The 86,033-nt window shown below is 71.3% G+C and carries 74 protein-coding genes, 1 tRNA gene and 3 pseudogenes; 31 read left to right on the top strand and 47 right to left on the bottom strand.

The features are described from left to right. Nucleotides 1–59: 59 nt before the first annotated feature. Complete coding sequence (gene ppc / locus ACFWBB_RS18505) at nt 60–2,801, bottom strand: phosphoenolpyruvate carboxylase (protein WP_385273001.1); 2,742 nt, start codon at nt 2,799–2,801, stop codon at nt 60–62. Between the two features lie 313 nt (nt 2,802–3,114). On the opposite strand from ppc, the gene ACFWBB_RS18510 reads away from it, so the two are divergent. Continuing rightward, nucleotides 3,115–4,128 carry an acyl-CoA desaturase gene (locus ACFWBB_RS18510; protein ID WP_385273004.1) on the top strand — a complete coding sequence of 338 codons (1,014 nt, stop codon included), beginning with the start codon at nt 3,115–3,117 and terminating at the stop codon, nt 4,126–4,128. Continuing rightward, nucleotides 4,125–4,811 (top strand): TetR family transcriptional regulator, encoded by a 687-nt coding sequence (locus tag ACFWBB_RS18515; protein WP_385273007.1) that lies wholly within the window; start codon nt 4,125–4,127, stop codon nt 4,809–4,811. Before ACFWBB_RS18510 ends, ACFWBB_RS18515 begins: the two co-directional genes overlap by 4 nt. 295 nt (nt 4,812–5,106) lie before the next feature. Here ACFWBB_RS18515 and ACFWBB_RS18520 read toward each other — a convergent pair whose 3' ends face one another. From ACFWBB_RS18520 to ACFWBB_RS18530, 3 genes are all read right to left on the bottom strand, one after another. Beyond that, entirely contained in the window at nt 5,107–5,280 is a 174-nt protein-coding gene (locus tag ACFWBB_RS18520) for a CsbD family protein (RefSeq protein ID WP_385273010.1), read from the bottom strand. A gap of 65 nt (nt 5,281–5,345) precedes the next feature. Further along, entirely contained in the window at nt 5,346–5,714 is a 369-nt protein-coding gene (locus ACFWBB_RS18525; RefSeq protein ID WP_385273013.1) for a VOC family protein, read from the bottom strand. A gap of 1 nt (nt 5,715) precedes the next feature. Further along, nucleotides 5,716–6,516, bottom strand: coding sequence for a trans-aconitate 2-methyltransferase (locus ACFWBB_RS18530; protein ID WP_385273016.1), 801 nt, complete (start codon nt 6,514–6,516; stop codon nt 5,716–5,718). Between the two features lie 89 nt (nt 6,517–6,605). Between ACFWBB_RS18530 and ACFWBB_RS18535 the strand changes: the two genes are divergently transcribed. After that, nucleotides 6,606–7,103: a MarR family winged helix-turn-helix transcriptional regulator gene (locus tag ACFWBB_RS18535; RefSeq protein ID WP_385273019.1), complete on the top strand. Its 498-nt coding sequence runs from the start codon at nt 6,606–6,608 to the stop codon at nt 7,101–7,103. On the opposite strand, the gene ACFWBB_RS18540 is transcribed toward ACFWBB_RS18535, so the two are convergent. After that, on the bottom strand, nt 7,062–7,829 hold the full coding sequence (locus tag ACFWBB_RS18540; RefSeq protein ID WP_385273022.1) for a LuxR C-terminal-related transcriptional regulator: 768 nt from the start codon (nt 7,827–7,829) through the stop codon (nt 7,062–7,064). The genes ACFWBB_RS18535 and ACFWBB_RS18540 overlap by 42 nt on opposite strands. Nucleotides 7,830–8,098: 269 nt before the next feature. On the opposite strand from ACFWBB_RS18540, the gene ACFWBB_RS18545 reads away from it, so the two are divergent. Then, the gene (locus ACFWBB_RS18545) at nt 8,099–8,599 is read left to right on the top strand and encodes a GNAT family N-acetyltransferase (RefSeq protein ID WP_385273026.1); all 501 of its coding nucleotides are present in this window, start codon (nt 8,099–8,101) and stop codon (nt 8,597–8,599) included. A 115-nt stretch (nt 8,600–8,714) separates the two neighbouring features. On the opposite strand, the gene galK is transcribed toward ACFWBB_RS18545, so the two are convergent. Genes galK through galT form a run of 3 tightly spaced genes read right to left on the bottom strand, consistent with a single transcriptional unit; the run spans nt 8,715 to nt 11,925 of the window. Next, nucleotides 8,715–9,872, bottom strand: a complete 1,158-nt coding sequence (galK, locus tag ACFWBB_RS18550; protein ID WP_385273029.1) for a galactokinase — start codon at nt 9,870–9,872, stop codon at nt 8,715–8,717. Then, nucleotides 9,872–10,867 (bottom strand): UDP-glucose 4-epimerase GalE, encoded by a 996-nt coding sequence (gene galE / locus ACFWBB_RS18555; RefSeq protein ID WP_385273032.1) that lies wholly within the window; start codon nt 10,865–10,867, stop codon nt 9,872–9,874. Before galE ends, galK begins: the two co-directional genes overlap by 1 nt. Continuing rightward, complete coding sequence (gene galT / locus ACFWBB_RS18560) at nt 10,864–11,925, bottom strand: galactose-1-phosphate uridylyltransferase (RefSeq protein WP_385273035.1); 1,062 nt, start codon at nt 11,923–11,925, stop codon at nt 10,864–10,866. The genes galE and galT overlap by 4 nt, the downstream gene beginning before the upstream one ends. Nucleotides 11,926–12,072: 147 nt before the next feature. Here galT and ACFWBB_RS18565 point away from each other — a divergent pair, with 147 nt between their 5' ends. Together ACFWBB_RS18565 and ACFWBB_RS18570 are read left to right on the top strand one after the other, a co-directional pair. Beyond that, on the top strand, nt 12,073–13,764 hold the full coding sequence (locus tag ACFWBB_RS18565; protein WP_385273038.1) for a sodium:solute symporter family protein: 1,692 nt from the start codon (nt 12,073–12,075) through the stop codon (nt 13,762–13,764). A 36-nt stretch (nt 13,765–13,800) separates the two neighbouring features. Then, the gene (locus ACFWBB_RS18570; protein ID WP_385273041.1) at nt 13,801–14,181 is read left to right on the top strand and encodes a hypothetical protein; all 381 of its coding nucleotides are present in this window, start codon (nt 13,801–13,803) and stop codon (nt 14,179–14,181) included. Between the two features lie 112 nt (nt 14,182–14,293). On the opposite strand, the gene ACFWBB_RS18575 is transcribed toward ACFWBB_RS18570, so the two are convergent. The 13 genes from ACFWBB_RS18575 to rsmI all read right to left on the bottom strand — a co-directional run bounded on the left by ACFWBB_RS18575 (nt 14,294) and on the right by rsmI (nt 30,975). Next, on the bottom strand, nt 14,294–14,560 hold the full coding sequence (locus ACFWBB_RS18575; protein WP_385273044.1) for a hypothetical protein: 267 nt from the start codon (nt 14,558–14,560) through the stop codon (nt 14,294–14,296). Between the two features lie 189 nt (nt 14,561–14,749). Next, the gene (locus ACFWBB_RS18580; RefSeq protein ID WP_385273047.1) at nt 14,750–15,205 is read right to left on the bottom strand and encodes a hypothetical protein; all 456 of its coding nucleotides are present in this window, start codon (nt 15,203–15,205) and stop codon (nt 14,750–14,752) included. Between the two features lie 8 nt (nt 15,206–15,213). Further along, nucleotides 15,214–15,918, bottom strand: a complete 705-nt coding sequence (locus ACFWBB_RS18585) for a LuxR C-terminal-related transcriptional regulator (protein ID WP_385273050.1) — start codon at nt 15,916–15,918, stop codon at nt 15,214–15,216. A gap of 251 nt (nt 15,919–16,169) precedes the next feature. Then, nucleotides 16,170–18,311, bottom strand: a complete 2,142-nt coding sequence (locus ACFWBB_RS18590; protein WP_385273053.1) for a PQQ-binding-like beta-propeller repeat protein — start codon at nt 18,309–18,311, stop codon at nt 16,170–16,172. 84 nt (nt 18,312–18,395) lie between these two features. Next, nucleotides 18,396–20,249 carry a PQQ-binding-like beta-propeller repeat protein gene (locus tag ACFWBB_RS18595; protein ID WP_385273056.1) on the bottom strand — a complete coding sequence of 618 codons (1,854 nt, stop codon included), beginning with the start codon at nt 20,247–20,249 and terminating at the stop codon, nt 18,396–18,398. Nucleotides 20,250–20,440: 191 nt separating this feature from the next. Then, nucleotides 20,441–22,246: an ABC-F family ATP-binding cassette domain-containing protein gene (locus tag ACFWBB_RS18600; protein ID WP_385273059.1), complete on the bottom strand. Its 1,806-nt coding sequence runs from the start codon at nt 22,244–22,246 to the stop codon at nt 20,441–20,443. A gap of 330 nt (nt 22,247–22,576) precedes the next feature. Next, nucleotides 22,577–23,857: an ankyrin repeat domain-containing protein gene (locus tag ACFWBB_RS18605; protein ID WP_385273062.1), complete on the bottom strand. Its 1,281-nt coding sequence runs from the start codon at nt 23,855–23,857 to the stop codon at nt 22,577–22,579. Nucleotides 23,858–24,707: 850 nt separating this feature from the next. Further along, on the bottom strand, nt 24,708–25,613 hold the full coding sequence (locus ACFWBB_RS18610) for a 4-(cytidine 5'-diphospho)-2-C-methyl-D-erythritol kinase (protein ID WP_385273065.1): 906 nt from the start codon (nt 25,611–25,613) through the stop codon (nt 24,708–24,710). Next, complete coding sequence (gene rsmA / locus ACFWBB_RS18615; protein WP_385273068.1) at nt 25,610–26,572, bottom strand: 16S rRNA (adenine(1518)-N(6)/adenine(1519)-N(6))-dimethyltransferase RsmA; 963 nt, start codon at nt 26,570–26,572, stop codon at nt 25,610–25,612. The genes ACFWBB_RS18610 and rsmA overlap by 4 nt, the downstream gene beginning before the upstream one ends. Before the next feature lie 45 nt (nt 26,573–26,617). Further along, a complete protein-coding gene (locus ACFWBB_RS18620) occupies nt 26,618–28,237 on the bottom strand; it encodes a ubiquitin-like domain-containing protein (RefSeq protein ID WP_385273071.1) in 1,620 nt (539 codons plus the stop codon). Nucleotides 28,238–28,362: 125 nt separating this feature from the next. Further along, nucleotides 28,363–29,256: a TatD family hydrolase gene (locus ACFWBB_RS18625; RefSeq protein ID WP_385273074.1), complete on the bottom strand. Its 894-nt coding sequence runs from the start codon at nt 29,254–29,256 to the stop codon at nt 28,363–28,365. A gap of 48 nt (nt 29,257–29,304) precedes the next feature. After that, on the bottom strand, nt 29,305–29,760 hold the full coding sequence (locus tag ACFWBB_RS18630) for a hypothetical protein (RefSeq protein ID WP_385273077.1): 456 nt from the start codon (nt 29,758–29,760) through the stop codon (nt 29,305–29,307). A 354-nt stretch (nt 29,761–30,114) separates the two neighbouring features. After that, nucleotides 30,115–30,975: a 16S rRNA (cytidine(1402)-2'-O)-methyltransferase gene (gene rsmI, locus ACFWBB_RS18635; protein WP_385273080.1), complete on the bottom strand. Its 861-nt coding sequence runs from the start codon at nt 30,973–30,975 to the stop codon at nt 30,115–30,117. A 96-nt stretch (nt 30,976–31,071) separates the two neighbouring features. On the opposite strand from rsmI, the gene ACFWBB_RS18640 reads away from it, so the two are divergent. From ACFWBB_RS18640 to ACFWBB_RS18650, 3 genes are all read left to right on the top strand, one after another. Then, a complete protein-coding gene (locus ACFWBB_RS18640; protein ID WP_385273083.1) occupies nt 31,072–32,832 on the top strand; it encodes a dolichyl-phosphate-mannose--protein mannosyltransferase in 1,761 nt (586 codons plus the stop codon). 125 nt (nt 32,833–32,957) lie between these two features. Continuing rightward, nucleotides 32,958–34,595 carry a penicillin-binding transpeptidase domain-containing protein gene (locus ACFWBB_RS18645; RefSeq protein ID WP_385273086.1) on the top strand — a complete coding sequence of 546 codons (1,638 nt, stop codon included), beginning with the start codon at nt 32,958–32,960 and terminating at the stop codon, nt 34,593–34,595. A 144-nt stretch (nt 34,596–34,739) separates the two neighbouring features. Beyond that, complete coding sequence (locus ACFWBB_RS18650; RefSeq protein ID WP_385273089.1) at nt 34,740–36,419, top strand: penicillin-binding transpeptidase domain-containing protein; 1,680 nt, start codon at nt 34,740–34,742, stop codon at nt 36,417–36,419. 134 nt (nt 36,420–36,553) lie between these two features. On the opposite strand, the gene ACFWBB_RS18655 is transcribed toward ACFWBB_RS18650, so the two are convergent. Then, nucleotides 36,554–36,904 carry an SsgA family sporulation/cell division regulator gene (locus tag ACFWBB_RS18655; RefSeq protein WP_385273092.1) on the bottom strand — a complete coding sequence of 117 codons (351 nt, stop codon included), beginning with the start codon at nt 36,902–36,904 and terminating at the stop codon, nt 36,554–36,556. 223 nt (nt 36,905–37,127) lie between these two features. Between ACFWBB_RS18655 and ACFWBB_RS18660 the strand changes: the two genes are divergently transcribed. The 6 genes from ACFWBB_RS18660 to ACFWBB_RS18685 all read left to right on the top strand — a co-directional run bounded on the left by ACFWBB_RS18660 (nt 37,128) and on the right by ACFWBB_RS18685 (nt 42,207). Beyond that, on the top strand, nt 37,128–38,189 hold the full coding sequence (locus ACFWBB_RS18660; protein WP_385273095.1) for an energy-coupling factor ABC transporter permease: 1,062 nt from the start codon (nt 37,128–37,130) through the stop codon (nt 38,187–38,189). Between the two features lie 4 nt (nt 38,190–38,193). After that, nucleotides 38,194–38,955, top strand: coding sequence for a cobalt ECF transporter T component CbiQ (gene cbiQ, locus ACFWBB_RS18665; protein ID WP_385273098.1), 762 nt, complete (start codon nt 38,194–38,196; stop codon nt 38,953–38,955). Further along, a complete protein-coding gene (locus ACFWBB_RS18670; protein WP_385273101.1) occupies nt 38,943–39,743 on the top strand; it encodes an energy-coupling factor ABC transporter ATP-binding protein in 801 nt (266 codons plus the stop codon). Before cbiQ ends, ACFWBB_RS18670 begins: the two co-directional genes overlap by 13 nt. Further along, a complete protein-coding gene (locus tag ACFWBB_RS18675) occupies nt 39,740–40,207 on the top strand; it encodes a MarR family winged helix-turn-helix transcriptional regulator (RefSeq protein ID WP_385273104.1) in 468 nt (155 codons plus the stop codon). Before ACFWBB_RS18670 ends, ACFWBB_RS18675 begins: the two co-directional genes overlap by 4 nt. Before the next feature lie 179 nt (nt 40,208–40,386). Continuing rightward, nucleotides 40,387–40,842, top strand: coding sequence for an organic hydroperoxide resistance protein (locus ACFWBB_RS18680; RefSeq protein ID WP_385273106.1), 456 nt, complete (start codon nt 40,387–40,389; stop codon nt 40,840–40,842). 186 nt (nt 40,843–41,028) lie between these two features. Continuing rightward, entirely contained in the window at nt 41,029–42,207 is a 1,179-nt protein-coding gene (locus ACFWBB_RS18685; RefSeq protein ID WP_385273109.1) for a serine hydrolase domain-containing protein, read from the top strand. Nucleotides 42,208–42,210: 3 nt separating this feature from the next. On the opposite strand, the gene ACFWBB_RS18690 is transcribed toward ACFWBB_RS18685, so the two are convergent. From ACFWBB_RS18690 to ACFWBB_RS18715, 6 genes are all read right to left on the bottom strand, one after another. After that, entirely contained in the window at nt 42,211–42,483 is a 273-nt protein-coding gene (locus ACFWBB_RS18690; RefSeq protein ID WP_351767667.1) for a DUF1876 domain-containing protein, read from the bottom strand. A 74-nt stretch (nt 42,484–42,557) separates the two neighbouring features. After that, nucleotides 42,558–43,421 (bottom strand): arylamine N-acetyltransferase, encoded by an 864-nt coding sequence (locus ACFWBB_RS18695; RefSeq protein ID WP_385273112.1) that lies wholly within the window; start codon nt 43,419–43,421, stop codon nt 42,558–42,560. A 45-nt stretch (nt 43,422–43,466) separates the two neighbouring features. Beyond that, complete coding sequence (locus ACFWBB_RS18700) at nt 43,467–44,312, bottom strand: EamA family transporter (RefSeq protein ID WP_385273115.1); 846 nt, start codon at nt 44,310–44,312, stop codon at nt 43,467–43,469. Continuing rightward, the gene (locus ACFWBB_RS18705) at nt 44,309–44,635 is read right to left on the bottom strand and encodes a YbaK/EbsC family protein (RefSeq protein ID WP_385273118.1); all 327 of its coding nucleotides are present in this window, start codon (nt 44,633–44,635) and stop codon (nt 44,309–44,311) included. Before ACFWBB_RS18705 ends, ACFWBB_RS18700 begins: the two co-directional genes overlap by 4 nt. A 266-nt stretch (nt 44,636–44,901) precedes the next feature. Continuing rightward, the gene (locus tag ACFWBB_RS18710) at nt 44,902–47,127 is read right to left on the bottom strand and encodes an MMPL family transporter (protein WP_385273121.1); all 2,226 of its coding nucleotides are present in this window, start codon (nt 47,125–47,127) and stop codon (nt 44,902–44,904) included. Between the two features lie 138 nt (nt 47,128–47,265). After that, nucleotides 47,266–47,871 carry a TetR/AcrR family transcriptional regulator gene (locus ACFWBB_RS18715; protein ID WP_385273124.1) on the bottom strand — a complete coding sequence of 202 codons (606 nt, stop codon included), beginning with the start codon at nt 47,869–47,871 and terminating at the stop codon, nt 47,266–47,268. 193 nt (nt 47,872–48,064) lie between these two features. On the opposite strand from ACFWBB_RS18715, the gene ACFWBB_RS18720 reads away from it, so the two are divergent. Further along, nucleotides 48,065–51,562, top strand: a complete 3,498-nt coding sequence (locus tag ACFWBB_RS18720; RefSeq protein ID WP_385273127.1) for a S41 family peptidase — start codon at nt 48,065–48,067, stop codon at nt 51,560–51,562. Nucleotides 51,563–51,670: 108 nt separating this feature from the next. On the opposite strand, the gene ACFWBB_RS18725 is transcribed toward ACFWBB_RS18720, so the two are convergent. From ACFWBB_RS18725 to ACFWBB_RS18740, 4 genes and pseudogenes are all read right to left on the bottom strand, one after another. After that, the gene (locus tag ACFWBB_RS18725; protein WP_385273130.1) at nt 51,671–51,943 is read right to left on the bottom strand and encodes a hypothetical protein; all 273 of its coding nucleotides are present in this window, start codon (nt 51,941–51,943) and stop codon (nt 51,671–51,673) included. Between the two features lie 92 nt (nt 51,944–52,035). After that, nucleotides 52,036–52,920, bottom strand: coding sequence for an SDR family oxidoreductase (locus ACFWBB_RS18730; protein ID WP_385273133.1), 885 nt, complete (start codon nt 52,918–52,920; stop codon nt 52,036–52,038). Next, nucleotides 52,917–53,792 (bottom strand): annotated as a pseudogene (locus tag ACFWBB_RS18735) (alpha/beta fold hydrolase); the annotation flags it as partial. The pseudogene ACFWBB_RS18735 and the gene ACFWBB_RS18730, both read right to left, overlap by 4 nt. A gap of 314 nt (nt 53,793–54,106) precedes the next feature. Further along, nucleotides 54,107–55,666: a flavin-containing monooxygenase gene (locus tag ACFWBB_RS18740; RefSeq protein ID WP_385273136.1), complete on the bottom strand. Its 1,560-nt coding sequence runs from the start codon at nt 55,664–55,666 to the stop codon at nt 54,107–54,109. A gap of 141 nt (nt 55,667–55,807) precedes the next feature. Here ACFWBB_RS18740 and ACFWBB_RS18745 point away from each other — a divergent pair, with 141 nt between their 5' ends. Continuing rightward, nucleotides 55,808–56,452 carry a MerR family transcriptional regulator gene (locus ACFWBB_RS18745; RefSeq protein WP_385273139.1) on the top strand — a complete coding sequence of 215 codons (645 nt, stop codon included), beginning with the start codon at nt 55,808–55,810 and terminating at the stop codon, nt 56,450–56,452. Nucleotides 56,453–56,647: 195 nt separating this feature from the next. Here the strand turns inward: ACFWBB_RS18745 and ACFWBB_RS18750 are convergent, their stop codons facing one another. Then, on the bottom strand, nt 56,648–57,451 hold the full coding sequence (locus tag ACFWBB_RS18750; protein WP_385273142.1) for an exodeoxyribonuclease III: 804 nt from the start codon (nt 57,449–57,451) through the stop codon (nt 56,648–56,650). A 99-nt stretch (nt 57,452–57,550) separates the two neighbouring features. Between ACFWBB_RS18750 and ACFWBB_RS18755 the strand changes: the two genes are divergently transcribed. Then, on the top strand, nt 57,551–58,033 hold the full coding sequence (locus ACFWBB_RS18755; protein WP_385273145.1) for a GNAT family N-acetyltransferase: 483 nt from the start codon (nt 57,551–57,553) through the stop codon (nt 58,031–58,033). A gap of 62 nt (nt 58,034–58,095) precedes the next feature. Here ACFWBB_RS18755 and ACFWBB_RS18760 read toward each other — a convergent pair. Further along, nucleotides 58,096–58,740 (bottom strand): annotated as a pseudogene (locus ACFWBB_RS18760) (response regulator); the annotation flags it as partial. A 194-nt stretch (nt 58,741–58,934) separates the two neighbouring features. On the opposite strand from ACFWBB_RS18760, the gene ACFWBB_RS18765 reads away from it, so the two are divergent. Then, on the top strand, nt 58,935–59,801 hold the full coding sequence (locus ACFWBB_RS18765) for an ABC transporter ATP-binding protein (RefSeq protein ID WP_385273148.1): 867 nt from the start codon (nt 58,935–58,937) through the stop codon (nt 59,799–59,801). Further along, nucleotides 59,795–62,326 carry an ABC transporter permease gene (locus tag ACFWBB_RS18770; RefSeq protein ID WP_385273216.1) on the top strand — a complete coding sequence of 844 codons (2,532 nt, stop codon included), beginning with the start codon at nt 59,795–59,797 and terminating at the stop codon, nt 62,324–62,326. The genes ACFWBB_RS18765 and ACFWBB_RS18770 overlap by 7 nt, the downstream gene beginning before the upstream one ends. A 222-nt stretch (nt 62,327–62,548) precedes the next feature. Here the strand turns inward: ACFWBB_RS18770 and ACFWBB_RS18775 are convergent, their stop codons facing one another. The 8 genes from ACFWBB_RS18775 to galU form a co-directional block, all read right to left on the bottom strand. Further along, nucleotides 62,549–62,833, bottom strand: a complete 285-nt coding sequence (locus tag ACFWBB_RS18775) for a hypothetical protein (protein ID WP_385273151.1) — start codon at nt 62,831–62,833, stop codon at nt 62,549–62,551. Between the two features lie 542 nt (nt 62,834–63,375). Then, nucleotides 63,376–63,449, bottom strand: a tRNA-Ala gene (locus ACFWBB_RS18780). A gap of 82 nt (nt 63,450–63,531) precedes the next feature. Beyond that, nucleotides 63,532–64,842: a gephyrin-like molybdotransferase receptor GlpR gene (gene glpR / locus ACFWBB_RS18785; protein WP_385273154.1), complete on the bottom strand. Its 1,311-nt coding sequence runs from the start codon at nt 64,840–64,842 to the stop codon at nt 63,532–63,534. A 136-nt stretch (nt 64,843–64,978) separates the two neighbouring features. Beyond that, nucleotides 64,979–65,575: a GNAT family N-acetyltransferase gene (locus tag ACFWBB_RS18790; protein WP_020128382.1), complete on the bottom strand. Its 597-nt coding sequence runs from the start codon at nt 65,573–65,575 to the stop codon at nt 64,979–64,981. 26 nt (nt 65,576–65,601) lie between these two features. After that, nucleotides 65,602–66,138 (bottom strand): molybdenum cofactor biosynthesis protein B, encoded by a 537-nt coding sequence (locus ACFWBB_RS18795; protein ID WP_385273158.1) that lies wholly within the window; start codon nt 66,136–66,138, stop codon nt 65,602–65,604. Beyond that, a complete protein-coding gene (gene moaC / locus ACFWBB_RS18800) occupies nt 66,135–66,614 on the bottom strand; it encodes a cyclic pyranopterin monophosphate synthase MoaC (protein ID WP_385273161.1) in 480 nt (159 codons plus the stop codon). Before moaC ends, ACFWBB_RS18795 begins: the two co-directional genes overlap by 4 nt. 62 nt (nt 66,615–66,676) lie before the next feature. Next, complete coding sequence (gene glp / locus ACFWBB_RS18805; RefSeq protein WP_385273164.1) at nt 66,677–68,002, bottom strand: gephyrin-like molybdotransferase Glp; 1,326 nt, start codon at nt 68,000–68,002, stop codon at nt 66,677–66,679. A gap of 5 nt (nt 68,003–68,007) precedes the next feature. Continuing rightward, nucleotides 68,008–68,910, bottom strand: a complete 903-nt coding sequence (gene galU / locus ACFWBB_RS18810; RefSeq protein WP_385273167.1) for a UTP--glucose-1-phosphate uridylyltransferase GalU — start codon at nt 68,908–68,910, stop codon at nt 68,008–68,010. 105 nt (nt 68,911–69,015) lie between these two features. Between galU and ACFWBB_RS18815 the strand changes: the two genes are divergently transcribed. Next, nucleotides 69,016–69,630: a 5-formyltetrahydrofolate cyclo-ligase gene (locus tag ACFWBB_RS18815; protein ID WP_385273170.1), complete on the top strand. Its 615-nt coding sequence runs from the start codon at nt 69,016–69,018 to the stop codon at nt 69,628–69,630. 82 nt (nt 69,631–69,712) lie between these two features. Here ACFWBB_RS18815 and ACFWBB_RS18820 read toward each other — a convergent pair whose 3' ends face one another. Then, complete coding sequence (locus ACFWBB_RS18820; protein WP_385273173.1) at nt 69,713–72,502, bottom strand: penicillin acylase family protein; 2,790 nt, start codon at nt 72,500–72,502, stop codon at nt 69,713–69,715. Nucleotides 72,503–72,764: 262 nt separating this feature from the next. Between ACFWBB_RS18820 and ACFWBB_RS18825 the strand changes: the two genes are divergently transcribed. The 6 genes from ACFWBB_RS18825 to mscL all read left to right on the top strand — a co-directional run bounded on the left by ACFWBB_RS18825 (nt 72,765) and on the right by mscL (nt 78,545). After that, nucleotides 72,765–74,279 (top strand): potassium/proton antiporter, encoded by a 1,515-nt coding sequence (locus ACFWBB_RS18825; protein ID WP_385273176.1) that lies wholly within the window; start codon nt 72,765–72,767, stop codon nt 74,277–74,279. A gap of 276 nt (nt 74,280–74,555) precedes the next feature. Continuing rightward, nucleotides 74,556–75,848, top strand: coding sequence for an MFS transporter (locus ACFWBB_RS18830; protein WP_385273179.1), 1,293 nt, complete (start codon nt 74,556–74,558; stop codon nt 75,846–75,848). Nucleotides 75,849–75,915: 67 nt separating this feature from the next. Beyond that, nucleotides 75,916–76,230: an FmdB family zinc ribbon protein gene (locus tag ACFWBB_RS18835; protein ID WP_385273182.1), complete on the top strand. Its 315-nt coding sequence runs from the start codon at nt 75,916–75,918 to the stop codon at nt 76,228–76,230. A 75-nt stretch (nt 76,231–76,305) separates the two neighbouring features. Continuing rightward, complete coding sequence (locus ACFWBB_RS18840; RefSeq protein ID WP_385273185.1) at nt 76,306–77,148, top strand: S-methyl-5'-thioadenosine phosphorylase; 843 nt, start codon at nt 76,306–76,308, stop codon at nt 77,146–77,148. Nucleotides 77,149–77,312: 164 nt separating this feature from the next. Continuing rightward, a complete protein-coding gene (locus ACFWBB_RS18845) occupies nt 77,313–77,969 on the top strand; it encodes a hypothetical protein (RefSeq protein WP_385273188.1) in 657 nt (218 codons plus the stop codon). A gap of 108 nt (nt 77,970–78,077) precedes the next feature. Then, nucleotides 78,078–78,545: a large conductance mechanosensitive channel protein MscL gene (mscL, locus tag ACFWBB_RS18850; RefSeq protein ID WP_385273191.1), complete on the top strand. Its 468-nt coding sequence runs from the start codon at nt 78,078–78,080 to the stop codon at nt 78,543–78,545. Nucleotides 78,546–78,621: 76 nt separating this feature from the next. Here the strand turns inward: mscL and ACFWBB_RS18855 are convergent, their stop codons facing one another. Next, entirely contained in the window at nt 78,622–78,804 is a 183-nt protein-coding gene (locus tag ACFWBB_RS18855) for a hypothetical protein (protein ID WP_385273194.1), read from the bottom strand. 119 nt (nt 78,805–78,923) lie between these two features. Between ACFWBB_RS18855 and ACFWBB_RS18860 the strand changes: the two genes are divergently transcribed. After that, nucleotides 78,924–80,192 carry a low temperature requirement protein A gene (locus tag ACFWBB_RS18860; RefSeq protein WP_385273197.1) on the top strand — a complete coding sequence of 423 codons (1,269 nt, stop codon included), beginning with the start codon at nt 78,924–78,926 and terminating at the stop codon, nt 80,190–80,192. A 50-nt stretch (nt 80,193–80,242) separates the two neighbouring features. After that, nucleotides 80,243–81,271 carry a P1 family peptidase gene (locus ACFWBB_RS18865; protein ID WP_385273200.1) on the top strand — a complete coding sequence of 343 codons (1,029 nt, stop codon included), beginning with the start codon at nt 80,243–80,245 and terminating at the stop codon, nt 81,269–81,271. A 9-nt stretch (nt 81,272–81,280) separates the two neighbouring features. Here the strand turns inward: ACFWBB_RS18865 and ACFWBB_RS18870 are convergent. Then, nucleotides 81,281–81,414: pseudogene (locus tag ACFWBB_RS18870) on the bottom strand (transposase); the annotation flags it as partial. 228 nt (nt 81,415–81,642) lie between these two features. On the opposite strand from ACFWBB_RS18870, the gene ACFWBB_RS18875 reads away from it, so the two are divergent. Further along, nucleotides 81,643–82,884, top strand: a complete 1,242-nt coding sequence (locus ACFWBB_RS18875) for an Ig-like domain-containing protein (RefSeq protein ID WP_385273203.1) — start codon at nt 81,643–81,645, stop codon at nt 82,882–82,884. A 177-nt stretch (nt 82,885–83,061) separates the two neighbouring features. Continuing rightward, entirely contained in the window at nt 83,062–83,820 is a 759-nt protein-coding gene (locus tag ACFWBB_RS18880) for a DUF6227 family protein (RefSeq protein WP_385273206.1), read from the top strand. 18 nt (nt 83,821–83,838) lie between these two features. Here ACFWBB_RS18880 and ACFWBB_RS18885 read toward each other — a convergent pair whose 3' ends face one another. Both ACFWBB_RS18885 and ACFWBB_RS18890 read right to left on the bottom strand, forming a co-directional pair. Next, the gene (locus tag ACFWBB_RS18885) at nt 83,839–84,102 is read right to left on the bottom strand and encodes a hypothetical protein (RefSeq protein ID WP_385273209.1); all 264 of its coding nucleotides are present in this window, start codon (nt 84,100–84,102) and stop codon (nt 83,839–83,841) included. A 287-nt stretch (nt 84,103–84,389) separates the two neighbouring features. Next, a partial coding sequence (locus ACFWBB_RS18890) for a PTS fructose transporter subunit IIC (protein WP_385273213.1) occupies nt 84,390–86,033 on the bottom strand: 1,644 nt, incomplete at its 5' end.

The raw sequence follows: 86,033 nt of genomic DNA on the forward strand, positions 1-86,033 counted from the left end.
CCCCGGGTCCGTACGGACCCGGGGGCACCCTTTTCCGGTGGCAGGTGGGGATGCGGCGGTCAGCCGGTGTTGCGCAGGCCCGCGGCGACGCCGTTGACCGTGAGGAGGAGGGCGCGGGCGAGGAGCGGGTCGGGTTCGGCGCCGGCCGCCGCGGCGTCGCGCTGGCGCTTGAGCAGGGTGACCTGGAGGTACGAAATCGGGTCGAGGTAGGCGTCGCGGATGGTGAAGGTCTGCTTGAGGACGGGGGTGGCGTCGAGCAGTTCCGGTTCGCCGGTGATCTTCAGTACTTCGGCGACGGTGAGCGCGTGCTCGGCCTTGATCCGGTCGAAGACGTGCTTGAGGTCGTCGGGGACGAGGGTGTCGACGTAGTGCTGGGCGATGCGCAGGTCGGTCTTGGCGAGGGTCATCTCGACGTTGGAGACGAAGTTCTGGAAGAAGTGCCACTGGTCGCGCATCTCGTCCAGGACGGTGTCGAGGCCGGCGTCGCGCAGTGCCTTGAGCCCGGAGCCGACGCCGAACCAGCCGGGGACGATCTGGCGGGACTGGGTCCAGCCGAACACCCAGGGGATGGCGCGCAGACCGTCGAGACCGGCGCCGGAGTCGGGCCTGCGGGACGGGCGGGACCCGAGGTGCAGGTCGGCGAGCTGGTCGACGGGGGTGGAGGCGAAGAAGTAGGGCGGGAGGTCGGGGTCCTCGACGAGGGCGCGGTAGGCGGCGTGGGCGGCGTCGGAGACGACGTCCATGGCGGCGTCCCAGCGGGCGAGGGCCTCGTCGGACTGGCGGGGGGCGGTGTGCAGGGCGGAGGCCTGCAGGGTCGCGGCGACCGTCAGTTCCAGGTTCTCCCTGGCCAGGGACGGGATGAGGTACTTGTCGGAGATGACCTCGCCCTGTTCGGTGACCTTGATCTCGCCTTCGAGGGTGCCCCAGGGCTGGGCGAGGATGGCGTCGTGGGAGGGGCCGCCGCCGCGGCCGACGGTGCCGCCGCGGCCGTGGAAGAGCCTCAGCCGCACGCCGTAGCGGTGGGCGACGTCGCGCAGCCGGCGCTGGGCGCGGTGGATCTCCCACTGGCTGGTGGTGATGCCGCCGAACTTGGAGGAGTCGGAGTAGCCGAGCATGACCTCCTGGACGTCTCCGCGCAGCGCGACGAGCCGCCGGTAGGAGGGGTCGGAGAGCATGTCCTCGAGGATGGTGTCGGCGGCCTTGAGCTCGTCGGTGGTCTCCAGGAGCGGCACGATGCCGATCTTCGCCCAGCCGGCGTGCAGGTCGACGAGTCCGGCCTCGCGGGCCAGGACAGCGGCGGCGAACACGTCGTCGGCGCCCTGGCACATGGAGATGACGTAGGACTCGATGACCTCGGGTCCGAAGACCTCCAGGGCCCGCTTGACCGTGAGGAAGACGCCGAGGGTCTTCTCGCCGGCGGCGTCGACGGGGGCCGGTGTCGGTGCCAGCGGGCGGCGGGACCGCAGCTCCTTGGCCAGGAGCTTCGTGCGGTACTCGCGGGGCATGTCGGTGTAGCGCCAGGATTCCTCGCCGAGGCGGTCGAAGAGCTGACCGAGGGCGTGGTGGTGGGCGTCGGCGTGTTCGCGGACGTCCATGGTGGCGAGCTGGAGGCCGAAGGCGGAGAGGGTACGGATGGTGCGGTTCATCCGGCCGTCGGCGAACAGACCGCCGCGGTGTTCGCGCAGGGAGGTCTGGATGAGGGTGAGGTCCGCGAGGAGCTCGCTGGTGCCGAGGTAGTCGCGCCCGGGCTCGTGGGGTGTGCCCTTGGCGAGGCGCTGCTTGGTGTTCTCGAGCTTCTGCCGGATGCAGGTGGCCTTGAGGCGGTAGGGCTCTTCGGCGTTGAGGCGCTTGTAGCGGGGGCTGATCTCGGGCAGCCGTTCGAGGTCGCCCTGGAGTGACGTCAGGAGTTCCTCGGTGGCGCCGGAGTAGCGGATGGAGTTGGAGAGGAAGCCGCGGAGCTCGTCGATCGTCTCCAGCGCGTCGTTGATGCCGTGTTCGTGCTGAAGGATGAGAACGTCCCAGGTCACCTGGGGGGTGACGTTGGGGTTGCCGTCGCGGTCGCCGCCGATCCAGGTGCCGAAGGTGAGGGGGCGGGTGTTCTCGGGAAGCTTGACGCCGACCCGCTCGAGTTCCGCCGTCAGGTCCTCGAGGACGTCGCCGACGGCACCGGCGTGGAGCTCGTCGAGGTAGTAGATGGCGTTACGGGCTTCGTCGGTGGGCTCGGGACGGACGACGCGGAGCTCGTCGGTCTGCCAGACGAGGTCGATGTTCTCGGCCAGGCGGGTGTCGTAGCGGCGGCGGTCGGCGTCGATGACGGGGGTCTCGAGGAGCGCGGCGATGCGCCGGAGCTTGTTGAGTACCGACCGGCGCGCGGCTTCGGTGGGGTGTGCCGTGAACACGGGGCGAACGTTGAGGTGGCGGACCGTCTGCTGGACGTGTTCGGGGTCGGCGTCCTTGAGGCGGTCGGCGGTGCGGGCGAGGAGGCCGCCCTCGGCCGCGCGGCGTTCGCGCAGTTCGCGGCCGCGGTGGACCTGTTCGGTGACGTTGGCGAGGTGGAAGTAGGTGGAGAAGGCGCGGACGAGCTTGGCCGCGGTCTCCAGTTCGATGCCCCGCAGCAGTTCGGCGGCGGCTTCGCCGTCCTCGCGGGTGAGGCGGCGGACCTTCTCGACGAGGTCGAGGAGCTCGGGACCCTCCTGCCGGACGAGGGTCTCCCCGAGGAGGTCACCCAGTCGGCGGATGTCGGCGCGCAGCTCGGTGCTGTTCGTTGTGATGGCCTGGCCAAGGTCGTCGGCACTGCTCACAGGTGCGGCTCCTTGCAGTGTTGAAGCTCGTCCGGGTGGGAACCCGGACGTCGGCCCCGAGGCGGGCGTCGCATAGGGGCCGTACATCCGGGAAGAAAAGAGAGCGGACCGCGCTGTCCGACTGTCTCCAAGGATAGGTGTCCGCGCGGACGCGCAGGTTGGCGGGCTCTTGCCGCCGAGCAGCGCACTGCCATACTTACGATGCCGTAGGTTACGGAACCGTAGGGAGTACCGCATCGGTTCGCCGTGTGGCGCTCGGCGGTTGCCGTGTCACGGCATCACCCTCAATCCACGACCCTCCCAGGGGACGCGCATGACCACAGGCAGCTCCAACGTGATCGATGACCCTTCGAAGGCGCCCGACGGTACCCCCACCTCCTCCGCCACCCTGGGTGGCGAGCAGAAGCGTTCGATCGAGCAGATCATGCTGCTGATCTTCATCGTCGTTCCGTTCCTCGCCGTGCTGGCGGCGGTGCCGCTGGCATGGGGCTGGGGGGTGAGCTGGCTGGACCTCGGCCTGCTCGTCTTCATGTACTTCCTCGGCTGCCACGGCATCACGATCGGTTTCCACCGGTACTTCACGCACGGTTCGTTCAAGGCGAAGCGGCCGCTCAGGATCGCGTTGGCGATCATGGGTTCGATGGCGGTGGAGGGTCCGCTGGTGCGCTGGGTGGCGGATCACCGCAAGCACCACAAGTTCTCCGACGCGGAGGGTGACCCGCATTCGCCGTGGCGGTTCGGCGAGACGCTCCCGGCCCTGATGAAGGGCCTGTGGTGGGCTCACATCGCATGGATGTTCGACGAGGAGCAGACGTCGCAGGAGAAGTACGCGCCGGATCTGATCAAGGACCCGGCGATCCGTGCGGTGTCCCGGCAGTTCGTCTACTGGACGATCCTGTCGCTGGCGATCCCGCCGCTGGTCGGCGGGCTGGTGACGATGTCCTGGTGGGGCGCGTTCACGGCGTTCTTCTGGGGCTCGCTGGTGCGGGTGGCCCTGCTGCACCACGTGACGTGGTCGATCAACTCGATCTGTCACGCGGTGGGCAAGCGCCCGTTCAAGTCGCGGGACCGTTCCGGCAACGTCTGGTGGCTGGCGGTCCTGTCCTGTGGCGAGTCCTGGCACAACCTGCACCACGCGGACCCGACGTCGGCGCGGCACGGGGTGATGCGGGGCCAGGTGGACTCCTCGGCACGCTTCATCCGCTGGTTCGAGATGCTCGGGTGGGCCTACGACGTGCGCTGGCCGTCACGCTCGCGTATCGATTCACGTCGCAACTCGGGCGAGGACGGTTCCCGGCGGGGGAAGGCGACCGCCGAGGCGGCATGATTGACGGCGTGGCGACCGATCCCAGCAATACCTCCAGTCCCAGTGGTGAAGCGAAGCCGCGGCGCGCGCGACGCACTCGTATGACGGGGGCGGAGCGCCGGCAGCAGTTGCTGGAGATCGGTCGCACCCTGTTCGCGTCAAAGGGTTTCGAGGGCACGTCGGTGGAGGAGATCGCGGCGAAGGCCGGGGTCTCCAAGCCGGTGGTGTACGAGCACTTCGGAGGCAAGGAGGGGCTGTACGCGGTCGTGGTGGACCGGGAGATGCGGCGCCTGCTGGACATGGTGACGAGTTCCCTGACCGCCGGCCATCCGCGTGAGCTGCTGGAACAGGCGGCGTTCGCGCTCCTCGACTACATCGAGGAGTACACGGACGGCTTCCGCATCCTGGTCCGTGACTCCCCCATCCCGCAGTCGACGGGCTCGTTCGCCTCGCTGATCTCCGACATCGCGACGCAGGTCGAGGACATCCTGGGCCGCGAGTTCAAGAACCGCGGCTTCGACCCGAAGCTGGCTCCCCTCTACGCCCAGGCCCTGGTCGGCATGGTCGCCCTGACCGGCCAGTGGTGGCTGGACGTACGCCGCCCGAAGAAGGCGGAGGTGGCGGCACACCTGGTGAACCTGTCGTGGCACGGCCTTGACGGTCTCGAGGCCAAGCCGCACCTGATCGGCCGCCGGAAGGCCTAGGGTCCGTCCGGCCCGGCGGGAAGCAGCCGCGACGACCGACGACCGGCGCGGTCGACAGCCGACGCGACCGGAAGCCCCGAAAGCAGCGGGGGGGGGCTGCCTAACCGGCCGGGCCTATGAGGGGGCCGGCGGGGGGGCGGGCCCGGCCTTACCCCCACGCGTGGGGGGCCCCGACCTTCGTGGTGGGGGCCCCGCCCATGTGTCCGTCGGCGCCCACAGCGCGTACGTACTCGTCAGTGCTTACCAATGCTGACCAGTGCCTGCCAGGGCGTACCTGCCAGTGCTTGCTCGCCTGTCAGTGCTTGAAGACGTCCTTGGTCTTCTCCTTGGCCTGGCGGGCGTCACCCTTCGCCTGGTCGGCGCGCCCCTCGGCCTCGAGCTTCTCGTTGCCGACGGCGCGGCCCACCGTTTCCTTCGCCTTGCCCTTGGCCTGTTCCATCTTCGCCTTGGACTTCTGCTCGCCTGCCACTGTCCATCACTCCCAGTCAGGTCTGCGTGTGGTCTCAGAACCACGGGTGACCCGTCCCGCGCCTCTCAAACACCGGTCACGGGTTCCAGGAACTCCAGCCGGTTGCCGACCGGGTCATGGGCGTAGAAGCGGCGGTGTCCCGGCAGCTCCGTGTCCCAGGTGACCGGCGTGCCGTGGCCCTCCAGCCGGGCGGCGAACGCCTCGATGCCGGTCACCCGAAGCCCGGGGTGGGCCTTGCCGGAGGGACTGAAGCCCGGCTCGATCCCCAGATGCAGGTGCACGGCCCCCGCCCGGAACCAGCATCCCCCCTTGGCCGCGAGCACCGGCGGCTTGGGGACCTCGGTCATGCCGAGGGTGTCGGTGTAGAAGCGGCGCTGCCGGTCCTCGGAGCCGGGCGGGGTCGCGAGTTGCACGTGGTCGACGGCGGCCAGCACGTCAGGCCGCCTTCGTGGCCACCGCGAACAGGCGGCGGAACGGCAGGACGGTGCCGTACCCGGCACTCGGGTAGGCCTCGCGGAGCAGGTCGCGGTATTCGGTGACGAAGGCGTCGCGGCTCTCGGGGTCGTCGGCGAGGGCGTCGAGGGCGGGCCGCAGGCCGGTCCCCTTGACCCAGTCGAGGACGGGATCGTCGCCCTGGAGCACGTGGAAGTACGTGGTCGTCCAGACGTCGGTCGCGCAGCCGAGCCGGGCCAGCCGGTCGAGGTAGACGCCGGGGGCGTGGACGGAGTCCTCATGACGCAGCACCTGACCGAGGCGGCTCTTCCAGCGGACGCTGTTGCCGAGCTCGCGCATGAGGGCGTGCAGGGGCGCGTCGATGTTGTGGGGGACCTGGAAGGCGAAGGTGCCGCCGGGGGCCAGCCCGTCCAGCCAGCCGGCGAAGGCGTCGAGGTGGCCGGGCACCCAGTGGAGGGCGGCGTTGGAGACGAGCAGGTCGTACGTCTCCGCCGGCGCCCAGGTGGTGAGGTCGGCGTGGGCGAAGTCGAGGCGGGCGCCCGCGTACGCCGCCGCGTCGGCGAGCATCCGGGACGAACTGTCGTACCCGGTGACCCGGGCGGTGGGCCAGCGGTCGGCGAGGACGGCGGTCAGGTTGCCGGGGCCGCAGCCGAGGTCGGCGATGCGGGGCGGGCCACCGGGCAGGTCGGGGACGCGGGCGAGGAGGTCGGCGAAGGGGCGGGCGCGATGGCCGGCGTGACGCAGGTACTGGCCGGGATCCCAGGAAGGGTTGGTCGTCGTCATGTCCCGTACCTTCCCTCTCCATTTATCTTGATGTCAAGAGACTTGACATCAAGAGACTTCATGTCGACACAACCACTACACTGATCGTCATGGAGGACGAGGTCGATCGGCTGGTCGCAGCGTGGCGCCGGGAGCGCCCGGACCTCGACGTGGAGCCGCTGGAAGTACTCAGCCGGGTGAGCAGACTGGCCCGGCACCTGGACCGGGCGCGCCGCCTGGCGTTCTCCGAGCATCAGCTGGAGCCCTGGGAGTTCGACGTCCTGACGGCGCTCAGGCGCGCGGGGGCGCCCTACCAGCTCTCGCCGGGCCAGCTGCTGACGCAGACCCTGGTGACCTCGGGCACGATGACGAACCGCATCGACCGGCTCGCGAAGAAGGGCCTGGTGGAGCGGCTTCCCGACCCGAGCGACCGCCGGGGCGTGCTCGTCCGGCTCACGGACGACGGCAAGGACCGCGCCGACCAGGCACTCGCCGGACTGCTCGACCAGGAACGGGCGATCCTGGCCGAGCTCTCAAGCGGCCAGCGCGGTGAACTGGCGGGCCTGCTACGCCAGTTGACCGCCCCGTTCGACAACATTCCCGGCTAGGTCGGCAGGGCCGACGCCGGCCCTGCGCGCGAGCGCGACCGCGGCGAGGGTGGAGTGGACGCCCAGCTTGCCCAGGACGTTCTGCATATGGGTGCGGACGGTGTGCGGGGAGAGGAACAGCCGGTCGGCGACCGCCTTCCTGCCCAGCCCCGCGACCATGCAGCGCAGCACTTCCCGCTCCCTCGGCGTGAGGGACTCGACCAGCCGCTCGCTCTCGGTGCGGTGCTTGCGGGCGGCCGTCAGCTCCCGCAGGACGCCGGTGAGCAGGGCCGGCGGGAGGTGCGTCTCCTCGCGCAGCACCCCTCGGATGACGGTCAGCAGGCGGGACAGCGAGCAGTCCTTGGCCACCCAGCCGGTCGCCCCGGCCTGGAGGGCGAGGGCCGCGCGACGCGGATCGTCCTTCTCGGCGAGGACGACGATCCGGACCTGGGGCTGCGCGCCGCGGACCCCCACGACCAGCGAGATCCCGTCGACGAGCCCGTCCTCCCCCACCTCCTGCACGGGCACCGCGGGCCGTATGCCCGGCAGGGTGCCGCCGAGGTCGGCGTCGACGAGCAGCACGTCGTACCGGCGCCCCTCGGCGGCCGCGCGCTCCAGACTGCGCAGCGCCGCCGGGCCGCTGCCGGCCGCGGACACGTCGACGTCCGGCTCGGCGGCCAGCGCCGCGGCGAGCGACTCGGCGAAGATACGGTGGTCGTCGACGACCAGTACACGAATGCGAACCACGAAACCCCCTTCCCCAAGCTCCTTGACAGAGCAGGGGATACCCCAAGGTCCGGAGACGGAGAACGACGACCGGCGCGGTTACGACGCCCGGAGAGGATGCCACTACCGCAACGGCCGCCGCCGTGCAGAGACTGCTACCCCCACCGCGGGCGCCGTACCCGACTGTCTCGCCCCCTGATCAGCACCGGCCCCCACCGGCACTGTTCACAGGGTAGGGCTGCGGGCGTACAGCGGAAGGCAAATGGCAGAACTGGTCCGCCGCCGCGTTTATGGTGTGCCGCATGTTTCGTCTTGAGACAGAAATCGACAGGACCCGTCGCGATCTTCTCCGTTCGCGGCTGCTCGCCACCAACACTGAGGCCTCCCCCACCCTGCGCGCCCTGCGCGGCACCCCTGCCGAACGGGAGTCGCCTCTGCACATCTGGGCCTCGGACCCCGGCGGCGAACTGGCCGGCGGCCTGGTGGGCCACACCTGGACGACCTGGCTGCACGTCACGTACCTCTGGGTCGACGCCCGGCACCGCGGCACGGGCCTGGGCTCCCGCCTCCTCGCCGAGGCGGAGCGCGTCGCCTCGGAGCAGCGCGGCTGCGACCGCGTACGCCTGGAGACCTGGGACTTCCAGGCACCGGAGTTCTACAAACGGCGGGGCTACGAGGTGATGTGCGTGATCGAGGACTACCCCCCGGGAATCACTGAGTACACCCTGACGAAGAAACTCCGGCAGGGTGCGACCAGCCCGTCCGGGGGCGCCCCCTCCGGGGGAGCTTGAGGACGAGGCCCCTTCGGGGCCGAAAGGGGGGGTCCGGGGGCACAGCCCCCAGGGACGGGAAGGGGCGGCGGGGGCGAGATCCACACGCGCACCCCACCGCCCCGAAGAGCAACGCTCAGCTCACCCGCCGCGCCCCCGCGGAAGGCACCGCCTCGAACACCCGAGGAGCCTTGTGGCCCGCGGCCGCGAAGGCCTCCTCGACGGCCTTGGTGAGTGCGTCGACATCGGTCGCCTCGGCCAGGACGATCGCCGAACCGCCGAAGCCCCCGCCGGTCATCCGCGCCCCGAGCGCACCGTGCGCGAGCGCGGTGTCGACGACGAGGTCCAGTTCGGGGCAGGAGACCCGGAAGTCGTCCCGGAGCGAGGCGTGACCCGCCGTCAGGACCGGCCCGACGGCACGGGTGTCGCCGCCCGACTCCAGGAGGGCGACGACCTGCTCCACACGCTGGTCCTCCGTCACCACATGGCGGACCAGCCGGCGCACCTCCTCCTCGTCACCGAGGCGGTCGAGCGCCGTGTCCAGGTCGGCGTACGCGATGTCGCGCAGCGCGTCGACGCCGAGGAGCGCGGCGCCCTTCTCGCAGCCGGCCCGCCGCTTGCCGTACTCGCCGCCGCTGTGCGCGTGCGTGACCTGCGTGTCGACGACCAGCAGGCGCAGTCCCTCGGCGGCCAGGTCGAGGGGGATCTGCTTCTGGGAGAGGTCGCGGGTGTCGAGGAACAGCGCGTGCCCGGCCGCGCAGCACGCGGACGCCGTCTGGTCCATGATGCCGGTGGGCGCGCCGACGTAGACGTTCTCGGCGCGCTGGCACAGGCGGGCGAGCTGCCAGCCCTGGAGCCCGAGCTCGTAGAGGTCGTTCAGCGCCAGGGCCACGACGACCTCGATGGCCGCGGACGACGACAGGCCCGCGCCGGACGGAACCGTCGAGGACAGATGGATGTCGGCGCCGGTCACCGCATGGCCGGCCTCGCGCAGGGCCCAGACGACCCCGGCGGGGTACGCCGTCCAGTTCTTGTCGGACTCGGGCGTCAGGCCGTCGAGCCGCAGTTCGGCGACGCCGCTGTCGAGGTCGGCCGAGTGCAGCCGCAGCACGCCGTCCGTCCGCCGCGAGACCCCCGCGACGGCGATGTGCGGCAGCGCGAAGGGCATCACGAAGCCGTCGTTGTAGTCGGTGTGCTCGCCGATGAGGTTGACGCGGCCGGGCGCCGCCCAGACGCCCTCGGGCTCGGCCCCGTACAGCCGGACGAACCCCTCGCGGACTTCCTGTGCCCCCACTACGACTCCCTTGCGCTGCTTGCGATGTGCTGCGCGAACTCCCACGCGTCCGCGACGATACCCGCGAGGTCCGCGCGGGACGGGTTCCAGCCCAGCTGCTCACGGGCGGTGGCCGCCGAGGCGACCAGGACGGCCGGGTCGCCGCCGCGACGAGGGGCCACGACCTCGGGGATCGGGTGGCCGGTGACCTCGCGGACGGTCTCGACGACCTCGCGGACGGAGAAGCCGTTGCCGTTGCCGAGGTTGCAGACGAGGTGCTCGCCGGGCTTCGCGGCGGCGACGGCGAGGAGGTGGGCCTCGGCGAGGTCGGCGACGTGGATGTAGTCGCGGACGCAGGTGCCGTCGGGGGTCGGGTAGTCGTCGCCGAAGACGGAGATGGCCTCGCGGCGGCCCTGCGCGACCTGGAGGACGAGCGGGATGAGGTGCGACTCGGGGTCGTGGCGCTCGCCCTGCGCGCCGTACGCGCCGGCCACGTTGAAGTACCGCAGGGAGACGGCACCGAGTCCGTGGGCCGCGGCCTCGCCGCTGATCATGTGGTCGACGGCGAGCTTGGAGGCGCCGTAGGGGTTGGTCGGCCTGGTGGGCGCGGACTCGGTGATCGGGACCTGCTCCGGCTCGCCGTAGGTCGCCGCCGTGGACGAGAAGACCAGCTTGCGCACGCCGGCCTGGCGCATGGCGCCGAGCAGGGCCATGGTGCCGCCGACGTTGTTGTCCCAGTACTTCTCGGGCTTGACGACGGACTCGCCGACCTGCGAGAACGCGGCGAAGTGGAGCACGGCGTCGAAGGAGTCGTCGAGCCACTTGGCGGCGTCGCGGATGTCGCCCTCGATGAACGAGGCACCCGCCGGGACGCCCTCGCGGAATCCGGTGGAGAGGTTGTCGAGGACGACGACCTCGTGGCCGGCCTCGATGAGGTGCTGGGCGACCACGCCGCCGACGTAGCCCGCGCCGCCCGTGACCAGATACTTGCCGCTCGTGCCGGTGATGCCGCTCATGAACTCGCTACCTCTCGCAGTCGCTGGGCCGCGAACTCGGGCGGCACGTCGTTGATGAAGACGTTCATGCCGGATTCGGAGCCCGCGAGGAACTTCAGCTTGCCGGAAGTCCTGCGGATGGTGAAAAGCTCGAGATGGAGGGCGAAGTCGTCCCGGTTGACGCCCTCGAACTCCTCCAGCGCGCCGAACGGCGCCTGGTGCCAGGCGGAGATGTACGGCGTGGGCGGTTCACCTTCGCCGAAGATCCGGTCGAAGCGCCTCAAGAGTTCCAGATACACCTGGGGGAACTCTGTGCGCGCGTCCTCGTCGAGGGCCAGCAGGTCCGGCACCCGGCGCTTCGGGTAGAGGTGCACCTCGTACGGCCAGTGCGCCGCGTACGGCACGAACGCGACCCAGTGCTCACCCTCCAGGACGACCCGCCCGTCGGCGAGTTCGCGCTCCAGGACGGCGTCGAAGAGGTTCTGCCCGCCGGTCGCCTCCTTGTGCGCCGCGACCGAACGGAGCATCAGGGCGGTGCGCGGAGTGGTGAACGGGTAGGCGTAGATCTGCCCGTGCGGGTGACCCAGAGTCACACCGATCTCGGCGCCGCGGTTCTCGAAGCAGAACACCTGTTCCACGGAGGGCTGGTGCGACAGCTCGGACGTCCGGTCCGTCCACGCGTCGAGGACCAGTCGGGCCTGCTCCTCGGTGAGGTCGGCGAAGGACGCGTTGTGGTCGGAGGTGAAACAGACCACCTCGCAGCGCCCGGAGTCGCCCGCCAGGGACGGGAAACGGTTCTCGAAGACGACGGCGTCGTACGACGAGTCCGGGATCTCGCTGAGCCGGTCGCCCTGGGAGGGGCAGAGCGGGCACTCGTCGGCCGGCGGGTGGTAGATGCGCCCCTGCCGGTGCGAGGCGACGGCGATGGAATCGCCGAGCAGCGGGTCCCTCCGTACCTCCGAAGTGGTGACCGTGGGGTCCAGCGGACGCTTGTCCACCGCGTCGCGCACCGAGTCGTCCCGCTGGTCGTAGTAGATCAGCTCACGACCGTCGGCCAAGCGGGTCGACGTCTTCTTCACCGCGACTCTCCTCCGTACCTCTGGATCCGCGGATCCAGATCCGTACACCTAGCGAAGCTTCCAACAGAACCAAACACATAAAACCATAAACCCCCACGCGAGTCACCGCCACAACCAAACAAAGAACACCAAAAGAAGTGAGCAGGCATGCGAACCCCCACACTCACGGCAGCACAGCTGGCGGCAGAGCTACGCCTCCCGACGAACTGGCTCGACTACACGATCCTCGGCATCTACTTCGTCGTGGTCCTGGGCATCGGCTTCGCCGCCCGTAGATCGGTGAAGACCACCCTCGACTTCTTCCTCTCCGGACGCTCGCTGCCCGCCTGGATCACGGGCCTCGCGTTCATCTCGGCCAACCTGGCCGCCACCGAGATCCTGGGCATGGCCGCGAACAGCGCGCAGTACGGCGCGTACACCGTCCACTGGTACTGGATCGGCGCCATCCCGGCGATGGTGTTCCTGGGCCTGGTGATGATGCCGTTCTACTACGGCAGCAAGGTCCGCTCGGTCCCGGAGTTCCTGCTCCTGCGCTTCGACAAGGCGGCCCACCTGCTCAGCTCGGCCCTCTTCGCCTTCGCCGCGATCCTGATCGCCGGGGTGAACCTGTACGCCCTGGCGATCGTCGTCGAGGCGCTGCTGGGCTGGCCGCAGTGGGTGGCGATCGTGGTGGCCGGGTTCTTCGTCCTGGCGTACATCACGCTCGGCGGCCTCTCCTCGGCGATCTACAACGAGGTCCTCCAGTTCTTCGTGATCCTGGCGGCCCTCATCCCGCTGTCGGTGCTGGGCCTCAGGAAGGTGGGCGGCTGGGGCGGCCTGACCGACAAGCTGAGCGCGACGCACGGGGACAACTTCGTCAGTGCCTGGGGCGGCACGGGCATCGGCAGCGCCAACCCGCTGGGCGCCAACTGGCTGACGATCGTGCTCGGCCTCGGCTTCGTCCTGTCCTTCGGCTACTGGACGACGAACTTCGCGGAGGTGCAGCGCGCCCTGTCGGCGAAGAACCTCTCGGCGGCCCAGCGCACGCCGCTCATCGCGGCCTACCCGAAGGTCTTCATGGTGTTCCTGGTGATGATCCCGGGCCTGGTGGCGGCGGTCCTGGTCCCGAAGATCGGCACGAGCGGCTCGGACCTGCAGTACAACGACGCGATCCCGTACCTCATGCAGGAGCTGCTGCCGAACGGCGTACTGGGCATCGCGGTGACGGGTCTGCTGGCGGCGTTCATGGCGGGCATGGCGGCGAACATCTCGTCGTTCAACACGGTGTTCACGACGGACATCTGGGCGAAGTACGTGGTGCTGGGCCGGGAGGACGCGTACTACGTCCGCTTCGGTCGCCTGATCACGGCGGTCGGCGTGGCCGCGTCGGTGGGCACGGCGTTCCTGGCCTCGTCCTTCTCGAACATCATGAGCTACCTCCAGACGCTGTTCAGCTTCTTCAACGTGCCGATGTTCGTGGTCTTCATCGTCGGCATGTTCTGGAAGCGGGCGTCGAAGAAGTCGGGCTTCTGGGGCCTGCTCGCGGGCACCACGGCGGCGATGGTGAACTACTTCGTCCTCTACAAGCAGGACATCATCGGCATCCCCACCGACCAGGGCGCCAACTTCGTCTCCGCGATCGCGGGCTTCGTGGCGGGCGCGGTGGTGATGGTGATCGTGTCGCTGTTCACGGCCCCCAAGCCGGCCGAGGAGCTCGAGGGCCTGGTCTACGGCACCGTCTCGCCCGGCATGGCCGAGCCGCCGGCGGTGGGCGACGACGCGTGGTACCGGCGCCCGGCCCTGCTGGGCTGGGGCGCGGTGATCCTGGCCGCCGTCTGCTACATCCCGTTCTCGTTCTGAGCCCGGCCGCGACAACCGCGGGAGACTGGAGAGACCATGTCCGAGCAATTCGAACCGTCTGAGCGCGCCGAGGCTGCCGAGCGGCTGCGGCGGGCGGGCTACTCCGAGGCCGACGTCCAGCGGGAGGTCACGGAGCTCGAGGAGAAGTCCGAGACCGCGGCCCGCATCTTCGACCTGCGCCGCATCATCGGCGGCCTGTTCGTCGTCTACGGCGTGATCGTCACGATCGCCGGCATCACGGACAGCGACGCGGAGATCGACAAGGCCCAGGGAATCAACATCAACCTGTGGACCGGCCTGGGCATGCTGGCCCTGGGCATCTTCTTCCTGGCCTGGCTGAAGCTGAGGCCCGCGCCGCCGGTCACGCCGACGCTGCCGCCGGAGGCGGTGGAGGGGAAGACCCCGCGGGGCGAGTAGCGCCCGCCTGGCAGGGGTGCGGGTTGCGGTCGTGACGTGGGGCAGCTCCGGGATCGAGGCATCGGATCCCGGAGCTGCCCCGTCGTCTACTCGCGTCGGTTACTCGTCGCGGCTAGTCCTCGCGGCTGGCGACGTTCGCGTTGACGGCGTCGTCCCCGTTGTTGCAGATCTGCTGGGTCGCGTCCTGGTTCGACGAGAGGCCGAGCAGCGGGAGGTTCAGGTTCGGGATGTTGATGAGACCGAACGAGATGTTCTCGACGTGGTTGGAGCACTCCCTGGAGTCCCCGTCCGAGCCGCCGGCGGAGGCGATTCCGGCCCCGGCCATGGTGAGGCTTCCGATCATGGCAGCCACGAGTGCGGTCTTGTGAAGCTTGCGCATTACATTCCCTTTTCCGGCTGAGCGACATGTTTCGTTACGGAACGAAACGTTACGGTTACAGACCGTATGTTGTGATCATCCGTTTCGCACCTCCGCCGCCGCGGCGTGTCTACGCCACCTTGGCGCGACGTGCCCACGCCGATAGCCCGCGGACTGCGGCGGGAATGCCGGCAGCGGTCCTCGTTCCCCTCAGCGGTCGGTGCCGTAGCCGGCGATCTCGCCGCTTCGGGCTGCCGCCAGCAGGGCGATCACCAGGGTCGGGGACCAGACGAGGAGTTGGTCCGAGGGAGGGGTACTCGCGAGGATGTCGCAGCCTGCGGTCAGGGCTGCGACCGTGAGTGCCGCCGTCAGCAGTGCTGCGATGAGTGCCGCCAGCAGGCCGCGCAGCGGGGCGTTCGCCAGCAGCCGACGAGGTGCGAACGCCAGGGCCAGGCCGGTGGCCGCGCCCACGGTGACGCCCGCCGCCATGCTGCCCAGGACGGCGCAGCCGCCCACGAACGCCAGCGCGTACGCGGTTCCGTCAAGATCGCCGACCAGGAAGACGAACGCCGCCACCAGGCAGAGGACACCGGCGATGCCCGCGGGCCACGCTCCGATGAGGACTCCGAGGCGGGCGCCGCGCCGGACGACCGTGCGTGCTCTCACGCGGTCGCCTATTCCGGTTCCGTCGCCGTGGCGCGGGTGACGTGCGGCAGCGGGCCCGCCCGGTCCAGGAGGCCGGTCCGGGCCGCCAGGGCCGCCGCCTCCAGGCGGGAGCCGACGCCGAGTTTCATCAGGACCCGCTGGACGTGGGTGCGGGCCGTGGACGGGGCGATGCCCATGCCGGCGGCGATCAGGCGGGTGTCCTCGCCGTCGGCGACCCGGACCAGGACCTCGACCTCGCGGGGCGTGAGCATCTGGAGCAGCCGCTGACCCTCGTCGTCCGGTTGGGCCGCCGGGTTGAGCAACTCGCTGAACGCGCCCTGCAGCAGCTGCGGAGCCACCGCCGCCTCACCCGCGCGTGCCTTCATGATGGCCCGTTCCACGCCCTCTATGCGCTCGTCGTGGCGTACGTAGCCGGAAGCGCCGGCGGCGAAGGCCGCCGCGATGCCACGGGGGTTCGGAACGGGGCCCAGGACCAGCACCGCCACCTGCGGACGCTCCCGCTTGATGCGGACCACCGGGTCGAATATGCCAGGCTCGGCCGGGACCGCCGTGCCCAGCAGGCACACCTCCGGGGCGCGGGTGATCACCAGCTCCGCCGCGCCCGCGGCCGGCGCCGCCGCGGCGAGCACCCGGTGCCCCCGCAGTTTGAGTGCCGAGGCCAGTGCCTCGGCGAGCAGTCGGTGGTCGTCGACCACCATCAGCCGCACTCCCATCGAGCAACCCCCCAGTCCCCCCATGGATGCCCACACGGACCCACACGGACCGTCGCGGACCAACAAAGGGGTGCCCCCCGGCACCCCGTCCTTCATGCCCCCGGAAGCTACACGCTTGTTCGACGTTGCGCTCCCCCTACTGGTGAGAAGTGCCCCGGATCGCCGAAATTCCTCACATTCGAGGGTCATGGGCGGTAAGTGCACGGCCCCGCCCCTGAACAGGGACGGGGCCGTCACGGCGATTAAGACGATCAGCTGCCCGCGCCGTACGCGACCGCCAGGTACTGCGGATCACCGCCCGAAGTCCCGCCGTCGTCGGCGAACACCTCCGACATGTACAGGTGACCCTTGGAGTACAGGACCTCGGCGTACTCCGGGGACAGGCTGGTCTCCAGATCGCGTACCGACTCGGTGGACGGGTTCTGCAGCAGCTTGGTCTCCTTGAAGGAGCCTCCGGCGATGCTGACGACCTGGCCGCCCTTGTCGTACGGCGGCCGCTTGTAGGCGATCAGGTTGTTGCCGTCCATGCGCAGCGGGTAGATCGTGTAGCCGTCGCCGGCGTCCGCGCGCTGGCCGGTCTGCTTGCCGGTGGCGAGGTCGAAGGCGATGACCTCGTTGGTCCGGCTGTAGTCGCCGGTGCCGTCGTGCTCCTCGGTCGGGACGTAGATCCGGTCGTTGCCGACGGCCAGACTCGAGCAGGCCTCGATCCTGGTGATGCCCTCGCAGTCGGCCGCGTACTGGTCGCCCGGGACCGAGATGCGGGTGCGCAGCTTGCCGGTCTTGCTGTCGATGGAGAAGAAGTCCGAGATGCCGCTGCCGTCACCGGCGCTGTCGCCGACGTCGGCGGCCACCACCAGGGGGTCGGTCGACACCACGGACGCGTACTCGATGCCCGTGGCCAGCTTGTACTCGGAGAGCACCTTGCCGGACACCGGGTCGATGTTCTGGATGTGCAGCTCGGGGTTGTCGTACGCGCCGCACTTGCGCACCGCCACCAGCTTGGGGCCGCCGCCGTAGCCGGCGTCGTAGCAGGTGTCGGCCGGCTTGGGCGACCACAGCACCTTGCCGGAGCCTATGTCGAAGGCGGCGCCGCCTTCGGTGCTGCCGAGGGCGACGGTGTTCCCGCTGACGGTGACGTTGTCGAAGGTGACCGGGTAGTCACCGGAGTTGACGGTCTTCTTCCACAGTTGCTTACCCGCCGCGAGGTCGATCGCCGCGACCTGGTCGCAGCCGGCCGTCTCGGCGGTGCTCGCCTGGAAGGTGATCGCCGTGCGGTGGTCGTCGGTGGCGAACTTGCTGGCCTCGCACACCGGGCCGGGCAGCTTGACCGTCCACAGCTTGGTGCCCTTGTCCAGGTCGTAGCCGGCGACCTCGTTGGCGCCCGTCTTCACGTACGCCTTGTCGGTCACCCAGGAGCCCTTGACGCCGACGCTGTCGTCCTTCTTGACCACGGGCGACGCGATTTTGAAGAGCACGTGCGAGGTGGGGTCCGCCGGCACCTTCTCGCTGCCGCCGGCGGACGTGCCGCCCGTACCGCCCGTGCCACCCGTGTCGCCCCCACCGCCGGTGGGACCGGCCGTGTCCGCCTCTATCTTCTTGCCGTCACCGGACTTCGCGTACCAGACGCCGCCGCCGATGATCAGCGCGATCGCGACGACCGCCCCGACGATGATCGCCAGCTGCGCGTTGAACTTCTTGCCGGCGCCACCGCCCGGTCCCTGTCCTGGACCGCCGGGCTGCGGGTGCATGGGCATGGTGGGCTGCCCCGGGTAGCCGTAACCCGGCTGTGCGGCCGGATATACCGGCTGGCCCGGCTGGCCCGGGTAGCCGTAGCCCGGCTGCTGGCCGTAGGCGGGCGTCGGCTGGCCGTAGGGGCCCGGCTGCTGGGGCTGTCCGTAGGCGGAGGGGGTGGGCGGGCCCGGCTGGGCCGGGTAGCCGTAGCCGGGGCCGGCGGCCGGGGGTTGCGGGGGCGCGAACGGCTGCCCGGGTGCCTGCGGGTAGCCGTACCCCGGCTGAGGCTGCTGCGGGGGCCCGGACGGGGCCGACGGCGGCGTCCGAGGAGCTTGCGGCGGCTGCGCCGGCTGCGGGTGCTGAGCCTCGTGAGCCGCCTGAGTCGGCGCCTGGGGGGCCTGCGGTGCCTGCGGTGCCTGCGGTGCCTGCGGTGCCTGCGGTGCCTGCGGTGCCTGCGGTGCCTGCGGTGCCTGCGGGTAGCCGTAGCCCGGTTGCGGGGACTTCGCCAGGTTCGGGGCGGGTGGCTGCGGCGCGGCGTCCTGCGGTGCCGCGTCCTCGGGTACGGCGTCCTGCGGCGGCGTGTCCTGCGGCGGCTGGGGCGGGCCGAAGGCACCCTGCTGCTGCGGGGGCTGGTTCGGCGGTGGGGGCGGCGGCTGGGTCATGGTGTGGATACCTCGGGAGAACGCTCGGAAAGCTCGGCGGACGGGGCAGGGGACGTCGACGGGCAGGGAAGGCGGCGAGGAGCCTCACTTGCCGTAGGCGAGCATCAGCTTCTCCTTCGAGTCGTCGTTGCCCGTCAGCCGGGTGGAGGAGAGGTAGAAGCGCCCGTCGACCCAGGCGAGATCACGCGCGTAGAAGCCGTCCTCGATCTCGGCCGTGCTCTCGGGCAGCTGCATCAGCGTCGTCGGCTTGTGGGCGGACCCGGCCGTCGGGATGCCCACCACCCGGCCGGCCGCGTCGTACGACGGCTCGACGTAGGCGACGAGATTGCCGCCCTCGACCTTCACCGGCAGCATCGCCTCGTCGGTCGGGGACTTCACGCGCCACTTCTCCTTGCCGGTGGAGAGGTCGATCGCCACGATCTCGTTGGGACCGCTCTTCGCGTCGGTCGGCAGGTAGAGCGTGTTCGCGTCGGAGGCCGTGCCCGAGCAGCCCGTCAGGTTGCGCTGGAGGAAGCCGGAGTCGCACGCGGGCGCGAAGTCCTCGTCGAAGCCGACCTGCGAGCGGTACGAACCGTCCGGCTTGAACGTCGAGATGTTCCAGCTGTTCTTGTCCTCGTTGGTGCTGTAGACCACCAGCGGGTCGACGGAGTACGTCTTCGCGACCGACCAGCCCTTGTCGAACTTCTGGGTCCACTTGACCTTGCCGGTCGCCGGGTCCAGCTCCTGGATCTCGTCGTGCTCGTTGGCATCGGTCGCGTCGCAGGACGCCACCGCGAACAGCCGGGTCCCGCCCGCGAACGCGGTCGGGAAACACGCGTCCCCGTACTTCTGCTTGTCGTACAGCTTCTTGCCGGTGCGGACGTCGTACGCCGTGCCGGACTGCGAGCGGCCCACCATCAGCGTGTTGCCCGCGAGCGACAGCTCGACGCTGATCGCGCTGTCGAACAGCGCGCCGTCCGCGACGACGCCCTTCCAGCCCTTGGCGCCGGTGCCGAGGTCGATCTGCTGGAGCTGGTTGCACTTGGCGCGGTCGCTGGTGCCGCTCATGTACGCCACGACGACCTTGTCGTCCGCCGTCTTCTGCGGGGTGATCGCGCAGATCTTCTGCGGGAAGGTGACGGTGTCCCAGGTGGGCCTGCCGTCGCCGATGTTGTACGCGACGACCTCCTTGTACGCCGCCTTCACGGCCGCCTTGGAGGTGATCCACATCCCGGGGGCGTCGGCGCCGGAGGCCGGCGCGTCGGGCGCCTCCTTGTACCAGAGCACCTTCGCCTCGCCGGACTTGCGGCCCGCGTTGAAGTCCTCGGGGTCCTCGCCGCCGTCGCCGCTGCCGTCACCGGGGTTGGCCGGTGCGCCGCTCGCGGTGGCCTTGCCGTCGTCGCTCGGCCCGGCGACCGGCTTCTTGCCGCCCTTGTCGTCACCGCTCGTGACCGCGTACACCGTCCCGCCGATCACCAGCAGCGCCGCCACCGCGGCCCCGATCACCAGCGCGGGCCGCCCCTTGAAGGGGTTGCGCCCTCCCGGCGGCGTGCCGGGGGCGCCGGGTGCGCCGGGGAACTGGGGCGGCTGCGGATAGCCGTAGCCGGGCTGCTGACCGTAGGGCCCGCTCGGCTGGCCGTACGGCCCGGGCTGGGCGTAGGGGCCGGGCCGGCCGGGGGCGGGCTGGCCGCCGTAAGGACCGGGCCCGCCGTAGGGCCCCGGCTGCTGGGGCTGACCGTACGGCCCGGGCTGCTGCGGCGGTTGCTGCTGCTGGGGGTAGCCGTAGCCCGGCTGCGGCGGCTGGGCGGGCGGGCCCTGGGGCGGCTGCGGCGGCATCTGGGGTGCGCCGAAGCCTCCCTGGGACGGCTGTGGTGCCTGTGGTGCCTGCGGCTGTCCTGGCTGGTCCTGCGGTGCTCCGAAACCACCCTGCTGCGGCGGCTGATTGGGCGGCTGAGCCATCAGCGTGTTCCCCCTATGTCACTGATTTTTAGCCACGCCCCCAGGTCAGTGACCCTCCCGGAGCCGTCTTCAGAAAGTTCTCAGACGACTCTTTCTATCACCCGTGACCGACAGCCCCCCGGGCCGATCCGCCCCTGTTCCCAAGGGAGAACCGGCCTGTGATGCCGTCGTTATGCGCCTTCACGCACCCTTCACGCGTCCTCGGCGAGTTCCAGCCAGCGCAGCTCCAGCTCCTCGCGCTCGCCCATCAATTCCCGCAGCTCGGCGTCGAGTCCGGCGACCTTCTCGAAGTCGGTGGCGTTGTCGGCGATCTGGGCGTGCAGCTTGGACTCCTTGTCGGAGACCTTGTCCAACTGCCGCTCGATCTTCTGGAGTTCCTTCTTCGCGGCGCGCTGGTCAGAGGCGCTCTTCTCGGTCGTCGGCTTCGCGGCGGCCGCCGGAGCGGAGGCGGCCGCGGTCTCCTCCATGCGCTGCCGGCGCTCGATGTACTCCTCGATGCCGCGCGGGAGCATCCGCAGGCTGGCGTCGCCCAGGAGCGCGAAGACCCGGTCCGTCGTGCGCTCGACGAAGAAGCGGTCGTGGGAGATGACGATCATCGAGCCGGGCCAGCCGTCGAGGAGGTCCTCGAGCTGGGTCAGGGTCTCGATGTCCAGGTCGTTGGTGGGCTCGTCGAGGAAGAGGACGTTGGGCTCGTCCATGAGAAGGCGCAGGATCTGGAGGCGGCGGCGCTCACCGCCCGACAGGTCCCCGACCGGCGTCCACTGCTTGTCCTTGTTGAAGCCGAACGTCTCGCAGAGCTGCCCGGCAGTCATCTCGCGGCCCTTGCCGAGGTCGACACGCTCCCGCACCTGCTGTACGGCCTCCAGGACGCGCAGACCGGGGTCGAGTTCGACGACCTCCTGGGAGAGGTAGGCGAGCTTGACGGTCCTGCCGACGACGACCCGGCCGGCCACGGGCTGCACCTCGCCCTCGGTGCGGGCGGCCTCGGCCAGGGCCCGCAGCAGGGAGGTCTTGCCGGCGCCGTTGACGCCGACCAGGCCGATGCGGTCGCCGGGGCCGAGGTGCCAGGTGATGTGCTTGAGCAGCACCTTGGGACCGGCCTGGACGCTGACGTCCTCGAGGTCGAAGACCGTCCTGCCGAGGCGGGAGGACGCGAACTTCATCAGCTCGCTGCTGTCGCGCGGCGGCGGCACGTCCTTGATGAGCTCGTTGGCCGCCTCCACGCGGAACCGCGGCTTGGACGTCCGCGCGGGCGCGCCGCGCCGCAGCCAGGCGAGCTCCTTGCGGACCAGGTTCTGCCGCTTGGTCTCCTCCGTCGCGGCGATGCGCTCACGCTCCGCGCGCGCGAAGACGTAGTCGGAGTAGCCGCCCTCGTACTCATGGACGGCGCCGCGCTGCACGTCCCACATGCGCGTGCAGACCTGGTCCAGGAACCAGCGGTCGTGGGTGACGCAGACGAGCGCGGAGCGGCGCTCGCGCAGGTGCCGGGCGAGCCAGGAGATGCCCTCGACGTCGAGGTGGTTGGTCGGCTCGTCCAGGACGATCAGGTCCTGCTCCTCGATCAGCAGCTTGGCGAGCGCGATCCGGCGGCGCTCACCACCCGAGAGCGGGCCGATGACGGTGTCCAGGCCCTGCGGGAACCCCGGCAGGTCGAGGCCGCCGAACAGCCCGGTGAGCACGTCCCGGACCTTGGCGTTGCCGGCCCACTCGTGGTCGGCCATGTCCCGGATGACCTCGTGCCGGACAGTCGCGGTGGAGTCCAGCGAGTCGTGCTGCGTGAGGACGCCCAGGCGTACCCCGCCGGAGTGCGTGACCCGGCCGGAGTCCGCCTCCTCCAGCTTGGCGAGCATGCGGATCAGCGTGGTCTTTCCGTCGCCGTTGCGGCCGACGACGCCGATCCGGTCCCCTTCGGACACGCCGAGCGAGATGCCGTCGAGGAGGGCACGGGTCCCGTACACCTTGCTGACGTTCTCGACATTGACCAGATTGACGGCCATTTCTCTCCTGCCACGGGGGATGCTCGACCCTCCAGGGTAGTCGGCGCGGCGGACACCCTCGGGTGCCCGGTTTCCTTCGCGGTCATGAGGGCGTCCGCGGCTTCCGGCAGAGCGCGCGATGGTCGTGCGCGCTGTTTGCGAACGGCGCGTGCGCGAGCGGCTCACGCCCCTGGGTGTCGGCAGACGGACGGCGTCTCCCGTGGGGGCGGCGTCGCGCGGCGAACGGTTGCGCGCGCAGGGCGGACGCCCCCCTCGCGCACGCCGGGGCACACCGGACGCGGGCGCGAGCGCGTCAGGCCGGACGGGATCGTCACTCCCCCGCGGAAATCGTCACTCCGACGCGGAAGGCTTCGCTCCGGCGGCCTCCCGCAGACCCTCCTCGTACCTCCACATCGCCCGTACGAGGTCGCCGTCCGGCCATCCGTCGGGGTCGAGGGGGAGCAGTCGTCGCTCCGCCTCCACGCAGCGCGGATCACCGCGCAGCGCGAGCCCGCGGGCGGCGTGCACCCGGGTCTCCCGCAGTTCGTCGTCGAGGAGTCCGGCGAGCACGTCGTCGATGCCGGGCAGCTCCCCGCGGCAGTGCGTCAGCTGGTATGCCGCCCTCTCGCGCACGCCGGAATCCGGATCGCGCGCCAGCGCGTACAGGACTTCGAGGCGTGCGGACCGGCTGTGTGCGCTCCCCTCGTCCTTCCAGGACAGGGTGGACGGCACCACGCAGCGCACCCGGGGATCGGGATGCGTCGCATAGCTCAGCCCGAGGGCCTCGATCTCCTCGGCGTACTCCTCGTTCTCGTCGATCACCGCGTCCAGCACGAGCGCCAGCACCTCCGGGTCCTCCTCCTTCGAGGCCCACGGGAAGAACAGCGCGAAGTCCCGCCATGCGGGCGGCCGGTACCCGTCGTGGGGGCCGCTGACGGACATGAGCCGCAGCAGGTCGGCAGCGAAGAGGCGGCGCAGGCGGTCCGGATGGTCGCGCAGGTCGGCGGCGTCCGCCCAGGTCGGCTCGTGGCGCCGCAAGGACAGCCGGATCACCGCTTCCGTCCACACCACGTGGTCCCGGTCCGGCCGGACGAGCGCCCGCGCGAGCACCTCGCCGAACGGCGCGCCCACCCCGAAGCACTCCTCCAGCTGGATGAGCACCCCGGCATGGCCGTCCCGCACGGTCATGCCGCCGAGGGTGATCTGCTCGTAGTGGCAGAAGCCCTTCGGCTCCTCGACCCTCATGCGTCCGGCCGGCCCCGAGGCGCCCGTCCTGCGGCGCAGCTCGGCCTCCAGGTCGGTCTCGGTCCAGAACCGGGCCCGGGCCAGCAGCTCGGCGCGCGGCTCGGCTGCGAGCGGCATGGGCAGCACCGCCGCGATCATCTCCACCGAGCCGCCGTCCACCGCGCGCAGCAGCGGGGTGTCGCCGTCGGGCAGCGGACGCAGCGGGTCGGCACCGGCCAGGACCAGCGCCTCGACGACCTTTGCGTCGTACGCCGCGACAGCCCGGCAGAGCAGGGGGACGCCGTCGGCCGGGTCACAGGTCTCCGGATCCGCCCCGCCCTCCAGCAGTTCCCGAACCGCTTCGGCATCGCCCCGCCGAACGGCCGCGACGAGTTCCGCCGACCCCATGCGCATCCCTCCCCCGCCGGTCCCGCGATGCGACCGGCCGAGGAAGCTTAGAGGGCACGGGCCGCTCGGAGCAGCCCGATTACGCCAGCCGGACGTCCGGGGCCCACCCGGCGGCCCGGTGCTCGGGCTCCAGCGGCCCGGTGGTGCCCCGGAGGCCCGGAGGCCCCGTGTCCGGCGGCCCGGAGCCTGCTGGCCGGTGGCCTGGTGCCTGCTGGCCGGAGGTTAGTAACCTCGTGTCCGGACCCGGTGTCCGGTGGCCGGTGGCCGAAGGCCCGGCGGCTGGTGGCCGAAGGCGCGGTGCCCAGCGGCCCGGTGGCTCAGGCTCGGGGCCCGGTGGCCAGGGGCTCGAGGCCCGGTGGCATGGGGCCCGGTGGCCAGTGGCCCCGTGTCCGGCTGCCCGGAGCCTGCTGGCCGGTGGCCCGGTGCCTGGTGCCCGGTAACCGATGGCCGATGGCCGATGGCCGGAGGTTAGTAGCCCCGTGTCCGGCGGCCCGGTGGCCGGTAGCCCGATGCCCGGTGGCAGGCCCGGTGGCCGAAGGCTCCGTGTCCAGCGGTCCGGTGACTCAGGCTCGGGACCCGGTGGCCCGGGGCTCGAGGCCCGGTGGCCCGGGGCCAGGTGGCCTCGGCGTCCTGCGGCCAGCGGCCAGCGGCCGAAACCTGGAGGCCAGTGGCCCCATGTCCGGAGGCCCGGCGGCCGAAGGCCCCGTGTCCAGCGGCCCGGTGACTCAGGCTCGGGGCCCGGTGGCCAGGGGCTCGGGGCCAAGGGCCCAGCAGCCTGGTGTGCTGCGGCCGGCAGGCGCAGCGGCAAGGCAGGCGAATCAGCAGGGCAGCCTACTCGACGGCGGCCGGACTACCGCGTGCCCCCGGCGACCGTCGCTCCCTGCGCCGGTCCCGCGGCCACGCGCACGCTCTTGCAGGTGCCCGACAGGCGCAGCGCCTCCGCGATCTTCGCCGCCGCGGCGGTGTCGCGGGCCAGGTGGGCGGTGGTCGGGCCCGAGCCCGAGACGAGGGTGGCGAGGGCACCGGCCGCCCGGCCGGCGGCGAGGGTGTCGGCGAGTTCGGGGAAGAGCGACAGCGCGGCGGGCTGGAGGTCGTTGGAGACGGTGGCCGCGAGGGCGTCGGGGTCGCCCTTGGCAAGGGCGTCGAGGAGTTCCCGGGAGGCCACCGGCTCGGGGACGTCCCGGCCGGCCGCCAGCCGGTCGAACTCCCGGAACACCGCAGGCGTCGACAGCCCCCGCTCGGCCATCGCGAACACCCAGTGGAACGTGCCGCCGACCTCCAGGGCCGTCAGCTTCTCGCCGCGCCCGGTGCCGAGGGCCGCCCCGCCGACCAGGCTGAACGGCACATCGCTGCCCAACTCGGCGCAGATCTCGAGGAGTTCCTCACGGGAGGCACCGGTGCCCCACAGCGCGTCGCAGGCCAGCAGCGCGCCCGCGCCGTCGGCACTGCCGCCCGCCATGCCCCCGGCGACGGGGATGTCCTTGGCGATGTGCAGATGCACGTCGGGCGTACGGCCGTACCGCTCGGCCAGCGTGATCGCGGCCCGCGCGGCCAGGTTCGTACGGTCCAGGGGGACCTGGCCGGCGTCCGGACCCTCGCAGGTGACGCGGAGTCCGTCGGCCGGGGTCACGGTGACCTCGTCGTACAGGCCGACCGCCAGGAAGACGTTCGCCAGGTCGTGGAACCCGTCCGCCCGGGCGGCGCCCACCGCGAGCTGCACATTGACCTTGGCGGGCACCCGTACGGTGACGCTCACTCGGAGTCCTTCCGCTTCGGAGAGCCGACGGACTTCGGAGACTCGACGGGCTTCGGGGATCCGGGGGACGACGGGGAGCCGTCGGGCGTCTCCCGGTCCGGCGCGGCCTCGGCGATGCGGGTGAACTCCTCGACCGAGAGGGCCTCGCCGCGTGCCTGCGGCGAGACGCCGGCCGCCACAAGCGCCGCCTCGGCCCGGGCCGCGGAGCCCGCCCAGCCGGCGAGCGCGGCCCGCAGGGTCTTGCGCCGCTGGGCGAACGCCGCGTCGACGACGGCGAACACCTCCCGCCGCGACGCCGTGGTCCTGATCGGCTCGGCCCGCCGGACCAGCGACACGAGCCCGCTGTCCACGTTCGGCGCGGGCCAGAAGACCTTGCGTCCGATGGCGCCGGCCCGCTTGACCTCGGCGTACCAGTTGGCCTTGACGGACGGCACGCCGTACACCTTGGAGCCGGGTCCTGCGGCGAGCCGGTCGGCGACCTCGGACTGGACCATGACGAGGGTGCGCTCGATGCTCGGGAAGGTCTCCAGCATGTGCAGCAACACCGGCACGGCCACGTTGTAGGGCAGGTTCGCGACCAGTGCGGTCGGGGCGGGGCCCGGCAGTTCGGTCACGTGCATCGCGTCGGAGTGCACCAGCGTGAACCGGTCCGCGCGCTCCGGCATGCGCGCCGCGATCGTCGCGGGGAGCGCGCCGGCCAGGACGTCGTCGATCTCGACGGCCGTGACCCGGTCGGCGGTCTCCAGCAGGGCCAGGGTGAGGGACCCGAGCCCGGGGCCGACCTCGAGGACCACGTCGTCGGGCCGGACCTCCGCGGTGCGGACGATACGGCGGACCGTGTTCGCGTCGATCACGAAGTTCTGGCCGCGCTGCTTGGTGGGACGGACGCCGAGGACCGCCGCCAGCTCGCGGATGTCGGCGGGGCCCAGAAGGGCGTCGGGGGCGGGGCTGGTACTCACGGGACAAGGGTACGGGGGCGCACGGACACCGTCCGCCCCCGCTCCTCACCCGTGCAGCCGCGTTCCGCAGTGCGGCCAGGGGCTCGCCCCGCGTCGCACGTACAGCTTCTTCGCGCGCAGCGTCTGCTCCGCCGCCGGGGCGTCCTGGGGCCGCCCGCTGCCGCCGAGGCTCTGCCAGGTGTGGGTGTCGAACTGGTACAGCCCGCCGTACGTGCCCGAGGGGTCGACCGCGTTCGGCCGGCCGCCCGACTCGCAGACCGCGAGGCTCTGCCAGTCCAGGCCGTCGGCCCCCCGCACGGACACCGGCAGCGGCTTCGTCCCCACCTTCACGACCTGCTCGCGCGGCTGGCGCACGACCTCGTCGCGGATCCGCCGCGGTGTCTGCCGTACGCCGTTGACGGTGCGCAGGAAGTACGTGATCCGCCGCAGCCCGGGCCGGCCGGCCCGCTCCACCACCTCCGTACCCTTGAACAGCGAGGGGTCGCCGGTGCGGCGCACCTCGAACGGGATCTGTTCCTCCCGCACCTCCTGGGTGCCGGTGATCCGCAGCACGGTGACCGTCTGCCCGTCGCGCGGGAAGCTGCCGGGCGCGACGGACGTGGTGTCCCGCCCGCGCAGGGTGATCCCGGCCGCCTCCACCGCCTCGCGCACGGTCGCCGCGTTGGTGCGGATGGTGCGGGGCCGCCCGTCGGCCATGACGGTGACCGAGCGTTCGGTGCGCACGTCCAGCGCGAGCCCGGCGCGTCCGATCCGCTGGGAGCGCGAGACGGACATGTACGCGCCCTCCGCGCGCACCCCGAACTGCCGGAGCGCCTCCTCCACCGTGTGCGCCGTCGTCCACACCTCGTGGCGGTGGCCGTCGAGAGTGAGCCGGACGGGCCGCCCGTAGTGCACGGTGACCTCGTCGCCGCTGGTGAGGTCGGTGCCAGGGGCGGGCACGACCACGTCGTGCCCGCCCACCCGTACGCCTTCCTCCGCCAGGAGTTCGGTCACGTCGTCGGCGAAGGTGTGCAGGGTGCGCGGCTTGCCGTCGACGGTCAGCTCGACCGCCTTGTCCTCGGCGACGAAGGCGGTGGTGCCGCCGGCCAGGAAGGCGACGACGAGTGCCTGCGGGAGCAGTCGGCGCATCGTGGACTCCGGGCGCTCGGCGGAGCGCGTCCTGCGCCGGCGCCCGGCCCGCCCGCCCGCGTCCTGCGGCAACGGCGGCAACGGCGGCAGTGGCGGCAACGGGGGCAGTGGCGAAAGCGGCGAAAGACCGGACCGCGCCGGGCCCGGGGGCCGGACCGTCTCGGCGTACCGGGCGGCCCCGGTGAGCTGGACCGTCTCCGCGTACCGGGCGGCCCCGGCGAGCTGGACCGTCTCCGCGTACTGGGCGGCCCCGGCGAGCTGGACCGTGTCGGGGAACTGGACCGGCTCGGGAAGCTGGAGGGTGTCGGGAGGCCGGGGCGGCGCCTCGAACCCGGCGTGCGTCTCCTCGAACGCGGCGTGCGTCTCCTCGAACGCGGCGTGCGTCTCCTCGTACGCCTCGTACGCGGGCCGGTACGTGTCGTCGTACGTCCCGGGCGCCGCGTACACGCCGTACGCGATCGTCTCGGCGTTGTGCAGGTCGACGTACGACTCACCACCGCCGTACGGCTCGTACTCGAGGTACTGCGAGTTGCTCACGCCGACACTCCAGGGGAGGGGTCCGGATCGGGCCCCCAGAACCTAGCGGAGCGACGGTCACTCTCCAAAGTGGCACGGCTACTGAGAGTTGTGTTCGACGGCGAGGCGGTGCGGAGACGGAGCCGTCAGTAGTCGAACGCGCGTGCGGTGTTGGCGGCGAGCGCGGTGGCCAGCGCGTCCTCGTCGAGGTCCCGAACTGCGGCCATGGCGCGCACCGTGACCGGAACGAGATACGGGGCGTTGGGCCGTCCGCGGTAGGGCGCCGGGGTCAGGAAGGGGGCGTCGGTCTCCACCAGGAGCAGTTCCAGCGGGGCCACGGCGACGGCGTCCCTGAGGTTCTGGGCGTTCTTGAAGGTGACGTTGCCGGCGAAGGACATGAAGTATCCGGCGCGGGCGCAGATCCCGGCCATCTCGGCGTCGCCCGAGTAGCAGTGGAAGACGGTGCGCTCGGGGGCGCCCTCCTCCTTCAGCACGCGCAGGACGTCGGCGTGGGCGTCGCGGTCGTGGATGACCAGGGCCTTGCCGTGGCGCTTGGCCATCTCGATGTGGGCGCGGAAGGAGTTCTCCTGGGCCTCCTTGCCCCCGGGGCCGGTGCGGAAGTGGTCGAGTCCCGTCTCGCCGACGCCCTTGACGTGCGGAAGCGCGGCGAGGCGGTCGATCTCGGCGAGCGCCTCATCGAGCGCCCCCGCGCCACCCGGCGTCCGCGCGCCCTGCCGGGACCCCCCTCCCCCAGGGTCGCCGTGCACGATGCGCGGCGCCTCGTTCGGGTGCAGGGCGACCGCCGCGTGGACACCTTCGTGGGCCGCCGCCGTCTCGGCCGCCCACCGGGAACCCCGTACGTCACAGCCGACCTGGACGACCGTCGTCACCCCGACCGACGCGGCTTTCGCGAGGGCCTCCTCCACCGTGCCCGACTGCATGTCGAGGTGGGTGTGGGAGTCGGCGACCGGCACCCCGAGGGGAGCCGGAAGCGGCGGAGCGGCGCTCTTGTCGGCGCGGGCGTCGGCGTTCGAAGGCATGCCCCGATCCTACGGAAGGGGGCATGCCCGCCGGCATGCCCTCTTCGGCTAGCTCGCCTTGCGGAACGGGTGCAGGAGGTCGGACAGGTGCCAGTGGTGCTGCTGCTGTCCGTTGGAGTGCGCCTCGGCCGGTGCCCGGGTCTGCCCCCCGGGCTGCCCCTCGGGCTGCCCCTCGGCCGCCGTCACCGGTGCCTCCACCGGTCCGGCCGGGGGCGCCTTGTGCTGACGGGAGGCGCTGAGCACGGAGGAGACCTGGCCGGCCCGCATGATGCGCACGACGTGCCCGTCGCAGTTCAGGCACGCCGGGCGGCTCAGCGGCGACGGCACGACCCGTCCGTTCGCCACGTAGAGGACGAACTCGTGGCCGTCGGCGTCGGTGTGGTGCTCTATCTCGTAGGCCTGCTCCCAGCCGTGCCCGCAGCGCATGCAGGCGAAGGAGTACGACTCGTTGACGACGGCGCTCGCGCCGCCGCGGAGGCCGGTCTGCCCTGTGATCTCACTCATGACCGCTCCTGTGGTCCGCTGTTGGGACGGGTGACGTCCCGTCACCCAGTGGACGCCTCCCCCGGGGCGAATGCACTCGACCTGTGCACTGTTGAAGCCGATTTGAGCGTCCCTTGCCCCAGGGACCGGGGTCCTTTGCCCGCGCATGGGGCGCACGCTCAGACGACATGCGCCCTGCTCAGAGGGGGTGTGAGCCCCTTCACAACACCCGGTGACAACCGTCACAGCGTCCCGGCGTGAGCGGTCACAGCCCCCGGGCGGGCCTGTACAGGCCCACGGCGTCAGCGGTCACGGGCCCCGGCGGGCCGGCACAGACCCACGGCGCGAGCAGTCACAGTCCCCCGGCGCGAGCGGTCACAGCTCCCCGGCGTTCTTCGCCGCCACCACCGCGTCGAACACCTCCCGCTTCGGCAGCCCCGCTTCGGCCGCCACCGCCACGATGGCCTCCTTGCGGCGCTCGCCCGCCTCCTCGCGCACCCGTACGCGCCGCACCAGCTCCGCCGCGTCGAACTCCTCCGGCCCGCGCTCGGGCGCCCCGGTGACGACGACGGTGATCTCGCCCCGCACGCCCTCGGCCGCCCACTGCGCCAGCTCGCCGAGCGGGCCGCGCTTCACCTCTTCGTACGTCTTGGTCAGCTCGCGGCACACGGCGGCCCGCCGGTCCGTGCCGAACACCTCGGCCATCGCGGCGAGGGTGTCGTCGAGCCGGTGCGGGGCCTCGAAGTAGACGAGGGTCCTGCGCTCCTCCGCGACCTCCCGCAGCCGGGACAGCCGCTCCCCCGCCTTCCTCGGCAGGAACCCCTCGAAGCAGAACCGGTCGACGGGCAGCCCGGACAGCGCCAGCGCGGTGAGCACCGCGGACGGTCCGGGGACGGCGGTGACCCGGATGTCCTGCTCGACGGCCGCGGCGACCAGCCGGTAGCCGGGGTCCGACACCGACGGCATCCCGGCGTCGGTGACGAGCAGCACGCGCGCGCCGCCCACCAGTTCTCCGACCAGGTCGGGGGTGCGGGCCGACTCGTTGCCCTCGAAGTAGGACACGACACGCCCCTTGGGCGTCACGCCCAGCGCCTGGGTCAGCCGCCGCAGCCGGCGCGTGTCCTCGGCGGCGATGACATCGGCCCCGGCCAGCTCCTCGGCGAGCCGGGGCGGGGCGTCGGAGACATCACCGATGGGAGTACCGGCGAGAACGAGGATTCCGGGCGTAGCTGTCACGTTTCCATCCTCGCAGGGCGCGGTCCCACTCGATCGACCAGGCCGGGTAGGGCCCATGCACGGGACTCACACAGACCTGTTCCCTACGATGGCGCGGTGACCAGTACCGCGTCCTCCACGGACTCCACGGACTCCACGGACCACCGGCAGGGCCAGGCGCCGCCCGATCAGCGGCCGTCGTGGCAGCAACGGCTGCGCCGTTTCGGATACGCCGCGGAGTCCTCCGCCGATGTCCGGGAGCGGCTGGTGCCGCCGTTCGCTCAGCCCAGTCCCCGGTTGTGGCAGGTGCTGGGCCTGCCGCCGCTGTGGGCGGACCGGATCGCGCGCTGGTCGTCCTGGGGCGGTCCGCTGCTGGTGACGCTGCTGGCGGGCGTGCTGCGGTTCTGGCACCTGGGCAGCCCCAAGGCGGTGATATTCGACGAGACGTACTACGCCAAGGACGCGTGGGCGGTCGTGCACCGCGGCTTCGAGGTCAACTGGGACAAGAACGCCAACGACGTCATCCTCTCGTCGGGCGGGCACGTGACCATCCCGGCGGACGCGGCGTACGTCGTGCATCCGCCGGTCGGCAAGTACGTGATCGGGCTGGGCGAGCTGATCTTCGGGTTCGACCCGTTCGGCTGGCGGTTCATGACGGCGGTGCTCGGCACGCTGAGTGTCCTGCTGCTGTGCCGGATCGGCCGCCGGATCTTCCGCTCCACCTTCCTCGGCTGCCTGGCGGGCGCGCTGATGGCGGTCGACGGGCTCGCCTTCGTGATGAGCCGCACCTCGCTGCTCGACGGCGTGTTGATGTTCTTCGTGCTGGCGGCGTTCGGCTGCCTGGTGGTCGACCGGGACAGGGCGCGCGAGAAACTGGCCGCCGCGCTCCCGGCGGACGCGCACGGCCGTCACCGCCCCGACCCGCACATCGCGGAGACCACCCGCCTGGGGTGGCGCCCCTGGCGCTGGGCGGCGGGCCTGATGCTGGGCCTGGCCATCGGCACGAAGTGGAACGGCCTGTACATCCTGGTCGCGTTCTGCCTGATGGCGGTGGTGTGGGACGTCGGCTCGCGCAAGGTGGCGGGCGCCCGCCGCCCGTACCTGGCGGTGCTGAAGCGCGACACGGGCCTCGCGTTCCTGGCCACGGTCCCGGTCGCGCTGGTCACCTACCTGGTGTCCTGGACGGGCTGGATCCTGTCCGCCACCGACGGCAAGGGCGGCTACTACCGCAACTGGGCGGCCACCGACGGCAAGGGCGGCAGCTGGACCTGGCTGTTCCCCGACTGGTGGCGCAGCCTGTGGCACTACGAGCACGAGGTCTACGAGTTCCACACCCACCTCACCTCGCCGCACACGTACCAGTCGAACCCGTGGAGCTGGCTCGTCCTGGGCCGCCCGGTCTCGTACTTCTACGAGTCCCCCGCCCCCGGCAAGGACGGCTGCCCGACGGACGCGGGCGAGAAGTGCGCCCGCGAGGTCCTCGCGATCGGCACCCCGCTGCTGTGGTGGGGGGCCTGCTTCGCGATCCTCTACGTCCTGTGGCGGTGGCTCTTCCGCCGCGACTGGCGCGCGGGCGCGATCGCCTGCGGCATCGCGGCCGGCTACCTGCCGTGGTTCATGTACCAGGAACGCACGATCTTCCTCTTCTACGCCGTCGTCTTCCTGCCCTTCCTGTGCCTGGCGGTGGCGATGATGATCGGCGCGCTCGTCGGCCCACCGGGCTCGAGCGACACCCGCCGGGTGGCGGGCGCCACGGGCGCGGGCGTCCTGGTCCTGCTCATCGCCTGGAACTTCATCTACTTCTTCCCCCTGTACACGGGGCAGGCGATCCCGATCGATGACTGGCGTTCACGTATGTGGCTGGATACCTGGGTCTAACGATTGCGCCAACTCTCGCCCCGTGAGACACCCTTTCCGCTTACTGTGAGCTCGAGCGCAACTTCTGAACATGTTCAGAAAGGCCCGCGAGGGCGGCGACGGGGACAACGGGGAGGGTGCACAAGATGCGCAAGGGGGCCAAAGCGGCCATAGTCGGCTCGGTCTTCGCCGTGATGGTGGGCGGGGCCGGGTACGGGGCCTTCAACATCGTGAACGCCCTGAACGGGGGCGGGAGCGGGGCCGACGGGTCGGGGGGCGCCGAGCCCGCCGTCGTGAAGTCCGGGCCGCCCAGCGGGTCGGAGGTGAAGGACACGAGCGCCAAGTTCTTCGCCGCCTGGGAGAAGGGGCAGGCCGCGGCGGCCGCCGATCTCACCAACAACGCGGCGAAGGCGGAGCCCCTGCTGTCCTCGTACGGCCAGGCGGCGCACATCACCGCGGTGAAGATCACACCGGGCGCGGCGGCCGGTGACAGCGTGCCGTTCAGCGTCAAGGCGACGGTGTCCTACGAGGGGAAGTCGAGGCCGCTCGCCTACCAGAGCGAGCTGACCGTCGTACGGGGCGTCACCACCGGGAAGGCGCTGGTGGACTGGCAGCCGTCGGTCGTTCATCCCGAGCTGAAGTCCATGGACGACACGCTCGTCACGGGCGCGTCGGCGGCGCCGCCGATCGAGGCGGTGGACCGTGACGGCAAGGCGCTCACGAAGGAGAAGTACCCCTCCCTCGGGCCGATCCTGGACCAGTTGCGCGCCAAGTACGGGGACAAGGCGGGCGGCACGGCCGGCGTAGAACTGGCGATCAGACACGCCACCCCGGACACCGCCGACACCCCGCTGGTGACGCTCACCGAGGGCAGGGCGGGCAAGCTGCCCACCACCCTCAGCGCGGGTGTCCAGGCCGCTGCCGAGAAGGCGGTGCGGAAGTACGCACAGTCGTCGGTGGTGGCCGTCAGGCCGAGCACCGGAGAGGTGCTGGCGGTCGCCAACAACCGGACGGACGGCTGGAACGCCGCGTTCCTGGGGGAGGTGGCACCCGGCTCCACCATGAAGATCATCAGCGCGGCGACCCTCATCGACAACGGGCTCACCACCGCGAACGGTCCCGCGCCCTGTCCGCCCTCGGCCGTCTCCGAGAGCCAGACCTTCACGAACCTCACCGGCATGAAGCCCAACGAGAACGCGACCCTCGCCGAGAGCTTCGCCCGTTCCTGCAACACGGCGTTCGTGAAGTTCGCGGACGAGGTGAAGGTCGACTCGCTGACCGACGAGGCCCGGGACCGCTTCGGGATCGGCCTCGACTGGCAGACCGGCATCCCGTCCTTCGACGGCTCCGTCCCGGCCGCCGGAGGACCGGACACCGCGGCCGGACTCATCGGCCAGGGCCAGGTCCAGATGAACCCGCTGAACATGGCGTCGGTCACCGCGACCGCGATGACGGGCGCCTTCCGGCAGCCGGTGATCGTGCCGCTCAGCCTCGACGGCCGTGCACCGGCACACGCGCGTGGGCTGTCGTCGGGCACCGTGCAGCAACTGCGCTCCATGATGAACCGCACCGCGACCAGCGGCACCGCGGCCCAGGTGATGGCCGGGCTGAGCGGCCGGATCGGCGCGAAGACCGGTTCCGCCGAGGTCGACGGTCACGCCAGGTCTGACAGCTGGTTCACCGGGTACCGGGGAGACGTCGCGGCCGCCGCGATGACCCAGGACGGTGGTCACGGCGTCGACGCGTCCGGACCGATCGTCGCGGACGTGCTGCGGGCGGGCTGAACCGGCGGGCACGGTGGCTGACGTCACACGTGACGTCACCCTCACAGCACGGGACTCTAGGGTGGTTGCTGTCGTTGGGGTCAGTGAGGGCAACGAGGGCAGCGGGGCTGCGGGGAAGCCCCTGGGGATCCGGAGGATCTGGCAGTGGGCAAGAGAAGGCGCGTCGAAGAGCGGCGCAAGAAGCGACGACCCGCCGTGGCCGGCGGCATGATCGCGGTCGTGGTCGGCGGGGCGGGGCTCGGCGTCTGGGCACTGTACGGGGGCGGAGCGGCGGCCGACGAGGGTTCGGCCGCGGCCGCCAACGGCAAGCAGGTGCCCAGGGTCAGGGCCGACGCGCCGTCGGCGACCGAGGCGAAGTCCACGGCCACGCGGTTCCTGACGGCCTGGCAGCAGGGCAAGGTGACCGGGGCGGCCGCCGCCACGGACGACTCGGCGGCCGCCACCGCCCTCCTGACCGGCTACACCAAGGACGCCCACATCACCGGCGTCACCCTCACCGCCGGCTCGCCCAGCGGTACCAAGGTGCCGTTCTCCGTGAGGGGCACGGTGAAGTACAAGGGCGTCAGCAAGCCGCTCACGTACGCCAGCGCGCTCACCGTCGTCCGCAACCCGAAGAACGGCAAGGCGCAGGTCGACTGGCACGCGTCCGTCGTCCACCCGGACCTCCAGGACGGCGACACGCTCGTCACCGGAGAGTCCGGCACCCCGCCGGTCAAGGCCCTCGACAGCAAGGGCGGCGAGCTCACCGCCGCCAGGTACCCCTCCCTGGAGCCGGTCCTGGACGGGCTGCGGGAGAAGTACGGCAAGAAGGCGGGCGGCAAGGCGGGCGTGGAGCTCCAGGTCGTCCGCGGCAAGGCCTCGAAGGCGAAGAAGGCCTCCGACAAGACGCTGCTGGAGCTCAGCAAGGGCACTCCGGGCACCGTGCGGACCACGCTGAGCCCCACCCTCCAGGCGGCCGCCGAGCAGCAGGTGGCGAAGACCGCGCGCTCGTCGGTCGTCGTGATGCGCCCCTCCACGGGCGAGATCCTCGCGGTGGCGAACGCCGGTCACGGCTTCAACACCGCGTTCAACGGCTCGCTGGCGCCCGGCTCCACGATGAAGGTCATCACCTCGTCGCTGCTCATCGAGAAGGACCTGGCGTCCGCGGACAAGGTGCATCCCTGCCCGAAGACGTTCACCTATGGCGGCTGGAAGTTCCACAACGACGACGACTTCCAGATCACCGGCGGCACGTTCAAGGCGAGCTTCGCGCGCTCCTGCAACACCGCCTTCATCAGCCAGGCGCCCGATCTGGACAACGACAGCCTGACCAAGCAGGCGCAGCAGGTGTTCGGCCTGTCGATGAACAACTGGGCGATCGGCGTGCCGTCCTTCGACGGCTCGGTGCCGGTGCAGTCGGCGGCCCAGAAGGCGGCGTCGCTGATCGGCCAGGGCGGGGTCCGGATGAACCCGCTGAACATGGCGTCGGTCGCCTCCACCGTCAAGGCGGGCGCCTTCCACCAGCCCTACCTGGTCGCCCCGTCCGTGGACGACCGCACGCTGGCGACGGCCTCGCGCACGATGTCGTCGTCCACGCTGTCGCAGCTGCGGGAGCTGATGAACTACACCGCCGCGGCCGGCACCGCCGCCGAGGCGATGTCCGGTCTGGGCCCCGACTACGGCGCCAAGACGGGTTCGGCGGAGGTCGACAACCAGGACAAGCCCAACGGCTGGTTCACCGCCTACCGCGGTGACCTGGCGGCCGCGGGCGTCGTGCAGGCGGGCGGCCACGGCGGCGACACGGCCGGACCGATCGTGGCGTCCCTGCTGCGGATGGGCGGCTGAGCCACACCCGGCGGCTGACGCCCGACGGCCGGCAGCCGCCGTGACCCACGGCAACCGGGCGGGCCGCGTCGTGACCCACGGCAGCCAGGCGGGCGGCGGCGTCGCTGACGGGAACCGGGCGGGCCGCGCCGTCGCTAACGGCTGACCGGCTGTGCGGTCGCCGTGTAGGTGCGGCGCAGGAACCGCAGCAGCGTCTTGGACTCGAACTGGACGACCGAGACACCGTGCGCGGAGTGGAACTCGACCACGACCTGTACGCGCCCGCACGGCCAGACCCGCACCTCGCCGGTGCCGGTCGGGGCGCGCAGCCCCTGTTCGAGGAGGGTGCGGGGGAAGGTCCACTCCCGGCGGTCGGGGAGCCCGACGCGCACGGCCCGGGGTTCCTCGGGGTCGTAGCGCAGGACGACGGGTACGGCCGTGTCTTCCGCGACCCGGTCGGCGTCGGTGACGATGTGGGCTCGCGCGTACTGTTCGACTACAGACATCGGCCGACCCTCTCACGCAGCGTGACCTGAGCGGAAGCTATGAATCCGCTCCCCCTCCAATGTCGCATATTTTGCGGATTACGCTGCCCCGTACCGACGTATCTCACATGTGCGATACACGGAGGCCGCCTGCGCCGCCCTCGCCGGCCCCGCCGTCCCTCCTCCGAACTCACAAGCTTCTCGCTCTTGCGAACTGTTCGCATTAAGCCACTATCATCGTCGGGTGCACGTACCCGACGGATTCATCAACGCCCCGACCTCGGCCGTGACCGGAGTCGTCGCCGCCGGCGCGATCGCCGTGAGTCTGCGCGGCGCGCGCCGGGAGCTCGACGACCGGACCGCGCCGCTGGCCGGCCTCGTGGCGGCGTTCATCTTCGCCGTGCAGATGCTGAACTTCCCCGTCGCGGCGGGAACCAGCGGACACCTGCTCGGCGGCGCGCTCGCCGCGATACTCGTGGGCCCCTACACAGGTGTCCTGTGCGTGTCCGTGGTCCTGCTGATGCAGGGCATCCTCTTCGCCGACGGCGGACTGACCGCGCTCGGCGTGAACATCACCGACATGGCGATCGTGACGACGGTCGTCGCGTACGCCGTCTTCCGCGGCCTGGTGAAGGTGCTCCCCCGCAGCCGCCGGTCCATCACGGCCGCGTCCTTCGTCGCCGCCGTACTGTCCGTGCCCGCCGCCGCCGTGGCCTTCACGCTCGTCTACTGGATCGGCGGCACCACCGACGTGGCGATCGGCAGAGTGGCCACCGCGATGATCGGCGTGCACGTGCTGATCGGCATCGGCGAGGCCGTGATCACGGCGCTGACCGTGGGCGCCGTCGTCGCCGTACGGCCGGACCTGGTCCACGGCGCGCGCGATCTGCGGCAACGGCTCCAGTTGCGGGTGCACGGTGAACTCGTCGACGCCCCGGCGGCCGAGGGGACGCGCACGGCGCCCGTGGCGGCGCGCACCTCCCGGCGCACGCTGTGGGTGACCGGTCTGGTCACCTCCCTCGTCCTGGCCGGCTTCGTCAGCTTCTACGCCTCCGCGAACCCCGACGGCCTGGAGAAGGTCGCCACCGACAAGGGCATCGACCAGAGGACCGTGAAGCACGCGTCCAGCGACTCCCCGCTCGCCGGCTACGGCGTCAAGGACGTGACGGACGCCCGCCTGTCCGGTGGGCTCGCGGGCGTGATCGGCGTCGGCGTGACAGTCGTCGCGGGCAGCACGGTGTTCTGGGCGGTGCGCAGGCGCCGGACGGGCGACGACGTGTCGCCCACGGCCGCAGAGAGCGTCTGACGTCGTGGGCGCGGGGCACGCGCACCGGCTCTACCGGCACGGGCACTCGCCCGTGCACGGCCTGCCGCCGCACACCAAGCTCGCCGCCTCCTTCGCCTTCGTGGTCGTCGTGGTGTCGACGCCGCGCGAGGCGATGTGGGCGTTCGGCCTGTACGCCGTCCTGCTGGCCCTCGTCGCGCGTCACGCGCGCGTGCCCGCCGGTTTCCTGCTGAAACGGCTGCTGATCGAGGTGCCGTTCGTCGCGTTCGCGGTGCTGATGCCGTTCGTGGCGCAGGGCGAGCGGGTGGACGTCCTCGGCCTGTCGCTCAGCGTCAACGGGCTCTGGGGCGCCTGGAACGTCCTCGCGAAGGGCACCCTGGGTGTCGCCGCCTCCGTCCTGCTGGCGTCCACCACGGAGCTGCGTGAGCTGCTCCTGGGCCTGCAACGCCTGCGGCTGCCCCCGCTGCTCGTGCAGATCGCGTCCTTCATGATCCGCTACGGCGACGTCATCACGGACGAGATGCGGCGCATGCGGATCGCCCGGGAGTCGCGCGGGTTCGAGGCGCGCGGCGTGCGGCACTGGGGAGTGCTCGCCAAGTCGGCGGGCGCACTGTTCATCCGCTCCTACGAGCGCGGGGAACGCGTGCATCTGGCGATGGTCAGCCGGGGGTACGCCGGCTCGATGCCGGTGATCGACGAGGTGACCGCGTCGCGGGCGCAGTGGTCGTACGCCCTGACCCTCCCGTTCGCCGCCCTGGCGGTCTGCGTGTTGGGATGGGCCCTGTGACTGACGCCCTGACCGACGCCGTGACCGACTTGGTGACTCCTCCGCCCTCCCTGGAAGTGGCCGGTCTCGCCTTCGCCTATCCCGACGGACACCAGGCCCTGTTCGGCGTGGACTTCTCCGTCGCGCGGGGCGAGCGGGTCGCGCTGCTCGGGCCCAACGGCGCCGGCAAGACCACCCTCGTGCTGCACCTCAACGGCATCCTCACCGGCGGTGCGGGCACGGTGACGGTGGCCGGGCTGCCCGTCGGCAAGCAGCACATGGCCGAGATCCGCCGCAAGGTCGGCATCGTCTTCCAGGACCCGGACGACCAGCTGTTCATGCCGACGGTCCGCGAGGACGTGGCGTTCGGACCGGCGGCGGCCGGGCTGAAGGGAGCCGCGCTGGAGGCGCGGGTCGACCACGCGCTCGCGCAGGTCGGCATGGCCGAGTTCAAGGACCGTCCGCCGCACCACCTGTCCTTCGGCCAACGGCGCCGGGTGGCCGTCGCGACGGTGCTCGCGATGGAGCCGGAGATCCTCGTCCTGGACGAGCCGTCCTCCAACCTCGACCCCGCCTCACGTCGCGAACTGGCCGACATCCTGAGGTCGTTGGATGTCACGGTCCTCATGGTCACGCACGACCTGCCGTACGCCCTCGAACTGTGCCCGCGCGCCCTGATCCTCAGCGAGGGCGTGATCGCGGCGGACGGCCGGACCGGCGATCTGCTCGCCGACGACGCCCTCATGCGCGCGCATCGCCTGGAGCTGCCCTTCGGGTTCGACCCGCGCTCGGCGACAATGGGTGCGTGACGAACGAGGCACCGACCGCCGCCGGCAAGCTGCTCCTGGACGAGCAGCTGTGCTTCGCGCTGTACGCGGCCCAGCGCGCGGTGACGGCCGCGTACCGGCCGCTCCTGGACGAACTGGGGCTCACCTACCCGCAGTACCTCGTGCTGCTGGTCCTGTGGGAGCGCGGTGAGACGACCGTCAAGGAGCTGGCGTCCGCCCTGCGCCTCGACTACGGCACCATGTCGCCGCTGCTGAAGCGGCTGGAGGCGGCGGGGCTGGTGCGCCGGGAGCGCTCGGCGCGCGACGAGCGCTCGGTACTCGTCGCGTGCACCGGGCGCGGGGAGGAACTGAAGGGGCGCGCGGAGCGCGTACCCGGCAACCTGCTCGCGTCGACGGGACTGGAAGCGGCGGAGGTCGCGCGGTTGCGCGAGGACCTGTGGGGGCTCGCGCAACGTGCGCAGGGCGCGGCGGACCGCACCCGCTGAGGCCGGCGGAGGGTACCCGCCGAGGCTGGGGACCGCTTCCGCGGAGGCCGGGGACCGCGTCCGCCGAGCCCCGGAACTGAAGTTACCCCCGGTTACCACCCCCTGATAGGCATGCGCCTACCTACCGGCCGGTACCTTGTGCACGATGTAATTGGGCAAGTTCTGGGGGAGGTCCCGCCGTGACCGAAGGCACCGCCGTCGAAACCGTCGACACCCGTCCGACGAAAATCACGTATGTCGCCGAAGCGACCGCGCACGGCGGCCGCGACGGGTTCGTGACCAGTCAGGACGGCCAGATCGAGCTGAAGGTGGCGATGCCGCCGGCGCTGGGCGGGGACGGCAACGGCACCAACCCGGAGCAGCTCTTCGCGGCCGGTTACAGCTCCTGCTTCCACAACGCGCTGATCCTCGTCGGCAACCGCGCGGGCTTCGACCTCACGGGGTCGACGGTGGCCGCGAAGGTCGGGATCGGCCCGAACAAGCACAAGGGCTACGGACTGGCCGTCGCCCTCAGCGTCTCGCTGCCCGTCCTCGACCGTGAGGTCGCCGAGAAGCTGGTGGACGCCGCCCACCAGGTGTGCCCGTACTCGAACGCCACGCGCGGCAACATCGATGTGACGATCATCCTCGGCTAGCCGAAACAGCGGGACCACCGGGACACCGTGACCACCGGGACGCCAGGACGCCAGGACGCCAGGACGCCAGGACCAGAGGACACCAGGACCTGCGGGGCCGACGGGACCTGCGGGACGAAGGAATCGCAGGCTCGGCGGGGGTGTTCCCCCAGGGGTTGAAGGCGAGCTTCGAGAGGGCGTGCGGGCGTGGACGTGAGCGGTGCGGTGGCCGAGGGCTTCGAGCCGGTCCGGGAGGCGTTCGTACGGAACTTCGAGATGCTCGGGGACCGGGGCGCGGCGGTGACCGTCTACCGGGACGGGCACAAGGTCGTCGACCTGTGGGGCGGCACCCGGGACGTGGACGGTGCGGCCGGCGACGCCCCCTGGGAACAGGGCACCGCGCAGATCGTGCGGTCGGCGACGAAGGGCGTCGCCGCCGCCGCACTCCTGCTGCTGCACCAGCGCGGCAGACTCGACCTGGACGCACCCGTGGGGACGTACTGGCCGCAGTACAAGGCGGCCGGCAAGGAGCGGACCCTCGTACGGCACCTGCTCGCGCACCGCGCGGGCGTGCCCGTGCTGGACCGGCCGCTGACGCCCGCCGAGGCCGCCGATCCCGACCTCGGCGCGGCGGCGGTGGCGGCGCAGGCGCCGGCCTGGGAGCCCGGGACGGACCACGGGTACCACGCGCAGACGTACAGCTGGCTGACCGGGGAGCTGGTGCGCCGGGTCACCGGACGGACTGTCGGCGAGTGGGTCGCCGACGAGATGGCCGGGCCGGTGGGGGCCGACCTGTGGCTCGGGCTGCCACGGACGCAGCACGCGCGCGTGGGGCGCGTGGGGCAGGTGGACGGGCCCGCGCCGACGGGTGCGCTGAAGACCCGCCCCAAGCCTGCCGTGACCGCCGCCTACGCCGATCCCGCCTCCCTCACCCGCCGCGCCTTCGCCGCGATCACCCCGCTCCCCGACGAGAACGACCCGGCCTACCGGGCCGCGGTGCTCCCCGCCTCCAACGGCATCGCAACCGCGGACGGCCTGGCCCGCTTCTACGCGTCCCTGATCGGCGAGGTGGAGGGCGGGACGAGGCTGCTGCGCCCGGAGACCGTGGAACTGGCGCGCGGCGAGCAGTCCTCGGGCCCGGACCGGGTGCTCGTCGTGAACACCCGGTTCGGTCTCGGCTACATGCTGCACGGACCCGCGTCCCCGCTGCTGTCCCCCACCTCCTTCGGACACCCGGGCCGCGGCGGCGCGCTCGGCCTCGCCGACCCCGAGTCGGGTATCGCCCTCGGATACGTCACCAACGGCTTCAGGACGAGCGTGACGGCGGACCCGCGCGCGCAGGCGCTGCTGCGGGCGGTGCGGACGGCCCTGGCGGCCGGGCGCTGACGCTCACACGTTGATCGAGTGCGACCTGCGGCCCGAGTCGTCGTCGATCTCCACATGGGCCTTGGTCAGCAACTGCATGGCGATCTCGTTGAGGGCGCGGGCTCCGGCGATCTCCTCGCCGACCCGTGGCTGGTCGATGTCCACGTTGTGCCGGGTGGCATGGCCCTGGGTCCTGATCTCGGTCCCGTCGGGCAGGCGCACCAGCGCTACCGCGCGCGTGTGCCGGCCGTCCTCCTCGAACTCCAGCTCGACATGCCATCCGACAGTGGTGTGCATAGCGGTCATGGGGTCACCTCCGGAAGTCCTGTTTCCAGGGTGCTCCCGGTAGCGCGCGGACGCACCCAGTCGGCTCAGGGCAGCAGACGCGTTCCGTCCGGAACGGCGATGCCGAACTCCTCGTCGAGGACCCGACGCGCCTCCGTCTCGTTCGTCAGCTCGCGCCGCTCGACGGTGCCGTCGGCGTGCGTCTCGGTGAGAAGCGGTCCGTCGAGAAGAAGGTGACGGCCGGGGGTGCTGCGCTGGACGTAGGCGCGGCTGCGGAACGGTGAGCGGGGGTTGGTCGCGATGTGCCAGTTGATCACCTCGTAGTCGGGCCGCTCGAAGGGTTCGACGGTGAAGGCGTACTGCGCCCGCCAGACGCCCGCCCCGGACTCCCCGTGCGCTTCGTGCGCTTCGTGCGCTTGCAGCACCCACAGCCGCAGCGGGCCGCGGTGCGGGGCGTGGACGAGGCGATGGCGGCGGCCGGCGCCGTGGAACTCGACGTCCGTGGTGAGCGGGACGGGTTCGAGCAGGGCTCCCGGGGCGCCGAAGCCGACGTCGGCGAGGTACGGCCGGGGGTCGCCGGGGACCTCGACGAGGAGCGCCATGTGGGTGCGGGGCCGGTCCTCGAACCGCTGGGCGCCCAGGACGACCCGCGCCGTCAGCAGGGTCACCCCGAGGCCCAGCGCCTCCAGGACGCCCGCGAGCAGCATGTTGTGCTCGTAGCAGTAGCCGCCCCGTCGGCCGGTCCGCACCAGCTTGGCGATCAGGTCGGCGGGGGCGAGCGAGGGGACCGTGCCGCGCAGCGGGTCCAGGTTCTCGAAGGGGATGGCACGGCTGTGGGCCAGGTGCACGCCCCGCAGGGTCGCCGCGTCGGCACGGCGGTCCCCCTCCCAGCCGATCCGCCGGAAGTACGCGTCGAGCTCGTCGGGGGCGAACGGCGTCGTCTCGAACATGACGTCACCCTAGCCAGCCGAGCACCGCACGATCGCAGGAGCGGATCAGCCGGTGTGCAGCATCAGTCCGATGCCGACGACGAGGAGCCCGGCGGCGACGAGGCGCGGGGCACCGAACCGTTCCTTGAAGAACACGGCCCCGATGGCCGCTCCGACGATGACCGACGATTCCCGCAACGCGGCGATCGGCGCCAGTTCGGCCCGGGTCTGTGCCCACAGGACGAGGGCGTACGCGAGGACGGACAGCGCGGAGCCGAGGAGGCCCAGGGCGGCGAAGGGGCGGAGGACGGCGGCGGTCCGCCCGCGCCAGCGGTGGACGGCGTAGGCGGGGATGACGGCCCCCTGTACGGCCATCAGCCAGGCGACGTACCCCAGGGAGGACCCGGAGGCGCGGACGCCGAGCCCGTCGACGACGGTGTAGGCGGCGATGGTCAGCCCGGTCGCCAGCGCGGCCCCGATCGCCGCCCAGTTCGGCCGTCGGCCGCGCAGTCCCCACAGGGCGACGCCGGTCAGTCCCGCGCACGACAGCGCGACGCCGGCGGCCGCCCAGCCGTCCGGCACCTCGTGCGCGAAGACGGCGGCGAGGACGGTGACGACGAGCGGCGCCGAACCGCGCGCGATGGGGTAGGCCTGCCCGAAGTCACCGAGCCGGAACGACCGCATCAGCAGCACGTAGTAGACGATGTGGATGAGGGCGGAGGACAGCAGGTACGGCCACGCGCGTGCCGCCGGAAACGCGGTGAACGGCACGAGCGCGAGCCCGACGAGCATGCCGCCGCCGGCGATCAGCGTGAACCCGACGAGCTTGTCGGTGATCCGGTGGGCGATGGCGTTCCAGCTGGCGTGGGTGATCGCGGCGAACAGGACGGCCGCGGTGACCAGCGGGGTCACGCGGTGTGCTCGCGCACGTCCACGAGGGTCGCGTCGGCATGCCGGACCAGTTGGTCGGGTGCCATGGGGAAGACGACGTGCGGGTTGCCGGCGGCGGCCCGGACGACGTCGTGCGCGAGCAGGTTCCGGTCGGCCGGCACCCGCGTCCGCGTCCGGTGCCCGAAGGGCGGCACGCTCCCGATCGCGTACCCGGTGCTCTCCCGTACGACGTCGGCGGCGGTCCGGGTCACCCCGGGGAAGCGGCGGATGCGGGGGTGCAGATGACCGAGGCCCAGGTCGTGCAGCGCCTCGGCGAATCGGGGGTGCGCGGCTGTCGTCGTCATGCACGGCACGCTAGCGGTCGGTGTACAGGGCAAGCGAGCGGGTTGTGCGCAGCCCGGGACGGCAGACGGGACGCGCGGCAGCGGGTCGCGCGCCGGACGGGACGCGCGCGGGCCGCGCGGGGGGTCGGGACGCGCGCCGGCGCCGCGCGGGGCCGGCATTGCGAGGCGTGGCGCGCGGCGGAAGCCGTGGAACCGCGAGAAGAAGCCGGTGAGGGCGCCCCGTCCCCACGGAGCCCTCACCGGCGGTCTTCAGGTGGACCTGTACGTCAGGCGCGTACCAGTTCCCGGTCCTCGTCGCCGTCCCGGGAGGCGGCGGCCTCGTCCCGGGTCCTGAGTCCCTCGCCCTCGACGTCGACGTTGGGCAGCGCGCGGTCCAGCCACTTCGGCAGCCACCAGGCCTTCTTGCCGAGCAGGGCGAGCACCGCGGGCACGATCGCCATGCGCACGATGAACGCGTCGAAGAAGACGGCGATCGCGAGGCCGAAGCCGATCATCTTGATCATCGACTCGCTGGAGCTGATGAAGCCGCCGAAGACGGCCATCATGATGATCGCGGCGGCGGCCACCACCTTGGCGCTGTGCCTGAAGCCGGTGACGATGGCCTGGCTCGGGCTCTCGCCGTGGACGTACGCCTCCCGCATCCGGGTCACCAGGAACACCTCGTAGTCCATCGCGAGACCGAAGACCACGCCCACCATGAAGATCGGCATCATCGACATGATCGGGCCGGTCTCCTCGACGCCGATCAGGCCGCCGAGCCAGCCCCACTGGAAGACCGCGACCACGGCGCCGAGCGCGGCGAGCACGCTGAGCAGGAAGCCGAGGGCCGCCTTGAGCGGGACCAGTATGGAGCGGAAGACCACGATCAGCAGCAGGAACGCCAGGCCGACCACCAGCCCCAGGTACGGGATCAGCGCGTCGTTGAGCTTCTGCGAGAAGTCGATGTTCATCGCGGTGGTGCCGGTGACCAGGACCTGCGCGCCGGTGTCGGCCCTGACGTCGGTGCCCTGGTCACGGATCGCGTGCACCAGGTCCTCGGTCCGGGTGGAGGAGGGCTTGGAGTCCGGGATCACGGTGATCGTCGCGGTGTCGCCGGCCTTGTTGAACATCGCCGGGGTGACCGTGACGACGTCCTCGAGGCCCTTGATCCCGTCGGTCACCGAGGTGGCCGCCGCCTTGGGGTCGTCGCTGTTCTTGGCGTCGACCACGATCATCAGGGGGCCGTTGAAGCCGGGGCCGAAGCCCTCGGACAGCAGGTCGTACGCCCGGCGCTGGGTCGTGGACGTCGGCTGTGAGCCGTCGTCGGGCAGGCCCAGCTCCAGCTGGGTGGCGGGGACGGCGATCGCGCCGAGACCGAGCACGCCGAGCAGCAGCACGGCGGCCGGCCGGCGGATGACGAAGCTCGCCCAGCGGACGCCCGGGCCGGGCCTGGCCGGCTTGGCCTGCGGGCCCTTCCCGCCGGTCGGCCCGCGCTTCTCGCCCGTGGCCTTGACCTTCTTGCCCGCGTACCCGAGCAGCGCCGGGATCATGGTCAGCGCGATGAGGACGGCCACCACGACCGTGCCCGCCGCCGCGAGGCCCATCTTGGTCAGCATCGGCACGTTGACGACCGCGAGGCCCGCCAGCGCGATCACCACCGTGAGTCCCGCGAAGACGACCGCCGAGCCGGCGGTGCCGGTGGCGCGGCCGACCGCCTCCTCGCGGTCGCGGCCCTCGGCCAGTTCGCTCCGGTACCGGGAGACGATGAACAGCGCGTAGTCGATGCCGACCGCGAGACCGATCATCAACGCGAGGGTGGAGGTGGTGTCGCCGAGGTCGAGCGCCTTGGCGAGGACGGTGATGGTGGAGACGCCGATCCCGACGCCGATGATCGCCGTCAGCAGCGGCAGTCCGGCCGCGACCAGCGAGCCCAGGGTGATGACGAGGACGACCGCGGCGATCGCGAGACCGACGATCTCGCCGATCGCACCGGGCTCGGCCCCGGCCTGGAGGGCGTCGCCTCCGACGTCGACGGTCAGGCCGGTGGCCCGGGCCTGGTCGCCCGCCGTCTCGAGGGCGTCCCTGGTGGAGTCCGCCAGCTCCATGCCGGGCGCGTCGTACTTCACCGACGTGTAGGCGACCGTCCCGTCCTCGCTCACGGCGTTGGTGGTGAACGGGTCGGTGACGGAGACGACTTCGGAGCCGTCGCCGAGCGCCTTGACGGTCTTCTCGACGGTCGCCCTGTTGGCGGCGTCCGTCATCTTCTCGCCCTCGGGCGCCTTGAAGACGATACGTCCGGTCCCGCCGTCGGCGCTGGCTCCGGGAAAACGCTGTTCCAGCAGGTCGAAGGCCTTCTGGGCCTCGACGCCCGGGATGGAGAAGGAGGTCGATCCGGCGGCGGGCGCGGAGGCGGCGCCGACGCCGGCGAGGGTCAGCAGCGCCACCCATATCAGGGCGACGTAGTGGCGTCGCCGGAAGGCGAACCGGCCTAGTTTGTAGAGGAACGTGGCCACGGAGGCGTACTCCCGGTCAGGTCGTGGTGTGGGGACACAGGCCCCAAGGGCAGGGTTGACCAACCCGGCGGGGAGAGCAGGGGTGATCGGCCCGACGACGTGAGCGGTGACGTCAGGATGGGCGGACCGTGGGGACGGTCAGGTGGTGGTGGTGACGCCGAGGGCGGGGAGGACCACGGCGTCGATGTACGCGAGGAGGAAGGCCTGCGTCGGCGGCTGCTCGTCGAGCATGGTGCGGGCGGCGAACGCGCCGATCATCATGTGCGGCACGTAGTCGAGCGCGGGGTTGTCCGCACGGACCTCGCCCTGGTCGATCGCCCGCTGGAGCACAGTGCGGAACTCCGCCATCTCCGGCTCGACGAGATGCTCCTTGAACGCCTTCAGGAGGTCCGGGTTGCCATGGATGGCCATGGCCAGTCCTCGCATCAGCGCGGAGTTCTGCTCCATCTCGCAGTCGTCCGAACGCAGGGTGAGGGCATGCAGGTCGCCCCTGAGTGATCCGGTGTCGACCTCGCCGGCGGAGGCGCCGGGCTTGTCGTACCGCACCGCCTTCGCCACCAGCTCGGCCTTGCCGCCCCACTGGCGGTAGAGCGTCGCCTTGCTGGACCGGGTTCGAGTGGCGACGGCGTCCATGGTGAGGGCGTCGTAGCCCACCTCACGGAGCAGGTCGAGCACGGCCCGGTACAGCTCGGCCTCGCGCTCGGGCGTGATGCGACTGCGACGCGCCGTTGCGATCTCAGTCATGCCACTCACCTTCCGACTCCGTCCTCGCCCACTCTTCTCGTACACCATGAAGATACCCCGAGGAGCAGCGAAACGAAACCGTTTCGTACGTGTGCTGACTCACGAACGTGAAGGACACCTGAAGCGAGCACATGAGGCGGGCACCGCCGGCACATAAGTTGCCCGGCCCCTTTCGCCGGAAAAACATGGGGAGGTGAGCTATCTGCGTCTGCCCCACCTCAGTGGTGACCTGCTGTGCTTCGTGGCCGAGGACGACCTCTGGCTGGCCCCCCTGGACGGCCCCGGCCGCGCCTGGCGGCTCACCGTCGACCGCACCAAGGCCGGGCACCCGCGCTTCTCCCCCGACGGGCGCCGGATCGCGTACACGAACTGGCGCAGCCTCGTCCCGGAGATCCATCTGGTGCCCGTGGACGGCGGACCGGGGCGACGGCTGACCTACTGGGGCAGCTCCGACACCCAGGTCTGCGGCTGGACACCCCCCGACCAGGACGGGAACGCCGACATCCTCGCCGTCGCCTCCCACGGCGAGCCCTTCTCCTACTTCACCTGGGCCTACAAGGTCCCCACCGACGGCGCCCCCGGCCGCAAACTCCCCTGGGGCCCGGTCTCCGACCTCCAGAGCGCCGACATCGACGGCGAGCACAGGACCCTCCTGCTCACCGGCACCCCACCGCACGAACCCGCCGCCTGGAAGCGGTACCGGGGCGGGGCGACGGGCCGTCTGTGGCTGCACGGGCAACGGCTCATGGAAGACCTCGACGGGCATCTGCACTCCCCCCTCTTCGTCGGCGGACGGATCGCCTTCCTCTCCGACCACGAGGGCGTCGGCAACCTCTACTCCTGCGCCCACGACGGCTCCGGCCTGCGCCGGCACACCGACCACGACGCCTTCTACGCCCGGCACGCCGCCAGCGACGGCACCCGGGTGGTGTACCAGTGCGCCGGGGACCTGTGGATCGTCGACGACCTCGCCGCCGGCTCCGAACCGCGCCGGCTCGACGTCCGGCTGAACGGGCCGCGCGCGGGGCGGCGGCCGTACCAGATCCCGGCCGCCCAGCACGTGGACGGCATCTCCGTGGACGAGACGGGACGGGCCAGCGCCGTCGTCGTCCGCGGCAGCCTGTACTGGCTGACGCACCGGGACGGCCCCGCCCGGACGATCACCGACACCCCCGGGGTACGGGTGCGGCTGCCGGAGATGCTCGGCTCGGGCGGCCAGGTCGCCTATGTGACGGACGCGGAGGGCGAGGACGCCGTCGAGATCGCCTGTCTGCCCCGGGCCACCGGCGTCCGCGAGCCCCGGCGACTGGCCGCCGGACGGCTCGGGCGGGTCCTGGAGATGGTCTCCGACCCGCAGGGCGAACGGCTCGCCGTCACCTCGCACGACGGACGACTGCTCCTGATCACGGTGTCCGCCGAGATCACGGTGTCCGACGGCATCACCGTGTCCGACGGCATCGCCGCGTCCGACGGCATCGCCGGCCCGGCCGACGCCCCGGCCGCCGGCGAGGGCGGTGACGACCGGGGCCACGAGGGCTCGGGGGACGTGGGGGGCGACGGCCCGGGCGGTGCGGGCTCAAGCGGTGCGGGCTCGGGCGGTGACGGCCCGGGCAGTGCGGGCTCGGGCAGTGACGGCGCCGCGAAGACGGGCTCGGGCGGCGAGGACCCCGGCGACGAGGTCACCGAGTTGATCTCGTCACTCAACGGGCCCGTGCGAGACCTGGCCTTCTCCCCCGACGGGAGCTGGCTGACCTGGTCGCATCCGGGGATCGGCCGGTCGCTGCGGCAGATCAAGATGGCCCGCATGAAGGACCGGCTCGTCGTGGACGTCACGAACGGCCGGTTCGAGGACGAGAACCCGGTCTTCACCAGGGACGGCCGCTACCTGGCCTTTCTCTCCTGGCGCGGCTTCGACCCGGTGTACGACGTGCACACAGGGGACCTGTCCTTCCCGCTGGGCTGCCGCCCCTACCTGGTGCCGCTGTCGTCGGCGACCCCCTCCCCCTTCGCCCTGACCCCGGAGGGCCGCCCGGCCGCCGGAGGCCTGGACCCGGTGGAGGACGACGAGGGCGGGGACGGGACCGTGACCGTGGAGACCGAGGGGCTGGAGAACCGGGTCACGCCCTTCCCGGTGCCGGCGTCCAAGTACTCGGCGCTGTACCCGGTGGCGGGCGGCGGCCTGGTGTGGCTGCGCTGGCCGATCTCGGGGGCGCTGGGCGAGACGTTCGCGAACCCGGACGACACCAGCGGGCGACCGACGCTCGAGTACTTCAGCATCAGCAAGGCGAAGAAGTCCGAACTCGTCGGCCATCTCGACTGGTTCGCGCTCAGCGGGGACGGCTCCCGGCTGGTCGTGGTCGACGAGGGCGACCTGCGGGCGGTGCCGTCGAGCGAGTCGGGGGACCCGGACTCCACGGTCTGGATCGACCTGCGGCGCATCCTGCACGAGGTGGACCCGGGCGCCGAGTGGCGTCAGTCGTACGAGGAGGCCGGACGACTGATCCGCTCCTACTTCTGGGACCCGGGGATGTGCGGCGTCGACTGGGACGCGGTGCTCGACCAGTACCGGCCGCTGGTCGAACGGATCGCGTCGCCCGACGAGTTCGCCGACCTGCTGCGTGAGGTGCTGGGCGAGCTGGGCACGTCCCACGCGTACGTCACCGCCGCCCGCCGCAACGAGGGCCCGCCGCACTACCAGCGCCTCCAGGGACTGCTGGGCGCCAACCTCGTACCCCGCGAAGGCGGTTGGACGGTCCGGCGGATCCTGCCCGGCGACTCCTCCGACTCCAAGGCGCGTTCGCCGCTGGCCGGGACCGGGGTCCGGGAGGGGGCGGTGCTCACGCACGTGGACGGCCGGGAGGTCGACCCGGTGACCGGCCCGTATCCGCTCCTCGCCGGCGCCGGCGGCACCACGGTCGAACTCACCTTCACCCCGGCGCAGGGTACGGCGGGCCGCCCGCGCCGGGTGGCCGTGGTCCCGCTCACCGACGAACGCCCCCTGCGCTACCAGGACTGGGTGGCCAAACGGCGCGCCGTGGTGAGGGAGTTGAGCGGCGGCCGGTGCGGCTATCTGCACATCCCCGACATGGGCGGCTCGGGCTGGGCCCAGTTCAACCGCGACCTGCGGATGGAGGTGTCCAGGCCCGCCCTGATCGTGGACGTACGCGGCAACGCGGGCGGCCACATCAGCGAGCTGGTGGTGGAGAAGCTGACCCGCAGGATCCTGGGCTGGGATCTCACCCGCGACGCACAGCCGGTGTCGTACGCCTCGAACGCGCCGAGGGGCCCGGTGGTGGCACTCGCGGACGAGGCGACGTCCTCGGACGGCGACATGATCACGGCCGCCTTCAAGCTGCTGAAGCTGGGCCCGGTGGTCGGCCAGCGCACCTGGGGCGGCGTGGTCGGCATGACCGGACGCCACCGGCTCGGCGACGGCACGGTCATCACCGTCCCGATGAACGCGGCCTGGTTCGACGCCTACGGCTGGTCCGTGGAGAACAAGGGCGTCACCCCCGACCTCGAGGTGCTGCGCACCCCGCTCGACTGGGCCGAGGGCCGCCACGCCCAACTGGACGACGCCGTACAGCTGGCCCTGGACCTCCTCACCGGCAACCCCCCGGCCACCCCGCCGACCTACGACGACGTCCCCGACCGCTCCCGCCCCGAGCTGCCCCCGCGGCAGGGGTCTTGACGCCTGCCGCGGCAAAGGCCTCGACGCCTCCGCGGCAAGGGCCCTGGAGAGACAGGGGCGCCCTCCCGGAGGAGGGCGCCCCACGTCAACGGCGGTAGCCGAACTCAGCTACACGTCGAAGTCCTGACCGATGCGGTCGTCGTCCTCGCGCCGCATACGCTCCGTGTCCTGACCGGGACGCTCACCCGGACGCTCACCGGGGCGGCCACCGGAACGCTCGCCGGGACGCTCACCGGCGCGCTCGCCCGGACGCTCACCGGGACGCTCGCCCGGGCGCTGCTTGCCACGCGACTGAGCCTGCTCCTTGGCCTGCTCGGCCTTCTGCTTGGCCTGCTGCTTCCACTGCTCGGACTGGTCCTGGAACTTTTCCTTCATACCCATGTGGGTTCACTCCTGTAGGAGATGAGGGGGGTTTGGGCCCCGTGGTGGGGCCTCGACCAGATTCACATGGGCGCTCACCCGGCGCATCTCGATCAACTACGCTGCGTAGCCCTCGCCTGTTCGTCGGCGGAGCCACCAGCCCCCACCAGCCCCGTCCGCATCCCCTTCAGCCTGGGCGCGAACCGCTTCATCTCCCGTTGGCCGACCGTCCCGATGAGCCCGGGCAGATAGCCGCGCACGCCCTGCATCCCCCGCAGCCACCACTGCCCGTACACGTGCGACGAACGCCGCTCGATCCCGGCCACGAGCCGGTCGACGGCCGGCCCCAGCGGGTACGTCTTGTTGGACGGCCACGGCAGCCGCTGCCTCAACTCCCGCATCACCTCGTCCTGATCGGCGCCCCGCACCATGTCGGTGTCGGTCCAGGACAGATACCCGACGCCGACGCGGACGCCCTGGTGCCCGACCTCGGCACGCAGGCTGTGCGCGTACGCCTCCACGCCCGACTTGGACGCGCAGTACGCGGTCATCATCGGCGCCGGGGTCATCGCGGCGAGCGAGGCGATCTGGAGGAGGTAGCCGCGGCTCTCCCGCAGCAGCGGCAGGAAGGCACGGGCCGTGACCGCCGAGCCGATCAGATTGACCTCGATCACCCGGCGCCAGGCCTGCGGATCGGAGTCGGCGAACGGACCGCCGTTGGCGACACCGGCGTTGGCGACCACGATGTCCACCTTGCCGAAGCGTTCCTTCACCTCCGCCGCGACCCGGGTCATCGCCTCGTGGTCGGTGACGTCGGCGTACCAGTGGTCGCTGTCGCTGTGCAGCCGCTCGGAGACCTGCTTGAGCGCGTCCGGCTCCAGACCGACCAGCGCGACCTTCGCACCGCGCGCGGAGAGCTTGCGGGCGAGCAGCTCCCCGACGCCCCGCGCCGCCCCCGTCACTACGGCGACCCGTCCCTCGAGGCTGACAACGCTCATGCGCCCTCCTTCAACTGTGCGTACGTGGTGACGAGTTCCCGGATCCGGCCGGTGACCAGGTCGGGTGCCTCGACCGGCGTCATGTGGCCGAGGCCGGGCAGTTCGGTGAGGCCGACGCAGTGCGGGAGCTCGGCGGCGATCCGGCGGGCGTGCACCGGCGGGGTGAGCCGGTCACCGGTGCCGACGATCACCGCCGTCGGCACGCTCAACGCCCGTACGCCGTGGTCGAGATCGAGCAGGTTCAGCACGTGCGACCAGGTGTGCCGCACCTTGCGCGGGCAGGCGTGCACGATGCGGGCGCACGCGTCCACCATGTGCGGGGCGGAACCGGCGCCCATCGTGGCGTACTTGAGGATCCGCTTCGCGACCGGCGTGACCGGTCCGAGGGGTGCCCGGGATCCGAGGACGTGCCGCGTCAGCCAGGTCCGCAGCCGGCCGGGCGGCAGGGGCAGGACGGTGGACTCGGCGACCAGTCCCGAGGCACCGGTGCTGCACAGCAGGACGGCCGCCGTGTGCTCCCGGAAGCCGTCTCTGCCGGCCGCCGCCAGCACCGCCATGCCGCCCATGGAGTGCCCGGCGATCACGGCCTTCTCGCCGGGCGCGAGCGTCGCGGCGAGGACGGCCTCCAGATCGTCGGCGAGGGTGTCCGTGCTGCACGCCTGGCTCGGCAGGGTGCGTCCGTGGCCGCGCTGGTCGTAGGCGATGACCCGGTGATCGGCGGCGAGATCCCGGATCTGGTCCGCCCAGAACGCGGTCGAGCAGGTCCACCCGTGCGCGAGGACGACAGCGGGCGCGGTCCCGGAACCATGGATCTCGACATGCAGACGGGTGCCGTCGGCGGAGACGGCGGTGAGCTCACGCGCGGGCTCGGGGGCGGGCGCGGAAACGGCCTTGGGGGCGGGCCCCGGGGTGGCCTTGAGGGCGGACTTGGGGGCCGGCCCAGGTGCGGCCTTGGGGGCGGGCCCGGAGGTGACCGCGGAGGCCGACCCGGAGGCCGACCCGGAGACGGGCCCGGAGGCGGGCTTGGGGACAGACCCGGAGGGGGTGGCCTTGGAGGCCGCCCCGGAGACGGGCCCGGAGGTGGCCGCGGAGGCCGACCCGGAGACGGGCCCGGAGGCGGGCTTGGGGACAGACCCTGAGGGGGTGGCCTTGGGGGCCGGCTTGCCGGTGGGGTCGGCCGGGGAGGTCATGCCGTCACCTCGTTCTCACCGATGGGCTCCTCTGCGGTCCCCTCGGCGGCCGTCTTCACGGCGGGCCCTCGCAGGACCTCGTACTCCGCGAGGTCCACGCGTCGGGTGGCGCGCCGGAACTCGGCCGTCGTCCCCGGCCAGATGGTGGTGTTGCGGCCGCTCGCGTCCATGTACCAGCTGGTGCAGCCACCCGTGTTCCACACCGTGCGCTTCATCCGGTCCTGCACCCGGCGGTTCCAGGCGTGCACGGCGCTCGGACGGGCGTCCAGGGCCGCGCGCCCTCCCCCGGTGCCTTGAGGGCCTGGGGGGACCTCCAGGACGTCGAGCTGGCGCAGATAGTCCGCCATGTAGTTCAGCTGGGACTCGATCATGAGGATCATGGAGGAGTTCCCGAGGCCGGTGTTGGGGCCGATGATCGTCATCCAGTTGGGGAAGCCGGCGGCGGAGGCGCCACGCAGGGCTTGCATACCGTCCTTCCAGCTCTCCGCGAGGGTCCGCCCATCGGCGCCCACCACCCGGTCGGCGATCGGCATGTCGGTGACGTGGAAGCCGGTGCCGAAGACGATCGCGTCGGCCTCGGCCTCGCTCCCGTCGGCGGCGATCAGCGTGGACCCGCGGATCTCGCTCAGTCCGCTCGCGACGACGTCCACGTTGGGCTGCGCGAGGGCCGGATAGTAGGTGCTGGAGAGCAGGATCCGCTTGCAGCCGATGCGGTAGTCGGGGGTGAGCCTGGCGCGCAGAGCCGGGTCCTTGATGGCGCGGGCCATGTTCTGCTTGGCGAGCTGCTCGACGAGACCGAGTTGGTTCGGGTGCTTGGTGAACGCCTGGACCTGGAGTTCCCGGATGCCCCAGAGCAGCCCGCGGCGCATCTTGGCGGTGACGGGCATGGCCCGGTGCAGGCTGCGCTCCGCGGCACTGATCGCCCGGTCCACGCGGGGCATCACCCAGGGCGGGGTGCGCTGGAAGAGCGTCAGCCTGGAGACGTCGGGCTGGACGGCCGGCACGATCTGGATGGCGGAGGCGCCGGTGCCGACCATGGCGACGCGCTGCCCGCTGAGGTCGTGGTCGTGGTCCCAGCGGGCCGAGTGGAAGACCTTGCCGGGGAAGGAGTCGAGGCCGGGGATCTCCGGGATCTTCGGGTCGGACAGCGGCCCGGTGGCCGACACGACGACGTCGGCGAAGTACCGCCCCCCGCTGGTCTCGATGTCCCAGCGCAGTTCCCTCGCGTCCCACGTCATCCGCAGCACCTCGGAGTCGAACCGCAGATGCGGACGGAGCCGGAAGGCGTCCGCCACGTGCTCCAGATAGGCGCGGATGTGCTCCTGCCCGGAGAAGGTGCGCGGCCAGTCCGGATTGGGCGCGAAGGAGAAGGAGTACAGGTGGGAGGGCACGTCACAGGCGCACCCCGGGTAGCTGTTGTCCCGCCAGGTCCCGCCGACGCTGCTCGCCCGCTCCAGGACGACGAAGTCGGTGATCCCCTCCCGGCGCAGCCGCACGGCGGCCCCCAGCCCGCCGAAACCGGACCCGATCACCGCCACCCGTACGTGTTCGGTCATCCCGACACCTCCTAGCCGCGCGTGCGACTCAACGGACTCCGCCAGTGAACACTGGCGCAATGGGAGCGTAGAGCAGCTCCGTACTGATGGGTAGGGGCCGGGAGAGGGAAAGTTACCGGCGGTACAACATAGGCTTCCCGGGTGACCGACAAGCGGGAGTACCGAACGGAGGAGCTGGCCGGGGAGGCCGGCATCACGGTGCGCACCCTGCGCTTCTACCGCGAGCGCAAACTGCTCGCGCCACCCCGCCGCGAGGGCCGTATCGCCTGGTACGACGACCATCACCTGGCCCGCCTGCGCACCATCGCGGCGCTGCTGGAACGCGGCCACACCCTCACCGGCATCGCGGAGCTGGCAGACGCCCTCGACCACGGCCGCGGCGTCGCCGATCTCCTCGGCGTCGGCGGCCCCACCGAGGAGGAGCCGGTCCGGCTGACCCCCGAGGAACTCGCCGCGCGCTTCGAGGGCCAGGTCACCACCGAGAACCTCGCCGCGGCCCTGGACCTCGGCTACCTGGGCACCGACGGCGACGAGATCGTTCACATCAGCCGCCGTCTGCTGGACGTCTCCTCCGCCCTGGTCCGCGAGGGCATCCCCCTCGCCGAGGTCCTCGCGGCGGGCGTCCGGGTCCGCGAACACGCCGACGCCCTCGCCGCCCTCTTCACCGACCTGATCCTGCGCCACGCGACCGAGGAAGACCTGCCCCGCCTGCGCCCGCTGGCCCGCAGCGTGGTGGAGGCGGAACTCTCACTGGCCCTGGACCGGCGACTGCACAAGGCGACCTAGAGGTCATACCTGAGGACGACCCGGAAAGTCGCACTCAGGCCGACCCGGAGGTCATACGCAAGGCCGACCCGGAGCTCACACGTGAGGCCGACCCGGAGACCGCCGCCCCTGACGCCGACCAGCACGTCCGTGAGCTCATCGGCGTCGGCGGCGCGCCCCCGGGCCGGCCTGGTACTGCAACGGTGCGTTGCAGTACTAGAGGTCGTAGACCACGGTCACCGGAGCGTGGTCCGACCAGCGCTCGCCGTGCGTGGCCGCCCGCTCCACCAACCCCTTGACGGCCTTGTCCGCGAGAGAGGGCGTCGCGACATGGAGGTCGATGCGCCATCCTGAGTCGTTGTCGAAGGCCCGCCCGCGGTACGACCACCACGTGTACGGCCCCGCCACCTCCGGGTGCAGCGCCCTGACGACGTCCACGTAGCCGCCGTCCCCGGCGGTGAAGACCCGGGTCAGCCAGTCGCGCTCCTCCGGGAGGAAACCGGAGTTCTTGGTGTTGGAGCGCCAGTTCTTGAGGTCGGCCTGCTGGTGGGCGATGTTCCAGTCGCCGCAGACGAGGACCTCACGGCCGTCGGCGGCGGCACGGACGCGCAGCTCCTTCAGGTGAGCCAGGAACTCGTCCATGAAGCGGACCTTCTCGTCCTGCCGGTCGGTGCCGACCTCACCGGAGGGCAGGTAGAGGGAGGCGACCGTCACACCGGGCAGGTCGGCCTCGACGTAACGGCCGCTGCCGTCGAACTCGGCCGAGCCGAAGCCGACGCGGACGGCGTCCGGTTCGCGGCGGCTGTAGAGGGAGACACCGGCGCGGCCCTTGGCGGCGGCCGGGGCGTGGGTGACGAACCAGCCCTCGGGGGCCCGGACCGCCTCCGGCAGCTGCTCCGGCTCGGCACGCACCTCCTGCAGGCACAGCACGTCGGCGGAGGTGTCCGCGAGCCACTCCACGAAGCCCTTCTTCGCGGCGGCACGCAGTCCATTCACGTTCACGGAGGTCACGGTCAGCACCCGGGCACGATACAGCCATGATTCCGGGCGGATACCGGCACACTGGACCAGGTCCAGATTTCACTTTCCCGGATTGTGCATACAACTACTGTGAGCAGCATGAATATACGCCCGGTCCCCTTCGACCACCCCGACGCCGTCAAGCTCAACGACGATGTCCAGGCCGAGTACCACGAGCGCTACGGCGACGGCGGTGACGCCACGGTCCTGGAGCCGTCCGACTTCCAGCGCCCGCGCGGGGTCTACCTCATCGCGTACGACGAGCTGGACCGGCCTGTGGCCACGGGCGGCTGGCGCAGTCAGGACGACGACGGCAAGGGCCACGAGGACGGCGACGCCGAGCTCAAGCGGATGTTCGTGATCCGGGAAGTGCGCGGCAGAGGACTGGCCCGTCGGATGCTCAGCGCGCTGGAAGAGGACGCGCGGGCGGCCGGCCGCATCCGGATGGTCCTGGAGACCGGCACCGAGCAGCCGGAGGCCATCGCCCTGTACACCTCCAGCGGCTACGAGCCGTGCACGAAGTTCGGCTACTACCGCGAGTACGAGAACAGCCGGTGCTACGCCAAGCCGCTCGGTTCCTGAACGGCGACGCCTGAACCGCGACGCCTGAAACCGCGACGCCTGGACCCGGCCCCTGAAGTACCTCAGCTCCTGAGGTAGGCGAGCACCGCCAGGACGCGGCGGTGGGTGTCGTCCGCGGATGGCAGGTCCAGCTTGGTGAGGATGCCGCCGATGTGCTTGCCGACGGCCGCCTCCGACACCACCAGCTGACGGGCTATCGCGCCGTTGGACCTCCCCTCGGCCACCAGCGCCAGCACCTCCCGCTCACGCGGGGTGAGCCGGGCCAGCGGATCGCGGCGCCGGCGCGGCAACTGCCGTACGACCTCGGGGTCGACGACAGTGCCGCCGGCCGCGACCTCGCGCAGCGCGTCCACGAACTGCTCCACCTGGCCCACCCGGTCCTTGAGCAGGTACCCGACGCCGGTGCCGTCACCGGAGTCCAGGAGTTCGGCCGCGTACGCGCGCTGCACGTACTGGCTGAGGACGAGCACCGGCAGCCCGGGCCGCTCCGCGCGCAGCCGGACCGCCGCCCGCAGCCCCTCGTCCTGGAAGGCGGGCGGCATGCGGACGTCGGTGACGACGATGTCGGGCGCGTGCTCGGCGACCGCCTCCAGGAGACCCCGCGCGTCACCCACCGCCGCCACGACCTCGTGCCCGAAGCGGGTGAGGAGCGTCGTCAGACCGTCGCGCAACAGCACGCCGTCCTCGGCGAGAACTACGCGGAGCCCTCGGACACCGTCCCCGTCGGTCCGGTCACCCGACTCGGCCGGCCGGACGCGCCGGGCTCGCCCGGCTCGTTCGGTCGGCTCAGCCGACTCGGCTCGTTCGGCCGAGCCCGCCAGGCCCGGCGGGCTCGGCCGACCCGCCACCCCCGGCCGGCTCGGCTGGTCCGGCACCCCCGGCCGGCTCGGCCGGCCCGGCAGTGAGCCGGCGATACGGTGCCGCGGGCACCGGGGTGACCGCGCTCGACGACGTCACCCTCACCCTGCCCAGGGGTTCCTTCACCGCCGTCATGGGACCGTCGGGCTCGGGCAAGTCGACGCTGCTCCAATGCGCGGCCGGGCTGGACCGGCCCACCTCTGGATCCGTGCGGATCGGCGGGACCGAACTGACCGGGCTGAGCGAGCGGCGGCTGACCCTGCTGCGCCGGAAGCGGATCGGTTTCGTCTTCCAGGCGTTCAACCTGCTGCCCGCCCTCACCGCCGAGCAGAACGTGGCCCTTCCGCTGCGGCTCGCCGGGCGCCGCCCGCCCAGGGCAGAGGTCCTTGAGGCCCTGCGGCAGGTCGGACTCGCCGACCGCGCCGGCCACCGCCCGGACCGGCTCTCCGGCGGCCAGCAGCAGCGCGTCGCCCTGGCCCGCGCCGTGATCACCCGCCCGGAGGTCCTGTTCGGCGACGAACCGACCGGCGCGCTGGACTCCGGTACCGGCCGCGAGGTGCTGACCCTGCTGCGCTCCCTGGTCGACGACGGCGGCCAGACCGTCGTCATGGTCACCCACGACCCGCTCGCCGCCTCCTACGCGGACCGGGTGATCTTCCTGGTCGACGGCCGCGTGCACGGCGACCTCTCCGGCGTCGGCACGCGCGTGGAGACGATCGCGGCACGAATGGCGAGGCTGGAGACCGAGCCAGGCGAACCCACGGTCTTCTTGGCGGACGCCCCGTCAGGTGTCCTGGCGAATACCCCGTCAAGTGCCTCAACAGACGCCCGGTCAAGTGCCCCGGCGGGTGCCCCGTCAAGTGCCTCGGCAGGCGCCGGGTGGAGCGCCCCGGCGGGTTCCCCGTGCTGAGCGTCGCGTTGCGCACCCTGCGCGCGCGGTGGGCCGCCTTCGTCGGCAGTTTCGTCGCTCTCGCGCTCGGCGTCGCCCTGCTCACCGTGATGGGCCAGGCGCTGGCCGCGTCACTGGACGCGCCGGTGCGCGCCCCGGAGCGGTTCGCGGCGGCCCCGGTGGTGGTCAGGGGTCAGGACACCCTGCGGGTGGTGACCCCGACCGGCGAGCGGACGAAGGAGCTGGCCCGGCCGCGTCCGGTGCCCGCCGCGACCGTCGCCGCGCTCCGCTCGCTCGGCCCGGTCACCGAGGACCGCTCCTTCCCGGTCCGGGTGGACGGGGCCCCCGCCTCCCCCACTCGCGGCTTCGCCCGAGCGGGGGGACCCCCATCGGACGACCTGGTCGGCCACCCCTGGTCGACGGCGCGCTTCGCCCCCTACGTGCTGACCGCGGGCCGGGCCCCCGCGGCGGCCGACGAGGTGGTGACCAGCGGCGACTGGGCGGCCGTGGGCACCCGACTGCGCACCGCGGACGGACCGTCACTCGTGGTCGGGACGGTCCGCCGCCTTGCCTTCGAACACGCCGTCTTCTACGCGGACGCCCGAGCCGCCGTCCTCGCCCCGCAATCACCTCAGTTGGTCGTGGAGGCGGACGCGGCGGCCGTACGAGCAGCGGTCAGGGACGAGGAAGCGGAGGAGGACGTGCGGATCCTCACCGGGGACGCCCGTCGGCTCGCCGACGCCGACCCGGGCCGGGACGCCGAGGCGCTCACGGCGCTGAACGCCCTGTTCGGCACGGCGGGCGGCGTGACCGCCTTCGTGTCCGTCTTCGTCGTGGCCTCCACCTTCGCCTTCGCTGTCGACCGGCGGCGCCGCGAGTTCGGGCTGCTGCGCACCGCCGGGGCCACACCGGGCCAGGTCCGGCGGACGGTCCTGGCGGAGGCCCTGCTGATCGGCGCGCTCGCCTCGGCCACGGGCTGCGCGCTGGGCGCGTACGGCGCGCCGCTCCTGGGCGACCTGGTGGTCGACGGCGGACTCGCACCCGCCTGGTACGGGATCGGCGGCCCTGCGGCCGGCGTCTGGCCGTACCACCTGGCCTTCTGGACGGGCCTGCTCGTCGCCCTGTGCGGTGCGCTCGCCGCGTCCTGGCGGGCCGGCCGGACCGCCCCGGCACAAGCGCTGCGCGAGGCCTCGGTGGACGGACGCGCGCTGACCCGCGGCCGGCGCGTGTGCGGTACGGCGTTGCTGCTCGCCGCCGTCGCGACCCTGGCGTACACGCTGGTGACCGACCCGGGCGAGCTGCTGCACCGCAAGTCGTACATCAGCCGTCCGATGCTGCTCATCACGGCGGTGGCGCTGCTCTCACCCCTGACGGTGCGGCCGCTGGTGCCCCGGCTGCCGGGCGTGGTCGGCCTGTTGGCGCGGGCCAACGCCACCGCCGGGGTGCGCCGTACCGCCGCCGTGGCCGCGCCCGTCCTGGTCACCGTGGCACTCGCGGGCTCCCTGCTGGGCGCGACGGCCACGCTCGGCGAGGCGGGTGCGGCGGAGGTACGGCAGCAGACGGCCGCCGACTTCGTGGTGACCCCGCGGACCGGAACGGCCCTGCGTCCAGAGGCCCTCGAGCGTCTTCGGCAGGTGCCCGGCACAGCCGTCTCGGCCAGTTCCGCCGCCGCCGTGTTCACGCTGGAGGACGGCGTGGCGCTGGTGAAGTCCGAGGCCAGGGCGGCCGATCCGGCGCTGCTCGCCGCCACCGTACGGCTGCCGGTGACCGCCGGACGGCTCGCCGACCTCGACGACGGGTCGATCGTCGTGACCGAGGAGTGGGCGCGGCACCGGGTGGGACAGCGGGTACGGGTGTGGCTCGGGGACGGTACGCCGAAGACGCTCCGCATCGCCGCCGTGCTGGCCATCGGCACCGGCGACAACGGCGCCTACGTCACCCCGGCCAACGCGGGCGGCGGGGGTGCCGGGGGCGTGGACCGCGTGGATGTACGGGTGCGGCCCGGGGCCGACGCGGCGAGGGTGGCGGCGGGGCTGCGCGCCGTGGACGGGGTGCGCGTCATGGACAGGGCGCAGTGGGTACGCGCCGCCTACCCGCAGACCAACCGGACGACCCGGCTCGGCATGCTGCTTGTCCTGGGCGTCGCGCTCCTCTACAGCAACATCTCGCTCGCCAACACCCTGGTCATGGCGGCCGCCGAACGCAGGCCCGGCGTGAGGGCCCTGCGGCTGGCCGGCGCCACGGGCGGACAGGTACTACGGCTGGCCGCCACGGAGGCGCTGACGGCCGTGGCGTTGGGCGGACTGCTGGACCTGGCGGTGACCGCCGTCGACCTGGCCGGGCTGAGCGGCGCGCTACGACTGCTCTCGGCCCCGGCGACGATCGTCCTGCCCTGGCCGGCGCTCGGCTGGACGGCAGGAACATGCGCACTGCTCGCGACCACCACCGCACTGGCATCGACGGCACCGGCGCTACGCCCCGCCAGAGCCACCAAAACCACCGCTCGCGGGACAACGGGATCAACCGGCCCCGAACTACCGGCCTGAACACGAAAGAGCCCCAGCTCGTTACCCGGCGGGGGCTCCATACTGCGTGGACCTGTGGGGATCTGAACCCCAGACCCCCTCGATGCGAATGCGAATACGGGCCGCGGAGGTTGTTCAGGTCTGCCGGGCTGATCAGCCGGCCGCTGTGAGCCGGTGACGGTCGATCGCGGTCGTGCCGGTTGCTGTATTTTGCTGCTGTACCTCTCGCGGTACCCGCTGCCCCTATTCGCCTGGTGGGATCCGCACGAAGCCCTCGGTCCAGGTGTCTTCGTCGAGTTCGTAACCGTCGAGGATGAAGCACTCCGGCTCGTCCCGGAAGCCCGGCAGCAACTGAGCTCGCTTCATGCGCTCCTCTGCCCGCTCCCGTGTCGAGTAGATGCCGAGCAGTTTCACGTCGTCGCCGTCCTGCTCGTCGACGAAGACGCCGCTTTCGTCGACATGGACGGTCGAGCCGTTGTTGCCGGCCTCGTTCTGGTGGCCAACATGCCAAAGCGGGTACACGATCACGCTCCCGAAGCTACCAGCGCTGAAGTTGAGTCAAGCCATCAGCCATCGGCGGGCACGACAGGGGAACGAACGGACGCATGCCCTACCCCATGGAACGCGTGAAGACGGTCCGCTCCTCCCTGAACTGAACGGGAGTTGGCCAGGCAAGCGGCCGGCGAGCTGTGGTCGGACTTCGACTTCGTGTTCACGACGCGCTACGGGACACCGATCGAACCCCGGAACTTCAACCGCCGGTTTCGTCGACCGCTCGACCCGGGCCGACGTCCGTCAGATCCGGCTGCACGAGACCCGCCACACGTGCGGTTCGCTCCTCGCGGCGCTCGACGTGCACCCGCGGGTCGCGATGCAGATCCTTCGACACAGCAAGATCGCGGTGACGATGGAGGTGTACACGCGCGTCCCGTCGGAGGCCACCCGCCGGGCCTTGCGCAAGCTGGGCAAGCACCTTGGGGACCAAGATCCGGAGTAGTTGCTGTACTTCGCTGCTGTACGACACCAAAGAACCCCTGCCGGATCTCCCCGGCAGGGGTTCTATGCTGCGGTGGACCTGTGGGGATTTGAACCCCAGACCCCCTCGATGCGAACGAGGTGCGCTACCAGACTGCGCCACAGGCCCTTGCAACGAGTGAAACTCTAGCATCCCCGTCGGCCTGCTTGGAAATCCGTTCCCCGAGGCCGGAGGCGGGGTGCCGAGCCCCTTATTCGTTGGCGGCCCGAGGCCGCTCGCCGTCCTCGTACTGGTCGAACAGCGGCGTGCGGCCGCGTTCGCGCGAGCGCCGGGCCGAGGCCGCGCGGCGGGCGTCGCTTCGCTCGTCGCCGTCCGCCATCGTGTCCTCCGCGGGGTCCGCCCCGTCGGAGTCTTCGGCCGGCGCGGTCCCGGTGTCCGCCGCCTCATGCTCCGGTGCCACCGAACTCGAGCGGGCCGAGCTCCACGCGTCCGGCGCCCCGAGGTCCACGTCGGAGGTCGCCCTGGGCGCGACCGGCGCGGTCACGTACGTCGGCAGCGGTACCGGGACGGGGTCCCAGCTCTCGCCGTGTCCCGGCCGGCGCTGCCGCTCGCGCTGCTGGTCGACCCACTCCGCGTGATCGGTCTGCTCGACAAGTGCCCTGCGGTCCGCGGCCAGCGCCAGCAGGCCCGGGTCGGTCTCCGGTTCGGGGCGCGCGTGGGGCTCCTCTGCGCCGGCGTCGGGGCCGTGGTCGACGGACGAGGCGCTCGTCGAGCCGGGCGCACGTCGGCGCGGTTGACGTTCCCGCAGCCGCTGGGCGGCCACCTCGGCCCGCCTGCGGTCCATCTGGTACGCGAAGCGGCGGCGTTCCTGGGAGCGCAGGTATCCGATGTACGCACTGAGCAGGACGGCGGGCACGGCGGGTGCCCAGAGGAACGCGAGCCCGCCGACCGCCGCGACGATCGCGCCGAGCGTGAAGGCGAGGAAGAGCATCACGGTGGTACGCCGACGGCGCGCGAGCGCCTTCGAGCGCTGAGCGCGCGCGGCGGACGCCTGCTCGGAGGGCGTGCGCCGGGCTACCGGCACCCGCCGGCCCGTCGGAGCGACACCCCCTTCGCGCGCGTGCTTGGCACCCTGCTCGCGTTCGCGTGAGTCCTGGGCGGACTTGATCACCGGTTCACGCACCGGTTCACGAGCCGACTCCGGGCGCCCCGGCCCTCGTTCCTGGCCGCGCTCCTGAGCTCGTTCCTGGCCACGATCCTGGACCGGCGCCTTGACCTGCGGGCGGGTCGGAGGCATGGCGAAGGACCGGACGTCCACCGATGCGGTGGCGCCGTCCGGAACGTCGGCGTCGGACTCCCCCTCCTCGGTGGAGCGCGCCTGCAGGTCCTTGGCGTACCGGCGCTCCATACCCGCCCGTCCGGACAGCAGCCGGATGGCGGTGCTGAAGCGTTCCGTCGGACGGGCCTCGTTCAGCTCGTCCTGCCTACGGAGCCACATCGGCACCAAGTAGGCGGCCCAGGCCCCGACAATGACTGCGTAGATGAGGCCGCTGCTGCTCACGCCTCACACGGTAGAGGGGTTTGCGTGAGGCCATCCGCCAATTGGGCCGGTGTGTCGCACGATCTGGCTGATATTTCGAACTTTTTTTGCGACCGGTGCGATCAACCGATCATTTTCGAACGTTTATTCGGACTATTCAATTGGACGCCTTCTGCGAGCGGGTGCGCCGCCACCGGTTCAGCAGGCCCTCCGGGACCTCCTCCGCGGTGAGCGCGAAGACGAGGTGGTCGCGCCAGGCGCCGTCGATGTGGAGATAGCGCGGCCGCAGCCCTTCCTCGCGGAATCCGAGTTTCTCCACGACCCGGCGGCTGGGGCCGTTCTCGGGGCGAATGCAGACCTCGATGCGGTGCAGTCCGACGGTACGGAAACAGTGGTCCACGATGAGCGCCACGGCCGTCGGCATCACACCGCGACCGGCCACCGACTCGTCCACCCAGTAGCCGACGTGCCCGGAGCACATCGACCCCCAGGTGATCCCGGCGACCGTCAACTGCCCGACGAGCCGCCCCTGGTACTCGATGACGAACGGCAGCATCCGCCCGGCGTTCGCCTCGGAACGCAGGTGCCGGACCATCTGCCGGTAGGTCGGCCGGTGCGCGATCGGCCCGCTGGGCGCCGGCGGCGGGATGGTCGCCTCCCAGGGGCGCAGCCAGTCCCGGTTGCGCCGGTTGACCTCGCGCCAGGCCCGCTGGTCGCGCAGCTTTATCGGCCGCAGGACGATATCGCCCTCCACCAGTTCGACGGGCCAGGATGAGCCGTTCAGCTGGCACCCCCTTGACCGGACCCGGGATGGTCGCCGCCGCGGATCTGGTCGACGGCATGGATCAGCAGCGGCTCCAGGACGGCGAGACCATCCCTCACTCCGCCGGAGGAGCCCGGCAGGTTGACGATCAGCGTGCCACCCGCCACTCCGGCCAGGCCCCGGGAGAGCGCCGAGGTGGGGACCTTCTCCCGGCTGTACGCCCGGATGGCCTCGGCGATGCCCGGCACCTCGTGGTCGATCACCGCGCGGGTCGCCTCGGGTGTGCGGTCGGTGGGCGAGATGCCGGTGCCGCCGGTGGTGACGACGGCGTCGTACCCGGCCGCGACGGCGGCCCGCAGCGCGGCCTCCACCGGGTCCCCGTCGGGGACGACCTGCGGCCCGTCGACGGCGAAGCCGAAGCCACGCAGGCCCTCGGCGATCAGCGGGCCGCCCCTGTCCTCGTAGACGCCGGCGGCGGCCCGGTTGGAGGCGGTCACGACCAGTGCGCTGTACGGAGCGGGCAGGGCGGCGCCGGCCGACGTGTCGAGTGTCATGCCCGGCTCCAGTCGCCCGACTTGCCGCCCGTCTTCTCCTCCACGCGCACGTCCGTGATGACCGCCTTCTTGTCGACCGCCTTGATCATGTCGATCACGGTGAGCGCGGCGACGGAGACCGCGGTGAGGGCCTCCATCTCGACGCCCGTCCGGTCCGTCGTCTTCACCGTGGCGATGATCTCCACGGCGTCGTCCGCGACCGACAGATCCAGTTTCACACCCGAGACGGCCAGGGGGTGGCACAGCGGGATGAGGTCCGGGGTGCGTTTGGCGCCCATGATGCCCGCGATCCGCGCGGTGGCCAGCGCGTCCCCCTTGGGGACCCCTTCGCCGCGCAGCAGCTCGACCACGCGGGGCGAGACGAGGACGCGCCCGCTGGCCCGCGCGGTGCGCGCGGTGACGTCCTTGCCGGAAACGTCGACCATACGGGCGGCACCCGCGTCGTCGATGTGCGTGAGTCGGTCCTGCGTGCTCATGGTGGTGTGGCGCTCCCGGTCCGGCCTGTCGTGCGCGACACGGTACCCCCAACCAGGAGCACTCAGCCGAGGAGGACCACCTCGACGTCGCTACCGGGCTCGACGGACTCCACGTCCTCGGGGACGACGATCAGCGAGTCGGCGTGCGCGAGGGCCGCGACCAGGTGGGATCCGGCGCCGCCGACCGGACGGACGGTGCCGTCGGCATAGCTGGCGCGCAGAAACTGTCTGCGGCCCTTCGGCGAGGTCAGCGGCTTGTCGGCGGTCAGCCTCGCGCGCGTGGTGGGCCGGTGGACGTCCTCGAGCCCCATGAGGGTGCGGATGGCGGGGCGGACGAACAGTTCGAAGGAGACGTACGACGACACCGGATTGCCGGGCAGGGCCAGCAGGGGGATGTGGTCGGGGCCGATGGAGCCGAAGCCCTGGGGTTTGCCGGGCTGCATGGCCAGCTTGCGGAACTCGACGCCGCCGCCCGCCTCGTCCTCGTCACCGACGTGCTCCAGCGCCTCCTTGACGACGTCGTACGCCCCGACGCTCACCCCGCCGGTGGTGACGACGAGGTCGGCTCGGACGAGCTGGTCCTCGATCGTGGAGCGGAGCGTGTCGGCGTCGTCGGCGACCGCGCCGACCCGGTAGGCGATCGCGCCGGCGTCCCGGGCGGCGGCGGTGAGGGCGAAGCTGTTGGAGTCGTAGATCTGGCCGCTGCCCAGCTCCTCGCCGGGCTGGACGAGTTCGCTGCCGGTGGACATCACGACCACGCGCGGACGCGGGCGCACGCGTACGGCGCCTCGGCCGATGGCGGCGAGCAGGGCGATCTGGGGCGGTCCGAGGACGGTCCCGGCGTCGAGGGCGCGGTCCCCCGCCTGTACGTCGCTGCCCTTCGCGCGTACGTGCGCGCGTGCCTCGGCGGACCGGTACACGCGCACGTGCCCCGAGGCCTGCTCGGGGGCGAGGCTGCGGGCACGCATCCCGCTGACCGGGCCCTCGCCGAGCCCGCCGTCGGTCCACTCCACGGGAACGACGGCCTCGGCGCCGGCCGGGAGCGGGGCGCCGGTCATGATCCGGGCGGCCTGGCCGGGTCCCACGTACAGCTGGTCGGTCGCCTGTCCCGCCGCGACGTCCCCCACCACGTCCAGAGCCGCCGGGAACTCCTCGCTCGCGCCCGCGACATCCGCGACCCGCACCGCGTAGCCGTCCATGGAGCTGTTGTCGAAGGGCGGCAGCGAGACCGGCACCATGACGTCCTCGACCAGGACGCAGCCCTGGGCGTCGGGCAGTTGCAGCTCGATGGGTTCCAGGGGGCGGACGGTGGCGAGGATGTCCTCCAGGTGTTCGTCCACCGACCACAGGTGGTCCTGGCCGGCGGGGCGGGGCGCGGCGGTGCTCAAAGTGGCTACATCTCCTCGGTGACGTAACTGCGAAGCCAGGACCGGAAGTCCGGACCCAGATCTTCACGTTCGCACGCGAGTCTGACAATGGCACGCAGGTAGTCGCCGCGGTCGCCGGTGTCATAGCGGCGGCCCTTGAAGACGACTCCGTGGACGGGGCCGCCGATCTTCTCGTCCTGCGCGAGCTGCTGGAGGGCGTCGGTGAGCTGGATCTCGCCGCCTCGGCCGGGCTCGGTGCGGCGCAGTATGCCGAACACGCTCGGGTCGAGGACGTAGCGTCCGATGATCGCGTAGTTCGACGGCGCGTCCGCCGGTTCCGGCTTCTCGACGAGGCCGGTCACCTGGACGACGTCGCTGTCCACGGTGGCCTCCACGGCCGCGCAGCCGTACATGTGGATCTGCTCGGGGGCGACCTCCATGAGCGCGACGACGCTGCCGCCGTGCTGCTCCTGCACCTCGATCATCCGCTGGAGCAGCGGGTCGCGGGGGTCGATCAGGTCGTCGCCCAGCAGGACGGCGAAGGGCTCCTGCCCGACGTGCGGGGCCGCGCACAGGACGGCGTGCCCGAGGCCCTTGGGGTCGCCCTGGCGCACGTAGTGCATGGTCGCCAGGTCACTGGACTGCTGGACCTTGGCGAGCCGGGCGGCGTCGCCCTTCTTCTGGAGGGCCGACTCGAGTTCGTAGTTGCGGTCGAAGTGGTCCTCCAGGGGGCGCTTGTTGCGGCCTGTGACCATGAGGACGTCGTCGAGACCGGCGGAGACGGCCTCTTCGACCACGTACTGGATAGCGGGCTTGTCCACGACCGGCAGCATCTCCTTGGGAGTGGCCTTGGTCGCCGGCAGGAACCGGGTGCCGAGGCCGGCTGCGGGGATGACAGCCTTGCTGATCCTGGGGTGCGACTGAGTCATGGCGGCAACCTTATCCGGTGACTTTGAGAGGGATCTGTGCCTCTGATTAATTAATGATCATATGAACTCATTGAAACGGTGCGGGGAGAAGTCCGGGAGCGACATATGAGCCATCTCGAAGGCGGAGCAAAGTCTGACAAACGCATGTTGCGACGAGGGTTCCTCGCCGTGAGAAACAAGTTGACGACCGATGACGTGCGCGCGGCGGCCGTCTCGCTGGCCGAGCGGGCCCTTGAGCTGCCCGAGTTGGCGCACGCGAGCACGGTGGCCGCGTACGTCTCCGTGGGTACCGAGCCCGGCACCCTGACGCTGCTGGACGCGCTGCGCGCGCGGGGCGCGCGTGTGCTGCTCCCCGCACTGTTGCCCGACAACGACCTGGACTGGGGTGCCTACGCCGGTGAGGGCTCTCTCGCGCGGGTCCAACACGGCGGCAGGACGGCCCTCTTGGAGCCGACCGGTGAGCGCCTCGGCCCGGACGCCGTGACGGCCGCCGACGTGGTGCTGCTGCCGGGACTGGCGGTCGACGAGCGCGGGATGCGCCTGGGTCGCGGCGGAGGCTCGTACGACCGCGTGCTGGCCCGTCTGGCGCACGCCGGCGCCCGTCCCTCGCTGGTGGTGCTCCTGTACGACGCCGAGGTCGTCGAGCGCGTCCCCGAGGAGGCGCATGACCGGCCGGTGCACACGGTGGTGACGCCCTCGGGGACGCGCCGCTTCACCTGACATCCGAACCGCACGCGGAAGGGCCCTCCACGCGCGCGTGGAGGGCCCTTCCGGCCGGTCAGCCCGTCAGCCCGTCGGCCACTCAGGGTTTGAGCACCAGGGTGTCGCTGGTGCTGTCGTCTACCGCCTTCTTCGAGAAGGACCAGTCGAGCAGTTCACCGTTGGCCCACTTGCTCGTCTGATCGGTGTAGTGCGCGCTGAAGGCGTGCCCCGAGGCTCCGGTGAGGTTGATCCACTTCGACTTGTCGAGATCGTCGAGGTTGACCACCATCCGCATCGACGGCACCCACACGACGCCGTAGCCGCCGGCCGCGTTCCAGCCGGTCGCGTTGACCGTCGCCTCGCCGCCGCCGAGCTTCCACGGGCCGCGGTTGAGGATGTACTGAAGGAAGCCGGGGCCGCTGGTGCCCAGGGTCTGGTTCTTCAGGAACAGGCGGTGCAGCCGGCCCCAGCTCCAGGTGTCGATGTCCTTGCCGAGCTTGGCGGTCAGCTCCCAGCGGGCATCGATCATGGCGCGCTTGAACAGCTTGTCGCGGTCGTGGTCGGCGCCGGGGCGGGTGCCCGACTCGGGCGTCGTCCACCAGTCGCTGTCCGGCTTCGACATGAGGTTGCGCACGACCTCGAACCAGCGGTCGCCGCCGTCCGGCTGCGCCTGGTCGGCGTCGCGCTGGCCGCACTCGCGGACCTTGTCGGTGTCGTCGACCGGGCCGGTGGTGTTGACCGGGTCCACCCACAGGCACTGGCCCTCGACGCGCAGTTCCTTGGGCAGCTTGTTGCCGAAGGCCAGCTTGAGGATGTTGCGCCAGACCGCGTTGAAGTAGGCGGCCGCGGCCGAGTCGGCATCCTGGGTGAAGCCCCAGTTCTCGAGCAGCTTCTGCGCCTCGCGGACGTCCGGGTCGTCGAGGTTGATCTTCTTCAGCACGGGCACGAGCAGCTTCGCGATCTCACTGTCGTCGTCCAGCTGCATCTGCCGCATGTCGTCGGTGGAGATCTTGCCGCCGCCCTTGATCTTGCTCTTGATCAGGTCGGTGATCCGCTGGCTGCGTGCGCCGTAACCCCAGTCCGTGGTGAGCGTGTAGGGGTACTTGTCCTTGTCGACCACGGCCTGGTTGGCGGTGACGATGTAGCCGCGGTCGGGGTTGTACTCGTAGGGCAGCTTGTCGAAGGCGATCGTGCCGGTCCACTTGTACTTGGGGTTCCAGCCGGGCGTGGGGATCGAGCCGTCGACGCCCTTCGCGCGCGTGGGGATCTTTCCGGGCAGCTGGTAGCCGATGTTGTTCGAGGTGTCGGCGTAGACGAGGTTCTGCGAGGGCACGTCGAACTTCTTGGCCGCGTCACGGAAGTCGTCCCAGTCCTTCGCCATGCCCATGGCGAAGACGGCGTCCATGGACCTGCCCGCTTCCAGCGCGGTCCACTTCAGGGCGACCCCGTAGCCGTCGCCGCGGTCGGGCGCCGCGGTGTTCACGGTGGCCTTCTTGCCGACCTTGACGAGCTCGTCGTCGCGGTCGGACAGCAGCGGCATGCCGTCCTGGGTCTGTCGTACGACGATCTTCTTCGACGCGCCGCCGGCGACCTCGATGGTCTCCTCGCGCGTGGTGAACGGCTTCACCTTGTTGTCGTACTGGTAGCCGTCGCCGGAGAGCTTCTCCAGGTAGAGGTCGGTGACGTCGACGCCGGAGTTGGTCATGCCCCAGGAGATGGTCTGGTTGTGGCCGATGATCACACCGGGCATGCCCGCGAAGGTGTAGCCGGAGACGTCGTACCGGCATTTGCTGGAGAGGGCGCGGCAGTGCAGGCCCATCTGGTACCAGACGGACGGCAGCGAGGCCGACAGGTGCGGGTCGTTGGCCAGCAGCGGCTTGCTGGTGATCGTGTACTTGCCGGCCACGACCCAGGAGTTGGAGCCGATGCCGTTGCCGTTCACGCCGACGGCCGTGGGCAGGTCGTCCAAAACGTTGTAGAGGCCCGAGAGCTGGCTCTGCAGGGCCGAGCCGTCCGTGCTCGAGGACGATCCGGAGGACGTACCCGTGCCGTCGCCCGAGCCGCCGTCCGCGGAGCTGCCGCCGGAGCCGCTCCGGCCGTCGCTCTGCTCGAAGGTGTTGGTCAGCTCGTCGTACTGACCCTCCTGGACGATCGCCTGGTTACGGTCGTACGGGTACTGCGGGTAGAGCTCGGCGATCTGGGCCGGCCCGAGGCGGCTGGTCATCAGGGCGCGATCGATCTCGTCCTGCATGTTGCCGCGCAGGTCCCAGGCCATCGCCTTCAGCCAGGAGACCGAGTCGACCGGGGTCCACTCGGCGGGCTTGTAGTCGTTGGTGAAGCCCAGAGCCGCGTACTCCAGGGAGATGTCGGCGCCGTCCTTGCCCTTGAGGTAGGCGTTGACCCCCTTGGCGTAGGCGCGGAGGTACTTCTTGGTGTCGGCCGACAGTTTGGTGTCGTACTCCTGCTTGGCGACGCGGTCCCAGCCCAGGGTGCGCAGGAACTCGTCGTTATCGACCTGGCTCTTGCCGAACATCTCCGACAGGCGCCCGGAGGTCATGTGACGGCGCACGTCCATCTCGTAGAACCGGTCCTGGGCCTGCACGTAGCCCTGCGCCATGAACAGGTCCTCGTCGGAGTCCGCGTAGATCTGCGGGATGCCGTAACCGTCCCGCTTCACGTCCACGGGCCCGGTCAGACCCTCGAGTGTGGTCGAACCCTTGGTCTGCGGGAAGGACGCGCGGACGGTGCTGATGGACCAGTAGCCGCCGTAGGCGATGCCTCCGATGAGGGCCAGCACCAGCACAAGCACGATCAAACGGGCTTTGCGCCCCTTTTTCCTGCCGGACTTGCCGGGCTTGTCACCCGATGTGGCGGTGGTGTTGGGGGGCATCGCTGTCCTTGCTGTCCTAACGCGAGCGGCAGGGCGGGCTGTGCTTTCTACTGAGCGCTGAAGCAACCATAGGCGCAGGGCCTTGAGCCACTTGACGCGGAGTCGGGTAGCGGCCCGGAGGGATGTTCGATCTTCCCTCGCCGAGTGTCAAGAAATCGTCAAGAGTTAGGTAAGGTAACGAAGTAGTTGGGTCCGGAGCGCGCAGCTTCGTGTCCGATGTATCCGATGCACATGTGCGCCCGCGCGCAAGCCGCGCGCGCCGGTGAAAGGACCGCCGCTGACTGTCCACCACCTCAACCAGCTCCTGCTCGTCTGCTCGCTCGTCCTGCTCGTCGCCGTCGCAGCGGTCCGGATCTCCTCGCGCAGCGGGCTCCCCAGCCTGCTCGTGTACGTGGGCATCGGCGTCCTCATGGGCCAGGACGGCATCGGCAACATCCACTTCGACAACGCCGAGATGACCCAGGTCATCGGCTACGCCGCACTGGTCGTGATCCTCGCCGAGGGCGGCCTCGGCACGAAGTGGAAGGAGATCGAACCGGCTCTGCCGTCCGCCACGGCGCTGGCGCTGGCCGGAGTCGCGGTCAGTGTCGGCGTCACCGCCACGGCCGCGCACTTCGTGACCGGACTGGAGTGGAGACAGGCGCTGATCATCGGCGCGGTGGTGTCCTCGACCGACGCGGCGGCGGTCTTCTCCGTCCTGCGCAAGATCCCCCTCCCCTCGCGCGTGACGGGCACGCTGGAGGCCGAGTCCGGCTTCAACGACGCCCCGGTGGTCATCCTGGTGGTCGCCTTCTCCACGGCGGGCCCCGTCGAGCACTGGTACGTGCTGCTGGGCGAGATAGCGCTGGAACTGGCCATCGGCGCCGCCATCGGCCTCGCGGTCGGCTGGCTGGGTTCCTGGGGCCTCAGGCACGTCGCGCTGCCCGCCTCCGGCCTCTACCCGATCGCCGTCATGGCGATCGCGGTCACCGCCTACGCGGCGGGCTCGCTGGCACACGGCAGCGGCTTCCTGGGCGTCTACCTCGCAGCGATGGTCATGGGCAACGCGAAACTGCCGCACTGGCCCGCAACCCGCGGGTTCGCCGACGGCCTCGGCTGGATCGCCCAGATCGGCATGTTCGTGCTGCTCGGCCTCCTGGTGACCCCGCACGAGCTGGGCGACGACGTACTGCCCGCCCTTGTCATCGGCCTGGTGCTGACCATGGTGGCCCGCCCGCTCAGCGTCGTGCTGTGCCTGACACCGTTCCGGGTGCCCTGGCAGGAGCAGACGTTGATGTCCTGGGCCGGCCTGCGCGGCGCCGTCCCCATCATCCTGGCGACGATCCCCATGGTGAACGGCGTCGACGCCAGCCGTCGCATCTTCAACATCGTCTTCGTCCTGGTCGTCGTCTACACCCTCATCCAGGGGCCGACGCTGCCCTGGCTGGCGCGCAAACTACGCCTGGGCGGGGATCCGGAGGCCGCCGACCTCGGCGTCGAGTCGGCACCCCTGGAGCGGCTGCGCGGGCATCTGCTGTCGGTGGCGATCCCCGAGGGGTCGAAGATGCACGGCGTCGAGGTCAACGAGCTGCGGCTGCCGGCCGGGGCGGCCGTCACCCTCGTCGTGCGCGACGGGACGTCGTTCGTGCCGATGCCGACGACCGTGCTGCGGCACGGCGACGAACTCCTCGTCGTCGCCACCGACCCGGTCCGCGACGCGGCTGAACGGCGACTGCGCGCCGTCGGGCACGGCGGCAAACTCGCCGGATGGCTGGGCACGGGCGGCGGCACGCGTTAAGTGCACGTTTCGTACCGTTCACACCCCCTTCATTCGGAGGCGGCTCGCCATACAGTGCGCGTTTTCACAGGGATGGCGATCCTTGACCCCTGTAAGATGAAGGCACACCTTGATCGAACCAACTCTGCCTGACGCAGAGCTGGCGCGACCGTATGGCGGCCGGGACACCTCGCGCAGCGAGCACCGGCATCTACCGCAGCACGCGCAAGAGGACAGCTCTCGGCGCCCCCGCCACAGAACGGGGTCGCGCTACCAGGCGGCAGAAAGGCACGGGCCGTGGCATCCACGGTCACCACCGAGCCGTCGAAGGACTCGTCGGCCTCCTCCCGCCCGGGATACGGCCGGCTGCTGCGCACCCGCGGCGCCTGGACGTTCCTGCTGCCCGGCTTCGCGGCCCGCCAGCCGTTCGCGATGCTCACCATCTCCATCGTGCTGCTCGTGCAGCACACCACCGGCTCATACGGCGCGGCCGGTGCCGCCGCGGCCGTAACCGGTGTCTCCATGGCGCTGTGCGCGCCCTACAGCGGACGTCTCGCGGACCGCTATGGGCAGCGCGCGGTGCTGATCCCCGGCGTACTCGTGCACACGCTGTCGGGCCTCACCCTCACCGCGCTCGCCCTGACCCACGCGCCCCTGTGGACGGTGTTCCTGGCGGCCGTGCCCACGGGCGCCTCGGTGCCGCAAGTCGGGCCCATGGTGCGGGCCCGCTGGGGCGTGCGGCTGAAGGGCTCGCCCCTGATGACCACCGCGGCGGCCTTCGAGTCCGTCACCGACGAGCTCACCTTCGTTTTCGGCCCGCTGCTGGCGACCGCCCTGTGCACCGGCGTCAACCCGGCCGCCGGCCTGGTAACCGAGGCATCGCTGACCTTGTTCGGCGGTCTGCTGTTCGCCGCGCGGAAGAGCACGCAGCCCCAGGTCGCCGCCGCCGGGCACGCACGCGTGGAGCACGCCTCGGCTCTGCGCGTCCCCGGGGTGCGCGTACTGATCGTGGCCTTCCTGGGCATCGGCACCGTCTTCGGCGGCATGCAGGTCTCACTGGCCGCGTTCACCGAGTCCATCGGCGATCCCGGCCTGAACGGCGTCCTGTACGGCACCTTCGCCGCGGGCAACATGCTCTCCGGCCTGGTCTGCGGCGCCATCGCCTGGAAGGCCGCCCCGCGGCAGCGCCTGGTCGTCGCCTATACCGCGCTGGCGCTCGTCGCCTCCGGCCTGTGGGCCGCACACTCGGTGCTCGCGCTGGCGGGCCTGGGCCTCCTGGTCGGCATGTGCATCGCTCCCGCGCTGATCACCGGCTACACACTGGTCGAGGATTTGGTCCCGGCCGGCGCCCGCACCGAGGCGTTCACCTGGCTGACCGGCGCGGTCGCGCTCGGCCAGGCGGCCGCCGTCACGGTCGCCGGACAACTGGAGGACCGCTTCTGGGGCGGCGCCGGTTTCCTGGTGCCCATGGGCGGCACGGTGCTCGCCCTGGTGACCCTCCTGGCCCTGCGTTCACGACTCGCGGCGCACCCCCGCGCGCGGACCGTCGCACGTGGCGTCGGTCACCGCGTGCCGGTGACAGTGGACTGATCCTCGGGAATACGTCAAGATAGACCGTCGTTAGCACTCACTGAGTGAGAGTGCCAGGAGGAAGACAGTGCCGACCTACCAGTACCAGTGCACCGAGTGCGGCGAGGGCCTCGAGGCGGTGCAGAAGTTCACCGACGATGCCCTGACCGAGTGCCCCAACTGCGGTGGCCGCCTCAAGAAGGTGTTCTCCGCCGTCGGCATCGTCTTCAAGGGCTCCGGCTTCTACCGCAACGACAGCCGCGGCTCCTCGTCGAGCAGCGCGCCGGCGTCGTCCTCGAAGCCTTCGACGTCCGGCTCGGACTCTAAGCCGTCGACCTCGTCGTCCTCGGGCTCGAAGCCGTCGAGCACCGGCACCTCGACCGGCAGCAGCTCGGCCGCGTAGGCCCGCCTCACGGGACCCTGTCGTCATACGACGACGGGGTCTTCGGCGTTTCCCGGGGCGGTTAGGGTGCGACGCATGGCGAACAAGGCGAACGCAGAGATCGGCGTGATCGGCGGCTCCGGCTTCTACTCGTTCCTCGACGATGTGACCGAGCTCCAGGTCGAGACCCCCTACGGACCGCCCAGCGATTCCCTCTTCCTCGGCGAGATCGCCGACCGGCGGGTCGCCTTCCTGCCCCGGCACGGCCGCGGACACCATCTGCCGCCGCACCGGATCAACTACCGGGCCAACCTGTGGGCGCTGCGCTCGGTCGGGGCGCGCCAGGTCCTCGGTCCAGGCGCGGTGGGCGGTCTGCGGTCCGAGTACGGGCCCGGCACTCTGCTCGTGCCCGATCAGCTGGTCGACCGTACGAAGTCGCGGACCGGAACGTACTTCGACGGGCTGCCCTTGCCCGACGGCACGGTGCCCAACGTGGTGCACGTGTCCCTGGCCGACCCCTACTGCCCCGTGGGGCGCTCCGCGGCTCTGAAGGCGGCGCGCGGCCGGGAGTGGGAACCGGTGGACGGCGGGACGCTGGTCGTGATCGAGGGACCGCGGTTCTCCACCCGTGCCGAATCGTTGTGGCACCAGGCGCAGGGCTGGTCGGTGGTGGGTATGACGGGGCATCCGGAGGCCGCGCTCGCCCGTGAAATCGAGCTCTGCTACACGTCATTGACCCTGGTCACCGATCTTGACGCGGGCGCCGAGAGAGGTGAGGGCGTCTCGCACGAGGAAGTGCTGCGGGTATTCGCGGCGAACGTGGACCGGCTGCGGGGCGTGCTGTTCGACACGGTGGCCGCGCTGCCTTCCGACGGGGAGCGGGACTGCCTGTGTGTGAACGCGCTGGGCGGTCTGAATCCGGGGTTCGAGCTGCCTTGACGGACTCGCAGGTGCGGGGGAGTCCGGATGCTCGGGGGCGGAAGTCCTCCTTCGAGTGAGGGAGTTGTCCACAACCCGGCGGTAGTCCACCGGCTCCGGCGAGCGGCGGCGCGAAGGCTCATCGTGGCTTCGCAGACCCGTCCCTCCTCGCAGGTGGTGATCCCATGTCCGACCCCCTCGTTCCTCCCTCTCCGTTCCCTTCGCCCGTTCCCTTCTCTCTCCCGCCCGCGGCGCACCGACTCGGCGCGGACGCTCCGGCCACGTGCCAGGTGCCGGCGTTCGCTCCCGTGCGGGTCCGCGGCGGACGGTACCGGCTGGGACGGCTCGTACGGAGCCGACGGCGGGCCATCGCCCTGGGGCTCGCCATCACCGCGGCCACGCTTCTGGCGGCCGGCCCTCGGGGCGACGATCCGGGGCGCGGACATCCCGGCGCTGGGCCCTCGCATGCGGACGCGAGCGGGGGATCGCACGCCCGCACGCAGGCGTCAGCGCGCGCCCCTGGGTATGGCCCTCACGCCGGGGAGAAGGTGACGGCTCCGGTGCGGATCGCCGACGCTGCGACGGTCCGACTGCTGCGCCCCGGTGACCGGGTCGATGTCATCGCTGCCGAACCGACGGCGATGGGCGGCATGGGCGACCCGGGCGGCGATGCCCATGTGGTCGCGCGCGGAGCCCTGGTGACGAAGGTTCCGGAGCCGCTGGACACCACTGCCGGCACGGCAGACGACGGGGCGCTGGTCGTCCTCTCGGTGCCCCGGTCCACCGCCGCGCGCCTGGCGGGGGCGAGCGCGACGGCTCGGCTGGCGGTGACCCTGTGGTGACGTCAAACCCCTCGTTCCAGGGACCTCGTTGGACACGGTCGCCTGGCGTTGACGTAGGTTGCGGAGCTGTTTGTTCCACAACCTGTACATGCGAGGAGTGTCCCCGAGGTGAGCGCAAAGAAGGCAAGCGTCTGGCAGGGCTTCAAGGCCTTCCTGATGCGTGGGAACGTCGTCGATCTGGCCGTCGCGGTGGTGATCGGCGCGGCCTTCACCAACATCGTCAACTCGGTAGTGAAGGGGATCATCAACCCGCTCATCGGAGCGGTCGGCACCCAGAATCTGGACGGCTACAGCTCCTGCCTCAAGGGCCGCTGCGCCGGAACGGGGGACAGCGCGACGGGCGTGCAGATCCTGTGGGGATCCGTCCTCGGCGCGACCCTGACCTTCGTGGTCACCGCGGCGGTCGTCTACTTCCTGATGGTTCTGCCCATGTCGAAGTACCTGGCGACCGTGGAAGCCCGCAGGAAGGCCAAGGAGGGCACGAAGGAGGTCCTGGAGGTGACCGAGCTGGAGGTGCTCAAGGAGATCCGCGACGCGCTGGTCGCCCAGCGGGACGCGGGCCGCAACGAGCGGTAGTGGCGGTACCGGAGGCACTGCGGTCGGTGCTCCGCCGGGGCCACCGGGCCTGTCTCGGCACCGCCACGAGCCGGGTTCAGATGTGGTGGGGCGGCTTCTCGTCGAGGAAGCGCTTCAGGTCGGCGACGCTGTCGCCCTCGGTCGCCGGCCGCTCGCCCCACCCGCGGTCGGTGTCGTCCGAGGACTGCCGGTCCAGTGGGTCGTCGAAGATCAGCGCGGCCTTCGGGTCGCGCGGCTCGGAGGCGGAGGAGGTACTCATCCGTCCAGGGTACGGCCCCGGCACCCGCTCGGATCGGGGCGCGGCCACCCGCCGGGCGTCCCGCGGGCCTGCGGATTCCGCACAAGATTTTCCGGCGGTTGTCTGCTGTGCTGGTACCCATGACGTCCAGTACGCCCCCGCCGGCCGCTCCCTCCCCCTCCGGGACCCCCGCCTCACCGGCCCCCAGCCGCGCGAAACCTCTGCGCAGGCTGACCGCGCGCGGGCGGGACGAGACACACCGGGTCGCCACGCCACTCGAGCTCTTCTTCGACCTGTGCTTCGTCGTGGCCATCGCCCAGGCGGGCATCCAACTGGTTCATGCCGTGGCCGGGTCCCATGCAGGCGAGGGAATCCTCAACTACGCGATGGTCTTCTTTGCCATCTGGTGGGCCTGGATGAACTTCACCTGGTTCGCGTCGGCGTACGACAACGACGACGTCCTGTACCGGATCGTCACGCTGGTGCAGATCGCCGGGGTCCTGGTGCTCGCGGCGGGCGTGTCGCGGGCGTTCGAGGATCACGAGTTCGTGGCCGTCTGGTTGGGCTACGCGATCATGAGGTGCGCGCTGAGCTCGCAGTGGCTGCGAGTCGCGTGGTCCGCCAAGGGCCCGGAGCGGACGATGGCGCTGCGGTACGCCGGGGGTGTGCTGCTCTGCCAGGTCGGCTGGCTGGGGCTGCTGACCCTGCCCGAGGGCGGCAGGGCGTGGCTGTTCCTGGTGATGGCGCCGCTGGAGATGTGCGTGCCGATCTACGCGGAGAAGGACCATCCGACGTCCTGGCATCCGCATCACATCGCGGAGCGCTACGGGCTGTTCACGATCATCGTGTTGGGCGAGACGATCGCGGCGGCCACGGTCGCCGTGAAGTCCGGCATCGAGAAGAACGACGCGCTGGGCGAGTTGCTGCCGATCGCGGTGGGCGGACTGCTGATCGTCTTCGCCGCCTGGTGGATCTACTTCGTGGTGCCCATCCACGGGCATCTGCGCTCCAACAGGCAGTCGTTTCTCTGGGGTTACGGGCACTACCTCGTCTTCGCCTCGGCCGCGGCGATCGGAGCGGGCCTGGAGGTCGCGGTCGAGCAGGCGGTCGGCGAGGCCCATCTCTCCACGGTCGCCGCGTCGGCCGCGGTCACCCTGCCGACGGCGCTGTACCTGCTGACGGTCTGGGCGCTGCACGCACGCCACTTCAAGGTGGGTTTGGCTCAGCAGTTGGTGCTGCCCGTCACCGCGCTGCTGGTGATCTGCTGCACCTTCCTCGGCGAGTGGGCGGTCCTCGCGGCCGGTCTGGTGTCGGCGCTGGCGGTGGCGACCGGGACGATTCTGACGGCGCGCCTGGTCGCGCGGGAGTCACGGGAGAACCCCGCACGGGCTTCGAGCGCGGTGGTGTGACGCGCTGTGACACCACCGCGCAGGGTGTGAACCGGGCGAGACTGGCTCACATGACAGTTGACGCTCTGACGGATGTCGTCGGCGTCCGCGTGGGACACGCCACGCGGACGGGCGACGGTTGGCTCACCGGTACGACGGTCGTCCTCGCGCCGGAGGACGGCGCCGTGGCCGCCGTGGACGTGCGCGGCGGCGGTCCCGGCACGAAGGAGACCGACGCCCTCGATCCGCGCAATGTGGTGCAGCGGGTCGAGGCGATCGTGCTGACCGGCGGCAGCGCCTACGGGCTCGACGCGGCCTCCGGCGTGATGGCCTGGCTGGAGGAGCAGGGGCGCGGGGTCCGCGTCGGGACGGATCCGACGCACGTCGTCCCGGTGGTACCCGCCGCCTGCGTCTTCGACCTGGGGCGGGGTGGCGACTTCCGGGCCCGCCCTGACGCGGCCACCGGCCGGGCGGCCGTGGAGGCGGCCGCGGCGAGCGCTCCGGGGGCTCGGGTGCGGGAGGGATGCGTGGGTGCCGGGACGGGCTCCGCCGTCGGGCCCATGAAAGGCGGCGTCGGCAGCGCGAGTGTGCTCCTCGACTCAGGGATCACGGTGGCCGCACTGGTGGTGGCCAACGCGGCCGGGTCGGTAGCGGACCCGGAGACCGGCGTGCTGTACGGGGAGTTGTTCCAGGGGCGTGTGGAGTACCCGGACGCGCGCGTGCACGAGGCCGCGCGCCGACGTCTCGCCGAGACCACGGCACGGAACGCGCCTCCCTTGCTCAACACCACGCTCGTGGTGGTCGCCACCGACGCGGACCTGTCGAAGGCGCAGGCGCAGAAGCTGGCGGGTACGGCGCACGACGGCATCGCCCGTGCCGTGCGGCCGGTGCACCTGCTCAACGACGGGGACACGGTCTTCACGCTGGCTACGGGTGCCCGTCCCCTCGACCCCGAGAACCCGCTCGCCCTGAACGACATCCTCGCGGCGGGTGCCGACACGGTGACGCGCGCGATCGTACGGGCCGTGCGCGCCGCCGAATCGGTGGACGGGCCGGGCGGGGCGTGGCCGTCGTACGAGGAGTTGTACGGGGGCCGGTGACCGTTCCTGGAGACTGAGCGGGAGTGAGTCCTGTTGCCAGGTCTCATGCCGGCCGAACGCCCCGGACGGTGCTGGGCGTTCTGGTTGCCCGCGTTCGCACCGCGTCCGGACGGCACGGATCGTGTCCGTGGTCCGGGGATACGGCGAAACCGACCGCCCCCGCTCCCGCTCACCAAAACGCTCTTGAACGCACTCCAGCGTCAGGAGCTCCAAACTTCCTCGGCCGAGAGGGGCGCCGGGACAATCACCCGCGCCGGCGCCGGTGATTGTCCGGGTTCTGTCACGTGATGGCGTCAAGGGCGGTCGGAGGGAACCTCACCGGCCGCCTGGTCCCTCCTTCTCCACGTACTGGAGCGGATCACTCACCTCACATGAAACTGGAGCAGCCCGTGACAAAGGCGGACATGACAGTGCGGCGCGCAGTGGGAGCCTGTGCCGTCCTGGTGGTCGGCGCCCTGACCCTGACCGCCTGCGGGGGCAGCGCCAACGCCAAGAACAAGGACGACGCCAAGGACACTGGGAGCAGCGTCAAGACGTCCACCGCGAAGATCGCCATCTCGGCGAAGGACGGTTCGACAGGCGCGTCGATCAACGCGACCGGAGTGAAGGTGAGTGACGGCCGGCTCACCGAGGTGAGGATGACGGTGGCCGGGTCCGGTCAGGCCGTCGAGGGTTCGTTGGCGGCCGACGGCAGCACCTGGAAGCCGAAGGAGCGGCTGGAGCGCGGGACGAAGTACCAGATATCGGCGACCGCGAAGGACGCGAACGGCAAGACCGCCGCCGCCAACTCCATCTTCACTACGGTCGCTTCGGCCAACAGCTTCATAGGGACCTACACCCCGGACAACGGCACGACGGTCGGCGTCGGGATGCCGGTGTCGTTCACTTTCGACAAGGCCATCGGCGACACGAAGGCCGTGCAGTCGCACATCACGGTCACGTCCAGCAGCGGCCAGCAGGTGGTCGGGCACTGGTTCGGCGCGCAGCGGCTCGACTTCCGGCCCGAGGAGTACTGGAAGGCCGGCTCCAAGGTCACGATGAAGATCGACCTGGACGGCGTCGAGGGCGCGAACGGCGTCTACGGGGTGCAGAAGAAGACGGTCACCTTCACCATCGGTCGGTCGCAGGTGTCCACGGTCGACGTCAACACGCAGACCATGACGGTGGTGCGGGACGGGCGGACCCTGAAGACGGTTCCGATCTCGTCGGGCAGCCCGGAGCACACCACGTACAACGGCCAGATGGTGATCTCCGAGAAGTTCACGCAGACCCGCATGAACAGCCGGACGGTCAATCTGGGCGGCGAGTACGACATCCCGGACGTGCCGCACGCGATGCGCCTGACGACGTCCGGCACCTTCATCCACGGCAACTACTGGTACAACCGAGGCAATCCTCCCTTCGGCCGTACCGGTACCAGCCATGGCTGTGTGGGACTCGCGGACATACAGGGCGCGCAGGGCGACACATCAGCCAAGTGGTTCTACGACAACTCGGCGATCGGCGACGTGGTGATCGTCAAGAACTCTCCCGACAAGACGGTCGCCCCGGACAACGGGCTCAACGGATGGAACATGTCCTGGGCGGAGTGGACCGCAGGGGGTTCCGCCTGATCGCCGGAGAGGCCCTCCGACCGGCGTTTTCTGACGGACTGTCGGGCCGTGCGGGAATTTTTCGCGCGGCCCCCTCGTTTTCACGGCGTACGTTTTCTCGGTTCCCGGGCATGATGTCCGACCGAGGGGCTACGGTATGCACCCACAAGGTGACATGCAGCAACGCCGGGAGAAACCTTGAGCGTTCCGTACGAGACAACAGCGTACGAACCAGCCGAGTCGCCCGAGTCTCCGGAGGAGCACCTCGCGCGGCTGCTCGGTCGCGCCCTGAACTCGTTCGAGCTGCCCGACGAGGCCCTGCGGCGGCTCGACTGCGCACTCGCCCATGACAGCTCTCTGCACTCCGCGCACCACAGTGCGGGCCTGCACCGGGAGACGTACCGGCACACCTGGCTGCTGGCGGACGGTTGCGCGCTCACACTGTGGGAGCTCGTGCACAACACCGCGCCGGGCAGCGAGCCGCAGCACGAGGTGTACGTCGACGAGGAGGAGCTGCGCGCCGCCACGGCCCGGCTGCCGCTGCCGTCGGACACGCCGGACTTCGAACTGCCGGTGATGGTGCAGCTGTCGCCGGTCCCCGGGCCCCGACACGTGTACGTGCCGGACGACTCGGCGGACCACGCGCGCAGGCTGCTGCGCCGAGCGGAGAACCCCGACCGGCCCGACGCGGACACGTCCGCGCTGCTGAAGTCGGCCTTCGCGCACCAGATCACGCAGGCCTTCGGACGGCCCTGCCGGGCGGGCCGGATCGGCCTGGGCTACTCGCTCTACGAGCACGCGTTCCTGCTGCGCGACGGCCGGGAGATCTCCCTGTGGGAGGTCGAACACACGGCGACGTCCGACGGACGGCACATGTGCGAGGTGTACGCGTCCGAGACCGCGGCCCGGGACGCGATGGAACGCAGGGCGGCGCAGGTTTCCCGAGCCGTTCAGTGACCGCCGCCGAGCCGCTGTTCAGCCGCCGCCGCTGAGCTGCCGTACCAGGCCGGCGAAGGCATCCTTCTCCGCCGGGGTCAGTTCGACGGCCTCCAGGCCAGGATCGGACTGCCGTTGACGCGGGAGGGCGGGCAGCACCTGCGGGGCGGGGAGCGCGGCGTGGACCTCACCGGCTGAGCGGCCGCGCCGCAGTATGCGGGTCATGAGCATCAGCCAGGCGACGGACGCCACGGCGAGGACGGTCAGGGCCGTCAGCTGAGGGGGCGTTAGATGCACGGGCATACCGCCCAGTAGACACCACGGTACGGGGCGTGCGCCCCGGACCGTGACGTATCTCGCAGGTCGGGCCTATCGCGCAGATCATGCGATAGGCCCGTTCGGCATGGAGAGCCACTAATTGCCGCAGATGGTCACCCCCTGGCCGTACTCCGGTGTCAGCAGTCCACAGCCGGCAGCCGCATTCGCGGTCCAGCGGTCCGGCGGTCCGGCGGTCCCGGCACCAGCACCCGGCACCCGCACCCGCACCCGCCACCTCAAGCAGCCGCAGGCAGCCGCAGGCAGGGTGAGGCTTACGCGGCCACCGGCTGCTTCGTCTCCGCCGTCGTGACGGCCGCCGGGTCGTCCGTCGTCCCGGGCCCGGTGGTGCCGGGGACCGGCTTGCGCAGGCCCTTGAGGACGACGACCACGCCCGTCGTCACGCACACGCCCGCCGCGATGGCGACCAGGTACAGGAACGGGTTGCCGATCAGCGGGACGACGAAGATGCCTCCGTGCGGGGCGCGCAGGGTGGCACCGAAGGCCATCGACAGGGCACCGGTGACCGCGCCGCCCGCCATCGAGGCCGGGATGACCCGCAGCGGGTCGGCCGCCGCGAACGGGATCGCGCCCTCGGAGATGAAGGAGGCGCCCAGCACCCAGGCGGCCTTGCCGTTCTCGCGCTCGGTCGGGGTGAAGAGCTTCTTGCGGACGGTGGTCGCGAGCGCCATGCCCAGCGGCGGGACCATGCCCGCGGCCATCACCGCGGCCATGACCTTCATCGCGGAGTCGCTGGGGTCCTGGACGGCGATACCGGCCGTTGCGAAGGCGTACGCGACCTTGTTGACGGGGCCGCCGAGGTCGAAGCACATCATCAGGCCGAGCAGCACGCCCAGCAGGACGGCGTTGGTGCCGGAGAGGCCGGCCAGCCAGTCCGTCATGCCCTTCTGGGCCTCGGCGATGGGCTTGCCGATCACGACGAACATCAGGAAGCCGACGATCAGCGAGGAGATCAGCGGGATCACCACCACCGGCATGATGCCCCGGAACACCGGCGGGATCTTGATCCGCTGGATCGCGAGGACGATGCCACCCGCCAGCAGACCGGCGACCAGCCCGCCGAGGAAGCCGGCGGCGATGTTGGAGGCGATCATGCCGCCGACGAAGCCGGGCACGAGGCCGGGCCGGTCCGCCATGCCGTACGCGATGTAACCGGCCAGGACCGGGATGAGGAAGCCGAACGCGACCCCGCCGATCTGGAACAGCAGGGCGCCCCAGCTGTCGACCTCGGTCCAGGAGAAGTGCTCCATGACCGAGGGCGCCTTGTTGATCTCCCAGCCGCCGATCGCGAACCCGAGAGCGATCAGCAGACCGCCCGCGGCGACGAACGGGACCATGTAGCTGACGCCCGTCATCAGCCACTTGCGCAGCTTGGTGCCGTAACTGTCACCGGACTCGCCGGTGCGCTCGACCGGCGTGCCGCCGCCGGCCGCCGCGGCGCTCACCTCACCGCGCGCTGCCTTCCCCCGCACCTCGGTGATGAGTGCGGCGGGACGGTTGATGCCCGCCTTCACGCCGACGTCCACGGTGGGCTTGCCCGCGAAGCGGTCCTTGTCGCGTACGGGGACGTCATGAGCGAAGATCACGCCGTCCGCCGCGGCGATGACGGCCGGTTCGAGCCGGGTGAAGCCGGCCGAGCCCTGCGTCTCGACGACCAGTTCGACGCCCGCCTCACGACCCGCGTTCTCCAGGGACTCGGCCGCCATGTAGGTGTGGGCGATGCCGGTCGGGCAGGAGGTGACGGCGACGATCCTGAAGGGGCGCGCGGTCTCGGCGCCGGAGTCCTCGGCGTCCGTGGCCTCGGCGTCTGTGGCCTCGGCGTCCGGGTCTGCGGCTTTCGGGTCTGTGGTGGTGCCCGTGTCGGGGGGGGCGGGGGGCGCCCCCCGCGCCGCCCCGGA

The sequence above is a fragment of the Streptomyces sp. NPDC060000 genome, from assembly GCF_042737375.1.
Taxonomy (GTDB): Bacteria; Actinomycetota; Actinomycetes; order Streptomycetales; family Streptomycetaceae; genus Streptomyces.

Coding starts and splice junctions, on each gene's coding strand:
- ACFWBB_RS18740 (WP_385273136.1), bottom strand. CDS start 55,666: ATGACCGAACACGTACGGGTGGCGGTGATCGGGTCCGGTTTCGGCGGG.
- ACFWBB_RS18645 (WP_385273086.1), top strand. CDS start 32,958: ATGCGCAAGGGGGCCAAAGCGGCCATAGTCGGCTCGGTCTTCGCCGTG.
- ACFWBB_RS18865 (WP_385273200.1), top strand. CDS start 80,243: ATGACAGTTGACGCTCTGACGGATGTCGTCGGCGTCCGCGTGGGACAC.
- ACFWBB_RS18815 (WP_385273170.1), top strand. CDS start 69,016: ATGAGCCATCTCGAAGGCGGAGCAAAGTCTGACAAACGCATGTTGCGA.
- ACFWBB_RS18575 (WP_385273044.1), bottom strand. CDS start 14,560: ATGCGCAAGCTTCACAAGACCGCACTCGTGGCTGCCATGATCGGAAGC.
- ACFWBB_RS18695 (WP_385273112.1), bottom strand. CDS start 43,421: ATGTTCGAGACGACGCCGTTCGCCCCCGACGAGCTCGACGCGTACTTC.
- ACFWBB_RS18795 (WP_385273158.1), bottom strand. CDS start 66,138: ATGACACTCGACACGTCGGCCGGCGCCGCCCTGCCCGCTCCGTACAGC.
- ACFWBB_RS18530 (WP_385273016.1), bottom strand. CDS start 6,516: ATGACGACGACCAACCCTTCCTGGGATCCCGGCCAGTACCTGCGTCAC.
- ACFWBB_RS18625 (WP_385273074.1), bottom strand. CDS start 29,256: ATGCCTTCGAACGCCGACGCCCGCGCCGACAAGAGCGCCGCTCCGCCG.
- ACFWBB_RS18875 (WP_385273203.1), top strand. CDS start 81,643: ATGAAACTGGAGCAGCCCGTGACAAAGGCGGACATGACAGTGCGGCGC.
- ACFWBB_RS18885 (WP_385273209.1), bottom strand. CDS start 84,102: ATGCCCGTGCATCTAACGCCCCCTCAGCTGACGGCCCTGACCGTCCTC.
- ACFWBB_RS18690 (WP_351767667.1), bottom strand. CDS start 42,483: ATGCACACCACTGTCGGATGGCATGTCGAGCTGGAGTTCGAGGAGGAC.
- ACFWBB_RS18845 (WP_385273188.1), top strand. CDS start 77,313: ATGTCCGACCCCCTCGTTCCTCCCTCTCCGTTCCCTTCGCCCGTTCCC.
- ACFWBB_RS18655 (WP_385273092.1), bottom strand. CDS start 36,904: ATGTCTGTAGTCGAACAGTACGCGCGAGCCCACATCGTCACCGACGCC.
- ACFWBB_RS18715 (WP_385273124.1), bottom strand. CDS start 47,871: ATGACTGAGATCGCAACGGCGCGTCGCAGTCGCATCACGCCCGAGCGC.
- ACFWBB_RS18565 (WP_385273038.1), top strand. CDS start 12,073: ATGCGAACCCCCACACTCACGGCAGCACAGCTGGCGGCAGAGCTACGC.
- ACFWBB_RS18605 (WP_385273062.1), bottom strand. CDS start 23,857: ATGGGGTCGGCGGAACTCGTCGCGGCCGTTCGGCGGGGCGATGCCGAA.
- ACFWBB_RS18725 (WP_385273130.1), bottom strand. CDS start 51,943: ATGGGTATGAAGGAAAAGTTCCAGGACCAGTCCGAGCAGTGGAAGCAG.
- ACFWBB_RS18595 (WP_385273056.1), bottom strand. CDS start 20,249: ATGGCTCAGCCGCCCAATCAGCCGCCGCAGCAGGGTGGTTTCGGAGCA.
- ACFWBB_RS18570 (WP_385273041.1), top strand. CDS start 13,801: ATGTCCGAGCAATTCGAACCGTCTGAGCGCGCCGAGGCTGCCGAGCGG.
- ACFWBB_RS18730 (WP_385273133.1), bottom strand. CDS start 52,920: ATGAGCGTTGTCAGCCTCGAGGGACGGGTCGCCGTAGTGACGGGGGCG.
- ACFWBB_RS18545 (WP_385273026.1), top strand. CDS start 8,099: ATGGTGTGCCGCATGTTTCGTCTTGAGACAGAAATCGACAGGACCCGT.
- ACFWBB_RS18515 (WP_385273007.1), top strand. CDS start 4,125: ATGATTGACGGCGTGGCGACCGATCCCAGCAATACCTCCAGTCCCAGT.
- ACFWBB_RS18510 (WP_385273004.1), top strand. CDS start 3,115: ATGACCACAGGCAGCTCCAACGTGATCGATGACCCTTCGAAGGCGCCC.
- ACFWBB_RS18840 (WP_385273185.1), top strand. CDS start 76,306: ATGGCGAACAAGGCGAACGCAGAGATCGGCGTGATCGGCGGCTCCGGC.
- galE (WP_385273032.1), bottom strand. CDS start 10,867: ATGAGCGGCATCACCGGCACGAGCGGCAAGTATCTGGTCACGGGCGGC.
- ACFWBB_RS18670 (WP_385273101.1), top strand. CDS start 38,943: ATGGGCCCTGTGACTGACGCCCTGACCGACGCCGTGACCGACTTGGTG.
- ACFWBB_RS18585 (WP_385273050.1), bottom strand. CDS start 15,918: ATGGGAGTGCGGCTGATGGTGGTCGACGACCACCGACTGCTCGCCGAG.
- ACFWBB_RS18630 (WP_385273077.1), bottom strand. CDS start 29,760: ATGAGTGAGATCACAGGGCAGACCGGCCTCCGCGGCGGCGCGAGCGCC.
- ACFWBB_RS18860 (WP_385273197.1), top strand. CDS start 78,924: ATGACGTCCAGTACGCCCCCGCCGGCCGCTCCCTCCCCCTCCGGGACC.
- ACFWBB_RS18820 (WP_385273173.1), bottom strand. CDS start 72,502: ATGCCCCCCAACACCACCGCCACATCGGGTGACAAGCCCGGCAAGTCC.
- ACFWBB_RS18590 (WP_385273053.1), bottom strand. CDS start 18,311: ATGACCCAGCCGCCGCCCCCACCGCCGAACCAGCCCCCGCAGCAGCAG.
- moaC (WP_385273161.1), bottom strand. CDS start 66,614: ATGAGCACGCAGGACCGACTCACGCACATCGACGACGCGGGTGCCGCC.
- ACFWBB_RS18535 (WP_385273019.1), top strand. CDS start 6,606: ATGGAGGACGAGGTCGATCGGCTGGTCGCAGCGTGGCGCCGGGAGCGC.
- ACFWBB_RS18705 (WP_385273118.1), bottom strand. CDS start 44,635: ATGACGACGACAGCCGCGCACCCCCGATTCGCCGAGGCGCTGCACGAC.
- ACFWBB_RS18855 (WP_385273194.1), bottom strand. CDS start 78,804: ATGAGTACCTCCTCCGCCTCCGAGCCGCGCGACCCGAAGGCCGCGCTG.
- galU (WP_385273167.1), bottom strand. CDS start 68,910: ATGACTCAGTCGCACCCCAGGATCAGCAAGGCTGTCATCCCCGCAGCC.
- ACFWBB_RS18600 (WP_385273059.1), bottom strand. CDS start 22,246: ATGGCCGTCAATCTGGTCAATGTCGAGAACGTCAGCAAGGTGTACGGG.
- ACFWBB_RS18755 (WP_385273145.1), top strand. CDS start 57,551: ATGAATATACGCCCGGTCCCCTTCGACCACCCCGACGCCGTCAAGCTC.